Annotated in this window: 107 protein-coding genes and 1 riboswitch (1 of these 108 cut by a window edge); of the genes, 48 read left to right on the top strand and 59 right to left on the bottom strand. The window is 67.3% G+C overall.

Features of this window, described 5'->3' with window-relative positions:
- Positions 1–1,081, bottom strand: partial view of a response regulator gene (locus GXY47_03440; protein ID NLV30186.1) — the 5' portion only. The gene continues 5 nt to the left of window position 1, outside the view; the window shows 1,081 of its 1,086 coding nt (coding positions 1–1,081); it begins with the start codon at positions 1,079–1,081; the stop codon falls past the left edge of the window.
- Between the two features lie 187 nt (positions 1,082–1,268).
- Here GXY47_03440 and GXY47_03435 point away from each other — a divergent pair, with 187 nt between their 5' ends.
- From GXY47_03435 to GXY47_03420, 4 genes are read left to right on the top strand one after another with little or no spacing between them, the layout of a single operon-like run.
- Complete coding sequence (locus GXY47_03435; protein ID NLV30185.1) at positions 1,269–2,552, top strand: DUF2088 domain-containing protein; 1,284 nt, start codon at positions 1,269–1,271, stop codon at positions 2,550–2,552.
- A gap of 40 nt (positions 2,553–2,592) precedes the next feature.
- Positions 2,593–4,062: a decarboxylating NADP(+)-dependent phosphogluconate dehydrogenase gene (gnd, locus tag GXY47_03430; GenBank protein NLV30184.1), complete on the top strand. Its 1,470-nt coding sequence runs from the start codon at positions 2,593–2,595 to the stop codon at positions 4,060–4,062.
- A 13-nt stretch (positions 4,063–4,075) separates the two neighbouring features.
- A complete protein-coding gene (locus GXY47_03425; GenBank protein NLV30183.1) occupies positions 4,076–5,170 on the top strand; it encodes a sugar kinase in 1,095 nt (364 codons plus the stop codon).
- Between the two features lie 41 nt (positions 5,171–5,211).
- A complete protein-coding gene (locus GXY47_03420; protein NLV30182.1) occupies positions 5,212–6,072 on the top strand; it encodes a hypothetical protein in 861 nt (286 codons plus the stop codon).
- Between the two features lie 7 nt (positions 6,073–6,079).
- Here GXY47_03420 and ilvE read toward each other — a convergent pair whose 3' ends face one another.
- A complete protein-coding gene (gene ilvE, locus GXY47_03415) occupies positions 6,080–6,934 on the bottom strand; it encodes a branched-chain-amino-acid transaminase (GenBank protein ID NLV30181.1) in 855 nt (284 codons plus the stop codon).
- A gap of 164 nt (positions 6,935–7,098) precedes the next feature.
- On the opposite strand from ilvE, the gene GXY47_03410 reads away from it, so the two are divergent.
- From GXY47_03410 to GXY47_03340, 15 genes are all read left to right on the top strand, one after another.
- The gene (locus GXY47_03410; protein NLV30180.1) at positions 7,099–8,322 is read left to right on the top strand and encodes an LL-diaminopimelate aminotransferase; all 1,224 of its coding nucleotides are present in this window, start codon (positions 7,099–7,101) and stop codon (positions 8,320–8,322) included.
- 124 nt (positions 8,323–8,446) lie between these two features.
- On the top strand, positions 8,447–9,319 hold the full coding sequence (locus GXY47_03405; GenBank protein ID NLV30179.1) for a M23 family metallopeptidase: 873 nt from the start codon (positions 8,447–8,449) through the stop codon (positions 9,317–9,319).
- The gene (locus tag GXY47_03400) at positions 9,316–9,705 is read left to right on the top strand and encodes a polymer-forming cytoskeletal protein (protein NLV30178.1); all 390 of its coding nucleotides are present in this window, start codon (positions 9,316–9,318) and stop codon (positions 9,703–9,705) included. Before GXY47_03405 ends, GXY47_03400 begins: the two co-directional genes overlap by 4 nt.
- A complete protein-coding gene (locus GXY47_03395) occupies positions 9,705–10,154 on the top strand; it encodes a hypothetical protein (GenBank protein NLV30177.1) in 450 nt (149 codons plus the stop codon). The genes GXY47_03400 and GXY47_03395 overlap by 1 nt, the downstream gene beginning before the upstream one ends.
- 56 nt (positions 10,155–10,210) lie before the next feature.
- Entirely contained in the window at positions 10,211–12,079 is a 1,869-nt protein-coding gene (locus GXY47_03390) for a beta-glucosidase (GenBank protein NLV30176.1), read from the top strand.
- Between the two features lie 61 nt (positions 12,080–12,140).
- On the top strand, positions 12,141–13,043 hold the full coding sequence (locus GXY47_03385; protein ID NLV30175.1) for a hypothetical protein: 903 nt from the start codon (positions 12,141–12,143) through the stop codon (positions 13,041–13,043).
- Between the two features lie 82 nt (positions 13,044–13,125).
- Positions 13,126–13,407, top strand: coding sequence for a hypothetical protein (locus GXY47_03380; GenBank protein NLV30174.1), 282 nt, complete (start codon positions 13,126–13,128; stop codon positions 13,405–13,407).
- An 812-nt stretch (positions 13,408–14,219) separates the two neighbouring features.
- Positions 14,220–16,016 (top strand): integrin, encoded by a 1,797-nt coding sequence (locus GXY47_03375; GenBank protein ID NLV30173.1) that lies wholly within the window; start codon positions 14,220–14,222, stop codon positions 16,014–16,016.
- Positions 16,017–16,336: 320 nt separating this feature from the next.
- The gene (locus GXY47_03370; GenBank protein ID NLV30172.1) at positions 16,337–16,591 is read left to right on the top strand and encodes a hypothetical protein; all 255 of its coding nucleotides are present in this window, start codon (positions 16,337–16,339) and stop codon (positions 16,589–16,591) included.
- Positions 16,581–16,997 carry a PIN domain-containing protein gene (locus GXY47_03365; protein ID NLV30171.1) on the top strand — a complete coding sequence of 139 codons (417 nt, stop codon included), beginning with the start codon at positions 16,581–16,583 and terminating at the stop codon, positions 16,995–16,997. The genes GXY47_03370 and GXY47_03365 overlap by 11 nt, the downstream gene beginning before the upstream one ends.
- 173 nt (positions 16,998–17,170) lie before the next feature.
- The gene (locus GXY47_03360) at positions 17,171–17,560 is read left to right on the top strand and encodes a hypothetical protein (protein NLV30170.1); all 390 of its coding nucleotides are present in this window, start codon (positions 17,171–17,173) and stop codon (positions 17,558–17,560) included.
- 126 nt (positions 17,561–17,686) lie between these two features.
- Positions 17,687–18,904: a hypothetical protein gene (locus GXY47_03355; protein ID NLV30169.1), complete on the top strand. Its 1,218-nt coding sequence runs from the start codon at positions 17,687–17,689 to the stop codon at positions 18,902–18,904.
- 168 nt (positions 18,905–19,072) lie between these two features.
- The gene (locus GXY47_03350; GenBank protein NLV30168.1) at positions 19,073–20,170 is read left to right on the top strand and encodes a peptidoglycan bridge formation glycyltransferase FemA/FemB family protein; all 1,098 of its coding nucleotides are present in this window, start codon (positions 19,073–19,075) and stop codon (positions 20,168–20,170) included.
- A gap of 142 nt (positions 20,171–20,312) precedes the next feature.
- Positions 20,313–20,726 carry a LysM peptidoglycan-binding domain-containing protein gene (locus tag GXY47_03345; GenBank protein ID NLV30167.1) on the top strand — a complete coding sequence of 138 codons (414 nt, stop codon included), beginning with the start codon at positions 20,313–20,315 and terminating at the stop codon, positions 20,724–20,726.
- A 29-nt stretch (positions 20,727–20,755) separates the two neighbouring features.
- Positions 20,756–21,253: a hypothetical protein gene (locus GXY47_03340; GenBank protein ID NLV30166.1), complete on the top strand. Its 498-nt coding sequence runs from the start codon at positions 20,756–20,758 to the stop codon at positions 21,251–21,253.
- 54 nt (positions 21,254–21,307) lie between these two features.
- On the opposite strand, the gene GXY47_03335 is transcribed toward GXY47_03340, so the two are convergent.
- From GXY47_03335 to hflX, 5 genes are all read right to left on the bottom strand, one after another.
- Positions 21,308–21,973 (bottom strand): hypothetical protein, encoded by a 666-nt coding sequence (locus tag GXY47_03335; protein NLV30165.1) that lies wholly within the window; start codon positions 21,971–21,973, stop codon positions 21,308–21,310.
- Positions 21,974–22,011: 38 nt separating this feature from the next.
- Entirely contained in the window at positions 22,012–23,259 is a 1,248-nt protein-coding gene (locus GXY47_03330) for an MFS transporter (GenBank protein NLV30164.1), read from the bottom strand.
- Positions 23,260–23,373: 114 nt separating this feature from the next.
- Positions 23,374–24,702, bottom strand: a complete 1,329-nt coding sequence (locus GXY47_03325) for a hypothetical protein (GenBank protein ID NLV30163.1) — start codon at positions 24,700–24,702, stop codon at positions 23,374–23,376.
- Between the two features lie 18 nt (positions 24,703–24,720).
- Complete coding sequence (locus GXY47_03320) at positions 24,721–25,125, bottom strand: hypothetical protein (GenBank protein NLV30162.1); 405 nt, start codon at positions 25,123–25,125, stop codon at positions 24,721–24,723.
- Positions 25,126–25,271: 146 nt separating this feature from the next.
- The gene (gene hflX, locus GXY47_03315) at positions 25,272–26,909 is read right to left on the bottom strand and encodes a GTPase HflX (protein NLV30161.1); all 1,638 of its coding nucleotides are present in this window, start codon (positions 26,907–26,909) and stop codon (positions 25,272–25,274) included.
- A gap of 143 nt (positions 26,910–27,052) precedes the next feature.
- Between hflX and GXY47_03310 the strand changes: the two genes are divergently transcribed.
- Positions 27,053–28,585 carry a YifB family Mg chelatase-like AAA ATPase gene (locus GXY47_03310; protein ID NLV30160.1) on the top strand — a complete coding sequence of 511 codons (1,533 nt, stop codon included), beginning with the start codon at positions 27,053–27,055 and terminating at the stop codon, positions 28,583–28,585.
- 20 nt (positions 28,586–28,605) lie between these two features.
- On the opposite strand, the gene GXY47_03305 is transcribed toward GXY47_03310, so the two are convergent.
- Together GXY47_03305 and GXY47_03300 are read right to left on the bottom strand one after the other, a co-directional pair.
- Positions 28,606–28,797: a hypothetical protein gene (locus tag GXY47_03305; protein NLV30159.1), complete on the bottom strand. Its 192-nt coding sequence runs from the start codon at positions 28,795–28,797 to the stop codon at positions 28,606–28,608.
- Between the two features lie 365 nt (positions 28,798–29,162).
- Positions 29,163–29,396, bottom strand: coding sequence for a 4Fe-4S dicluster domain-containing protein (locus GXY47_03300; protein ID NLV30158.1), 234 nt, complete (start codon positions 29,394–29,396; stop codon positions 29,163–29,165).
- Between the two features lie 204 nt (positions 29,397–29,600).
- Between GXY47_03300 and GXY47_03295 the strand changes: the two genes are divergently transcribed.
- Both GXY47_03295 and aroQ read left to right on the top strand, forming a co-directional pair.
- Positions 29,601–30,596: an alcohol dehydrogenase catalytic domain-containing protein gene (locus GXY47_03295; GenBank protein NLV30157.1), complete on the top strand. Its 996-nt coding sequence runs from the start codon at positions 29,601–29,603 to the stop codon at positions 30,594–30,596.
- Positions 30,597–30,618: 22 nt separating this feature from the next.
- Positions 30,619–31,077 carry a type II 3-dehydroquinate dehydratase gene (gene aroQ / locus GXY47_03290; protein ID NLV30156.1) on the top strand — a complete coding sequence of 153 codons (459 nt, stop codon included), beginning with the start codon at positions 30,619–30,621 and terminating at the stop codon, positions 31,075–31,077.
- Here aroQ and GXY47_03285 read toward each other — a convergent pair.
- Positions 31,068–31,619, bottom strand: coding sequence for a shikimate kinase (locus GXY47_03285; GenBank protein NLV30155.1), 552 nt, complete (start codon positions 31,617–31,619; stop codon positions 31,068–31,070). The two genes, aroQ and GXY47_03285, sit on opposite strands and share 10 nt — an antisense overlap.
- A 122-nt stretch (positions 31,620–31,741) precedes the next feature.
- Between GXY47_03285 and GXY47_03280 the strand changes: the two genes are divergently transcribed.
- Positions 31,742–33,130, top strand: a complete 1,389-nt coding sequence (locus tag GXY47_03280) for a hypothetical protein (protein ID NLV30154.1) — start codon at positions 31,742–31,744, stop codon at positions 33,128–33,130.
- Here the strand turns inward: GXY47_03280 and GXY47_03275 are convergent.
- The 4 genes from GXY47_03275 to modA form a co-directional block, all read right to left on the bottom strand.
- Positions 33,127–34,230, bottom strand: coding sequence for an XdhC family protein (locus GXY47_03275; protein ID NLV30153.1), 1,104 nt, complete (start codon positions 34,228–34,230; stop codon positions 33,127–33,129). The genes GXY47_03280 and GXY47_03275 overlap by 4 nt on opposite strands.
- A 162-nt stretch (positions 34,231–34,392) precedes the next feature.
- Entirely contained in the window at positions 34,393–35,478 is a 1,086-nt protein-coding gene (locus GXY47_03270; protein ID NLV30152.1) for an ATP-binding cassette domain-containing protein, read from the bottom strand.
- A gap of 3 nt (positions 35,479–35,481) precedes the next feature.
- Positions 35,482–36,144, bottom strand: a complete 663-nt coding sequence (gene modB / locus GXY47_03265; protein ID NLV30151.1) for a molybdate ABC transporter permease subunit — start codon at positions 36,142–36,144, stop codon at positions 35,482–35,484.
- 3 nt (positions 36,145–36,147) lie between these two features.
- Positions 36,148–36,927: a molybdate ABC transporter substrate-binding protein gene (gene modA, locus GXY47_03260; GenBank protein ID NLV30150.1), complete on the bottom strand. Its 780-nt coding sequence runs from the start codon at positions 36,925–36,927 to the stop codon at positions 36,148–36,150.
- Positions 36,928–37,152: 225 nt separating this feature from the next.
- Between modA and GXY47_03255 the strand changes: the two genes are divergently transcribed.
- Genes GXY47_03255 through GXY47_03245 form a run of 3 tightly spaced genes read left to right on the top strand, consistent with a single transcriptional unit; the run spans position 37,153 to position 39,851 of the window.
- Positions 37,153–38,265 carry a helix-turn-helix domain-containing protein gene (locus tag GXY47_03255; GenBank protein NLV30149.1) on the top strand — a complete coding sequence of 371 codons (1,113 nt, stop codon included), beginning with the start codon at positions 37,153–37,155 and terminating at the stop codon, positions 38,263–38,265.
- Between the two features lie 51 nt (positions 38,266–38,316).
- Positions 38,317–39,147, top strand: coding sequence for a hypothetical protein (locus GXY47_03250; GenBank protein NLV30148.1), 831 nt, complete (start codon positions 38,317–38,319; stop codon positions 39,145–39,147).
- The gene (locus tag GXY47_03245; GenBank protein ID NLV30147.1) at positions 39,144–39,851 is read left to right on the top strand and encodes a hypothetical protein; all 708 of its coding nucleotides are present in this window, start codon (positions 39,144–39,146) and stop codon (positions 39,849–39,851) included. Before GXY47_03250 ends, GXY47_03245 begins: the two co-directional genes overlap by 4 nt.
- Here the strand turns inward: GXY47_03245 and GXY47_03240 are convergent.
- The 8 genes from GXY47_03240 to GXY47_03205 form a co-directional block, all read right to left on the bottom strand.
- Positions 39,748–40,224, bottom strand: coding sequence for a response regulator transcription factor (locus tag GXY47_03240; GenBank protein NLV30146.1), 477 nt, complete (start codon positions 40,222–40,224; stop codon positions 39,748–39,750). The genes GXY47_03245 and GXY47_03240 overlap by 104 nt on opposite strands.
- Before the next feature lie 143 nt (positions 40,225–40,367).
- Positions 40,368–41,063, bottom strand: coding sequence for an HAD-IA family hydrolase (locus tag GXY47_03235; GenBank protein ID NLV30145.1), 696 nt, complete (start codon positions 41,061–41,063; stop codon positions 40,368–40,370).
- Positions 41,064–41,591 (bottom strand): MogA/MoaB family molybdenum cofactor biosynthesis protein, encoded by a 528-nt coding sequence (locus GXY47_03230; GenBank protein ID NLV30144.1) that lies wholly within the window; start codon positions 41,589–41,591, stop codon positions 41,064–41,066.
- Between the two features lie 53 nt (positions 41,592–41,644).
- Positions 41,645–42,136, bottom strand: a complete 492-nt coding sequence (locus tag GXY47_03225; protein ID NLV30143.1) for a hypothetical protein — start codon at positions 42,134–42,136, stop codon at positions 41,645–41,647.
- 16 nt (positions 42,137–42,152) lie between these two features.
- A complete protein-coding gene (locus GXY47_03220) occupies positions 42,153–42,446 on the bottom strand; it encodes a zinc ribbon domain-containing protein (GenBank protein ID NLV30142.1) in 294 nt (97 codons plus the stop codon).
- Positions 42,447–42,554: 108 nt separating this feature from the next.
- On the bottom strand, positions 42,555–44,663 hold the full coding sequence (locus GXY47_03215) for a YvcK family protein (GenBank protein ID NLV30141.1): 2,109 nt from the start codon (positions 44,661–44,663) through the stop codon (positions 42,555–42,557).
- Between the two features lie 161 nt (positions 44,664–44,824).
- Positions 44,825–45,517 (bottom strand): PAS domain-containing protein, encoded by a 693-nt coding sequence (locus tag GXY47_03210; GenBank protein ID NLV30140.1) that lies wholly within the window; start codon positions 45,515–45,517, stop codon positions 44,825–44,827.
- 67 nt (positions 45,518–45,584) lie between these two features.
- Entirely contained in the window at positions 45,585–48,662 is a 3,078-nt protein-coding gene (locus tag GXY47_03205) for a S1 RNA-binding domain-containing protein (protein ID NLV30139.1), read from the bottom strand.
- Positions 48,663–48,935: 273 nt separating this feature from the next.
- Between GXY47_03205 and GXY47_03200 the strand changes: the two genes are divergently transcribed.
- The gene (locus tag GXY47_03200) at positions 48,936–51,620 is read left to right on the top strand and encodes a bifunctional acetate--CoA ligase family protein/GNAT family N-acetyltransferase (protein ID NLV30138.1); all 2,685 of its coding nucleotides are present in this window, start codon (positions 48,936–48,938) and stop codon (positions 51,618–51,620) included.
- Positions 51,621–51,700: 80 nt separating this feature from the next.
- Positions 51,701–52,696: a dihydroorotate dehydrogenase-like protein gene (locus tag GXY47_03195; GenBank protein ID NLV30137.1), complete on the top strand. Its 996-nt coding sequence runs from the start codon at positions 51,701–51,703 to the stop codon at positions 52,694–52,696.
- Positions 52,697–52,707: 11 nt separating this feature from the next.
- Here GXY47_03195 and GXY47_03190 read toward each other — a convergent pair whose 3' ends face one another.
- The 5 genes from GXY47_03190 to purH form a co-directional block, all read right to left on the bottom strand.
- A complete protein-coding gene (locus tag GXY47_03190; protein ID NLV30136.1) occupies positions 52,708–55,359 on the bottom strand; it encodes a ComEC/Rec2 family competence protein in 2,652 nt (883 codons plus the stop codon).
- A gap of 89 nt (positions 55,360–55,448) precedes the next feature.
- Positions 55,449–56,633: a class I SAM-dependent RNA methyltransferase gene (locus GXY47_03185; GenBank protein NLV30135.1), complete on the bottom strand. Its 1,185-nt coding sequence runs from the start codon at positions 56,631–56,633 to the stop codon at positions 55,449–55,451.
- Positions 56,634–56,656: 23 nt separating this feature from the next.
- Positions 56,657–57,385 (bottom strand): hypothetical protein, encoded by a 729-nt coding sequence (locus GXY47_03180; protein NLV30134.1) that lies wholly within the window; start codon positions 57,383–57,385, stop codon positions 56,657–56,659.
- Positions 57,386–57,456: 71 nt separating this feature from the next.
- Positions 57,457–58,590, bottom strand: coding sequence for a DUF2914 domain-containing protein (locus GXY47_03175; protein NLV30133.1), 1,134 nt, complete (start codon positions 58,588–58,590; stop codon positions 57,457–57,459).
- Between the two features lie 88 nt (positions 58,591–58,678).
- Positions 58,679–60,244 (bottom strand): bifunctional phosphoribosylaminoimidazolecarboxamide formyltransferase/IMP cyclohydrolase, encoded by a 1,566-nt coding sequence (gene purH / locus GXY47_03170; protein NLV30132.1) that lies wholly within the window; start codon positions 60,242–60,244, stop codon positions 58,679–58,681.
- A gap of 291 nt (positions 60,245–60,535) precedes the next feature.
- On the opposite strand from purH, the gene GXY47_03165 reads away from it, so the two are divergent.
- On the top strand, positions 60,536–60,769 hold the full coding sequence (locus tag GXY47_03165) for a cold-shock protein (GenBank protein NLV30131.1): 234 nt from the start codon (positions 60,536–60,538) through the stop codon (positions 60,767–60,769).
- 21 nt (positions 60,770–60,790) lie between these two features.
- Here the strand turns inward: GXY47_03165 and GXY47_03160 are convergent, their stop codons facing one another.
- On the bottom strand, positions 60,791–61,387 hold the full coding sequence (locus GXY47_03160) for a hypothetical protein (protein ID NLV30130.1): 597 nt from the start codon (positions 61,385–61,387) through the stop codon (positions 60,791–60,793).
- A 59-nt stretch (positions 61,388–61,446) separates the two neighbouring features.
- Here GXY47_03160 and GXY47_03155 point away from each other — a divergent pair, with 59 nt between their 5' ends.
- Entirely contained in the window at positions 61,447–62,883 is a 1,437-nt protein-coding gene (locus GXY47_03155) for an L-seryl-tRNA(Sec) selenium transferase (GenBank protein ID NLV30129.1), read from the top strand.
- Here GXY47_03155 and rnr read toward each other — a convergent pair.
- The 21 genes from rnr to GXY47_03050 all read right to left on the bottom strand — a co-directional run bounded on the left by rnr (position 62,880) and on the right by GXY47_03050 (position 88,222).
- On the bottom strand, positions 62,880–65,102 hold the full coding sequence (gene rnr, locus GXY47_03150; GenBank protein NLV30128.1) for a ribonuclease R: 2,223 nt from the start codon (positions 65,100–65,102) through the stop codon (positions 62,880–62,882). The two genes, GXY47_03155 and rnr, sit on opposite strands and share 4 nt — an antisense overlap.
- Positions 65,103–65,139: 37 nt before the next feature.
- On the bottom strand, positions 65,140–65,706 hold the full coding sequence (locus GXY47_03145) for a hypothetical protein (protein ID NLV30127.1): 567 nt from the start codon (positions 65,704–65,706) through the stop codon (positions 65,140–65,142).
- Positions 65,707–65,716: 10 nt separating this feature from the next.
- Positions 65,717–66,286 (bottom strand): hypothetical protein, encoded by a 570-nt coding sequence (locus GXY47_03140; GenBank protein ID NLV30126.1) that lies wholly within the window; start codon positions 66,284–66,286, stop codon positions 65,717–65,719.
- Positions 66,287–66,315: 29 nt separating this feature from the next.
- Entirely contained in the window at positions 66,316–67,788 is a 1,473-nt protein-coding gene (gene gatB, locus GXY47_03135; protein ID NLV30125.1) for an Asp-tRNA(Asn)/Glu-tRNA(Gln) amidotransferase subunit GatB, read from the bottom strand.
- Between the two features lie 321 nt (positions 67,789–68,109).
- Entirely contained in the window at positions 68,110–69,048 is a 939-nt protein-coding gene (miaA, locus tag GXY47_03130; protein ID NLV30124.1) for a tRNA (adenosine(37)-N6)-dimethylallyltransferase MiaA, read from the bottom strand.
- 103 nt (positions 69,049–69,151) lie between these two features.
- Positions 69,152–71,563: a SpoIID/LytB domain-containing protein gene (locus tag GXY47_03125; GenBank protein ID NLV30123.1), complete on the bottom strand. Its 2,412-nt coding sequence runs from the start codon at positions 71,561–71,563 to the stop codon at positions 69,152–69,154.
- A 29-nt stretch (positions 71,564–71,592) separates the two neighbouring features.
- A complete protein-coding gene (locus GXY47_03120) occupies positions 71,593–72,573 on the bottom strand; it encodes a TonB C-terminal domain-containing protein (GenBank protein ID NLV30122.1) in 981 nt (326 codons plus the stop codon).
- A 45-nt stretch (positions 72,574–72,618) separates the two neighbouring features.
- A complete protein-coding gene (locus tag GXY47_03115) occupies positions 72,619–73,578 on the bottom strand; it encodes a Gfo/Idh/MocA family oxidoreductase (GenBank protein ID NLV30121.1) in 960 nt (319 codons plus the stop codon).
- 47 nt (positions 73,579–73,625) lie between these two features.
- The gene (locus GXY47_03110) at positions 73,626–74,453 is read right to left on the bottom strand and encodes an LpxI family protein (GenBank protein ID NLV30120.1); all 828 of its coding nucleotides are present in this window, start codon (positions 74,451–74,453) and stop codon (positions 73,626–73,628) included.
- Positions 74,454–74,477: 24 nt separating this feature from the next.
- The gene (gene lpxA / locus GXY47_03105) at positions 74,478–75,257 is read right to left on the bottom strand and encodes an acyl-ACP--UDP-N-acetylglucosamine O-acyltransferase (protein NLV30119.1); all 780 of its coding nucleotides are present in this window, start codon (positions 75,255–75,257) and stop codon (positions 74,478–74,480) included.
- A 66-nt stretch (positions 75,258–75,323) separates the two neighbouring features.
- On the bottom strand, positions 75,324–75,776 hold the full coding sequence (gene fabZ / locus GXY47_03100; protein ID NLV30118.1) for a 3-hydroxyacyl-ACP dehydratase FabZ: 453 nt from the start codon (positions 75,774–75,776) through the stop codon (positions 75,324–75,326).
- A gap of 92 nt (positions 75,777–75,868) precedes the next feature.
- Entirely contained in the window at positions 75,869–76,456 is a 588-nt protein-coding gene (locus GXY47_03095) for an OmpH family outer membrane protein (protein NLV30117.1), read from the bottom strand.
- Between the two features lie 126 nt (positions 76,457–76,582).
- Positions 76,583–79,171: an outer membrane protein assembly factor BamA gene (gene bamA / locus GXY47_03090; protein NLV30116.1), complete on the bottom strand. Its 2,589-nt coding sequence runs from the start codon at positions 79,169–79,171 to the stop codon at positions 76,583–76,585.
- 184 nt (positions 79,172–79,355) lie between these two features.
- Positions 79,356–81,713 (bottom strand): ATP-dependent Clp protease ATP-binding subunit, encoded by a 2,358-nt coding sequence (locus GXY47_03085; protein ID NLV30115.1) that lies wholly within the window; start codon positions 81,711–81,713, stop codon positions 79,356–79,358.
- 100 nt (positions 81,714–81,813) lie between these two features.
- Complete coding sequence (locus GXY47_03080) at positions 81,814–82,491, bottom strand: ABC transporter ATP-binding protein (protein NLV30114.1); 678 nt, start codon at positions 82,489–82,491, stop codon at positions 81,814–81,816.
- Positions 82,484–83,740 (bottom strand): ABC transporter permease, encoded by a 1,257-nt coding sequence (locus GXY47_03075; GenBank protein NLV30113.1) that lies wholly within the window; start codon positions 83,738–83,740, stop codon positions 82,484–82,486. The genes GXY47_03080 and GXY47_03075 overlap by 8 nt, the downstream gene beginning before the upstream one ends.
- A gap of 57 nt (positions 83,741–83,797) precedes the next feature.
- Positions 83,798–85,303, bottom strand: a complete 1,506-nt coding sequence (gene lysS / locus GXY47_03070) for a lysine--tRNA ligase (GenBank protein ID NLV30112.1) — start codon at positions 85,301–85,303, stop codon at positions 83,798–83,800.
- Positions 85,287–85,724: a transcription antitermination factor NusB gene (gene nusB, locus GXY47_03065; GenBank protein NLV30111.1), complete on the bottom strand. Its 438-nt coding sequence runs from the start codon at positions 85,722–85,724 to the stop codon at positions 85,287–85,289. The genes lysS and nusB overlap by 17 nt, the downstream gene beginning before the upstream one ends.
- A gap of 39 nt (positions 85,725–85,763) precedes the next feature.
- Positions 85,764–86,228, bottom strand: coding sequence for a 6,7-dimethyl-8-ribityllumazine synthase (locus GXY47_03060; protein NLV30110.1), 465 nt, complete (start codon positions 86,226–86,228; stop codon positions 85,764–85,766).
- A gap of 100 nt (positions 86,229–86,328) precedes the next feature.
- Positions 86,329–87,657: a DUF512 domain-containing protein gene (locus tag GXY47_03055; GenBank protein ID NLV30109.1), complete on the bottom strand. Its 1,329-nt coding sequence runs from the start codon at positions 87,655–87,657 to the stop codon at positions 86,329–86,331.
- Positions 87,629–88,222 carry a CDP-alcohol phosphatidyltransferase family protein gene (locus GXY47_03050; protein ID NLV30108.1) on the bottom strand — a complete coding sequence of 198 codons (594 nt, stop codon included), beginning with the start codon at positions 88,220–88,222 and terminating at the stop codon, positions 87,629–87,631. Before GXY47_03050 ends, GXY47_03055 begins: the two co-directional genes overlap by 29 nt.
- A 130-nt stretch (positions 88,223–88,352) precedes the next feature.
- Here GXY47_03050 and GXY47_03045 point away from each other — a divergent pair, with 130 nt between their 5' ends.
- Positions 88,353–89,456 (top strand): DUF4388 domain-containing protein, encoded by a 1,104-nt coding sequence (locus GXY47_03045; protein ID NLV30107.1) that lies wholly within the window; start codon positions 88,353–88,355, stop codon positions 89,454–89,456.
- Positions 89,457–89,504: 48 nt separating this feature from the next.
- On the opposite strand, the gene GXY47_03040 is transcribed toward GXY47_03045, so the two are convergent.
- The 5 genes from GXY47_03040 to mtnA form a co-directional block, all read right to left on the bottom strand.
- Complete coding sequence (locus tag GXY47_03040; GenBank protein NLV30106.1) at positions 89,505–91,727, bottom strand: TonB-dependent receptor; 2,223 nt, start codon at positions 91,725–91,727, stop codon at positions 89,505–89,507.
- Positions 91,714–92,523 (bottom strand): ABC transporter ATP-binding protein, encoded by an 810-nt coding sequence (locus tag GXY47_03035; protein NLV30105.1) that lies wholly within the window; start codon positions 92,521–92,523, stop codon positions 91,714–91,716. The genes GXY47_03040 and GXY47_03035 overlap by 14 nt, the downstream gene beginning before the upstream one ends.
- The gene (locus tag GXY47_03030) at positions 92,520–93,569 is read right to left on the bottom strand and encodes an iron ABC transporter permease (GenBank protein ID NLV30104.1); all 1,050 of its coding nucleotides are present in this window, start codon (positions 93,567–93,569) and stop codon (positions 92,520–92,522) included. Before GXY47_03030 ends, GXY47_03035 begins: the two co-directional genes overlap by 4 nt.
- Complete coding sequence (locus GXY47_03025) at positions 93,566–94,549, bottom strand: cobalamin-binding protein (protein ID NLV30103.1); 984 nt, start codon at positions 94,547–94,549, stop codon at positions 93,566–93,568. Before GXY47_03025 ends, GXY47_03030 begins: the two co-directional genes overlap by 4 nt.
- A gap of 26 nt (positions 94,550–94,575) precedes the next feature.
- A riboswitch (cobalamin riboswitch) is annotated at positions 94,576–94,783 on the bottom strand.
- Positions 94,784–94,839: 56 nt separating this feature from the next.
- Entirely contained in the window at positions 94,840–95,892 is a 1,053-nt protein-coding gene (gene mtnA / locus GXY47_03020; protein NLV30102.1) for an S-methyl-5-thioribose-1-phosphate isomerase, read from the bottom strand.
- A gap of 158 nt (positions 95,893–96,050) precedes the next feature.
- Here mtnA and tsaD point away from each other — a divergent pair, with 158 nt between their 5' ends.
- Together tsaD and GXY47_03010 are read left to right on the top strand one after the other, a co-directional pair.
- Positions 96,051–97,082: a tRNA (adenosine(37)-N6)-threonylcarbamoyltransferase complex transferase subunit TsaD gene (gene tsaD / locus GXY47_03015; GenBank protein NLV30101.1), complete on the top strand. Its 1,032-nt coding sequence runs from the start codon at positions 96,051–96,053 to the stop codon at positions 97,080–97,082.
- Between the two features lie 20 nt (positions 97,083–97,102).
- Positions 97,103–97,786 (top strand): glycosyltransferase family 2 protein, encoded by a 684-nt coding sequence (locus tag GXY47_03010; protein ID NLV30100.1) that lies wholly within the window; start codon positions 97,103–97,105, stop codon positions 97,784–97,786.
- 6 nt (positions 97,787–97,792) lie between these two features.
- Here the strand turns inward: GXY47_03010 and GXY47_03005 are convergent, their stop codons facing one another.
- Positions 97,793–98,881 (bottom strand): glycosyltransferase family 4 protein, encoded by a 1,089-nt coding sequence (locus GXY47_03005; protein NLV30099.1) that lies wholly within the window; start codon positions 98,879–98,881, stop codon positions 97,793–97,795.
- Positions 98,878–99,648, bottom strand: coding sequence for a glycosyltransferase family 2 protein (locus tag GXY47_03000; protein NLV30098.1), 771 nt, complete (start codon positions 99,646–99,648; stop codon positions 98,878–98,880). The genes GXY47_03005 and GXY47_03000 overlap by 4 nt, the downstream gene beginning before the upstream one ends.
- Before the next feature lie 104 nt (positions 99,649–99,752).
- Between GXY47_03000 and GXY47_02995 the strand changes: the two genes are divergently transcribed.
- The 8 genes from GXY47_02995 to GXY47_02960 all read left to right on the top strand — a co-directional run bounded on the left by GXY47_02995 (position 99,753) and on the right by GXY47_02960 (position 106,104).
- A complete protein-coding gene (locus GXY47_02995; GenBank protein NLV30097.1) occupies positions 99,753–100,052 on the top strand; it encodes a hypothetical protein in 300 nt (99 codons plus the stop codon).
- A 22-nt stretch (positions 100,053–100,074) separates the two neighbouring features.
- On the top strand, positions 100,075–101,184 hold the full coding sequence (gene queG, locus GXY47_02990) for a tRNA epoxyqueuosine(34) reductase QueG (protein ID NLV30096.1): 1,110 nt from the start codon (positions 100,075–100,077) through the stop codon (positions 101,182–101,184).
- A gap of 33 nt (positions 101,185–101,217) precedes the next feature.
- Positions 101,218–101,745, top strand: a complete 528-nt coding sequence (locus GXY47_02985) for a hypothetical protein (protein NLV30095.1) — start codon at positions 101,218–101,220, stop codon at positions 101,743–101,745.
- A gap of 66 nt (positions 101,746–101,811) precedes the next feature.
- A complete protein-coding gene (locus GXY47_02980) occupies positions 101,812–102,672 on the top strand; it encodes a CoA ester lyase (protein NLV30094.1) in 861 nt (286 codons plus the stop codon).
- A gap of 75 nt (positions 102,673–102,747) precedes the next feature.
- Positions 102,748–103,548: a MoxR family ATPase gene (locus GXY47_02975; protein ID NLV30093.1), complete on the top strand. Its 801-nt coding sequence runs from the start codon at positions 102,748–102,750 to the stop codon at positions 103,546–103,548.
- Between the two features lie 13 nt (positions 103,549–103,561).
- Positions 103,562–104,731 (top strand): VWA domain-containing protein, encoded by a 1,170-nt coding sequence (locus GXY47_02970; protein ID NLV30092.1) that lies wholly within the window; start codon positions 103,562–103,564, stop codon positions 104,729–104,731.
- 16 nt (positions 104,732–104,747) lie between these two features.
- Positions 104,748–104,909 carry a rubredoxin gene (locus tag GXY47_02965; GenBank protein ID NLV30091.1) on the top strand — a complete coding sequence of 54 codons (162 nt, stop codon included), beginning with the start codon at positions 104,748–104,750 and terminating at the stop codon, positions 104,907–104,909.
- Positions 104,910–104,925: 16 nt separating this feature from the next.
- Positions 104,926–106,104 (top strand): FprA family A-type flavoprotein, encoded by a 1,179-nt coding sequence (locus GXY47_02960; GenBank protein ID NLV30090.1) that lies wholly within the window; start codon positions 104,926–104,928, stop codon positions 106,102–106,104.
- Here GXY47_02960 and GXY47_02955 read toward each other — a convergent pair.
- On the bottom strand, positions 106,082–106,852 hold the full coding sequence (locus tag GXY47_02955) for a ceramidase (GenBank protein ID NLV30089.1): 771 nt from the start codon (positions 106,850–106,852) through the stop codon (positions 106,082–106,084). The genes GXY47_02960 and GXY47_02955 overlap by 23 nt on opposite strands.
- A gap of 28 nt (positions 106,853–106,880) precedes the next feature.
- Positions 106,881–107,651: a class I SAM-dependent methyltransferase gene (locus tag GXY47_02950; GenBank protein NLV30088.1), complete on the bottom strand. Its 771-nt coding sequence runs from the start codon at positions 107,649–107,651 to the stop codon at positions 106,881–106,883.
- Positions 107,652–107,741: 90 nt separating this feature from the next.
- Here GXY47_02950 and GXY47_02945 point away from each other — a divergent pair, with 90 nt between their 5' ends.
- Positions 107,742–108,926 (top strand): ATP-grasp domain-containing protein, encoded by a 1,185-nt coding sequence (locus GXY47_02945; GenBank protein ID NLV30087.1) that lies wholly within the window; start codon positions 107,742–107,744, stop codon positions 108,924–108,926.
- A gap of 3 nt (positions 108,927–108,929) precedes the next feature.
- Here the strand turns inward: GXY47_02945 and GXY47_02940 are convergent, their stop codons facing one another.
- Positions 108,930–109,451 carry a hypothetical protein gene (locus tag GXY47_02940; GenBank protein ID NLV30086.1) on the bottom strand — a complete coding sequence of 174 codons (522 nt, stop codon included), beginning with the start codon at positions 109,449–109,451 and terminating at the stop codon, positions 108,930–108,932.
- A 331-nt stretch (positions 109,452–109,782) separates the two neighbouring features.
- Between GXY47_02940 and GXY47_02935 the strand changes: the two genes are divergently transcribed.
- The 6 genes from GXY47_02935 to GXY47_02910 all read left to right on the top strand — a co-directional run bounded on the left by GXY47_02935 (position 109,783) and on the right by GXY47_02910 (position 113,016).
- Positions 109,783–110,019, top strand: a complete 237-nt coding sequence (locus GXY47_02935) for a DUF4160 domain-containing protein (GenBank protein NLV30085.1) — start codon at positions 109,783–109,785, stop codon at positions 110,017–110,019.
- Positions 110,000–110,344: a DUF2442 domain-containing protein gene (locus tag GXY47_02930; protein NLV30084.1), complete on the top strand. Its 345-nt coding sequence runs from the start codon at positions 110,000–110,002 to the stop codon at positions 110,342–110,344. The genes GXY47_02935 and GXY47_02930 overlap by 20 nt, the downstream gene beginning before the upstream one ends.
- A gap of 37 nt (positions 110,345–110,381) precedes the next feature.
- Positions 110,382–110,594: a type II toxin-antitoxin system HicB family antitoxin gene (locus tag GXY47_02925; GenBank protein NLV30083.1), complete on the top strand. Its 213-nt coding sequence runs from the start codon at positions 110,382–110,384 to the stop codon at positions 110,592–110,594.
- A 220-nt stretch (positions 110,595–110,814) separates the two neighbouring features.
- Positions 110,815–111,912 carry an integron integrase gene (locus GXY47_02920; GenBank protein ID NLV30082.1) on the top strand — a complete coding sequence of 366 codons (1,098 nt, stop codon included), beginning with the start codon at positions 110,815–110,817 and terminating at the stop codon, positions 111,910–111,912.
- Between the two features lie 222 nt (positions 111,913–112,134).
- Positions 112,135–112,569 (top strand): IS200/IS605 family transposase, encoded by a 435-nt coding sequence (gene tnpA / locus GXY47_02915; GenBank protein ID NLV30081.1) that lies wholly within the window; start codon positions 112,135–112,137, stop codon positions 112,567–112,569.
- A 141-nt stretch (positions 112,570–112,710) separates the two neighbouring features.
- Positions 112,711–113,016 carry a hypothetical protein gene (locus tag GXY47_02910; protein ID NLV30080.1) on the top strand — a complete coding sequence of 102 codons (306 nt, stop codon included), beginning with the start codon at positions 112,711–112,713 and terminating at the stop codon, positions 113,014–113,016.
- The last annotated feature ends 169 nt before the right edge of the window (positions 113,017–113,185 follow it).

The following is a 113,185-nucleotide window of genomic DNA, read 5'->3' as shown; positions in this document are numbered from 1 at the left end:
GGTGGCCTCCGTTGTTTTCCCTGGATGCGGCCTCCCCGTCTCCGCGCGCCCGCCCGGGGTTATGGAAACAGGATTCCAGATGTTCCAGAGTGGGGCGGACCAGGGTGGGGTCGAAGTGGGTGCCCGCTTTGCCGAGGATCTCGTCCCGGGCGACGGGGAAGGCGGAGGCCCGGTGATAGGGGCGGTCGTACAGGATGGCGTCGATGGTGTCGACCATGGAGAAGATGCGGGCGCCGAGCGAAATCTCGTCCCCCTTGAGGCCGCGGGGATACCCCGAGCCGTCGTAGCGTTCGTGATGGGAGAGCACGATGTCGGCCGCGCCCCTCAGGAATCCGATCTTGCTGACGAACTCGTACCCGTACTCCGGGTGCCGCCGCATCGTGTCCCATTCCGCGGGGGTGAGGGCCGAAGGTTTCCAGAGGATGCTGTCCGGGATCCGCAGCTTGCCGATGTCGTGCAGCAGCGCCCCCTGCTCGATCTGCACGAGCTGCCCGTCGCGGATCCCCAGGTGGCGCGCGATCCCCACGGTCATGTCGGCCACCCGGCGCGAATGCCCGCCGCTCCCCTGGTCGCGCATGTCCAAAGCCTGCGCCAGCGTTTCGATGGTGGCCTCGTGGAGTTCGCCCAGGTTGGAGAGCGCTTCGTTGAGCGCCCGCGACCGCTCCTCGACCAGCGCCTCCAGGCCCTGTTTGTAAGCGGCGTTCTCCAGCAGCAGGCGCCGGTGTTCCAGGGCCCTGGTGACGGCGACATCCAGCTGCTCGGCGCCGATCGGCTTGAGGAGGAAGTCGGCGGCCCCCCGCTTCATGAAATCGACGGCGATCAACGTGTCGTCCATTCCGGTGAGCAGGATGACCTCCGTGTGCGGACTCTCGGCCCTGATCTGGTCGAGGAGGTCGGAGCCGGAGACAAAGGGCATGTTGAGGTCCACGATGCAGGCTTCGGGCCGGAAGGAGCGGACGGCGTCGAGGGCCCGGCGGGGATCGGTCAGGCCCAGCGCCTCGTACCCGAGCCCCTCGAGCAGCAGCACTGTCAGCTTTGCCACCTGCGGGTCGTCATCGACAGCCAGAATTTTCGAAGCCATGTCGGGGTCTCTGCATGAAGGGGCGCGAGTCTTTAATAATCCAAAAGGGCTGAATAGTCAATCGATTCCAGCCCCGGGCGGCCATCGGGCGGATCGGGGGGCGGAAATCCGCGCTTGCGCCGGCTGCGCGTTCTCGGATACATATAAGCGACGGATGCGGGGGAGGGCCCCCGGGCAGGAAAACTTCATGATACTTGCGAGCGACGGGTCTTCGGGGCGTGTGTTTTCAAGGGAGGATTTGAGGGAGGCGCTCTTCGGCGCCCTCGACCGGCTGGGCCCCCGCAGGCGGGTGCTGGCCCTCCCCCCCGACTGCACGCGCGTGCATTCCCAGGCCGGGGTCCTGACCGAACTCCTTTACGAATACTACGGCCCGGCGCTCGTGGACGTGCTCCCCGCCCTGGGCACCCACCGGCCGATGACGCCGGGGGAGATCTCCCGCATGTTCGGCCGGACGCCCGCCCGGCTCTTCCGGGAACACGACTGGCGCCGCGGCGTGGACAGCCTCGGGACGGTGCCCGAAGATTTTGTCGCGGAGGTATCGGGGGGGCGGGTGCGCTACGCCATCCCGGCCGAGGTCAGCCGGCTCCTGGCCCGAGGGGGGCACGACCTCGTCCTCTCGCTCGGCCAGGTGGTCCCCCACGAGGTGGCGGGGATGGCGGGGTACAACAAGAACGTGTTCGTGGGCGCCGGGGGGGCCGAGGCGATCCACAAGACCCATTTCCTGGGCGCCGTTTTCGGCATGGAGCGGATCCTGGGCCGGGCCGACACCCCGGTGCGCCGGGTGTTCGATTACCAGTCCGAGCGCTTCGCCCGCCACCTGCCGATCGTGTACGTGCTGACCGTGGTGGGCGCCGGCGGGCGGGGGGAGCCGGTCGTGCGCGGGCTCTTCATCGGCGACGAGCCGGAGTGCCATCTCCGGGCGTCGGCGCTGGCGCTGGAGGTCAACGTCCGGATCCTCGACCGGCCGCTCCGGAAAGCGGTGGTCTATCTCGACCCCGCCGAGTTCAAGAGCACCTGGCTCGGTAACAAGGCCATCTACCGGACCCGCATGGCGCTCGAGGACGGCGGGGAACTGCTCGTCATCGCCCCGGGCGTCGAACGGTTCGGCGAGGACGACGGGATGGACCGTCTGATCCGGCGCTACGGGTACGCGGGGACGGAGCGCGTCCTCGGGGAGGTCGCCTCCGGCGGCGAACTCGGGCGGAATCTCGCGGCCGCCGCCCACCTCATCCATGGTTCCTCGGAAGGGCGGTTTTCGATCACCTACTGCCCCGGGGGGCTCCGGCGGGAGGAGGTCGAGGGGGTGCATTTCCGTTACGGCAGCCTGGAAGCCGCCCTCGGGCGCTACGATCCGGGATCCCTCGCCGAGGGGTACCATACGATGCCGGACGGGGAAGAGGTCTATTTCGTCCCGAACCCCGGCCTCGGGCTGTGGGCGTCGAGGGAGCGCTTCGAACGCTCCGGGTCCTGAGGACGGCGTTTCTGTTCCATCGCATCGATCGGAGTCCAGTATGAAAGTGCAGGCGGATATCGGAATCATAGGTCTGGCCGTCATGGGGGAGAACCTCGCCCTGAACCTGGAAAGCAGGGGCTTCACCGTCGCCGTCCACAACCGCACGGTGCCGGGGGTCGAAGAGGGGGTCGTCGCCCGGTTCCTCGACGGGAGGGGGCGGGGCAGGAATTTCCTGGGGGCGGAGACGCTGGAGGCCCTGGTCCGGCCGCTCGAATCCCCGCGCCGGATCCTGATGATGGTGAAGGCGGGCAGGCCGGTGGACGAACTGATCGAGCGGCTCGTCCCCCTGCTCGACCGGGGCGACATCCTGATCGACGGCGGGAATTCCCATTTCGCCGACACCGCCCGGCGCACCGCCCGGCTCGAGTCCGCGGGGATGCTCTATATCGGGACCGGGGTGTCGGGGGGGGAGGAGGGGGCGCTGCGCGGGCCTTCCATCATGCCCGGGGGATCCGAGGCCGCCTGGCCCCGGGTGCGGCCGGTCCTGCAGGCGATCGCGGCCCGGGTGGAGGACGGCACCCCCTGCTGCGAATGGGTGGGGCAGGGGGGCGCCGGTCACTTCGTGAAGATGGTCCACAACGGGATCGAATACGGCGACATGCAGCTCATCTGCGAGGCTTACCAGCTGATGCGCCATCTCCCCGGCATGGGCGCCGGGGAGATGGCGGAAGTGTTCCGCGCCTGGAACCGGGGGGACCTGGACAGTTACCTCGTCGGGATCACGGGCGACATCCTCGCCCGCAAGGACGAGGACGGGGCGCCCCTGGTCGACAAGATCCTCGACACCGCGGGGCAGAAGGGGACGGGGAAGTGGACCGGGGTGGCGTCGCTCGACCTGGGGGTTCCGCTCACGCTGATCACCGAGGCGGTTTACGCCCGGTGCCTTTCGGCCATGAAGGAGCTGCGGGTGGAGGCCTCGGGCCTCCTCCCGGCCCCGGAGCGGACCTTCTCCGGGGACCGGGGGGATTTTCTGCGGGACCTGGAGGCCGCGCTCTACGCCGCCAAGATCGTCTCCTATGCCCAGGGTTTCGGCCTGATGGCCGAGGCGGCGCGGGAGTACGGCTGGAAGCTCGATTACGGCGCCATCGCCCTGCTCTGGCGCGGCGGCTGCATCATTCGTTCGGCCTTCCTGGGGAAGATCCGGGACGCCTACGTGCAGAACCCCGCCCTCGCGAACCTGCTGCTCGACCCTTTCTTCCGCGAGCGGGTCGGCCGGGCCGGGGAGGGGTGGCGCCGCGTGGTCGCGGCCGCGGCCCTCTACGGAGTCCCGGCCCCCGCCATGTCCTCGGCGCTGGCCTACTACGACGGGCTGCGCAGCGCGCGGTTGCCGGCCAACCTGCTGCAGGCCCAGCGGGATTATTTCGGGGCCCACCAGTACGAGCGTGTCGACCGGCCCCGCGGGGAGTTCCACCACACCAACTGGACCGGCCAGGGGGGCGACACCGCATCGTCCGCCTACTCGGTCTGAGGAGCGCGACACCATGGAGACGACCACAAACGACGGACTCGACCTTCTTCCGGGCGGCGCCTTCGACCTGGTTTCGCTGGGGGCGCTGGTGCACCGCCTCGACCCGGGCATCGTCCCCTTCCACAAGGCCGCCGAGTGCCGCATCCACGTGAGCGGCGGGGAATACAACGTCGCGGCCAACCTCTCCGACTGCTTCGGGATGAAGACGGCCGTCGTCTCCGCCATGGTCGAGTACCCGATCGGGGAGCTGATCGCGCGACGCGTGCGGGCCATGGGCGTCCGGCCGTTCTACAAGACCTTCCGGCACGACGGGGTCAACGGCCCCAACATGGCCACGGTCTACAGCGACCGGGGATACGGGGTGCGGGCGCCGGTGGTGTTCTATAACCGCTCCAACGAGGCGGCGGCCCTGCTCGGGCCGGGCGATTTCGACTGGGGGGAGATCTTCGCCGGCGGCGTCCGCTGGTTCCACAGCGGGGGCATCTTCGCGTCCCTCTCCGAGTCCACCGGCCCCCTCATCGTCGAGGGAATGCGGGCGGCCAGGGAAGCGGGGGCGACCACCAGTTTCGACCTGAATTTCCGCCAGAAGCTCTGGGGCGTCTGGGGGGGGGAGAGCCGGGCGGCCGAGGTGATCGCCCGCATCGTGGAGCACGTGGACGTGCTGATCGGCAACGAGGAGGACCTGCAGAAGGGGCTGGGCATCCCCGGGCCGGAGGCTGCGGGGGCGTCCAAACTCGACCCGGCGGCGTTCCTCGGCATGATCAGGAACGTCCGGAGGAAGTTCCCCCGGGTCCGGGCGGTGGCGACCACCCTCCGCGAGGTCCATTCGACCAGCCGTCACGGCTGGGGGGCCGTCGCCTGGGTAGATGGGAAGGAGTGCGTCGCGCCGACGTGCGAGCTGGATGTCTATGACCGGGTGGGAGGGGGGGACGGCTTCGCCAGCGGTTTCATCTACGGGCTGCTCGCGGGGGAGCCGGCCGAGGACGCCGTGCGCCTCGGCTGGGCGCACGGGGCGCTGCTGACGACCTTTCCGGGCGACACCACCATGGCGACGCTCGATTCCGTGCGGGCGTTCGCCCGCGGGGGGTCCGCCCGTATCCAGCGGTAGCGGGCGCCGCCCGCTCTCCGAAAGCTTTCACAACGGGGGTGATGATGAAAACCAGATGGGTCCTGACCGCGCTGCTGTGTGTTCTTTTGCGGGTTCCGGGCGCCGGCCAGGAACCCCCCTTCCATTTCGCCCTGCTCGCGGACACGCAGATGGGGATGTATGCGTCCGACCGGGATTTCGTGCGCGAAACCGCCAACTACGAGTTCGCGGCGGCGACGGTCAACCGGCTCCGCCCGGAGTTCGTCGTGATCCTGGGGGATTTGGTGAACAGGCCGGGGGACCCGGACCAGGTGCGCGAGTTCAAGCGGATCACGAGCCGGATCACCGTTCCCGTCCACCTCGTGGCCGGAAACCACGACATCGGCCACGAGCCGACGCCCGAGTCGCTCGCGGCCTACCGGCGCGACTTCGGCCGGGACTACTATTCCTTCCGCGCCGGCCCGGTTTACGGCATCGTGCTGAATTCGGGCCTGATCCACTCCCCGCGGAAGGTGGCGGACGAGTACGCGCGCCAGGCCGCCTGGCTCCGGGAGGAACTGGCGGCGGCCCGGAAATCGGGCGCCCCGCACGTCATCGTCTTTCAGCACCACCCCTGGTTCGTCGCCGACGCCGGCGAGGCCGACGGCTACTCCAATATCCCGGCGGCGCGGAGACAACCGATGCTGGAGCTCCTCCGGGAGTACGGCGTGCGGCAGGTCTTCGCCGGGCACGCCCACCAGGATTCGACCGGGCGCGCGGGAGATCTGGAAATGACGGTCACCGGGCCGGTCTCCATGCCGTTCGGGGACCGGGGGAGCGGGATGCGGCTGGTGGAGGTGGGCCCCGGGGGGGTCCGGCACCGCTACTTCGACTTTTCCCGGATGCCCGACGCGCTCTCGCTCGAGCACCGCTCGCCCTTCTGACCCTCCGTCAGGGCTTGCGGACCTCCTCGTGGAAGAGCCCGAGGATCCTGCGGGTGACGGGGCCCGGTTTTCCGTCCCCGATCGTCCTCCCGTCGATCTTCGTCACCGGCATGAGCTCGGCCCCGGTGCCGGTGAGGAAGCACTCCTGGGCGGTGTACAGGTCGTATTGGGTCAGGGAGGCCTCCGCGCACGGGATGCCGGCCGCGGCCGCGAGCCCGAGGACGACGTCGCGCGTGATCCCCTCGAGCGCCTGGTCCATGGCGGACGGCGTCTTGAGCGTGCCGCCCGACCAGATGAAGATGTTGTCCCCGGTGCACTCGGCCACGCGTCCCTCCTGGTTGAGCATGACGGCCTCGAGGCAGCCCGCCTGGTTGGCCTCGATCTTGGCCAGGAGGTTGTTGAGGTAGTTGAGCGACTTGATCCGGACATCGTAACAGGCGGGGGGGATCCTGCGCAGGGAGGAGGTCATGAGCGCTATCCCCTCCGCGTAACATTTTTCGGGGTAGAACCGGATCTCGTCCACGATCAGAATGATGGAGGGCTTCGGACAGAGGCGGGGGTTCATGCCGAGGGCGCCGGCCCCGCGGGTCACCACGAGGCGGATGTAGGCGTCGGGGGCGCCGTTGGCCTCTACGGCCGCGGTGACGGTGCGCTGGAGCTCCTCCGGGGGCAGGGGGATCTCGAGCAGGAGCGCCCGGGCGCTCCGGTACAGCCGCTCCAGGTGCTCCCGGAGCCGGAAGACCCTGCCGCCGTAGGCCCGGATTCCTTCGAACACCCCGTCCCCGTAAAGGAGGCCGTGGTCGAACACCGAGACCCGGGCATCCTCCCGGCTGCAGTACCTGCCGTCTATCCAGATTTTCATGGCCCGCGATCCTCCGCTGTTATAATAGGGGGCTCCGGGAAGGTGTCAACGGTAATGTCGATCCGATTTGACTCACCGCCCGAAAATGCCTTATGATCAACCCTTCCCGTCGCCTGCCGGGTGCGGGAGTTCCATGCCCCATGGCTGAAAGGGACGAATAGACGATGGTCCGGTTTAACCAGCATTACCGAAAGCTCCAGTCCTCCTACCTGTTCTCCGACATCGCCCGGAGGATCGAGGCTTTCGAGAGCCGTAACCCCGGCAGGAGCATCATCCGGCTGGGCATCGGGGACGTCACCCGGCCGCTCCCCCCCGCCTGCATCTCCGCCTTTCACTCGGCGATCGACGAAATGGGCTCCGAAAAGCACTTCCGCGGTTACGGCCCCGAGCAGGGGTACGGTTTCCTGCGCGAGGCGATCGCCCGGAACGACTACCAGGCGCTGGGGGCGGAAGTATCGGCCGACGAGATTTTCGTCAGCGACGGCGCCAAGTGCGACACGGGGAATTTCCAGGAACTGCTGCCGGCGGACGTGCGGGTCGCGGTCCCCGACCCGGTCTACCCGGTGTACGTGGACACCAACGTCATGGCCGGACGGACGGGCCGTTTCGTGGACGGCCGCTACGAGGGACTGGTCTACCTTGCCTCGACCCGGGAGAACGACTACGTGCCGGCCCCGCCCGACGAGGGCGTGGACGTCATCTACCTCTGCTTTCCGAACAACCCCACGGGCGCTACCGCCACCCGCGGCCAGCTGGCCGAGTGGGTGGAGTACGCGCACAGGCGCAAGGCGCTGATCCTCTTCGATGCCGCCTACGAGGCCTTCATCCGCGACCCGGAGATCCCGCACTCCATTTACGAGATCGAGGGGGCGCGCGAGGTCGCGGTGGAGTTCCGGAGTTTTTCCAAGACCGCGGGGTTTACCGGCACCCGCTGCGCCTTCACCGTGGTGCCCAAATCGCTCGTGGTGACCGACGATTCCGGGCAGGCCCACAGCCTGCACGCGCTCTGGACCCGCCGGCACACGACCAAGTTCAATGGCGTGGCCTACCCCGTCCAGCGGGCGGCCGAGGCCGTATACTCCGAGGAGGGGAAGCAGCAGGTCCGCGCGCTGACGGATGACTACCTCAGGAACGCGGAACTGATCCGGACGGTCATGACCCGGCTCGGGTTCCACTCCGTCGGCGGTGAAAACTCGCCCTATATCTGGGTCCAGGTGGGGGGCGATTCCTGGGACTTTTTCGACCGGATGCTGGGCGAGGCTGCCGTGGTGTGCACCCCGGGAAGCGGATTCGGTCCCTGCGGCGGCGGTTACATCCGCATCAGCGCTTTCAACCGGTACGAGCGGGTGGTCGAGGCGATGGAGCGGATCGAGGCCATGGTGCGCTGACGCCCCTCGGGCCGGAAGGACGCAAAAGCGCGCTTTGGTGAGTGGGATCACGGTTTTGATATCGGGGGCGTGTTAGCCTGGGAGCATTTCGGGCAGCCATTTTCCGGCAAAGCGGGACAAACGAATGATGGAACCATTGAGATCCGCGATGAAGCAGCTGCGCGCTTTTTTGAAAAAGGCGTGTGTCTCCGTGACCATCCTGGTGATCCCCCACGATCATGTCAGGACGCTGAACGTGAGGGTCCCCGCCGCCCTGCTGGCGCTCTCCCTCCTGCTGGCCGTCATCGGCGGCGTCTGCGTGGTGAGCCTGGCCGTCAGCGGGTTGCAGTACCGGGCCCAGCACAACGCCATGGCCGCCAGGGTCCGCTTCTATTCCGACCAGTTCTACCAGTGGAGCTCTACGGTGACTTCGCTCAGGACGGTGGAGCAGGAGTTCCGGAACCTGTTTTCACTGGGATCGAAGGAAGCGGTCCTGGAACAGGCCGATACCTCCTTCAAGGGCTCGCTCGAAATCCCCGAGCTGGTGGAAGAGCTCCAGCACACCCTGGAAAGCGTGGACGAGATCAAGAATTACCTGCGCATCCAGAAGGATATTTTCGTCGCCACCCCCAGGGGCTACCCGGTGCAGGGAAGGATCACCTCCTCCTACGGGAGGAGGAAGGACCCCCTGACGGGGGGGGACGCGTTCCATTCGGGGATCGACATCTCCTCGGGGCCCGGGACCCCCATCCGGGCCACCGCCGACGGGGTGGTCAGCCACTCGGGGTGGACCCGGACGAGCGGCTACGTGGTGGTCGTCGAGCATGGCTGCGGTTTCTCCACCATTTTCGCGCATAACAAGAAGAACGCGGTCCAGGTCGGACAGCAGGTGTCCAAGGGGGACGTCATTGGCTACGTCGGTTCCACCGGACGGGCCACCGGCCCCCATCTTCATTACGAGATCTGGAAGGACGGCCGGAACATCAATCCGCAGCCGTACCTCGCGGTGAGGATGTGATCTTCAACCGGGACGGGGAGAAGCTGAAATCCTTCCTCGGCTCCGACTCGGAGCTCGAGGGGGATCTCTCCTCGACCGGGATCCTCCGCCTCGACGGGACCGTAAGAGGCAAGATCAGAGCGGACCAGGTCATCCTCACCGAAAGGGCCGTGATCCGGGGAGAGATCGCGGCGCGCCGTATCATCGTGGGCGGCAGGGCCGAGGGGGTGCTCCGGGCCGAGGAACTCCTGGAAATAGGGCCGAAGGGGCGGGTCCAGGGGGATATCGTCGCCCGGCGGGTCCTCATGGCAAGCGGGGGGACGTTCGACGGCCGGATCGAGATGCCGGCTGCCGCACCGGAGCACGCGCCCGAAGAAGCGGAAACCGCCGGGGCGAGGGCCTCCTGATGGCTGCGGCGGAGCGGTTCGGCCGCCGGGGCCTGCTGCGGCGCAGCCTCTTCCCGGCGCGGCGGTCCGAACAGGATGAGAGCGCGCCCCCCGCCTCCACCGAAACCACCCCCCCGCCCCTGCCCGAACCGGAGCCGGAGCCGGAGCCGGTGAGCGCGGAAGGGATCCGGCGCCGGATCGAGGCGGATCCCGCCTTGCGGGGGCCGCTGTTGAGGCTGCTCGAGTTCTGCGTCACCCCCCGGGCCGAGAAGGACATCTACGGCTGGATGCGGCCCTTTCCCGAAATCCGCGCGGGGTCCCATCACCCGGAGACCCTCCTCTTCTGGATGGTGGAGGCGGGCGCCATCGAGCGCCCCCCCGGGGAAGAGGGCTGGCGGACCACCCCCGCGGGAAAGGACATCCTCATGTCCTATGCGGCGGGGGGCGGCGGGAAAACGCTGGAAACCTGATGCCCGTCATCGCATACAACGCGGGTTCACCCTTACTACGGGAACGGAGAGAACCGATGAAATACACTCTGTGCGCGGCGGCGGTCTGCTGCCTTCTGCTTGGGTGCAGTACGGCACCTGTGGACCCCAAACCCAAAAGCCTCGCGTCCTACGACCCCGAGGCGAAGGCGCTCGTGGCGCGGATGACGCTCGAGGAGAAGATCGGGCAGATGACCCAGCCGGAGCAGGGGCCCGTGATGGCCAGCCCGGGCGACATGCAGAAATATTTCATCGGCTCGGTGCTCAGCGGGGGGGATTCCGATCCCGTGGAGGGGAACACGCTCGAGGCCTGGACCGACCTGTACGACCGGGTGCAGGCGGAGGCGATGAAGTCGCGGCTCGGGATTCCGGTGCTGTACGGGGTGGACGCGGTGCACGGCCACAGCAACGTCCTGGGCGCCGTCATCTTTCCCCATAACATCGCCCTGGGGTGCACGCGCGACCCGGAACTGGTCGAGAAGATCAACCGGATCACGGCCGAGGAGGTGCGAGCCACGGGGATCCAGTGGACCTTCAGCCCCTGCGTCGCCGTTCCCCAGGATATCCGCTGGGGGCGCACCTACGAAGGCTTTTCCGAAGACCCCGAACTGGTGGCCACCCTCGGGGAGGCGGCGGTGCGCGGGCTGCAGGGGGACCTCGGGCACCCGCTCTCGGTCCTGGCCTGCGCCAAACACTTCGTGGGGGACGGCGGGACCGGGCCGAGCGTCTCACCGATACCTGGGGCGCCGGCGGCGCCGGGCGCCCGCCTCTGGCTCGACCGGGGGGACACGCGGGTGGACGAATCGACGCTGCGCCGGATCCACCTCCCGGGCTATGTCGCGGCCATCCGGGCCGGAGTCGGCAGCATCATGCCCTCCTACAGCAGCTGGAACGGGGTCAAGTGCACCGGCAGCCGCCGGCTGCTGACCGAGATTCTCAAGGGGGAGCTGGGATTCGAAGGCTTCCTGATTTCCGACTACAACGCCATCGCCGAGATCCGGCCCGACGACTACAAGACCTCGGTCGAAATCGCCGTCAACGCCGGGATCGACATGGCCATGGAGACGGACCGATACCGGAGGTTCTTCGACACCCTCAGGGAACTGGTCGACGAGGGGCGGGTGCCGATGGCGCGCATCGACGACGCCGTGACCCGCATCCTGCGGGTGAAGTTCGCCATGGGGCTGATGGACAAGGGCCGGTCGCAGCTGGCGGACCGCAAACTGCACCAGGTCTTCGGTTCCGAAGCCCGCCGGGCCGTGGCCCGCGAGGCGGTGCGCAAATCGGTGGTGGTGCTCAAGAACGAGGGCGGGGTTCTGCCGCTGGCGAAGGAGACGGCCCGCATTCACGTGGCGGGCAAGAACGCGGACGACATCGGCAACCAGTGCGGCGGCTGGACCATCCGCTGGCAGGGGCAGGGCGGGCGCGTCACCCCGGGGGGGACCACCGTGCTCGCGGCCATCCGGTCGGCCGTTTCCCCGGAGACGCGGGTGACCTACTCGCGGGACGGCGCCGGGGCCGAGGGGGCCACGATCGCCGTCGCCGTGATCGGGGAGAAGCCGTACGCCGAAGGGGTGGGGGACCGCGACGACCTGGGGCTCGACCCGGAGGACCGGGCGACGATGGCCAACCTGAAAAAGGCGGGGATCCCGGTGGTGACCCTGGTGATCTCGGGCCGGCCGCTGGTCCTCGGCGACGTGCCCGGGCAGTCGGCCGCCCTCCTGGCCGCCTTCCTCCCGGGGACCGAGGGGAAGGGGATCACGGACGTCCTGTTCGGGGACCACACGCCGACGGGGAAGCTGTCCTTCTCCTGGCCGCGCGCGAACGGGCAGCTTCCGCTCAACATCCACACGCCCGAAGAGCGGTACGATCCGCTCTTCCCATACGGCCACGGTTTGACGTGGTAATCCGCATGATTCGGAATCCGCCCTGCGGCGGCGACGCCGGGTGTGCCATCCTTAGAGGGTTATGAATCTCGATTACGCTCTCGGCGTCGCCTCCGCCGTCTTCTGCGGGGTCTGCATGCAGTCGGGCATCCTGCTGCAGAAAAAGGCCGTCAACGACATGACGCCCGATGACAGGGCGCAACGGTTCCTGAAGACGCTGCTCCGGGACCGGCGCTGGCTGGCCGGGCTGGGGCTCGAATACGGGGTCGGCACCTGCGCCTTCATGATCGCGCAGGCGCTGATCGGGCCGGCGCTGGTACCGGGGCTGATGGCCGCGGGACTGGTCGTCCTGGCCGTCGGTTCGGTCCGCCTCATCGGGGAGGCGCTCAACCTGTCCGAGTGCGCGGGCATCGCCATGCTGATGGCCGGCATCGTCCTGCTCGGCCTGAGCGAGCTCGAAATCAGCGTCGACGTCGTCCGGGAGCGCCTCGGCGACCCCGGCACGGCGTCGCGCGTCGCCATCCTCACCGCGGGCCTCTTCCTGCTCTGGGCCGCCACCCACCTGCAGGCCATGCGCCTATCCCGGCGCAAGGGGACCGTCATGGCCTTTTCGAACGGGTTTCCCTTCGCGATCTCGAACTTCTGGATCAGCCCGCTTTTGGCCGTCGGCGCCGTCGTCCTGGCCGGCGACGGGTCGTGGGGCCAGACGGGGCTGTTCGCGCTGGCGAGCGTCATCCTCGTGGGCTGCAACGTCCTGGGCATCCGGCAGACCAACGAGGCCTTCAAGTTCGCCCAGGCCAGCAACGTGATCCCGGTGCAGCAGCTGTCGGTCCAGATCACCCCCATCTTCTTCTACTTTTACGTCTATGCCCTCGAGCCTCCCCGGGCCGCCTCGGGCGTCCTGATCGTCGCGGGGGCCGCCCTCATCGTCGTGGCCGCCTTCCTCCTCGGCCGGAGGCAGGCCGAGGTCGAGAAGATCCACTGAGAGGCGCGAGGGGGATGGGCCGGTCGCAAGGAAACGGGCCAGTTCCCCGGGCTCGAGGAGGTCCGGAGCGAGCTTTTCGGGATTGAAACGCCCCCCGGTCACGTACGCCACCGCGCCCCCGACGGCGACCCATGGGGTCACCAGCGCCAGGGGTACGATATACCTCTTCGAGCGCACCAGCGATTCCAGCACCCCGCGCACCGGCCGGCTGCGCCCCAGTTCCCCCTCGACCTGGGGGATGGCGAAAGCGGAAAAAGCGAGTTCGGGCCGGCGCCGGCTGAACCGGGCCAAACCCTTGGCCATCTGCTTCGGGGTGGTGATCCCGGCGTCGGCCAGGATGCTGCGCCGCAGCGCCCTGGGATAGTAGAAATTGACGATGTCCTTGGCGAAATCGGCGCAGTTGCGCAACAGGAGGTGGAAGCGCCTCCGGTTGGGGCCCGAGTTGAGGCGCTCGATGAGAGCGTCGTCCGCCTCCGCGTCCGTTTCCAGCTGGAAGACGTAGATCTTGCGTTCGTAGGCCGCTCCCACGAGCTGGGTCCAGCGCCCCTCGGGCTCCCGCCGCGCCGCTTCGTCCGGCACCAGCTCCCGCAGGTGCCGCGCCCGGTACTCCTCGCGCAGCCGGGCGACCTCCGCCCGGTCGGCGGCGGCGGGCGCCTCCTCCGGCTGCTCGACCGCGTAGAAGTAGGGGACCGGCGGCATGGCGAGCCAGTCGTAGCCCCCGATGCCGGAGTAGCGGCTGAGGACGACCCCGCGCTCGCCGGCGCGGCAGCGGCGCAGCTCGGTGGGAGACTCGGCGCAGACGCGCGACAGGTAGACGGCCATGTGCCCGGTGGGGTTGAACGACCCGAAGGCGCTGTGCGGTTGCTCGAGCAGCAGCGCCACGTCCGCGTGAAGCTCCGCGGGGCCCAGAAGGAGCAGGAATAGGAGCAGCCGCCATTTCATCGATTGCCGGTTCCGTCTCTGTTCATAGCGTAAGGCACCAAACGCCATTATGTCACAGCGCGTTCGAAAAGTCCCCCCGGGCCGGCCGGATTGAATGGCACAGAATGGAAAAGGACCGGCAAAACGGCGTCCTCCGAAGAACCGGGAATTCTTTCTGATAAGAAATTCAACGATCATCATCCAATCAATAAAGGGAAGAGCTGTGATTCCGAAAACCAAGGAGATATGTATCTCATGAAGCTGTCACATTCGCCTAGAATTCAGAATTTCCTATGGTCCATCCTTCACCTGGTCCTCATCCTGGGCCTTTGTTCCTGCGCTGGTGACGGGCGGACAGGAGGCAATCCTCCGTCTCCCACGCTCCAACTCGAATTCCGGCAGGTGAATATTTTTCATTTTACATGGACGGATGTTTCCAATGAAACCGCGTACAGGCTGCTGGAAGACCCTGATGGCCAATCGGGCTATAGCGTCATAGCCACGATCGATGCAGACACCACGTTCTACGACCTGTATGTTCCGCTGCCCGACCGAATCAACGCCTCCTATATTCTGGAAGCCTTGCGTAACGGGTTTTACCAGAGTATGGGCGAGGTTTTCGTGACCGGGTCCCTGGCCGATGCCGTGGGATATTTCAAGGCATCGAATACCGGGGAATACGATGGTTTTGGCGTCTCGGTGGCGCTTTCCGGGGACGGACGGACGCTGGCTGTCGGGGCCCCCTATGAAAGCAGCGCCGCCACCGGCGCATGGCATCCGGGCGATCCGGGCTATTCCGGCAGCCAGATGGACAACTCCGCACCGGCAAGCGGAGCGGTCTATATTTTCGCCTATACGATATCCGGCTGGGAGCAGGAGGCATACCTCAAGGCCTGGAACGCGGAATCCTTCGATGAATTCGGGGGACAGGTTGCCCTTTCGTATTATGGAGACACCCTTGCGGTTGGAGCGATGTATGAAGACAGCGGCTCCACCGGTGGGGAGGATGACAATTCCATGCCGGACAGCGGCGCGGTCTATATCTTCACGCGCGCCGGGAACTCATGGGCCCCTGGTTCCCTCATAAAGGCTTTCCTTCAGGACGAGGGGGATCGGTTCGGTGAAAGGCTCGCGCTTTCGGGAGACGGAAACACCCTCGCCGTCTCCGCAATGAGAGAAGACAGCGCGGGCAACCCGATCGACAACTCCGTCCCGGACAGCGGAGCCGTCTATCTGTTTTTCCGGGACGGCCTTGACTGGCAACAGCAGGCGTACCTCAAGCCCCCCTTGGATGTCGACATCAACGACCAGTTCGGTTCCTCCCTGGCTCTCTCGGAGGATGGCGGCGTTCTGGCCGTAGGGAACGATTTCAACGACAGCGAAAGCAGCTTTGGACAGGACAACGCCCTGCCGGACAGCGGCGCTGTTTTCGTATTTACCCGGACCGGAAACACCTGGGGGAACGCTGCGGCATTCATCAAGGCTTCCAACGCCGAATCGATGGATTATTTCGGTTTCTCGGTTTCTCTTTCCGCGGACGGAAACACTCTCGCGGTCGGAGCGCCCGGCGAAGACGGGAACGGCCCGGGCGCGGGCAACGAGGCCGTTGTCGATAGCGGCGCCGTCTATGTCTTTGAATATTCCAGCGGTCTCTGGACACAGAAGGACTACCTCAAAGCCTCGAGCGCGGGAACCGGGGATGCATTCGGAAGTTCGGTTTCGCTTTCCGGCGACGGCGTTTCCCTGGCGGTGGGAGCACCGTTCGAGGACAGCTGGGATATAGGAATCGGCGGAGACAGCTCGGACGATTCCGCCGAAGACAGCGGAGCCGTCTACCTGTTCTATCGTCCGGACAGGAACTTTTTTGTTTACAGTTATATCAAGGCTTCAAACACGGAACCCCTGGACGTCTTCGGCCACGCCGTCGATCTTTCCTGGGACGGATTGACCCTGGCGGCCGGCGCTCCTGATGAAGAAAGCAATGCAACCGGTATCGGTGGCGACGCAGACAACAACCTGGCCTCCTACAGTGGGGCCGTCTACCTTTATTGAAAAAGAGATCCGATGCTCTTCAGTCACCCGACGGCATTGCGAAAATGAGGCAAAACACGACCAGGATGCAAAAAACACCGGTTCGTTCAAAATCGATGATGATTGGCCCGACCGTCGGTTGCACTGCCCCCATATTCGAGATGATGCCTTCGCAGTCGACATAATGACGCCTATCAGGGAAGCGAATGCCGGTACCCGGAGGAAAACGGCAGAGGATCCGTCATATCCTTCTCAACGATTTGCGAACCGGCCGGGACCCGCTTGACGCCACGCAAAATACGTGATACACGTAAATTACGTGCTAATTTAGGGGGTTCGCCATGACGCCATCCGGAAACAGCGACAAGCAGAACATCACCATCAGCCTGAGCCGGCATTTACTTCGAAAAGCCAAGGTCATTGCGGCCCGGCGGGAAACGTCGATCAGCGGCCTTCTCTCCCAGCAGCTCGAGGATTTGGTTCGGGCGGACGAGGCTTACATTCAAGCCGAACGGCAGGCCATCGCTCTTCTGGACAAGCCTTTTCACATGGGCGGAGTGATTTCCGCCGGCCGGGAAGAGTTGCATGAGCGATAAGACCTTTATTGACACGAATGTGCTGATTTATGCGCACGATGCGGATTCCGGGGCCAAACAGGCAAGGGCAAAGGGCATCCTTCTTGATCTGTGGGCGGATCGCTGCGGAGTTCTCAGTACCCAGGTATTGCAGGAATTTTACGTGAATGTGACCCGCAAGATCGCGCAACCCCTGCCGAAGCCGACCGCGCGTCTCATTCTTGCCAGCTATGCCCTCTGGTGCGCCGTCATCACATCGGCTGAACTCGACCTGGCGTTTCGGATCGAGGACGAAGCCAGGATCGGGTTCTGGGATGCCCTCATTGTGGCTTCCGCCGTCAGGAGCGGGGCTGCAAGGATTCTTTCGGAAGATCTGAACAACAAACAGATCATCGCGGGCCTGCGGATCGAAAATCCCTTCCTGTGACACCATGAGAACCGCAGCGCGGCGGGAGGGGAACCAGGCGATTTTTATCGGGATTTCCGGGACGGGCCGCATTATGCTGGAACGTCTCGGAGGACGATGCCCTGGGCCGGTTCGAGCGAAGGCCGGGCCCCGGGGGATTGTCGTATCACAAAGCATTCAACGGAGGAGTCCCTATGAAGTGGCACAAACCCGTAGTCCTGATCGCGCTGCTGTGCCTCGGCCTGTCCTGCACGTATTCGGCCCTCGACGGCCGGGCCGCGGCGGCCGCGGAAGAGAAGATCACCGTGCTGAACCCGCTCGGAACGCCCCCGCCGATCACGCTCCAGCAGATGGCGCCCCGGCTCGACACGCTTGAGGGGAAGACGATCTACCTCGTCGATGACGGGTTCATCGGCGGCGACAACCTGCTCTACGAGATCCAGGACTGGTTCAAGGCGAACCATCCCGGGACCACGACCGTGTTCAAGCGCAAGGGGGGCGGAGGATTCGACGCCGAGGACCCGGAGCTCTGGGCGGAGATGAAGGAGAAGGCCGACGGCATCATCATCGCCCTGGGTCATTGAAGCCAGTGTGCGCCGGCGGTTGTCGGCCACGCCATCACTTTTGAAACCAAGCTGAACAAACCCGCCGTCCCGATCGTCCTCTCCGAGTTCTACGAGCAGGAGGTCGACAAGGCGCTCCAGGAGGGGTTGCCGGGGCTGCGGACGCAGTGGATCCGGGGCCCGGTCTGGGCCAAGACGCGCGACGAACTGCGGCGCGACGTCATCAACGGAAAAAACCCGATCACGGGCCAGCCCGTCATGCGGGAGATCGTCGAAAAATTCACCAAGCCGCTGACGGCCGAAGAGAAGCGGACGGGGAAGGTCGAGCAGAGCCGGGGGCCGGGCACCTTCACCGACACGGCCGAAAACCTGCACAGGATGTTTCTGGAAAAACGCTACACCGATTTCCTCCCCATCGTGCTGCCCACCCCGGAGCGGGTCGATGACATGCTCAAGGGGACGAGCCACGAACCGGACGAGATCGTGGGCAGGATGTCGCCCACCCAGACCGGGACCTATTTCAAGGACTGGACCTACACGGTCCGGGACGTGGCGGTGAACGCGGTCATGGCCGGGTGCAAGCCGGAATATTTCCCCCTCCTCCTCGCGGTGGCCTCCACCGGGAAGGAGGCGATCTCGGTGTCGGACAACTCCTTCGTGGGCGCCCTGGTCATCAACGGGGCCATCCGGGACGAGATCGGCCTGAACTCCAAGGTGGGGGCCATGGGGCCCTACGCCCACGCCAACACCACCATCGGGCGCGCCTGGTCGCTGATGTCGATCAACCTCGGCAACTGCGGCAAGGTGGGGACGACCTACATGGGCGTCGTCGGCAACCCGATGAACCTGATCAACATCGTGATCGCCGAGAACGAGGAGGAGTCCCCCTGGGCCCCCCTCTCGGTCCGCAAGGGGTTCAAAAAGGGGGAGAACATCGTCAGCCTCTTCGAGGGCTGGGGCGTGCTCTCGGCCGCCAACTGGAAGGCCGCCAGCTGGGGAAAGGAGATGGACTATCCCAAGATCATCAAGGACATCTTCGACCAGCAGGGGTTTTTGTTCGGAGCCTGCGCGGTGCTGAGCCCCCCGATCGCCCAGTTCATCAAGAACGCGGGCTACGACACTGTGGAGAAGTTTGAAAGGTACCTGGAGCCGGCGCCGCAGTTCCCGATGGGAAAGATGGCGCCCCCCAAGGCGAAGCCGGAAGGCGGGGCCCAGGCGAAACCGGCCCCCAAGGCGGAGATGCCGCCGATGATGGGCGGGTTTTCCAACACCGCCATCATCGTCACCGGCGGGACGAACAATAATTATTACAGCATCGGCGGGCTGCGCTACGGCCGGAGCGTCAAGATCGACGACTGGCGGTAGCCGCGCGCGGCTGAGGGCAAAGAGGGCGGCGGCCGCGACCCGGCCGCCGCTCTTTTCATCAAGGCTGGTTCCGGGCGGTTGGATGACGCCCCGCCCTCCATTGGAGCAGGTCTTTTCCTGCTTTCCCCCATTGAGATCGGGGGCCGAATGAGGGATAACTTCGTCATCATGAATCTCGAGGTGACGCCCAAGCCCGCGAGCCGGCTTTACCCCACCGATATCCTTTTCCAGACATCCTTCTGGGGGAGCGTGAAGCGGCGCCTGGGGTGGGAGGTGGAGGCCTTCGAAATTTCCCGCCCCTCCGGGACGGGGGACATGATGGCCCTGACCCGGCCCCTGGACGGCGACACGGCGATGGCGTGCGTCCCGCAGGGGCCCGAGCACGGGCCGGACCCGCAGGATTACGGCCGGTTCCTCGAGGAACTGTCCGATGCGGTCTCCCGCTACCTGGACCCGGCCTGCGTGTTCATCCGCTACGATCTCCCCTGGGCCGACCCCTACGCCCTCGACGGCGAGGCCGAAGGGGAAGGGGCCGCGGCGGGGCTCTGGCGCCCCGAGAACCGGCTGCGCGAAATCCGCATGAACTTTTCCACCCGGCAGTGGAACCTGCGCAAGGCCCCGCTCGACCTGACCGTCGCCGACTCCCTGGTCCTGGACCTCGCCGGGAGCGAGGAGCAGCTGCTCAACGGCATGAAGCCCAAGACCCGCTACAATGTCCGCCTGGCCGGGAGGAAGGGGGTCGAAGTCGTCGCCGCCGACGCCGCGGCGCTGCCGGCGTTTTACGGTCTGTACCTGGAGACATGCCGGCGGAACCGTTTCCCCGCGCGCGATTATGCCCATTTCGCGGCCCTGTTCGACACCCTGGCCGGCGCACGGAACGGCCCCACCCTGGCCTTCTACCTGGCCCTCCATGGGAGCCGGACGCTGGCCGGCGCGATCGTGGCGCGTTCGGGGAAGGCCGCCACCTATCTGTTCGGGGCCTCCTCGAGCTCCTGCCGCAACCTGATGGCGCCTTACGCCGTCCAGTGGCACGCCATCCGGGAGGCGCGGCGGAGCGGCTGCCTGTCCTATGACATGGGGGCGGTGTCGGCCCTCCGGGACCCGCTCCACCCGTTCTACGGTCTCTACCGGTTCAAGACCGGCTTCGGCGGCCGCATCGAGCACCGGGTCGGTTCGTGGGACTTTCCCATCGACCCGGAGAAATACGAAAGCTACCGGAGCCGCGAACTGCAGAGCAATTTTTGCGAAGCGGCGCTGCCGGCATGACCGGGGCGGGGCGCCTCCGCCCGGCGAGGGCAAAGAGTTTGACGGAGCGGAGCGCGGGCGGGTATGCTGAATGCTACGGGGACCGCGGCCGCAATCCGAAGCCGCGGCAGGAAATCTCATTCTTTCTCATAAAGGAGGCAGCATGGACCGTTTCGAGGAACTCAAAGCGAAGTATCAGTCGGTATTGCGCCTTATCGAGCAGAAGAAACTCCGGATGCACAACCTCCACCTGCAGGACAACAAACTCTTCGTCAAGGCCTCGGCCGGAACCGAGGAACAGAAAAACGCCATCTGGAACCAGATCAAGCTCGTGGACCCGGCCTACGCCGACCTGACCTGCGACATCGTCATCGATCCCTCGATGGCGCCCCCAGCCGCGGCCGCCCCGGCGGCAAAGACCTATACGGTCCAGCCGGGGGACACGCTCTCGAAGCTCGCGAAGCAGTTCTACGGCAACGCCGGCGCCTACATGAAGATTTTCGACGCCAACAAGGACCAGCTCACCGACCCGAACCTCATCAAGGTGGGACAGGTGCTCAAGATCCCCAACGCCTGAGCGGACGTTTTCCTGAAAGGAGAGGGGCCATGACCACCAGAGCCATGTTCACGGCCGAGGAGTGGAACCTGCTCAGGATCCTGCCCGCCCTGGTCTCGAGCGGGGTGTCGGCCGCCGATCCCAGCGGCATCATCGGCGCCGTGAAGGAGGCGGCGGCCGGGGCGACGGGATGGATCGGGTCGCTCAGGCAGGGGGCGGGGCATGAACTTCTTGCCGCGATGCTGGAGGACCGGAGCACCCCGGGGACACCCGATCCGAAAACGCTCCTGGGCGAGGGGGACCGCCGGCAGCAGATGGAAAACCTCAAATCCGCCGTGCTCGCGCGCATCGGCGAGGCGATGGAACTGCTCGGGGGCAAGGCGGCGCCGGAAGAGGCCGCAGCGTACCGGCACCTGATCCTGGAGGTGGCCGAAAAAGCCGCAGGCGCCGCAAGGGAAGGAGGATTTTTGGGATTCGGCGGCGAAAGGGTGAGCGGGGCGGAGCAGGCCTTCCTCGACGATGTGAAGAATGCGCTCGGGCTGGCCTGAGGCCGGCGCCATTGCCGCACGGGGGACCGTTCCGGGCCCCCGTGCGGCCGGGGTTCAGTCGATCTTCTTCATTCCCCGCAATTCCATGTAGCCCTGCGTCTGGTAGACGCCGTTGAAGTAAGGCGCGAGCTGAAGCGCGCTGAAGAGCAGCGGCTTGCCCACCCTGCGGATGTCGCAGGGATTGTGTTCCAGTCCCGCCGGGATGTAGAGCACCGTCGCCTTGGTGATGATGTGCCGTTCGTACTCCTTGCCCATGAAGTACTCGATCTCGGCGTCGAAAGAACCCGCCAGGTCGGGCAGGGTCGAACCGAGGAAGAAGAGGTATTCGTCCGTGTCGTGGTGGTGCGATTCCATCTCCAGCCGGTAGGGCTTTGTGAAGATCTGCCACCCCATGTTGATCTTCGCCCCCGGGAGGTCGCTGTCTCCCCGGAAATAGGCCTGGGGGCCGGGAACGATGTCGGGCACGATCGTGTTTTCCCGGAGCCTGGTGCTGAACAGGTGGTCGTACTTGCTCCCCTCGGTCCCCTTGGGCCATGGCGGAGGGTTTTTGAAAAACGCCGATTCGGCCTTCTTGGGGGCGGGCGCCTTGGCGTCCTGAGCCGCCGCGGCCGGCGCGGCCATCTGGGCCAGGGCCGTCGCCATCGCAAACCCCGCGGTTCCCGCGGTGATTTCCTGGAAGAACGCCCTGCGGCCCGGTTTCTCGTCTTTGGTCGAACTCATGATGTTTCTCCTTTTGCGCAAAAGATGACCCGGCGAGTCTAACATTGATTGTGCGTCCCCGGGCAATCTTTTTGCTTCGTGTGCCCGCCGGGGAGGAAGCCGGCAAGCCCCAGCAGGATGCAGAAGGCCGCCAGGGGCCACATGACGCCGAAGCCGAAACGCTGGCTCACGACCCCCAGCAGGAAGGAGCCGATCGCGACCCCCGCATCGAACCCGGCGTAGTAGGTGCTGACGGCCAGCCCGCGTTCCTCGGGCCCGACCCGGTCGATGAGCAGGGCCATGGTGGCCGGCTGGGCCGAGCCGAACCCGAACCCGAACAGGGAGGCGGAGAGTACGAACAGGGCCGTCCCGTGGGCCAGCGGCAGGAGGGCCAGGGCCGCGGCGCCCAGCACCAGGCCGGGCACGATGGTGACCGCCCGGTTGTAGCGGTCGGACAGGCGGCCGGCGGCGATGCGGCAGACGATGAGGGCCAGCGCCTGGATCATGAAGTAGAACCCGGGGTTTGGAAACCCGCGGGTGCGGGCGAAGATGGCGATGAAGGCGCTGACGGCCCCGAACCCCATCCCCATGCAGAGGGCCATCCACGCGACCGGCAGGGCCCGGACCGACACCAGCCCCGTGCGCAGCGACCAGCGGGCGTGCGCAGGGTCGCCCGGCGCGCGCCGCTCACGCGTGAAGAGCGAGATGAAGAAGGCGGCGAAAGCCAGCCCTCCCGAAAAGTAGAAGAGGCGGTGAAACCCGATCGTGTCGATCAGCAGAAAGCCGACGGCCGGGCCGATGATCAGGCCCACGGCCTGCGCGGCCGCAAACAGCCCCACGGCCTCCCCCCGGCGGGCGCGCGGGGCGATGTCGGCGATGTAGGCGTTGCTCGCCGTGGTGTAGCAGCTCAACCCGAAGCCGTGCACGAAGCGCCCGACGAGCAGAAGCGGGATCGACCCGGTCAGGAAATAGATGACGCTGGCGAACCCGTAGCACGAAGTCCCGACCAGGATCAGGGGCCGCCGGCGCCAGGCGTCGGTCAGCCACCCCATCAGCGGGCGGAAAAGGAGGGCCGTCAGCGCGAGGGCCCCGCTCACCATGCCCGCGTCGGTCTGGCTCCCGCCGAGGCTGATGACGTAGACGGGCATGGTGGCCACCAGCATCTGCATGCCGAAGGAGTTGGTGAAATTGGCCAGTGCCGTCAGGACGAAGTCCCGCGCCAGCAGCCGGTCCCTCGCATCTGGAATCTCCCCCGAACCGGGGGCCGGCCCGTGAACCGTTCCGTTGTCGTCCGTCATCCCGGCCATGATTCCCAATCATAGCAGAGGGGCGCGCCTCCGCCCGGGGAGGGAGCAAAAAAAAAGCCGCGGACCCGGGGGATTCCGGATCCGCGGCTGGTTTGTCCCGCCCGGGCGGCCGGGCTATTTCCAGTCGTCCACCTTGGTGCCGCGGCCGACGCCGAAGTCGGTGACGAACCAGGTGGTCTGCCCCTGTCCCGCCACGACGATGTTCACCTGTCCCGCCTGCAGCGGCTTCATCATCGTTTCCGGGTCCTGCTTGCGCTGGGAGGCGAAGGGCTCCAGGCCCTGCATGGCCATGGAGGAATACATCGTGGAGATGACGCCGTTGCCCCAGTAGGAACCCACGGTCTTCTCCACGTTCTCCGCCAGCCACTTGCTCAGGTCGCGCTTGGTCGAGAACCCCTGGGCGTCCTTGAGAATGCCGGCGACCTCCGGGGTCATGATGACCGTGGCCCCCATCCCGGTCAGCGACCGCATGTAGTCGCGGATCAGGTGCTGCGGCGGGTAGTGCAACTGGACCTCCCCGACGCTCGAGATGTAGCTCCAGCCCGTGCCCACCGTGACGATGCTGTCGGCGGGCTTGAACCCCTTCAGCACGTGGGTGGGTTGCCACCCGGCCGGCAGGGCTTCCTCGTTCTCGGCGATGCAGAGGTTGTTGTACTGGATGTTGCTTCCCAGCCCGCTGAACGTCGTCTTGCCCGAATGGAGGTTCCCCGCCGTCTTCGACAGCAGGGTGTAGGCGCGGCCCACCACGCTGTTAACCTCGCTGTGGGGCCCCATGACGTTCAGGCCGTAGTTCATCTTGAGCTCGTTCCGGACCGGGCCGTTGACCAGGATCATGTTGGCCATGGAACTGGTCGAGTTGCCGAACGGCACCGCCGTCGAAACGGCGAGGATCAGGGGGAAGTGCGCCGGTTTGGCCCCGGCCATCACCGCGCAGACGGCCACTTTTTCCACCGTCATCGCCCGGGCTCCGCCGGGCCAGTTGATGACCTTCACAACCTCGTCCGGCTTGCGGCTGGTCCCCTTGAGCATGGCGGCCACCCGCTCCTCGGTCGGCAGGATGATCGGGTTGTAGTCGGTCCAGTCCATGTCCTTGAAGAGCTGCTGCAGGTTGTCCTCGGTGTCCGCCTTGAGCAGCCGCGGTTCCGGACGCGCCTCCGGGGGTTTCCCGGAGATCTTTTCCTTTTCGGTCAACGGCTTGGTCCAGGCGTCGACGATCGCCTGCATCATCGGTTTCCCGGTGACGACGTCGTTGCGCTCGAACACGTAGCTGTGGGCCACCGACCGGGGCTGGCCGGCGACCGGGAACGGGAAGCCCACGTAGCGGATCGGCATCCCGTTGGTATACTCGAAATCGTACCCCCTCGCGTAGTTGACGACATTGGCGCCCGCGGCGCCGATGGTGGGGATGTTCATCTGTTCCAGGGTTTTGGCATGTTGGCTCACGGCCGACGTACAGCCATCTCAACCCGATATGCCGACCAGGGCGGCGTTTCCGTTCTTGGCGATTTCCTTCCAGAGGGCGGGGTCATCCTGGGTGTACATGCCCGCTTTTCTCTTGATGACGATCTTCGCGCTGGGAATGTTCTGCGCGAACCAGGACTGGATTTCCTCGAACACGCTGTAGGCGGCTTCGGGCCCCCCCCAGCTGATATCCACCAGGTAAATCGTTTTCCCTTCGAGCGTGTCCAGGCGCGGGGAGAGCGGGATGCGGTCCACCATCTTGCTCTCGATGGCCGGATTCAGGACCGTGATCAGCGGCCCCGACGCGCCCTTGCCCTGCTGGGCGGGGAGCGGGGCCAGCCCGGCGAATGCCAGGGCCGCCGCGATCGTTAAGGTGATGCCTGTCAAAATTCGCTTATTCTTCACGTTTTCCTTCCCTTCCGATATATGGCGATCGGTCACCCGGCGGGGGCCGCCGGTGAACGTGTCCTCGATCCGACCTCTTTTAACACAATATCCCCTTTTCGTACAAGGGGAAACGGGCGTCCGGGGGCGGCGGAAGTCCGTGGTCCTCACTCCCTGGGGGCCAGCCGCAGCCGGACCACCTCTTCCGCCGCCTCGACGAGCCGGTCGAGCCCGTCGCGGCAGAGCGCGCTGACGGCGACGGCCTCGTAACGCCGGCACAGGGCTTCGAGCAGTCCGGGGGGGACCCGGTCGGCCTTGTTCAGGACCGTGAGCTTCGGGATGGCCCCGAGCTCCAGCTCCCCGAGGACGCGGTTGACGGCTTCCATCTTGTTTTCCAGGTTCGGGTCGGCGGCGTCCACGACGTGCAGCAGCAGGTCCGCGTCGGCCAGTTCCTCGAGGGTGGCGCGGAAGGCCGTAACGAGGTCCGGGGGGAGATCGCGGATGAAGCCGACGGTGTCGGTGATGATGACCTCCCCCTGGCGCGGGAAGCGCAGCCGGCGCGAGGTGGGGTCGAGCGTGACGAACATCTGGTCGGCCGCCGCGATGCTGCTTCTGGTCAAGGCGTTCAGCAGGGTGCTCTTTCCCGCGTTGGTGTACCCGATGATGGAGAGGACGGGAAGCCCCTGGCGCATGCGGCGCCGGCGGCGGACCCCCCGCTGCCGGGAGAGTTTTTCGATCTCCTTTTCCAGGTGGCGGATCCGGCTGCGGGCGCGGCGGCGGCCGATCTCGAGCACCGTCTCCCCGGGCCCCCGCCCGCCGATGCCGCCGGTCAGGCGTGACAGCCCGGCATCCTCCTCCGTCAGGCGGGGGAGGGAGTACTTCAGCTGCGCCAGTTCCACCTGCAGCTTGCCGTCGCGGCTGCGGGCCCGCTGGGCGAAGATGTCGAGGATGAGCTGGGTGCGGTCCACGGCCTTGAGCCCCGTGGAGTCCTCGAACGCGCGCGCCTGCGCCGGCTTGAGGTCGATGTCGAACAGGACCGTGTCGGCCCCGCGCCTCATGGCGGAAAGGGCGAGGGCGCGGAGCCGCCCCTGACCGACGATGGTGCGGGGGTGGATCTTTCCCCGGGCGAGCTGGATGGTCTCGGCGATATCGGCCCCCGCCGCCTTCGCGAGTTCGGTGATTTCCAGCCTGGTGTTTTCCCCCGGCGCCGTGACCAGGAGCAGGGCGCGTTCCCGCTCCGGCTGGTCCGCCCGCGCCGCCGTCATCCGGGAGAACTCGCTTTCCAGGGCGCGGATTTCCTCCTCCGGGTCGAAATCGAGACTGTAGACGTCGCGCGCCGTGATGGTGCGGAAGGGCTCGGCCGGTGAGGGGGCGCCATCCTGGACGGGGAGGATGTGGGCGAGTTCGATCGCCCCCGCGGTCCCGTCCTCCCCCACCTGCACGGCCGCGACCAGGTCCAGGCGGAGCAGGGCGAGGTCGGTCAGGTCGTCCTGGGTGAGCCGTTCGCCGCCGAGGTGGGTGTGGACCAGGCGCAGCCCCCGGAAGCGGCCGGTCCCCCCCCGCAGCCTCCCGATGTCGGGAAGCTCCAGGCGCTGCGCGTCCCCGAGGATCACGCTGCGCACGACGCCGTCGCGCGACAGGAGCACACCCACCTGCCGGCCGAGTTCGGCCGAGACGGAGGCCAGGTGGCGCGCCAGCTCCGGGGAAACGACCTGCCGGGGGGACACCCGGCGCCGGAAGGTGCGCTCGAGCGCGCTCCGCTGGGAGGGTTTCAGACCCTGGGTGTTGCCCGCTATCGACTGGATGATGTCCCCCTTTCCGGTCCAAGGCCTTGATTATAGCAACATTCGCCGGCAGGGGGGGCTCGGGCCCGACTTTTTTGCGCCGTCGCCGCAAAATTCCGGCTCAAAAGCCGGATGCCGCATTAGATATCCTGAGGGGACCGGATATGCTTTTTCGCGTGCAGTCGGCGGCCGTTTTCGGGATCACCGCCTACCCCATCTGGGTGGAGGTCGATTTCGAGTCGGGGAAGAAGCCGAAATTCAAAACCGTGGGCCTTCCCGACGCCGCGGTGCGGGAAAGCCACCAGCGGGTCAAGGCGGCGCTGCGCAACTGCGGTTTCGCCGTTCCGTCGAAGAACATCACCATCAACCTGGCGCCGGCCAACCTGAAAAAGGAGGGTTCGGCCTTCGATCTTCCCATGGCCGTCGGCATCCTGGGGGCGGCCGGTTTCGTGTGCCCCCGGGACCCGGCGTCCTGCCTCTACACGGGGGAACTCTCGCTCGACGGCAGTGTCCGCCCGGTCCGGGGGGCGCTCCCCATGGCCTCGATGGCGCGCGAGGAGGGGATCGCATCCCTGGTCGTTCCCGAGGCGAACGCGCCCGAGGCCGCGATCGTGGAGGGGGTCCGGGCCTTTCCCGTCCGGAACCTGCTCGAGGTCGTGGCCCTGCTCAACGGGGAGCGGCAGTGGATCGCCCACACGGTCGATCGCGCCCGGCTGATGGAGTCCCCCCCCTCCCCCGAGGCCGATTTCCGGGACGTCCGGGGGCAGTACCAGGCCAAGCGCGCCATGGAGGTGGCGGTTTCCGGCGGGCACAACGTCCTGCTCGTCGGGGTCCCGGGTTCGGGAAAGACCATGCTGGCCCGCCGTCTGCCGACCATCCTGCCGCCGATGAGTTTCGACGAAGCCATCGAGACCACCAAGGTCCATTCGGTCGCCGGGTTGATTTCGGACCGGGGGGGATTGATCTCCCGCCGCCCCTTCCGCGCCCCTCACCACACCGTTTCGGCCGCCGGCCTCGTCGGGGGGGGCGCCATCCCGCGGCCGGGCGAAGTCAGCCTGGCCCACAACGGCGTGCTCTTCCTGGATGAACTGCCGGAATTCCCCCGTCAGGTGCTCGACCTGCTGCGGCAGCCGCTCGAGGACGGGGAAGTCTCCATCGCCCGCGCGGCCGGCACGCTGACCTTTCCCGCCCGCTTCCTGCTGGCCGCGGCCATGAACCCCTGTCCCTGCGGGTACCGGGGCGACCGGCAGCACGAATGCTCCTGCACGCCCCCGATGATCCAGCGCTACCTCGGGCGCGTGTCGGGACCCCTGCTCGACCGCATCGACCTGCATGTCCAGGTGCCCGCGGTTCCCTACCGGGAACTGGCCGGGGAAGGGGAACGGGAGGATTCCCGGACGGTGCGCGAACGCATCGTGAACGCTCGGAGGATCCAGCGGGAGCGGCTCGGGGAATGCGGCGTCGCGTACAACGCCCAATTGGCGCCGCGTCTCCTGCGCCGGTTCTGCCGGCTCGATTCCGGGGGTGAGAAACTGCTGGAGAATGCCGTCACGCGGATGGGGCTGTCGGCCCGGGCCTACGACCGGGTGTTGCGGGTCTCGCGGACCCTGGCCGATCTCGAGGGGATCGGGGAGATCCAGCCTCGCCACGTGGCCGAAGCGATCCAGTACCGGACGCTCGACCGCAGGGTCGATTAGGATGGGGCGTCCCCGGCTCGTCAGGCCACGATCTTCTCGGCCCTGCACGGCTGGGGGATGAAAAGGGCCTCGTCGCGGTCGCGCGCGATCTGGTACACCGCGTCGCGGCAGATGGGGCACCGATCCAGATGCTCCAGGACCTCCAGCTTGTCATCGAGTTCCAGCTTGTCTTCGAGCAGAAGCACCAGGTTACGGAAACTGCAGGTTGTCATGCCCCCCTCCCTTTCGCGCCGGCGCGGCGGTGATTTCGAAATGGGGCCCGGGGCGGGGAATCTCGTCCCCGCGCGGCTCTCCGGTCCCAAGCCTATTCAACGTTTCTTCGGCCCCGCGATCAATCCGCCAAAATACCCAATTTCGTATGCGTAGTAGTGGCCAGAAGGCAGTACGTACTATTACCTATCGGCACCGTTTCCGGGGAGGTTGACAAAAATCGCGCCGCGGGTTCCTTCGGGCGGGAGGGTCGGGGAGGCACAAAAAAACCCGCGGGACCAGGCTTGGCCTCTGCCCCCGCGGGCTTCTGACGATCCGTGGGTTTTCCGGGCCCCGCCGCCGTGAGGGGAGCGGCCCGGCGAAACGCCTATTCCTTTACGCAGGAATCGGTCGGGCACACCGATGCGCACATCGGCTCGTCATGGACGCCCTTGCATTCGGTGCACTTTTCAGGAGCGATGTAATAAAAGTCCTGGGAAAGAGCCGGTATGGTCTTGCCCTCGAATTCATAATCCTCGCCGCCCGCAAAAATCGCCTCGTTGGGGCATTCCGGCTGGCACGCGCCGCAGCTGATGCAGGTATCCGTTATCTTCAGGGCCATTGTGTGTCATCCTCCAGCGAATAAACAGTCCTCTGTCAAAACCGGCTTCATAGTAGCACGGAACCGCAGGGAGCGCCGAATGTTTTTCCCGCTCTTGCGGCCTCCGGCCGCGCTCGCGCGCCGTCCCCGGACCCAATTCCAGGATGGGGAAAACCCCGCTCGTGTGGTAGGCTGAAGGGCGGTATCTGAGCCTGGAGACAACGCATGAAGGCAGCCCTTCTGGTCGGCCCGGAAAAGATCGAAATCGGGGAGGCGGACCCGCCGCCGCTCGGGGACGGGGAGGTCCGGATCCGGCCCGTCCTGGCCGGGATCTGCGGGACGGACATTTCCATTTACCTGGGGCACCGGCCGGCGCCCTATCCCTTCATCCTCGGGCACGAGGTCATGGGCCGGGTCGCGGCCGTGGGCGCGGGGGTCGGGGCCCTGCGGGTCGGCGATCGCGTGATCGTCGAGCCGAACTACCCCTGCGGGGAGTGCCCCCTGTGCCGGAGGGGTCGGGGGGCCGTCTGCGCCCGCAAGGGGAGCATGGGGGTAAACCTGCCGGGCTGTTTTTCCGAATACGCCACGGCCCCCGCGGAGTTCGTCTGGAGGATCCCCGACGGGGTCTCCGACCGGGACGCGGTCACGATCGAGCCCCTGACGGTGGCGCTTCACGGCCTGCTCCAGTCGGGCATCGGGAAGGGGGACACGGCGGCCGTGATCGGGTGCGGCGTGATCGGCCTCCTCCTTGTCCACTCCGCCGCGGCGATGGGGGCCCGGGTGCTTGCCCATGACCGGATCGAGCACAAGCGCGAACTCGCCCGGGCGATGGGGGCCGCGATCGTCTCAGGGGGCGAGGACGCCGCCGGACTCTGGGAGCGCGAGGGGGTCACGGCCGTGTTCGAGTGCGCGGGGGCGGGCGCGACGGTGGAGCTGGCGCTGTCGGCTGCGCCGCGGGCGTCCGAGGTGATCCTGCTCGGGCTTTCCGCCGAGCCGGCCGGTTTCCTCCCGATGCGGCTGGTGCGGGAGGGGATCCAGGTGCGGACCTCGATGATCTACGACCACCCGGAGGATTTCGGCCAGGCGATCGACCGGGTCGCCTCCGGGGAGCTCGAGCCGGCACGCGTTGTCACGCGCTCCTTCCCCTTCGAATCGCTGGGGGAGGCGCTCCGGGTGGCGGCCCTGGGCAACGAGGGGAAGATCCTGATCGCGATGGAGTAGGGCCCGGGGAGAGGGAGGCAAAGTGACGTACCGCATACTGCTGATCCATGGACCGAACCTCGACCTGCTCGGGGACCGGGAGCCGTCCCATTACGGGACGATGAAGCTCGAGGAGATCAACGCCCGGATGGAGCGCATCGCCGAACAGCAGGGCGCCCTGCTGCGTGCGCTGCAATCGAACAGCGAGGGGGCGCTGATCGACGCGATCCACGACGCCCGGCTCTGGGCCGACGGCATCGTCATCAACCCGGGGGCCTACACGCACTATTCCTACGCCCTGCGCGACGCCCTGGCCGCCGTCCGGCTGCCGGCCGTCGAGGTGCATCTCTCCAACGTGCATGCGAGGGAGGAGTTCCGCAGGATCTCCGTGATCGCGCCGGTGGTGACGGGAACCGTCGCGGGGCTGGGGTGGCGCGGCTACGCGGCCGCCCTCGAGGCCCTGCTCGGCCTGCTCGCGGACGGGCGGGAGGGTCAGTCCTGATTTTCCGGCGGTCCCGGAAGCGGGACTCCCAGCTCCCGAAGCAGCTCCAGGAGGCGCCGGGCCGCCTGCTCGACGCCGAGGCCCGTCGTGTCCAGGGTGATATCGGCCTGCGCGTAGGCCGGGGCCCGCTCCTCCAGAAGCGCGCGGACCCGTCGCTCCCGGTCGTCGGCCCGCAGCATCGGCCGGTCGTCCCCTCGCCCGGCGCGCTCGAGGATCGCACCGACATCGGCCGTCAAGGTGACGATCACGCCCGAACGACGGAGCCGGTCGAGGTTCCCCGGATCAACGACGGTGCCCCCGCCGGTGGCGATGACGAGGCCGGTTTCCCCCGCCACGCGCTCCACCATGCGCCGCTCCAGGGCGCGGAACGCCGGCTCCCCGCGGGAGGCGAAGATCTCGGGGATGCTCACCCCCTCCTCCTCTTCGATCGCGGCGTCGAGATCGAGGAAGCGGTACCCGGCCAGCTCGCCCAGCCGTCTCCCCACCGAGGATTTTCCGGTCGCCATGAACCCGCAGAGAACGATGTTGCTCCGCTCTTTCATCCCGCCCCTCTCCGGCGGCGCGTCCCGCGCCGGCCGCAAAGGGACCATTGTCGGCCTTCGGGGCTTCCTTGACAAGGAGCGAGCGCAAAATTTATAGTCATGGTTTTCCGCAAAGGACCCCGATGAAGCGTTCCCGATGGATCGGCATCGCCGCGGCCGTCGCCGTGGCCCTCGTCATCGCTCTCATCCCCGCCTCCGCGGGGCTCGCCGCCGGCGCCCGGCCGGTGCTGGCCGTGTCCGCCCTGGCGATCGCCCTCTGGCTGTTCCAGTCCATGAACAACGGCGTCGCCTCCATCCTCATGATGGGGCTCATGGTAGCCGTCGGGGTGAAGCCCCAGCTGGTCCTGAGCGGGTTTTCCAGCCCCCAGTTCTGGATCCTCCTGTGCGTCCTCTACTACGGGTGCGCCATGCAGAGGACGGGACTGGCCGGAAGGCTCTCCTATTACGTGCTGACGCTCTTCCCGGGGACGTACGCCGGGATCCTCGCCGCCCTTTTCGTCATCGGGTCGGTGCTGGCCCTGGGCATCCCCTCGATGACGGTGCGCACGGCCATCATGGTGCCGATCGCCTGGGCGCTGGTGCAGTCGCTGGGCCTCGCGCCCCGCAGCCGCGGCTGCGCCCTGATCATGCTGACATCGATCGAAATGGCCGTCATCCCGGGGACCGCCCTCCTTTACGGGTCCCTGTTCGGGCCCTTCGTGGAATCGGTGTTCCAGACCCGGCAGATCCCGATCGCGTTTCTCGAGTACGCCAGGGTTATGGCGGTCCCGACGCTGCTGTTGTGCGGACTGGTGCTGGCGGTCAACCCGCTGGTGCTCCGGCCCGAAAAGCGACTCGAGGCATCCCCCGCGTTCGCCAGGGAAAGGCTCCGGGCCCTCGGGCCGCTTTCGCGCCCGGAATGGATCACGGCCGCCGTGGTCGTCCTGTCCATCGCCTTCTGGGCCGGCGACCGCGTCCACCACCTGCCCAGTTTCCTGGCCGGCATGTTCGGGATGGCCGTCCTGGCCCTGGCCGGCATCCTGCGCGACGAGGATATCGGCGGCGGAGTCTCCTGGACGCTGCTCCTGTTTCTAGGGGGGATCTTCGGGCTGGCCAACATCATCCAGGAATACCGGATCACCGACTGGCTGACGGGCTACATCGTTCCCGCGGCACAGGCCCTGGCCTCGAGCCCCCTGGTCGTGCTCCTGGTGGCGGCGCTGGCTTTTCTGCTGCTGCGCTTTTTCGACCCGACGGGCTTCATCGCGATTCCGGTGCTCTTTCTGCCCGTGGCCGATGTCATCGGCGCAGACGCCATCCCCCCGCTGGTGCTGGTCGCCCCGCTTCTGCTGGCGACCTCCCCCTTCTGGCTTTCCCATCAGAATTTCTGGATCGCCATGGGGGAGGGGATGACGTCGGGCGAGGCGTTCAGCGCTGGGCAGCGTGCGCGTCTCGCCAGCGTCTACGGCGCCATGGTGCTGGTGGCCCTGGTGCTCAGCTTCGGGTACTGGAAGCTGATCGGCGCCCTCTAATCCGGCTGGCGACCGGCCCGAGACAGCGCCTTCCCGCCCCGGCGCACCTTGACCATTTCCGCGGCGATGGCCAGCGCGATCTCCTCGGGGGATTCCGCCCCGATATCCAGGCCGATGGGGGCGTGCACCCTCCGGAGCCGTTCCTCCGGGATCCCCTCCTCGTCCCGGAACCGGAGAAAGCAGGCCTGGATCCGCCGCCGGCTGCCGATCATCCCGATATATCTGGCCGGGCTGTCCAGTACCTTCCGGAGACAGGGTTCATCGTACTGGTGACCGCGGGTGATCAGCACGATGTAGGTCTGGGGCGTGATGTCCATGCCGCCCAGCGTCTCCGCCATGTCGCCGACCAGGACGGCGTCCGCTTCCGGAAATCTCTCGCGGTTGGCGTAGACGACCCGGTCATCGAGAACGGTGACGTGATAACCCAGGGTCTTCGTGAACCGCACCAGGGGGATGGCCAGGTGCCCGGCGCCGACTATGACGGCCCGGCGCATGGCGGTGATGACGTCGAAGAAGAGGTCGGCGCGTCCCCCCGTCCCCCCGGGTTCGATCGTGATTCTCCGGCTCTGTTCCAGTTCGAGCCGGACCGCCGCTTCCTTCAGGATGCCCCGGAGCAACTCGGGGTGGACGATGTTTCCGGCCAGCACGGACCCGTCGCGCACCAGGCATTTGTCGCCCGGGGCCGCGCCCTCGATCCCGTCGGCCTCAAGCAGGGTCACCAGTACCGCCGCCTCGCCCCGCGACGAGATTTCGGTCAGGGGGGCGATCAGCTCCCGGCACCCGGCCCGGGTGTCTTCGGGGTCCCAGGGGTCGATGAAGGCGTCGAGGACTCCGCCGCACACGGCGGGGCTGTTCGAAGCGATGTCGTCCATGAGTTCCACCTTCACGAGCGCGGGCCTGCGGGTTCGGATCGACTGGATCGCCTCGCGGCGCACCTCCGCCTCCCCGCACCCCCCTCCGATGGTTCCCATGATGTCGCCTGAGGCGGTAACCACCATTTTGGCCCCGATCTCCCTCGGCGTGGAGCCGATGGTGGACACGATCGTGGCGACCGCGAGTGTTTCCCCCGACTCCAATCGCTGCTTTATCCGGTCATACATAATCGCCGCTCCTGTCGAGTGTCGCTCCCTCCCATGCCGGAGGAGCCCTTATTCTTTACATCATAAAAGGGATTGGGGCCAGTCCATTCTGGCCCCGGATTCTTCCGGTCCCCGGGTCCTGCGGCGGCGGAAGGAAGGCGGCGCTGCGGCGGAGGGGGCGCGTCAGTCCAGCAGGTGGAGGGCCCTGGCCTTGAGCAGGAGGTACACCCGCAGGCCCGGCTCGAGTTCGAGGATGCGGACCGTGGCCGGGGTGACGCTGACCTTGAAGTCCACCCCGCAGGAAACAATGAGTTCCGCCCGGTCCATCTCCCGGAGGATGTGGTGGATCACTCCCTCGAGCACGTTGCGGGCGCTGGTCTGGGTGATCCGTTCGCGCGATACCAGGATGTCTTCGGAACGGATGCCGACGGTCACCCGGCTGCCCGGGGGAAGGCCGCAGTAGGCGGCTTCGATCCTGCACGAACCCAGTTCGATGGAGGTGATGCCGTCCTCCGGGTGATGGCCGAGGACCCGGCCGATGAAAATGTTCTCCGCACCGACGACCCTCGCCACCGGGGCGGTCCTGGGGGCGTTGAAGATTTCGAGCGGCGCGCCCTCCTGGACGATCCGTCCCTCGTCGATCACCAGCATGTTCTTTCCCAGGCGGATCGCCTCGGTGTGGTTGTGGGTGACGTACACGAACGGGATCCCCGACCTCTTCTGGATCTGTGCGATCTCCTCGACGAGGAGCGACCGGGTGGAGACATCCACGGCCGAAAGGGGCTCGTCCAGGAGCATGATCGCGGGGTCCGCCGCCAGCGCGCGCGCGAGTGCCACCCGCTGCTGTTCCCCCCCCGACAACTGGCCGGGGTGCCGGTCCGCCGTCTTCGCGATCCCCAGCAGCGACAAGAGCTCCCGCGCCCGGTCCCGGGGCGACCGCCCCTCCCGCCCGCGCGCGCCGTAGAGGACGTTGTCGAGGGCCGAAAGGTGGGGGAAGAGGCGATGGTTTTGAAACACGTACCCCACCCGCCGTTTCCGCATGGGCAGGCGGACGCCCGAGGCGGAGTCGAAGAAGAGGGTGTCGCCGAGCGAGATCCTCCCCTGGTCCGGATCCATGATTCCCGCGACGGTGCGCAGGATGCTGGTTTTGCCGGCGCCCGAGGCTCCGAAGAGCACCGTGATCCCGTCCCCGGCCCGGAAATGAACGTCGATGACGGGACCCCGGCCGTCGCGGGGTCCCAGGCGTTTCCGGATGCGCGCGTCCAGCACGGGTCAGCTCCTCGGCGCCGGGCGCGACAGACGGTTGGTGAGGTAGACGACGGTGACCGATATCCCCGTCAGGATCAGCGCCAGCCACTTCGCGGTGGCGTCCTCCCCGCCCGCCACGGCCTCGTAAATGGCCAGCGGCATCGTCTGGGTCTTCCCCTGGATATTGCCCGCCAGCATCAGGGTCGCGCCGAACTCCCCGAAGGCGCGCGCGAAACTGAGGATGACACCGGCCAGAATCCCCCTGCCGGCCAGGGGGAGGGTGATGCGGAAGAAGGTTTCCGGTTCGCTCTTGCCCATCAGCAGGGAAGCGGTTTCATACTCGGGGTCGACGCTTTCGATCGCCGCCCGGGCGGATTTGATCATCAGCGGCAGGGCGACCACGGTCGAGGCGATGACGGCGGCGACCCAGGTGAAGGTGACGGTCCAGCCGGTCAGGGCATAAAGCGGCTCCCCCAGCACTCCCCGCCGGCCCAGGAGCAGGATGAGGTAATACCCGGTCACGGTCGGAGGGAGCACCATCGGCAGGGTGAGCAGGGCGTCGAGCAGTTCCCTGCCGCGGAACCGGCGCTTGGCCAGCAGGTAGGCGAAGGCGGTGCCCACGATGGCGATGACGACGGTGGCGATGCTGACCACGAGGAGCGAGAGCCGGAGCGATTGGACGATCATCGGTCAGTGTATTTCGAGAAACCCGTGTTTTCGGAGGACCGCCTGCCCGGCCGGGCTCGTCGCCAGGTCGATGAAAAGGCGGGCTTCATCCGGGGCGCCTGTCCCCTTCACGGCCGCCATCGGGTAGACGATGGCGTTGTGCGTCCCGGGAGGGGCCTTGGCCACGGTGCGGACCTTCCCCGAAGCGACGGCGACATCCGAGGAATAGACGATCCCCGCGTCCACCTCCCCCCGGGCCACGTAGTCCAGCACCTGGCGCACATTTTCCGCCAGGATGAAGCGCGGCTCGAGCCGGTCCCACAGGCCGAGCTGCCCGAGCGTTTCCCGGGCATACTGGCCCGCGGGCACCGTTTTCGGGTTCCCCAGGGCGATTCTCGCGACGCCGGGCCTTCCGATGTCGGTGAACGCGGAGAGCCGCGCGCGCGGGCCGGCGGGCTCGATGAGGACCAGCTCGTTGCGCGCGAAGTCTCTCCGGGTATCGGGGAGGATCAGGCCCCTGGACTCGAGTGCATCCATCTGCCTGGCCGACGCGCTGGCGAAAATGTCCGCGGGGGCCCCCGCCTCGATCTGCTTCTGCAGCAGCCCCGAGGAGCCCAGGTTGAACCGGACGCGCACCCCCGTCCGCTTTTCGAAGAGCGAGCCGATTTCCCCGAAGGCGTTCTTCAGGCTGACGGCGGTGGACACGATGATTTCCTCCCGGCCGGCCGCGGGGAGGGGCCGGGCGGCGAAGCCCAGGATGGCCGCAAGGAGCAGCGCGGTCTCGATGAAACGTCCTCCCCTCATGGCCTGCCCCCCTTTCCGTCGCACCCCCTGCCTGCCGGGCGCCTGTCTTGCGAAAGAGACAGTGTAAAACAAATGGGCCCGAACTGAAAGCGCCTTTCGCCGGTCCGCCGCCCGGGGCGGGGGCCCGTGTACCCGGGGCGCGGCGACGGGGCTGACACCGCCACGCCCGCCGTGATAGAGTGTGAAGGATGCCGGGGCGTTCGCCCCGGGGCGAAAGAGGCGGTCATGTCCATCGAAAACAATCTTGCAAGGTACCGGCAGAAGCGGGGGCTCTCGGCGATCGAACTGGCCCGGAAGGTCGATGTCAGCCGCCAGACCATCTACGCGATGGAGACGGGGACCTATGTGCCGAACACGCTGGTGGCTCTGAAACTGGCGCGGGTGCTCGAAGTGCGGGTGGAAGACCTTTTCCGGCTGGAGAGCGCCGAAGTCCCGGTCCACACGGAGACGGCCGACCTGCTCCCCTCGGAACAGGAGGCGCAGCCGGGGCTGCCGGTACAGCTGTGCGACGTCGACAACCGCCTTGTCGCCGTATTGCCGGCACCGGCCGCCTGGAGCCTGCCGCCGGCCGACGCGGTCCTCATCGAGGCGGGGAAGCGGCGGCGCCGGGCCAGGGTCCAGCTCTTTCAGGAGGACCGGCAGTATCGCAAGCGGCTGCTGATCGCCGGCTGCGATCCGGGCATCTCCGTCCTCCTGCGCCACCTGCAGCGGGAGGGGGTGGAGGCCGTGGTCGCCTACCGGAACAGTTCGCAGTCGCTCGACCTGTTGAAGCAGTCCCTGATCCATGTCGCCGGTTCCCACCTGCGCGACGCGGCGACCGGGGAATCCAATCTCCCCGCGGTCCGCAGGCAGTTCCCGAAGGGATCGGTCGCCGTCATCTCCTACGCGATCTGGGAGGAGGGGATCGTGGTGGCCCGCGGAAACCCCAAGAAGATCCTGGGGGTGGAGGACATGGCGCGCAGCGACGTGACGATCGTCAACCGCGAGCCCGGTTCGGGCAGCCGCCTCATGCTCGACACCCACCTTCAGCGGGGGGGGGTCCCCCCGGAAAGCGTCAACGGCTACCGGGAGATCGCATCGGGACACCTGCCGGCCGCCTGGCAGGTCAAGAGCGGCCGCGCGGACTGCTGCCTGGCCACCAAGACCTCCGCCTGCGTGTTCGGACTCGGCTTCATCCCCCTGGAGAGCGAGCGCTACGACCTGGTGATCGGGAATCAGAATCTCGGTCACCCGGCCGTACAGATCCTGCTGGACACCCTGGGACGCACCGCCTTCCGCAGGGAACTCGAGGGGCTGGGGGGCTACGACACCCGGATCGCGGGCGATCGGCTGATCTGACCTCATGCCGGCAACGCCGTTCGGGCCGCCGCAATTTTGGGGGTTACCAGGATGAAAAGAGGGTCCTTGTGCATGCTGGCGGTGTTGGCGGGCATCCTGCTGGCGGCCGGATGCCGGACCGGGCCGGAGGAGCGCTACGCCCTGAAGGGGCGCGTGGTGGCCTCCGACCCTCCGGCCGGGCGCGTGACGGTGGCGCACGAAGCGATTCCGGGCTTCATGGACGCGATGACCATGCCTTTCCGCGTGCGGGACGGGTGGGCGCTCGAGGTGCTCTCCCCGGGGCAGGAGATCGAGGCCACCCTGGTGGTTGCCGGGGAGCGCTCCTGGCTCGAGGGGATCCGGATCTCGGAGACGAAGAGTTCGGGGGACACCCTGGTTACGAGCCCCGGTCCCCGGATCGGGGCGGAGGTCCCCGACTTCGGGCTCCTGGACCAGGACGGCCGGCGGATCGGGCTCGCCGGGTATCGCGGCCGGCCGCTGCTCGTGACCTTCATCTACACCCGCTGCCCCCTGCCGGACTACTGCCCCCGGACCAGCGGCCACTTCCACCGGATCCACCGGCAGGTCGCGGCGCTCCCGGACGGGAGGAGGCCGCGCCTTCTGACCGTCAGCTTCGACCCGGAATACGACACACCGGAGGTGATGAGGCGTTACGGGCGGCGCTATGTCGCGCCCGGGGCGTTCGGGGAATGGATTTTCGCGACCGGTTCCCCGGAGGAAATCCGGGAGATCGCGGAATGGTTCGGGCTCAGCTACTGGAAGGAATCGGACCAGTTCGTGCACTCGCTCGTCACCGCGCTGGTCGGGCCGGAGGGGAGGCTGGTGCGCCTGTACCCGGGGAATGAATGGACGCCGGAAGAGGTCCTGGCGGAATTCCGGTGACAGCCTCCGTCCTGCTGGGGAAGCACCAGGAAATGCGGGAGCGCCTCGAGAGGCGGTTTCTCGAGATCCAGACGCGTTACGCCTCCAGGATGCGGTGCTCCGGGGGGTGCGCCCGCTGCTGCCGGGGCCTTTTCGACATCCCGCTCCCGGACGCCTTCCTGGTGGCCCGGGCCTTCGGCGCGCTCCCTGCCGAGATCAGGGCGCCCGTGGCCGGCCGGGCCGCCCGGATCCAACGCCGGCTCCTGTCCGAGGCGCCCGGTCTCGATCCCCCTTTCTTCCTGACCTCCCTCTCCGAAGAGGAGATCGACCGGCTGGTGGAAGCGCTGACGGGGACCGCCTGCCCGTTCCTGGACGGCGAGGAACGCTGCCTGATCTACGACTTCCGGCCGCTTGCGTGTCTGCTCGAAGGGATCCCGATGGTCGATCTCTCCGACGGGCTGTTCGGCGACTGGTGCGAGCTGAATTTCCGGGAGGGGGTGTCCGCGGAGATGGAGCGGGACCTGGCGCTCGATTATTACGAAATCGAGGCGGCCGGGAGCGCCCTGTCGGAAGCGCTCGCGCAGCATGTCCTGGGAATCGGGCGGAGGGAAGTCAGGCTCTTCATTCCTTCGATTGTGGCCGGTTACGCGGATTACTGGGCGCCGGCCATGGAGCGGTCTGGATGCCGGGGGAAGACCCTATCGACCGGCGGATGGCGGCCGTAAGCTCCGCGATGGAGCAGCATTTGTTCAAATAGGCCGCCGCACCCGCCAGCAGCATCGCGGACTCCCGCTCCTCCTCCGCGTACACCGACAGCCCGACGACGCGGATTCCGGGCATTTCGGCGCGGATCCGGCGGGTGGCCTCGATGCCGTCGACCCCCGGCATCCCCAGGTCCATGAGGACCACATCGGGCCGCAGCCGGCGCGCCGCTTCCAGCGCGGCGTCACCGTCTCCCGCCTCCCCCACGATCGCGATATCCGGTTCCTGGTTGAGGGAGGATGCGAGCCCGCGCCGCATGACCGGGTGGTCGTCCACCACCAGTACCCGTATGGTGCGGCTGAGCGGAAATGTCCCCGGGGTGTCGTCGAGGGCCATGCGTCACCTTATCCCGGCGGGCGGGGAGCCACGGGCGTCCGCTCCGGCCGGGCCCTTGAACGTATTCTATCAGACGCCCCCGCCCCGGGTCATTCCCAATCTCCCGTCCCCGCCCGCCGTCGGAAAGGGCCCGGAGGCCGATTTCATCCGCCGCCGGCCCCCGGCGGGCGGAAATGGTCGCAGAGCTCCGTCAGGTTCCGGATCAGGAGATCGCACCCGGAGGACGCGAGCTCCTCTTCGGGCCGGAAGCCTCCCAGCACGCCGCAGGTGAAAACGCCCGCCCGCCTCCCCGCCTCGATGTCCACCCGGCTGTCGCCCACCATGACCGATTCCGAGGCGGGGATCCGGCACCGGTGCATGGCTTCCAGCAGCGGCCCGGGATCGGGCTTGCGGTCGGGGGTGCTGTCCCCTCCCAGGATGACATCGAAGCGGCCGGCCACCCCCAGCCCCTCGAGGATGCGCCGGCAGAAATCGGCGGGTTTGTTCGACACCAGGGCGTAGCGGGCCCAGTCGAGCCGCTCGAGGGCTTCCGCGGCGCCCGGGTACAGGTGCGTGCGGTCCAGGAGGTGGCGGCCGTATTCCTCCCGGAACAGCTGCACTCCGCGCGCGGCTTCCTCCGGGAGGGGGGGGCGTCCCGCCGATTCGGCGAGGGCCCGTTCGACGAGGGCCTGCACCCCGTCCCCGACGAAGCTTCCGATCCGCGCGGCGGGGATCGCGGGCAGGTGCAGGCGGCCCAGAGCGAGGTCGAGCGACCTGACGATATCCTCCTGGGAATCGATCAGCGTCCCGTCGAGATCGAACAGGAAGAGACGGCAGGTGCGGGTTCGCCGCGGCGGCATCTAGCGGCTCCCGATCATCGACAGCGCGTGGCCGAGTTCGGGCAGGATGATCGATTCCATCGCCAGCCGGCAGGCCCGGGGGCTGCCGGGCAGGCAGAAGAGGATCTTTCCCCCGACGGAGCCGGCCAGGGCGCGGGAAAGCATGGCCGCGCTCTTCACCTGCGGGTAGCTGAGGAACATGAAGAGGGCGTTGAAACCGGGGAGTTCCTTGTCGAGCATGTCCCTGACCGCCTCGATCGTGACGTCGCTCGGGGCGAGCCCGGTCCCGCCCGTGGTGATGATGGCCTGGATCTTCCCGTTCCGGACCAGCGCGCGCACCGCCGCCCGCAGCCGCCGGCGGTCGTCGGGAAGGACCTTGCGCGCCGTCACCTCATGGCCGCGGCTCTCGAGCAGCTCCTGGATCACGTCCCCGGACCTGTCGCTGGCCAGGGTGCGCGAGGAGGAGAGGGTGATGATCCCTACCCGCGCGCGGATGTCGGCGTGGGCCTTGTGTTCCGCCGCCGAATCCGCCAGTTTTCGTTTTGTCATGGCTCCGCGCTCCCTCCCGTAAAGGGGGCATGATGCCATGCCCCGGCCCGATTTTAAAGCGGGATCGCGCCGGTGCAGAACCTGCGGAGTACGGGCTCGAAATCGGAGCCGGTCAGGATCCGGCGGGAGATATCCTCGACGCGGCGCTCCTCGGCTTCGTCGCACGGGGGGAGGGAGTCCGCGTCCTCCCCCAGGATGCTGCTCAGCCGGACCATGTGGACGATTTCATGGGTGAGGATATAGACGAAAAAGGGGTAGAGGCGGTCGGTGAGCCGTTCCCGCCTGGCCGCGGCCAGGATGCCGGGGTCGTTGAGCTCGATGCGGTAAAAATCGAACAAGCGGTCGCGGTGCGCCTGCTGCACCGGGCGGACCCTCGCCAGCGCTGGGTCCGGCAGGGGTTCCCACTCGGTGTCCTTCTGGGTCAGGAGGTCGTAGCGGAGCTGTTCCCAGCGGAAGGGGGGGATGCGGTAATACTCCATCGTGCGTTCTTCCGCGTCGTTCAGGGCCTCTACCAGCAGGCTTCTCTGTGGATGCGAAAAGGGCATGGCCCCCCCAAAAAGGTCAGACCTTGCTTTCGGAAGCCTTGCTCCCGGCGGCTGCCGGGGACCCGGATTCCGCGGGCTTGGACGGACCCGCGCCCGGGCTGGACGTTTCCGTCCCCGACGGGGAGGAGGAACGCTTGGCGTAGTCGGTGAGGTACCATCCGCTCCCCTTGAGCTGGAAGCTCGAATGGCTGATCAGCTTCTCCACCCTGGCTTTGCAGAACCGGCATTCGGTGAGCGGCTCGTCGGACACCTTCTGGAAAGCCTCGAAAATCTCGCCGCATTTGGTGCACTGGTACTCGTAGATAGGCACGGCCTAAACCTCCATACATTGCTTTGATTGCCGCTGCAAAGATAATATCGGAAAGCCACGGAGTCAAACCCCGGGGAAAGATTTTGCGTCCCGCCGCGGACCGGCGGGTCAGGCCTCGTGCCCGAAGATCTCGGTGCGGAAGAAGCGGACCAGGGCCTCCTTGCGGCGGCGGTCCCCGGCGTGCAGGGGGATCAGGCTCCTGGGCGGCCACCGGAGCAGCGTCATCTCGTATTCCATCGTGAGCCCCCTGCCGGTGAGGTACCAGCAGAAGAGCAGCCCGAACAGCAGCCCCGGGGGGATGAATCCCCCGTCCTCGTTGATCGTGATGCCGAAGACCCCCGGATCGGCCCGGTCGGGGACCATGCGGGCCAGCCGGAGGTAGGTCCTCAGCCCGTCGTCGGAGAGGAAGCTCCTCCTCTCGCCGGGGGGGGCGAGGACGATTTCATAGCGGCGGGAGCCGTTTTGCCGGATCCAGCGGCGCTGACGGACATAGCTCCCCAGCAGCGACTCCCCGAGCGCCACCAGGAGGTCGTCCCGGAGCCTGGAGGGTTGGGACCGCAGGTCCTCGTGCAGGTAGAGAAAGCGGTCCTCCGGGCTGAAATATCCCAGCACGTTGTCCCAGTCGGTGCTCCGGTCCCATTGGACCGCGGGCCGGAGGCGCACCCCCCGGAAGAACTCCAGGTGGCGGCTCCGGATGTCGCGGTTGTCCCACGCGACCTTCATGAACAGATCGCGCAGCCAGGCCGGCTTGAAGACCTTGCCTTCGAGGGCGGTCCGTATGGATTCGAGATGGCGGCAGAGGAGGGGGGCCCGGCCGCCGGGCGCCGGGGGCTTCCGCCCCTCCTTCTTCCGGCGGTGGGGGGGGGCGCCGCGGAGGTTCCACCCCGTCCGTCCCCCGGAATGATTGTCGGTGTAGAGCAGGGTGCGGATGGCCAGGGCGAACCTGCCCGGGTCGTGATGAATGGCGAGCGTTGTCGCGGGCCGGTTCGGGGAGAAGAGGGTGGCTTCGACCGGGTGCACTCCCATGGCCTCCACCGCGGCGCGGTCGAGGTGGATGGGGCTCTTCCCCTCGAGCGCGTAATTGCGCAGGATGTTTCCCGGGACATGCTCCAGGTTGGCGCTCAGCACGATGTCGAACAGCCCGCGGATCCCCTGCGGCACATTCCGGTCATAGGCTTCGACCAGCTCCGAGACGAGGAACCCGCGCGCCTGGTTCTTCAGCGAAATGTCCGTTTCCCCCTCCTGGACCCAGGAGTTGGCCGCCAGAATCTTCAGGGCGCCGCGGTTGGCCCGGATGGCGGCGGTGATCGGCTCCAGCTGGAGGATGGGGATGATGCTGGTGTACAGGCTTCCGGGCGCCAGGAGGATCAGGTCCGCCTCCCGGATCGCCCGCGTCACCGCGGAGCCGACCGCGGGCCGGCTGTTGAACAGGGCGGTCACCCTGTCCACCGGCGTGTCCCGGCGGGCGGATGCCGACTTGCTCTGCCCGTAGACCGCCACCCCGTTGGCATAGCGGAACTCCAGCTGCCCCGGCGTCGAGGTGGCCGGGAGGATGCGCCCGGCCGGGGCTCCGATCAGGGAGGCGATATGGTCGATTCCCCTCTGGATCTCTCCCAGCCCCGGCGGCCGGTCGGTCCTTCCCCCGGCCGCCCGGAAAATGGCGGCCGTCAGCAGCAGGTTTCCCAGGGCGTGGCCGGCGGGGCGGATGCCCAGGCCCGGCGGCGGCGCACAGGCGCAGGCGCCCAGTTCGGCCAGCGCCCCGGCAAGGCTTTCGGGGCACGACGGACGCATGGCCCGGGGGAGGACGAGCAGGGGGTCGGCCGCCCGCCGGCGGTTTCGGGGATGCCGGTCGAACCGGTGATTGAACAGGCGGTGAACCAGCCGGACCAGTTCGAGCGCTCCCTCTCCGGAGAGCGCGTACGTGCGCTCGAGATTCCGGGGAAGGATATAGGAAAGCAGCAGCTTCCGGATATCTCCCACGCCGATCATGGGAAGCGACTGCAGCAGCCGTCCGGTCGATCCGCCGTCGTCGGTCGTGCAGACGATGGCGGTAAGATGCGGGAAGAACCGCTTCAGCCCCGCGAACGGCTCGTCGGGCCAGTCCGGCGCCTGGGAGTTGCCCCCCACGATCGTGGACAGGCCCGTCCCCCCTCCCAGGACCACGACCCGTGCACGTTGCGGGTCGAAGCGGAGCACCTCCTCCGCCCGTCGGCGCATCTCCTCGGCGGGCGTATCGGAGCCCTGCCCGGTCAGGAGGTACTCCACCAGGTTCTCGACCGGTGTCCGCGACCCGTCCGGGGGCCAGGACACCGCCCGGGGCCAGTCTGAAAACAGATCTTTGTTTGCCTCGCGACGCATGTCCCCAAAAAGTCCGGAGGTTACAGGATTCCTTGTTTGAAGGCGAAAGAGACGGCCTGCGCCTTGCTGTGCAGCTCGAGTTTCACCAGGATGTTCTGTATGTGATTTCTGGCCGTGAAATGGCTGATGTCGAGCTTTCGGGCCAGCGCCTTGGTAGAAAGTCCCTCCGCAAGCAGGGTCAGCACCTCCAGTTCACGCGCCGACAGCGCCGCGAAGGCGGGCCGGCCGACCTGGTCTTGAGGCTGGACGGCGTATCCCTCCGCAGGTCCGGCACCGGGCGCGGCCGCGTTCGGTCCGGAGGATTTCAGTTCCGCGAGGAAGCGGTCGAGGGCCAGCTTCATCCTCCTGTCCCGGGTCACGTCGCGCAGGATGTGCGTGACGAAGGGCGCTTCCGGGGCGGCACTGGACAGGAGGGTGACGTTGATCCAGACCGGGAGGCCGGAGCTGTGGACGGCCTCGAGGTCGAAATTCCCCCGGGGCGTCCCTTCAACCCCGCTCCGGTGCACGGCGCAATCCTGGCCGCAGGGGCCCGCCCCGGCGGGCGCCTTCCCGGAAATCACCTCGAAACAGCTCCGGTGAAGGGTATCCGATTCGGGGTAGCCCAGGATCTTTTCCGCCCCCTTGTTCCAGCGGACGATACGCTTGTGGGCGTCGGTGATGAAGACCCCGTCGGCCGTGTTGCAGAGAATATCCAGATAGTCGCTCTGGCGCATGCCACCATGCCCCCCGGCTGTGCTTCGATGCTTTCCGTTCCCCGGCGCCGAGGCGCCCCGGGCTTTTTCAGTGGATACCACGGAACTTGGACTGAAGAATGGCGATCTTCTCCTGAAGGGTCGGTGTCGGCCCGTCGGAAGCGGGATCTTCATTCCGCTCCGCCGAAGGGGCGCTTTCCGGCTTCCGGGAACCCTCCGGCTTCCGGGGGCCCCGTCTGCGACCGGAGGCTTCCCGCGAACGGTTGGCTCCGGGTCGGTCGGCGCGGGAGGGGTTCCGGGAATCCGGACCGGCCTCGCCGCGGCTCTGCCCTTCTCGCGGAGCCGGGGACGTCTTCCGCCCGCGCCGCTGCGGCTTCTGCCGTCGGCGTCCTCCCCCCAGGAGCGCCTTCATCGACAGCCCTATCCTCTGGGTTTCCATCTCGACCGAAAGGACCTTCACCTGCACGATGTCGCCCACCTTCACCGCCTCGCGCGGATCGCGGATGAAGCGGTTGGACATCTGGCTCAGGTGCACCAGCCCGTCCTGGCGGACCCCGATGTCCACGAAGGCTCCGAAATTGGTGACATTGGTGACCGTCCCTTCCATCGTCATGCCCGGCTGGAGGTCCGACATCTGCCGGACATCGGACCGGAACTTGGGAACCCGGAACGCCCTGCGGGGATCCCGGCCGGGGTGCAGGAGCTCTTCCCGGATGTCGTCGAGAGTGGGGAGCCCGATTTCGTCGGTCACGAAATCATCGAGCTTCAGCGAGGTCACTTTTTCCTGGTTTTCCAGGAGATCCCGGATCTCCCCGCCCTGAGCCGCGGCCATCTTTTCGACCACCGGATAGGCCTCGGGGTGAATCGCGGTGCAGTCCAGCGGATGGTCCCCGTCCGGGATGCGGAGGAAACCGGCCGCCTGCCGGTAGCTGGCGTCATCCAGTCCGATCGCGGTTTTGAGCCCTTCGCGCGATCTGAAAAAATCCTGGGAGTTGCGGAAGCCCACGATCTTGCGGGCGAGCTTGTCGTTGAGACCCGACACGTAGCGCAGGAGCGACTCCCCGGCCGTATTCGGGTTGACCCCCACGCTGTTGACGCAGTACTGGACCGTCTGGACCAACCCGCGGTGCAGCTCCTTCTGATCCACGTCGTGCTGGTACTGTCCGACACCGATGAGCTTCGGGTCGATTTTCACCAGTTCGGCGAGCGGGTCCTGCAGTCTCCGGGCGAGGCTCATGGCGCAGCGCAGGGACGCGCTGGAATCGGGCAGCTCCTCACGGGCGATGCGGGACGACGCGTAGATGGCTATGCCGGCGTCATTGACGCTGGCGATCATGATGTCGTCCGAGCCCGTCTCTGTAACGATCTGTCTCAGGAGGTTTTCCAGTTCACGCGCCCCGGTCCCGGTCCCGAACGCCACCGCCCCTACCTTGTGCCGGGCGATAAGGTCCCGGAGGACGGTGCCGGCATCCCCCACCGATTCCGCGGCTTCGGCTGCCGCTGTCTCGGGCGCGGTTGCCTCGGGTGCCGTCGCTTCGGCTGCCGCTGTCTCGGGCGCGGTTGCCTCGGGTGCCGTCGCTTCGGGCGCCTCAGCCTCAGGCGCGGCCGCTTCGGGTACGGCCGTCTCAGGCGCGGCCGCTTCGGGTACGGCCGTCTCAGGCGCGGCCGCCTCGGGTACGGCCGTCTCAGGCGCCGCCGCCTCGGGTACGGCCGTCTCAGGCGCCGCCTCTTCGGGTACGGCCGTCTCGGGCGCCGCCGCTTCGGGTACGGCCGTCTCAAGCGCCGCCGCTGCCTCGGGTACGGCCGTCTCAGGCGCGGCCGCTTCGGGTACGGCCGTCTCAGGCGCCGCCGCTTCGGGTACGGCCGTCTCAGGCGCCGCTGCCTCGGGCGCTGTAGCCTTGGAATCAACAGCCTCAGGCGCCGTTGTTTCGGTGCCGGCCCCGGCATCGGCCGGCGGCGGGCATGGGGCTTCATCCCGCCCCGACGAAACTTCAAGCCTGGCGATCCCGGGGGCGTCACCCAGCACCGCGGCGGTCGGTCCGGCGGGTGAGTCGGCTCGGGGAGCGGGGGAGGGAGCGGCCGCGGCCGCGGGGGATGTCCCGGCCGCGGGGGAGAAGCGGACCCTGGCCCCTTCCAGAAACCTGCCGGTTTCATCGATCACGGCCACGCTGCATTCGTTTCCCTTGCCCCAATCCACTCCCATGGCGACGATCGGGCCGGCCGGGGGGGATAGGAGCAGATTGGCCAGGTTTTCCTGGAATATCCTGATGGCTTCCCGGTCGGCGCGTTCCTTGAGCTGGCTCCGGACTTCCGACTCGATCATCGGCCGCAGGATGCGGTTGTAGCTTTCACGGACGGCCGCCTCGATCACCGGGGTGAACAGGGACTCCCGGTCCCTGATGTGGGCCGCCGCCAGGAATTCGATGGCCCTGGCGTTGTCTCCCTCGATGGAGGAGATGAGCACCCCCTCCTTGCACCCCCTGCGGATGGCCAGAACCCTGTGAGACGGGATCGTGGTGACCGGCTCCCTGCGGTCGTAGTACATCGCGTACTTGGTCTTCTGCCCGGCCTTGGCGGGGACCACGGAGGATGCCAGCAGGCCCTCGCTCCAGAGCATCTCGCGCAGTTTCTTGCGGTGCTCGAAATTTTCCGCCACGTATTCCGCGAGGATGTCCACGACCCCTTCGAGCGCCTGCTCCCGGTTGAGGATGCCCTTGGAGGGATCGACAAAAACGTCGATGTGCTCCTCCGCGCTCCAGGCGTCGAGCTCCTGGTTCCAGAAGTATTCGGCCAGGGGCTGGAGCCCCTTTTCGATCGCTTCCATGGCGCGCGTCTTCTTCCGGGGGCGGAACTGGTGCTCGAGGTCGGCCAGTTCGGCCCTGGAAAAGGAGCTTTCGATCTGCGTCCTCAGTTCCTCTGTCAGCCGTCCCTGTTCGGAAAGGGTCTTCACCAGGGACGCCCGCTGATCGAGCACCCCCCGGTAGTGGGCCATGCGGTCCTGGATGGCCCGGACCTTCGCTTCGTCCATCCCCGCGGTGGCCTCCTTGCGGTAGCGGACGATGAAGGGGCCGGTGAACCCGGTTTTCAAAAGGGTGACGACGGCCGAAACGGAAGCTTCGGGTATCGCGGTTTCCAGGGCAATTCTACCTATGATCGCAGCATCCATGCGCGCTATTCTTACCGAGGTGGAAGGCAGAATCAACCGGTAAATGCGGCCCCGGTCCCGCCGGGGAGCCGGCGGCGGTTGTGCCTGCCGGGGGCGTTGGGATACAGTGGTGGATAAAGGGCCCCGGGGCCTGATACAATCCCCGTGACGCTTTCAGGTCGCCGGGGATCCGGTAACGGTATCCATATCCCGAGGTTGCGCATGATTCCAGAGAGCCCTGCAGGACCGGACCTCACCCGTCCCGTCCCCCCGCGCACCGATCTCTCCAGCAGCATGCTCCATCGCCATGAACAGCCGCTCGGGGCTTTTTTCTCCCCTCGCACCGTCGCGGTCCTCGGCGCCACCGAAAGCGCCGACAGCATCGGCAGGGCGGTGCTGTGGAACCTGGTGACCAACCCGTTCGGCGGCACCGTCTTTCCCGTCAACCCCGAGCACGCGAGCGTCCTGGGGATCAAGGCGTACCCCGCCCTCTCCGCGGTCCCGGAAAAGGTGGACCTGGCCGTGGTGGCGACCCCGGCCGAATCGGTCCCCGACCTGGTCGCCGAATGCGTGGAGGCCGGGGTCAAGGCGGCCGTCATCCTTTCCGCCGGCTTCAAGGAGACCGGGCCCGCCGGCCTGAAAATCGAGGAGACGATCCTGGCCAACGCCCGGCGCGGGACGCTGCGCATCATCGGCCCCAACTGCCTGGGGGTCATGAGCCCGCTGACCGGGCTGAACGCCACCTACGCCGGCGGCATGGCGAGGGCGGGGAACGTGGCCTTCCTCAGCCAGAGCAGCGCCCTGTGCACCGCCGTGCTCGACTGGAGCCTGCGGGAAATGGTGGGCTTCAGTTCCTTCATTTCCGTCGGATCGATGCTCGATGTCGGGTGGGGGGATCTGATCGATTACCTCGGCGAGGACCAGCGGACCCGCAGCATCCTGATCTACATGGAATCGATCGGGGATGCGCGCGCCTTTCTCAGCGCCGCCCGGGAGGTGGCCCTTACCAAACCCATCATCCTCATCAAGGGGGGGAGGACGGAGCCGAGCGTGCGCGCCGCCGCATCGCACACCGGTTCCCTGGCCGGGGCCGATGATGTCCTGGACGCGGTCTTTCGCCGCGGGGGCGTGCTGCGGGTCAACAACATCTCCGACCTTTTTTACATGGCGGAGGTCCTGGCCAAGCAGCCCAAACCGAGGGGGCCGCGCCTGGCCATCGTCACCAACGCCGGGGGGCTGGGGGTGATGGCCACCGACGCCCTCATCAGCGGGGGGGGGGAGCTGGCCTCCCTGGGGGCGGAATCGGTGGAGGAACTCGACCGGCTTCTGCCCGAATACTGGAGCCACATCAACCCCGTCGACATCCTCGGCGACGCCTCCCCTGAGCGCTACCAGAGCGCGGTGGAAATCGCCGCCAAGGATCCCGGCAGCGACGGCGTCCTGGTCATCCTGGCGCCCCAGGCCGGCACGGATTCCACCCGGACCGCGGAGCAGCTGAGGCCGCTGGCGCGGCTGGGCGACAAGCCGATCCTGGCCAGCTGGATGGGGGGGGCGGCCGTGGCGGCGGGCGAGGCCATCCTGAACCGGAACAACATCCCCACCTTCCCCTACCCGGATACCGCCGTGCGGGCGTTCAATTACATGTGGCGCTATACCTACAACCTGCGCGGCCTGTACGAAACGCCCATGCTCACCCCCTCCCTGGACGAGGTGAGGGACCGGACGCTGGCGGAGGAGAGGGTCCGCGCGGCGCGGGAGGCGGGGCGGACGCTGCTGAATGAATTCGAATCCAAGAAGATCCTGGAGGCCTACGCCATCCCCTCCGTGGAAACGCGCATGACGACGGCGGAGGAGGATGCGGTCCGGCTGGCCGGGGAGATCGGGTACCCCGTGGTGCTCAAGCTCGCCTCCGACCGGATCGCGCACAAGCACCAGGCCGGGGGCGTGCGGCTCAATCTCGGGGATGCGGCGGCCGTGCGCCGGGCGTTCCAGGGGATCCGGGAGACGGTCCTCGACCGTTACGGCCCCGATCACTTCCAGGGGGTCACCGTACAGCCGATGATCCGCTCCGACGGGTTCGACCTCATCATCGGGAGCTTTCTCGATCCACAGTTCGGCCCGGTGCTGATGTTCGGCTCCGGGGGGAGGCAGCTGGAGATTTACCGGGACCGGGCGCTGGCCCTCCCGCCGCTCAACATGACGCTGGCGCGGCGGCTCATGGAGCAGACGAGGGTTTACGAGGCGATGAAAAAGCGGCCCGACATCGACCTGCAGGCGCTCGAGCAGCTGCTGGTCCTGTTCAGCCTGCTGGTGGTGGAACAGCGCTGGATCCGGGAAATCGATATCAACCCGCTGCTGGTCGGCGCCGACCGGACCCTGGCCCTGGACGCGAGCATCATCGTGCACGAGGCGCTGACGCCCCCGGAATCGCTCCCCCGGCTGGCGATCCGCCCCTATCCGACCCGCTATGTCTTTCCCTGGACCATGCCGGACGGCACCGCCGTCACCATTCGGCCGATCCGGCCGGAGGACGAGCCGTTGATGGTCCGGTTTCACGAGACCCTTTCGGAACGGAGCGTCTATCTCCGCTATTTTCACAACCTGCGCCTGGCTCAGCGCATCGCGCACGAACAGCTCACCCGCATCTGTTTCATCGACTACGGGCGCGAGATCGCCCTGGTCATTCTGAACAAGGGGCCCGCCGGGGAGGACATCATCGCCATCGGCCGGCTGATCAAGGTCCCCGGGACCCGGGACGGGGAATTTGCCATCCTCGTCAGCGACCAGTGGCACCACCGCGGGCTGGGCCACGAGCTGCTCAAGCGGCTGCTGGAAGTCGGGCGCGCGGAGAAACTCGAACGTGTGTACGGTGAGATCCTCCCGGAGAACCGGGACATGCTGCGGGTGTGCGACAAGCTCGGTTTCCGGCGCCTGTATTGCGCGGAAGAAGGGGTCGTCCGGGCCGAGCGGGAACTGTAGGGATGCATCCGGACCGCGGGTGCGGATCCGGGGTAACACTGTCGTGAACGGACTTTTACTTTTGCGCCGGAGAATTCGATATGGATCTGAGTGCCCGATACCTGGGATTGAATTTGAGAACGCCCCTGGTCCCCTCCGCCTCCCCCCTTTCGGAGGACGTGGACTCCATCAAGCGCCTGGAGGACGCCGGCGCCGCGGCCGTGGTGCTGCATTCGGTTTTCGAAGAGCAGGTGAGGGGCGAGCAGGAGGCGGTCGAGTACCATAGGATGTACGGTACGGACAGCTTTCCCGAGGCCCTTTCCTTTTTCCCCGAGCCCGCCCAGTTCGCCACCGGTCCCGAGGAGTACCTCGACAAGATCCGCAAGGCGAAGGAGTCGGTGAAGATCCCCATCATCGGCAGCCTGAACGGCGCGGCCCTGGGCGGGTGGGTCGATTTCGCGCGGCAGATCGAACAGGCGGGGGCCGATGCGCTCGAGCTGAACGTCTACTCCGTGCCCACGGAAATGGACCGCAACGGCGCCGAGGTGGAGCAATCGTGCATCGACATCCTCAAGGGGGTGAAATCGGTGGTCCATCTGCCGGTGGCCATCAAGCTGCACCCCTTTTTCAGCAACATGGCCCACATGGCCAAGCGGCTGGACCGGGAGGGGGCGGACGCCCTGGTCCTCTTCAACCGCTTTTACCAGCCCGACATCGACCTGGAAAACCTCGAGGTGCGGCCGCGCATCAACCTCAGCACCCCGCAGGACATGCGCCTGCCGCTGCGGTGGGTGGCCATACTCTACAGCCGGGTGAAAGCCGATCTGGCGGCCACCAGCGGGATCCACTCGGCCCAGGACGTCCTCAAGATGCTGATGGCGGGGGCCGATGTCACCATGCTCTGTTCGGTGCTGTTGACCCGGGGGGTGGACGCCCTGCGGCAGATCGAGACCGACATGAGCAACTGGATGGCGGAGCACGACTACCAGTCGGTGCGGCAGTTGCAGGGGTCGATGAGCCAGAAGTACTGTTCCGACCCGGCCGCCTTCGAGCGCGCCCAGTACATGAAGACCCTCATGTCCTACCGGCGGGAGTGAGAGGGCGGCCGTCACAGCGTGCCCCGTTCCAGAACGCCCCGGACGTGGCTCGAGATCGCGTAGCGGACGCCGTCGGTCTCGAAGGTGACGGCCCCCAGCTCCGCCGTGACGAGGACCCGGGCGCGGTGCCGTTCGAGGCGCTTCAGCACCTCCGGGGAGGGATGGCCGAACGGGTTGCGGCTCCCCGCGGAGATGACGGCCCAGCGCGGCGAGGAGCTTTCCAGAAACGTATCCGAGGTGGCCGACCGGCTGCCGTGGTGCGCGACCTTCAGAAGAAGGCTCTCGAGGGGGAAGCCGCGCGCCAGGAGCTCCTTCTCCCCGTGTTTTTCGAGGTCGCCCGTCAGCAGGGCCGAAAAGCGGCCGTAGGCGAAGCGGATCACGAGCGAGCGGTCGTTGGCCGCCGTCGGCGCGCCCTCCCGGACCGGGTGGAGGACCCGGATGCGGACCGCGCCCCGGTCGAGCACGGCCCCCCGGCCCACCCGGGTCACGGGGATCCCTTTTCGATCCGCGGCCGCGAGGATCCTGGCCAGGATGCGCGCATCCCCCCGCGCGGGAGCGCAGCCGAATGCGCGGACGGCGAAGTTCGACAGGACCGCGGGGACCCCTCCGGCGTGATCCAAATCCGCGTGCGACAGGAGAACCCTCTCCGGCCGGAGGATCCACCGGTGCCAGAGGTAGCGGCTTACGACCGCTTCGCCGATGTCGAACCCCTCCCCGCTCTCCTCCTCCGCCGGGGGGAGGACGAGGCCCCCCGCGTCCAGGAGCCACAGGCCGCCGTCGGGAAAACGGATGACGATCGCATCCCCTTCGCCGACATCCAGGAAGGTGAAGCCCAGGACCGGGCCGGAGTCCCCCCCGTCCCCCCGTCCGGCCAGCGCGGGCCGGGGCCGGAACCGGTCGAGGGTGGACTGCACGAGGGGGGTCGGGGCCGTGGCCGGGACCAGGAGAAGGGCGGCCATGAGGGCCGCCGGGACCCAGCGCCTGCGCCACCCGAGGAAGTACCAGAGGAAAAGGAGGCCGATCCCCCCCCACACCCAGGCGGCCGGCGGGGTCGGGCATCGCTGCCAGGCGCCGGGGACCGCGGCCGCGCCGCGGGCGCAGGCGAGGAGGAGGGCGGCGCATTTTCCGGCGATCGGCACGAGGGCCGCCCCGGGCCCTCCGGGGGCCAGGGCGGCCCCGAGGCCGGCGGCAAGGGTCAGGGAGGAGAGCGGAACCATGACCACGTTGGCCAGTGGCCCGATCCAGCTGATGCGGTTGTAGTTGTGGGCCAGCAGGAGTCCGATCCACAGTTCGACCGCCAGCGATAGGAGAACCAGGCTCCCCGCCGCCGCCACGGCGCCGGCCGCATGGCGGCAGACCCATTGAAACGCCCGCGCGGCGGCGGGGGAAACCCGGTCGGCCATGGCCTCGGCGGTCAGTTCGAGCCCGAAACGCAGGCGCCGCCCGAGGCGGTGCCACCGGCCCGGCCGGAGGAAGAGGCGCTCCGCTTCGCCCGTGTGCCGCGCGGGCGCGCAGACGGGGTGCCAGCACTCTTCGATGAGGGGGGACGCGGTCATCACGATGGCCAGGACCGAAAGGAAAGAGAGCTGGAAACCGATTTCGAACAGCCAGTCCGGGTTGGCCGCCAGCAGGATGAGGGCCGCGGCGAAAAGGAGGTTGACCGAATCGGCGTGCCGCAGGAGCATGCGCCCGAGCAGGTAGAGCGCAAACACCCAGAAACAGCGGGTGATGCTCGCCTGGAAGCCGACGATCACCGTATAGGCCAGGATGGCCGTGCCCGCCGTCAGGTAGCGGAGGCGTTCCGGGAGCCGGGCGCGCCGGGCCAGGCAGAGGAGAACCCCCGCGATCCAGGCGACATGAAGGCCGGACACCACCAGGACGTGAAGCGTTCCCGAGTTTCTGAAGGCCTCGCTGACAGGAGCGGTCAGCTCCGTGTAGTCTCCTATCGTCAGGCTGGCCAGGATCGCGGCTTCCACCCCCTTCCCCCGGTCGGCGAGGGGCCGGAAGGCCTTCCGCACGCGCGTGCGCGCACGCCCGGCGAGATCGGTCACCGGGCCGGAGCACCCCCCCGGCTCGATTTCCAGCAGCCGGGGTGATTTGGTTCTGCCGACGATCCAGACTCCGCGCCGGGCCAGCCGGGCGACCCGGTCCTCCGACCCCGGGTTTTCGAAATTGCGGGGCCGCCGCCAGACGCCCCACCCCCTGACCCGGTCCCCCCGTGCGAGCAGGGGCGTCCTCCCGCTCTCACCCCGCGCCCCGGGATGGGTGACGCGCAGAATTCCCATCCCCCGGCACGGGATCCATCCCGCTCCCCGGCGCCGGGCGAGCAGGCGGAGCGTGTGCACGCTTTCCCCGCCCCGGATCCGTCCGTCGTCGACGACGCAGGCGTCGAAGGCGGAGGGTTCGTCCAGGGGAAAGTCCCCCCGGGCGAGGGCGTGCCGGAGGTGGGCGCGCGGGACCCCATCGCGATGCGCCGCGGCCGCCAGGAATCCCGCCGCCGCCACGGCCGCCAACCCGAGCGCCAGGGCCCGGCCCTGCAGGCCGCGGTGGAGGGCCAGGCCCGAGGCGGCGGCCAGCATGAGGCCCGCCGCGAGGATCCCGCCGAAGGCGTGGTCCCGGAAGGCCCCGGCCAGGAGAATCCCGAGGGAGAAGGAAAGGGCCACGGCCGCCATGGGGCGGGCGGAGTGAGCGCGGGCAATGGGGGAGGGGAGGGCGGGGTGCGGGGATTGGAGGGGGTCCGGATCCGGCGTGGCTACACCCTCGCGAGGCGGACGACGGTTTCGAAGTGATAGCTCTGGGGAAACAGGTCGAGCCCCTCCACCGATTCGATCCGGTAGGGATCGGGGACGAGGCGGGCCAGGTCGCGGCAGAGGGTCTGGGGATCGCAGGAGACGTACACGATTCTGGCGGGGCGCCACCGGCGGAGCTGCTCCATGACCCGTTCCCCGGCGCCGGAGCGCGGAGGGTCGAGGACGACCAGGCCGAAATCGCGCTGCTCCGTCCCCTGCATCCATTCGGCGACATCGGCGCACACCGTCTGGAGATGACCGAAGCCGGCCTCGGCGACGTTGGACCGCAGCAGCCGGCAGGCGGACGGAGAACCCTCGACGGCGACCCCTTTTCGGAAGGTGCGCGCCAGGGGGAGCGACAGGAGGCCGACCCCGGCGAAAAGATCGAGCGCCGCGGCCGGGTCGCAATTCCGCGCGGCGGCGGCCACCGCCCCGGCCAGGTCCTCCACCAGGAAATCGTTGGCCTGGAAGAAGACGTCGGGCGTCAGCCGGAAGGTGAATCCGCCGACCTGGCGCCGCAGCGTCCCCCCCGGACCGGCGGCCCAGGAGCCCTCCTGTTCCGAGCAGGCGATGTCGATCTCCCCGGCCTCCCGTCCGGCTCCGGGGCTCCCGAGGCGCACCCGCAGCGCTTTGAGGGCCTCGTTCAGCGAAGGCCGGAAGAGGGGGCAGTGATCGATATCCAGGACGGTGTGCGAACCGCCCCGGAAGAAACCGACGGCGGCATCGGCCCCGATCCTGGCGAACCGCATCCTGGCCCGGGATCGGTATCCGAACGGCCGGGGGGAGGGCTTCATGGAGACAGGCAGTCCGGAGGTTTCTGGAAATTTATGGTGCAGCAGCTCCTCGAGGATCCCCCGTTTGGCTTCCACCTGCTGGGCATATTCGAGATGCTGCCAGTGACATCCCCCGCAGGCGCCGAAATGGGGACAGGCGGGGTCCGTCCGCCCCGGCCCGGGATCCAGGACCCGCACGGCGGAGGCGCGGACAAAGTTTTTCTTCTCCTCGACCGGCCGCACCAGCAGGGTGTCCCCCGGGGCCGAGAAGGGGACGAAGACCACCTTCCCCTCGTGCCGGCCCAGGCCGTCACCGCCGTAGACCAGCCGTTCGATCCGGAGCGTGAACGTGCTCGGCATCTCTTCCCCGTCCATGAATGAAGGCCTCCCGGTCCGGATCAGAGCCGGAAAAGGCTGAGTTCCCCGATCCCGAACTTTCGTCGGATCCGGTCGTGCATGAAGTTTTCGCGGATCCGTGCGAAGGTCTCCTTCGGCAGCCTCTTTTTGTACTCCTTGAGTTCCTTTCGGGCTTCAGTCTCCCATTCGGCCGCCTCTTCGGCCGGGACGCGGCCGCCGAGCTCCTCCATCAGCAGATCGTCGAGGATTCGAAGGTCGCGTTCGAGCGCTTCCGGGTCGATCCGTGCGCCCGCGCGCCGGGAGCGCGCGATCTCCTCGAGCCGGGCCCGGACGCGGACCACGCCTTCGGGAGCGCCTCCGGGGTATTGTTTCGCCGAGAGGGCGTTTATTTCAGCCATTCTCCCCTCGAGGAAGGCGCCGATCTCCTCCACTCCCGGGCCGCCCCCCCCGGGATCCTCCGGGGCCTCGCCCCCCCCGCGGGCGCTCTCCCCGGTGTCCTCCCCGACATGCGCCTCCGCGTAGTCGGCGTAGGCCTCCATGACCGCGTCATGACAGTAGCAGAGGCTGCTGACCTTGGAATGCCCTCGGGGGCGCCGCGCGCTGAAGCCGTCCATGGCGATGTCGATGCCGCGCAGTGCTATATGCAGCGGGATGCCGGCGTCGCGCCAGGCGGCGATGAGGTTCCAGTCCGTCGGGGAGATCAGCAGGTGCTTGCCCCGCCTCCGCACGAAATGTTCCTCGATTTCGGTGAAGTAATTGTAGTAGTTCATCCTCTCCAGCCGGAAAAGGGGATTGTGCCATAAAAAGGGGGAGAAGGGGAGCCGCGGCGGCCCGGGTGCTTTCAGGGGATCAGGCCGACCTGGAGGGGGGGGCGGGAAGGGGGGCTGGCCTCGACGGTAAAATCGATCCTTCCGAGCGTCTGGCCCGATTCGGTCTCGACCTCCACCCTCCATCGTCCCGGTGTGATCCCCTGTTTGCGCGTATAGCCCCGGAAACCCCGTTCCCGCCCTCCCCGGATCTCGAACCGGATGCGGTCCGTCTGCACCCATCCCCCGCCCTCGGCGGCGCGGCTCCAGACATGGCTTATGGGGACGCGGAACTTCGGGGGCGCGAATATGGCGGTATAGCAGTAGGCGCTTTCTCCCGGCGCCAGGTAAAAGGGGTCGTCCCATTTCTTCCAGAACCGCCACGGCGGACCGGGTACGTGCTTCACCTCGTAACCGCCCGGGGCGCGCGCCACGTGGTGGTAGATCCCCGCCGATTTCAGCGCCAGCGGGACCGGGGGGATGAGGCTGGCGAGGTAGAGGAGGTTCACCGCGAGGAGCGTGAGCCCGATCCACGGGAGGACGGGCCGCAGCGCGAGGCGCCGCGGCACCCCCGCCCTCCCGAGCGCCAGGGAGAAGACCGCAAGGCTCACCCCCAGGCTGAGGACCCCGGCCAGCGCGAAGATGGCGCCGTTGACGGCCGCCAGGACCACCGGCAGGAAGAAGGCGAAGAAGGAAAGGAGGCAGAAGGTGTAGAGAACGGCGAGCAGGCGGCCGTCCTCGAGCCGGTCGTGCAGGAACTCGTTGCCGATCCAGAGGGCGACGAGGATCAGGAAGAAGATCTGGGTCCTGGTGAAGGAGGCGCTCTTGAAATAAAAGATGACGTAGCTCGAAAACAGGCCGCCGAACAGGAACTGCAGGACCCAGGGGAAGCAGGGGCGCAGTTTTGCCGCCGGCCCGGGGAGGGGGATCCCCGCCCGGCTCCTGAGGATGAGGACTATCAGGATCCCCGCGGCCGCCAGGTAGGAGAGCAGGAGCGCGTTGTCCAGAAGGTTGTCGATACGGGTCAGCGTCAGGGAATCCCAGAGGAATCCGGCGCCGAACAGGGCGATGCCCGAATATCTCTCGTGGCGGCGGTACCAGAGCGCAAGCGCCCTTGCCGCCTCTGACAGCCGGGGTCGCGCGTTCGGGGGGAAGGGATCGGGAGGCATGGCTTTTGGGGCGCGCCCGCAGGCGCCCGCCCGCAGGCGCGCCCGCCCGCAGGCGCGCCCGCCCGCAGGCGCGCCCGCTGCGGCAGAGTCAGTGTTTGAAATGCCGGATCCCGGTGAAGACCATGGCGATTCCCCTGCTGTCGGCGGCTTCGATGACCTCCGCGTCGCGCACCGACCCGCCCGGCTGGATGACGGCCCTGACGCCGTACTCGGCGGCGGCCAGCAGCCCGTCGGGGAAGGGGAAGAAGGCGTCCGAGGCCATGGCGCAGCCCTCGAGCGGGAGATGGGCCTTCATCGCCCCCCACTTCACCGCGTCCACGCGGCTGGTCTGCCCGGCGCCGATTCCGAGCATCCGATCGGCGCCGGAGAAGACGATGGCGTTGCTCTTGACATGCTTGACAACGCGCCAGCCGAACAGCAGCGCCTCCAGTTCCTCGCGCGAGGGGGCGCGCCTGGTGACCGTCTTGAGTTCATCGGGGCCGAGGAAATAGGTGTCCCTGTCCTGGAGGAGGAAGCCGCCGCTGATCTGGCGGTGCTGCGGCGCGACCGGGGCGGCGCCGCTCACCCGCAGCAGCCGGAGGTTTTTCTTCTGCCTCAGGATGTCGAGCGCATCGGGTGCGAAATCGGGGGCCAGCACGACCTCCACGAAAGTCCGGTTGATTTCCTCCGCCGTGTCCCGATCCACCGGGCGGTTGAGCGCCACCACCGAGCCGAAGGCCGAGACCGGATCGCTGTCGCGTGCCAGGGCGTACGCCTCCGCGAGCGTGTCGGCCTGGGCCACGCCGCAGGGGTTGGTGTGCTTGATGACCGCGGCCGCGGGGCGGTCGAACTCCAGCGCCAGGTTCCAGGCGGCGTCCGAATCGAGCAGGTTGTTGTAGCTGAGCTCTTTTCCGTGCAGCACTTCGGCCCCGGCCACGCCCGCCTCCGGCTCCCCCGCCCGGCGGTAGAGCGCCGCGCGCTGGTGCGGGTTTTCGCCGTATCGCAGGTCGCGGACCTTGCCGAGGGCCAGCACCTCCAAGGCGGGAAGGGCGTCCTCCGGTTTTTCGGCCCCCTCTCCCGACCACGCCCTTTCCGCGAACCACGCGGCGATGGCGCTGTCATAGGAAGCGGTGGCCGCGAACGCCTTCTGCGCCAGCCGGAAACGGGTGCCGGCGCCGAGGGCGCCCTCATGGAGTTCCATTTCGGCGAGGACCCAGGCATAGTCGGCGGGGTCGGTGACGACGGCCACGCCCGCGTGGTTTTTGGCCGCCGAGCGGATCATGCTGGGCCCGCCGATATCGATCTGCTCGATGACCTCGGGATAGGCGATTCCTTCCCGCGCCGCGGTCTCCCGGAAGGGATAGAGGTTGACGACGACCATGTCGATCGGCAGGATCCCCTGCCGCTGCATCTGGGAACGGTGCGACGGATTGTCCCGCAGCGCCAGCAGGCCGCCGTGAATCCTGGGGTGCAGTGTCTTGACCCGGCCGTCCATGATTTCGGGGAAGCCGGTATAGTCGGACACGTCGATGACGGGGACCCCCCGCTCCCGGAGAAAGGCGGCGGTGCCCCCGGTCGAGAGCAGTTCGACCCCCATTTCCCGAAGGCGCCCCGAAAGTTCGGCCAGACCGCTCTTGTCGGAAACACTTATCAAAGCACGTTGTATGCGGATCAAGCTCCACCTCCTCGTGTCGATGAAGATAAAAGAAACAGTATACGCGATCCGCCGCCCGGTGCCAGATGCAGATTGAGCCTCCCGGTCCCCCGCCCCTGCGGCGCCCGGGGGCGGGTGGTTATTTTCCGCTTGACAAAAATAAATTGTGTCGACTACGCTCAATCCAATTAAATCTCTAGTAGTTTGTTTGGTTTAAAAAGGGGGCCTGGACAGCATTGCATTTTGGGACGGCAAGCCGTCTCAATTCAGGATGTGCGAGGGAATGTTCTGGGTTTTTTTAGGGGATGTTCTATGAGTAAGATTACGGGTACGGTCAAGTGGTTTAACAACACCAAGGGATATGGTTTCATCTCCCAGCCTACCGGAGCGGATGTGTTCGTGCATTACAGCTCCATCCAGGAAAAGGGTTACCGCACTCTCCGCGAAGGGGAGCAGGTGGAGTTCGACGTCAAGCTGGGTCCCCGTGGTCCGCAGGCGGAGCACGTCGTGAGGCTCGAACCGCAGCCGGAGCAGCCTGCGGTCTAGGACTCCCGCTTTCGGGCGGGGTCAGGTTTCAACGGTTTCCGCCGCGGCGGTGAACCGGATCGACTCTTCCTTGAGCGCAATGGTGAAGGCCACCCGGGAGCATCCATGCTGTTGCCGGATGCTCCGGGTCCGGGTGGCCACAAGCTCTGCAAATTGCGGATAGGAAATCTGCGCCTTCCCCCGTTCCGTTTTGCGGGCCGCCACCAGCGCTTCGTACAGTTTCCGCACCTTCCCCTCCTCGGCCTCCGGGTCGGATATGGAAATCCGGAGCGCCGGGCCCGGCATGGGCGCCGTGGACGGCGTAGGCGCCGCGGACGGCGTGGGCGCCGCGGCGGCCTTGGATCCGGCGCCTCCCGCTCCCTCGGCCCCCATCTCCCGCTCCTGCTGGGTGCGCCTCCAGAGATCGCGATAGACGTAGTAGCGCGCGACCAGGGTATTGAACCGGAAGCGCTGGGAAAAGGAGAGGTCCGCGCTTTCGGACAGTTTCTTCACCAGCCTTTCGATGCGCAGGCGCAGTTCATCGGGGGCCTTCCCCTGGTTTCCGTGAAAGAAGATGTGGTACTCGATCTTTAACCGCCGCAGCCCCTCCTCCAGGCTGGTCAGTTCCTCGTCATGCATCGCATCCCCCCCGCAAACGCCGATTGACAGCCTTCCCCCGGCTGTGCTGAAATGCCCCAATGAAAAACGAGCCTCCCCAGGAAATTCTCCGCCGGATCCCGGCCGTCGACCAGCTGCTCCTGCGCCCGGCGATCGCCTCCTGGGTGGAGTCCACCGGGCACGAGTTCGTCGTGGCCGAGATTCAGCGCCTGCTGGCCGAGGTCCGCGCCGCGATTCTGTCGCAGGATGCCGACGCCGGGACCACCCCCGAACAGCTAGAGGCCGCCCTCGGCGCGAGGCTGGGGCGGCGTTTGCGCCCGGGACTCGGTCCGGTGATCAACGCGTCCGGTGTCATCCTGCACACCAACCTGGGGCGGGCGCCGCTGTCGGCCGGCGCCCGTGAGACTTTATCGGCACATTCCGCCGGTTACACCAACCTGGAATACGATCTTTCCGAAGGGAAGCGGTCCCAGAGGGACAAGCTGATCCAGCCCCTGTTGCGGGAAGTGCTGGGGTGCGAGGACGCCGCGGTCGTCAACAACAACGCCGCCGCCGTCTACCTGATCCTCGACACGCTGGCCCGCGGCCGGGAGGTCATCGTCAGCCGGGGAGAACTGGTGGAGATCGGCGGATCCTTCCGCATCCCGGAGATCATGGCCCGCAGCGGCGCCCTTCTTCGCGAGGTGGGGACCACCAACAAGACCCGGATCGGGGACTACGAATCGGCCCTCAACGAAAACACGGCCCTGCTGCTGAAGGTCCATCCCAGCAACTACCGGATGCACGGGTTCACCGAAAAGCCCGCGCTCGAGGCCCTGGTCGATCTCGCCCGGCGCCGCCGGGTCCCCCTGGTCGAGGATATCGGCAGCGGCTGCCTGGTCGACCTCAGGCCCTACGGCATCGCGGATGAGCCGACGGTCCAGGCGAGCCTGTCCTCCGGCGTCGATCTCATCTCCTTCAGCGGGGACAAGCTGCTGGGCGGCCCGCAGGCCGGGATCATCGCCGGCGCGCGGAGCCTGGTGGAGCCGATCCGCAAAAATCCCCTGATGCGGACCTACCGCGTGGACAAGCTCGTCTACGGCGCCCTGGAGGCCACCCTCGGGAGCTACCGCTTCGGGCGCGCCGCCGCGGAGATCCCCGTGGTGCGCATGATCGCCATGACGGTCGAGGAAACCCGGCGGCGCGCCCGCCGCTTCGCCCGGCGGCTGCGTCCCCTTCTTCCCGGGGGGGCGGCGGTGCATCTCGTCGAGGGGGAATCGGTGGTCGGGGGCGGATCCTGTCCCGAAAGCGCCCTCCCCTCGATCCTGGTCTCCCTGGAGTCGGAATCGGTCCGCCCCGGCGTGATCGAGTCGCGGCTGCGTTCGCTCGATCCCCCCGTGATCATAAGGATCGAGGGGGACCGGGCGCTCGTCGATCTGCGCACCGTGCTCCCGTTCCAGGAGAAGGTCCTGGCCGAAAGCCTCCTCGAAGCGGTCTCCCCCGGTTTCGAGCGCGCCCCCGGACCGTCGGGCGGCTAACGGCCGCCGGCCACGGAAAAGGTCAGGCGGGCGGCCTCGAGGTCCACGCGGTCGAGCCGCACCCGGACCCGCGAGCCGAGCTGGAACCGCCGCCGCCGCCGTTCCCCGACATGGGTGCGGGTCTTTTCCAGGTAGCGGTACCGGTCGTCGATCAGGGTCTCGGCCGGGACGAATCCTTCCACGAAGGGATCGAGCAGCTCCACGAAGAATCCCTGGCGGGAGGGGGAGAAGACCACGGCCTCGAACTCCTCGCCCACCCTTCCGGCCATGAACTGCGCTTTCTTGAACTGCTCGATTTCCCGCTCGGCTTCGTCGGCGTTCCTTTCGCGCTCGGAGGCGTGCCGCGCGATTTCGGGGAGGCGCCGGGCCAGGCGCACCCGCCACCCGGCGGACTCTTTCCCGCCGAGGAGGCGCTTGAGCAGACGGTGCACGACCAGGTCGGGGTATCTCCGGATCGGGGCGGTGAAGTGGGTGTATTCCTCCAGCGCCAGGCCGAAATGCCCCGCATTTTCCGTCGAGTAGCGCGCCTGCATGAAGGACCGGAGCATGAGATAGGCCAGGAATTTCTGCTCCGGACTCCCTTCGAGTCCCCGGATGAATTTCTGGAAATCCCCGGGGACATATTCCTCCCCGCTCCTTGGCAGCCGGTGGCCGAGGACCTGGGCGAATTCGGCGAACTCCTCGACCTTGCGCGGGTCGGGTTTTTCGTGGATGCGGTAGAGCGCCGGTCCCCCCGAGGAGGTGAGAGCCAGGGCGACCTGCTCGTTGACCAGGAGCATGAACTCCTCGATGATGCGATGGGCGATGTTGCGCTCCGTAGGGATGATGCCCGTCACCCGCCCCTCCGGGTCGAACCGGATGTCGGCTTCCGGCAGGTCGAAATCCACGGCCCCCCGGGCGTACCGTTTCCGCGCGAGGGCGCGGCAGAGCCCCTGCATGTCTTCCAGGAGGGGGATCAGGTCGGCGTGGCGCGCCCCTTCATCGGGCGCCCTGCCGAGCAGGATCCCGGCGACGGCGGTGTAGGTCAGGCGGGCGCGGCTTCGGAGCACCCCTTCGGTGAAGCGCCGGGCGACGACGCGCCCCCGGGGTGTGACCTCCACGAGGGCCGACAGCACGAGGCGGTCCACCCCCGGTTTCAGGCTGCATATCCCGCTCGAGAGCCTCGGGGGGAGCATCGGGATCGCCCGATCGGGGAAATAGACCGAGGTGCCCCGGGCATAGGCGGCCGCGTCCAGTTCCGAACCTTCGTGGACGTAGTGGGAGACGTCGGCGATGTGCACGCCGAGGAGCCAGTTGCCCGAGTCGAGCCGCCGGAGGCTGACGGCGTCGTCAAAATCGCGCGCGCTTTCCCCGTCGATGGTTACGGCCGTCTCGGCGCGAAAATCCTCCCGCCCCCGGCAATCCTCCTCCCGGACCCGGTCCGGGATCGCTTCCGCCTCCTCGAGCGCCTCCGGAGGGAAATCGGCCGGAAGCCCGAATTTGTGCCGGGCGATCCTGTATTCGATCCCCGGGTCGTCCGGGTTTCCCAGGACTTCGAGGATCCTCCCCTGCGGGAGCCGGTGGCGCCCGGGGGGGAGGGTGATGGCGACGGCGACGATCTGGCCGTCCCGGGCTTCGAGCCCCGCTGCCGGGGGGATCCGGATGTCGTCGGCCATCCGCGCATCGAGCGGCTGGACACACGGAAACCGGGAATGGGCCCGGTAGCGGCCGACGATGACGGGGTGTTTTCTTTCCAGCACCCGGACGACGCGGCCCTCGAGCCTCCGCCGGGAGTCCCCGTTTTCCGCACGGGTGCGGCGGGAGGCGCGCCCCCCGCGCCCCCCCTCGCGCGGGCGGCGCGCCGGCAGCGTCTTCTGTTCGACCCGCACCAGGACGCGGTCCTCGTGCAGGGCGTCCTCCAGGTTCCGCGCGGGGATGAAGATGTCCTCCCCGTAGCCGGAGCCGTCATCCGGAATCAGGAAGCCGTAACCGTCCCGGTGGCGGCTGAGGGTTCCCGAGACGTGGACCTCCCGCGCCGCCGCCGAGTAGCGCCCCCGGCGGACGCGGCGGAGGACGCCTTCATCCTCCAGTTCCTCCAGGAGCCGCCGGAGGTCCCTGCGATCGTCGCTGTCCAGATCCAGCGCCCGGACGGCGTCCCGGAAGGTGAATTCCCCCGGGCCCCCCGCTTTCACGGCCCGGATGAAGCGCAGGGTCCGCTCTCTCTGATCCGGGGTCAGCATCGGCGTTCCCGGTGCAGGGGGGCCGGGATCGGGGGCCTCATCGGAGCAGGAACCATTTGGGTTCTCCATGCTGCACCGCGCCCCCCCGGTCGGCCGAAAACGACAGCAGGGGCGCATGGTCGGTTTCGGGGACCAGGAAGGCGAGCCACCCCTCGGCCGTGTCCCCCGATTTCATCTCCCGTTGCATCCCGGGTTCCGGGGGGGTGACGGCGGCGGCCGCGTAGGCCTCTCCCTCCGGGGAATAGGCGGTGAACTGCCCGGGCGACAGCGGGTGGATGCAGGTGCCCGGGACTCCCCGCGCCCTGTACCCGAAACGGACGCGGGCCAGGACGTAGTCGAAGCCGAGCGGTTCGGCCGGGTTGCGGGGGTCGGCCGCCCGGACGCGTTCGCGGGCCTCGTCCCCCCGGAGCACCTCCTCGAGCGTGATCGTCATGTCGTACAGTTCGTGCGAGGTGTAGCCTTCGCCGCATTCCAGGATGCCGGCGATCGGGACCCCCGCCGGCGCGGCGGCACTCGGCGCGGTGCCCGGCGCCTGGGCCGACGCGGCCCCGAGCAGCGCGGCTCCCGAACAGAGAAACAGAAAACAGAACCGGATGGTGCTCATAGACTCCTCCTCACGCGGGGATGTCCGCGATCCCCCCCAGCAGCTCCCGGAGGGTCCGCACGGCCGCCTCCCTGTGGGTTCCCGCCCAGAAGATCTTTCCGCACCCGGGGCAGGATTTATAAAGGGTGTGGGTGCTGTAGACGAAGGGGGGGACCGCATCCCGCACCTTCTCCCGCTCCGTCGGCACCAGGACCCGGTTGCAGGAAAGGCACCGGGTAAGGGGGGCGGGGAGCGCCGGCAGGCCCGTCGATTCGATGACGTGCCGGAACTGGATCAGGGCGTCCGGGCTCTCGAGGAAGATGAAGCTCTTCACTTCCTTCCGGACCAGCAGCCGGGTGTCCCGGCTCAACAGTACCCGGTCCTGCAGCCGGGATATCCGCACCAGCTCGTCGTCGGAAAACCGGTTGGAATAAAGAACGTCGAATCCCGCGATCCTCAGCCATTTCGCCAGGCGTCCCAGCATGACGTCGGCCACGAAGCGCGGGGCAGCCGTCGCCCCGGCGGCGCCTGCCGCCGCCTTCGCCCGGATCAGGCCGTGCCGGACCCGGGCCGCCTCCCTCCTGGTGGCTGCATTTCCCATGCCGTATCGCGCCCCTGCCCCGCCGGGGATCAGGCCCCCGTGAGCTTTTTCAGCAGCAGTTCGTTGACCACCCCGGGGTTGGCCTGGCCCCGGGTCTCCTTCATCACCTGGCCGACGAAATAACCGAGGACCCTGGTCTTTCCCGAACGGTATTCCTCGAGCTGCTTGGGGCTGGCGGCGATCACCCCGTCGATGACGGCGCCCAGGCTGGCTTCGTCGCTGACCTGGCGCAGTCCCATGCGGCGGATGACGTCCGCGGCGGGTTCGCCCGAGCGGCTCATTTCCTCGAAGACGGTCTTGGCGATCCTGCCCGAGATCTCCCCCGAGTCGACGGCCCGGATCAGCTCCGCCAGGTTTCCGGCCGAAACCGGGTTCTCCCCGATCTCCCCGCCCGAGTTTTTCAGGGCGAAGGCGAGATCCCCCATGACCCAGTTCGCGGCCGCCCGGGGGTTGCCCGACGCGCGCGCGCATTCCTCGTAATAGGCGGCGGTTTCCGCCGTGGCGGTCAGGAGGAGCGCGTCGTCGGCGCCGAGGGCGTATTCGGTCATGAAGCGCTTCATTTTGGCGCCCGGCAGTTCCGGGAGCTCCGCCTCGATCCGCGCGAGCCACTCCGGGTCGAGCCGGAGGGGGGGGAGATCGGGCTCCGGAAAGTAGCGGTAGTCGTGCGCCTCCTCCTTGCTCCGCATGGCGAAGGTGCGCCCCTCGGACTCGTCCCAGAGGCGGGTCTCCTGGACGATACGCCCCCCTTCGGAAAGGATCCGGGCCTGTCGTTCGATCTCGTAGTCGAGCGCCCGCTGCAGGAAGCGGAAGGAGTTGAGGTTTTTGATTTCCACCTTCGTGCCGAGGGTGTCGGACCCCTCCGGCCGGATGGATACGTTGGCGTCGCACCGCAGGCTCCCCTCCTCCATGTTGCCGTCGCACACTCCCAGGTAGAGGAGGGTTTTGCGCAGGTGCACCACGTAATCGTAAGCCTCCTGGCTGCTGTGGAGATCGGGCTCGCCCACGATCTCCACCAGCGGCACCCCGGTGCGGTTCAGGTTGACATAGCTCTTGGACGCCGTCTCGGGAAGCCCCTCATGGATCGATTTGCCCGCGTCGTCCTCCATGTGAAGGCGGGTGATGCCGAACACCTTCTCGCGCCGGTTGACGATCTTTCCGCCGTCGGCCCGTTCCCCGGAGAACACGGTCACGCTGCCGTGCTCCCCCAGCGGGCGGTCGAACTGCGAGATCTGGTAGCCCTTGGGCAGATCGGGATAGAAATAATTCTTGCGCGCGAAGATCGATACGGGATGGACGCGGCAGCCCAGGGCCAGGGCCGCCTTGACCGCCATCGTGACAGCCTGCCGGTTGATCACGGGGAGCGCCCCGGGAAGCCCCAGGCAGGCGGGGCAGGTCTGGGAATTGGGGGGCGCGCCAAACCGGGTGCTGCAGCCGCAGAACAGCTTGCTCCTTGTCAGTAGCTGGGCGTGTACCTCGAGTCCGATCACGGGTTCAAATTTCATGGCTGCATTATATTACGGGAGCCCCGGAAACGGGAGCCCCCCGTGACGGGGGTCCCCGATTTTCAGAAATATGCGTCCGTACACACTAATAGTGCGCTCGCGCACGCACTTCCCTGATTTCCGAGCCGCCCCGGTGTGGGGCAAAATTCTTGTAAATAACTTGTTATAAAGACGATAGGGACAAATCCGGCAGGATGCGCCCCATGGGCACGGAAAATGCTGGAACAAGGGGGAAGCGTCGCTCCTCCTGTCGGAACGGCTGGGGTGAACATATTCGAGGGAACGCCGGATTCCGGCGTGGGGGCGGCGCTTCACTTTCGCCTAACCTTCCCGCAGAAAACGGGAAACGGCCTCCGCGGCCCGGTCCGCAAGCTCCGCGGCTTCCTCCCTCCCGTCGAGCCACAGAATCTCCCCGTCGACCCGAAACCAGGAGAGCTGCCTCTTGGCGTAGCGGCGGCTTTCCTGCTGGGTCGATTCGATGGCCCGGTCGAGCCCGATCCGCCCCTCGAGGTATTCGGCCGCCTGCCGGTACCCGATCGCCCTGAAGGCCTGGCAGGAAGGGGGGCAGCGGTCGAGGAGGGCGCGGACTTCCTCGAGGAGGCCGCCCGCGAACATCCGCTCCACGCGCCGGTCGATCCTGGCGTACAGGAGTTCCCGGGGCAGGTCGATGCCGATCTTGAGCGGGCGGACCCCGGAGAAGGCGTCCCTGGGCCGGCTTTGCCACCATGTCATCGTCCTGCCGCTCAGGAGGTACACCTCGTAGGCGCGGATGATGCGGCCGGCATCCTTCGCGCCGATCCTCGAGGCCGATCCCGGGTCCACCCGGGCCAGCGCGCGGTGGAGGATCTCCGGCCCTTTCCGGCCGATGACGCGTTTCATGCGCCGGCGCAGGGGGGCGCTTCTTTCCGGGCCATTGAAGAGCCCCTCGAAAAGGGCTTTCAGATAGAACCCCGTCCCCCCGGCGACGACGGGAAGATTCCCCCTGAGGCGAATGTCCCGGACCGAGGCGCGGGCCAGGCGCTGGTAGTCCCCGGCGGTGAATTCCTCGTGCGGCTCCCGGACATCGATGAGGTGATGGGGGATGCCGCGCCGGGCGGCCGGGGGGGTCTTGGCGGTGCCGACATCCATATGCCTGTAGACCTGCAGGGCGTCGCAGCCGACGACCTCCCCCCCGAAGCGCAGCGCCAGCTCGAGCGCCAGGTCGCTCTTTCCCGCGGCGGTGGGGCCGACAACGGCGATGACCGGGTCCTTGTCTGACACGCCCTCACCCGAGCTCAAGGCAGTAGCGGAGGGAGGCGATCAGGAGGAGGAGGAGGGCCAGGGCCACGATCCCCCGCGTCTGCGAACGCATGCGCTCCATGGTCTAGTACGCCTTCCGGATGTCCACTCCGGTGTAGTAGGTTTTGAGGATATCCTCGTAGCTCCGGCCCGCCCGGGCCATGCCGTAGGCCCCGGTCTGGCACAGGCCGATCCCGTGGCCGTACCCCCGACCGTTGAAAGTGAAGGTCTGGATCCGGCCGTCGGCGCCGTATTCGCGCCCGAGCGTGTATAACGTGTCCTTCAGGCCCAGCGCATTTCGGACTTTGTAGCCGTTGAGCACCACCGATCTGCGGCTCCCCACCGCCCGTACCTCCACCACCCGCCCCGATTCCCCGGTGCGGTGCGGCTCGAGGTCCAGGAACGTTCCGATGTCGCCGGTGAGCGGGCGGAGCTTTTCCCCCACCGCGGAGCGCGTCGCGAGCGCCTCCCACGTCGCCGCGGGGGAGTGGCGGTCGCTCGAGGCGCCCGAAGGGCTCAGTTCGATCTCGAGGAAATCGATCCGGTCCGAGGGTCCGAGGTGGAAGGCGATTTTTTCGGCCCCGATCATGCGGATGCTGTGGATGGGTGTCGCCTGCCCCTGGTCCATGCGGAACAGGGCGGGGGCCGGCGCCAGCCGGAACTCGTGGGTCCGGTTCCCGGACCGGATTCCGATGACGGAGCCGTCCCCGTCCTCCCGGCGGAGTCCGGTGAACACCCCCTTGCGCAGCATCCCCGGCCGGGCCGTTTCGATCCAGCGCAGCAGGAGGGAGAGGGCGTCCCCCCGCCGGAGCCTGTCCTCCGGCCGGACGGTGTTGTCCGCGTTGGGGCGCCAGAGGCCGCTTTGCATCAGGTGGCTGAGGACGGCGCGCAGGGGGTCGCGCACCCGTTCCCCGTCCTTGATGTTGGCCATGTAGTAATCGATGTCGCCCGTCGAAATCCTCCGGGAGAGGGTGCCGGGACCGAAGAACGACTCGGCCGCGTAGAGGAGAAACCCCCCCCGGGTGGCGATGTCCACGCCGCGCGGCGCTTCCTCCGGCGGCGAACCTCCGACGGTCAGGACCGACTGCCGGATCCACTCCCTCATATCGTCCCTTTCCGCGGGAGCGGTGAAATACCCGGGCGAGCGGGCCTCCCGGTCGGAGGGGCCGATCCCCAGGATCCGCGCAAGTTCCAGGTTCCGGTTGGCCAGGTGCCCGTCGTCGGCCAGAAAAGGTTCCTCCAGCCCGTGGCGTCCCTCGAGCACGATCTCGCCCGGCCCCGGGCCGCTTTCGACCGCGCAGGCCACGCTTTTCAGGTAGGGGACCGGCGCGGAGCCGTAGACCAGGGAGGCGTCTTCCGTGCGCCCGCCGCAGGTGGACATGAACATGGCGTCGATCAACCCGTCCTGGTGATAGATGGCGATCCCCGCGGTCTCGCGCACGATGTCGCTCGTCATCTCCCGCTCCCCGTTGACGCCGCCGTAGACCTGGGTCCGGGTGTCGTCGGTGAGGTCGAACCCCTGGGAGCGGTAGCGGCCCATGTTCTTGAGGGCGTATGTCCTGGCGGCGACCGCCTGCGCGGCCAGGGCGGCCGGTTCGGGATAGGTTGCGGGATTCATCTCGGCCGGGACGACGCCGAAGAGGTATTCTTCCAGCCCCAGCTGGTTGACGAGCGTCATCCTGCCGCCCCCTTCGGGGATGACGTCCAGGGCGCCGCGATAGGGTTTCCCGTCCACGCTCAGGAAATCGGACCCCGACGAGGGGGTGATGAAGAACCCGGCCAGGCTCCTCAGCGACAGGTTGTCCGGGCTCGACACGACCAGTTCCGTCCCGCCCCCGCCCGCCGTCCCCCCGCCCGACGGTTCGGCCCGGGTCAGGAAGGCGTCCGGGTAACCCGAGCGCACCAGATGCTCGAGCAGCTCCCGGGCCTCCTCCCTGCCGGCAAAGAGGCCGACGCGCACCCGGTGGGCGCCCGTGGAGGCGTTGACCTGGACCGCCACGGGGACCTCCAGTTCGCGCTCGAGGAGGGCGCCGAGTTCGGCCGCGCGATCGGGGCTCGACAGGGAAGCCACCTGGATCTGGTAAGCGGCGGCCGCGGGGGCGCCCCCCCCCTCGGCCCGGATGCGGACTTCGCTCCCGATCCGCCACCGGGGCGCGTCCGGCGTCTTCTCCATCAGGTGGAATTCGGCCGACGAAGAGATGCGCAGTTCCCTCGCTCCGGTCTCGAGCCCGATGCGGATCAGGGGACCCGGGGCCGCTTCCTCCGTCGGCGGGGCGATGGTGGTCACCTCCGGAAGGGGGGCCGCGGGAGGTTGCGTCGCGGGCGGTTGCCTGCGGGGGGGCTCGGCCGGCCGCTGAGCCCCGGGCCGAGCGGGGGGAGCCGGTCGGGGCTCCGGCGCCTGGATCGTGGCTTTCGGACCGCCGCATCCGGCCAGCAACAGGAGCAGCAGGAGGCAGGGGGGGATCCCGGAAAGAGGGAGGAACCTCGAAAAGGGCAAGAACCGACTCCTTGGAAGCGGACGATGGGTCATGGGTCGACGATGAGGATCAGCTTGACCCCGATGCGGTCTCCCGGAAAGCCCTTGGGCAGCGGGGGGAACGGGTTGGATTCGATGACGGCGTTCAGGGCCGCCAGGTTCAGCGAATTGTTCCCGGAGGAGGCCACGATGCGGGCGTCGGCGAAACGCCCCTCCTTGTCGATGTAGAAGACGATGGTGGTCTGCCCCTGGGAATTTTTCAGGTTGGAGGGGATGAACCATTTCCCCCTGACCCGCTCCACGATGATGTCCTTGTAGTTCCCGAGCGGAAAGCCCTTGGTATCGAACAGGCCGACACCGGGGCTCTCGAGGGCGCTCGCCTCGTCCTCGAAGACCCCCTCGGACGCTCTCCCGGCCCTGGGGGGCGCGGGGGGCGGGATCGAATCGGGGATCCGGCTCGGGGCCCGGTCGGCGGCCGAGGCGGCGGCCGGCGCCTTCCGGGGGGGATTCCGGTCGGATTTCCTGTCGCCGGCGGCGTCGGGCCGGCCGTCATCCTCCTCCGTGGCCCGGAGGTTTTCGCCGGCGACCCTGGGTTGGCTGGTCCCCGACAGGACCGGGTTTTCCGGAAGGGAAACCTTCGGTTCGGGAGCTTCGGCGGGGGCTTTCGGCATGGGAGGCAGGTCGGCCAGGGCGGCGTTCAGGTCCCCGAACCGGACCCGGATGGGGGGGGCGCCCGCTCCCTCGCGGTCCCAATCGGGCAGATTCCGCTCGAGCGTCTCCGCCGAGGGCATCGGCATGCGCGCCGGGCTTTCGAGGATCGTGACCGTGCGCCATTCCTGCTCGTCCCGGTCCTGATCCGACGGGCCCATGAGTACGCGGAACGGCGTTCCCCGCCCCCCCTGCAGGATCTGCGGGAATTCCACGAGGAGCAGGAGGAGCAGGCCGTGCGCCAGGCCGCTCAAGATCACCGAAGCGAGGGTCCGCCCGCTGAGTGCTCCCTTCCGGCTTCTGGATATGACATCGTCAAACATCGGATCGCTCCGCCCGCGGCGTCGTCTGAAGTATAGGAAAGGCTCCTAATTCCTGTCAATTTCATGGGCCTGGGCCGCCTCGGCCTTCTCGAGGATCGCCAGCGCCAGCGCAAGCGCCCCCCGCCCCTCCGCCCCGCTGCACTCGACCGGTCCGAGCCCCCGGGCGGCGCGCAGAAAAGCGCGGAGCTCCAGCTGGAGCGGTTCCTGCCGTTCGGGGGTGAGGGTCCGCCCCGCGATTTCGGGGATGGCGCTCCCCCCCTTGCGGTCGAGCTGGAACACCGACAGGTCCTGCCGCGTGTAATCGAGCGAGATGTATTCCTGCCGCTGAAAGAGGCGCAGCTTGCGGATCTTTTCCATCGAGACCCGGCTGGCGGTGATGTTGGCGACGCAGCCGTTCTCGAACCGGAGGCGGGTGTTGGCGATGTCGATCCGTCGGCTCAGGATGGCGATCCCCACCGCGCTGACCTCCGCCACGGGGGAGGGGACCAGCAGTCCGATGATGTCCAGGTCGTGGATCATCAGGTCGAGGATGACGTCGATATCGAGGCTGCGGGGGGAGAACAGCCCCATCCGGTGGGCCTCGAAGAAGCGCGGGTTGTGCACTATCCTGCGCAGCTCGATCACCGCCGGGTTGAAGCGCTCCAGGTGCCCGACCTGGAGGACCCGGCCGTTCCGCTCCGCCGTCCGGATGAGCAGGTCCGCCGCCTCGAGCGAGGGGGCGATCGGTTTCTCCACCAGGACGTGCACCCCTTCCCGCAGGAACTCGGCCCCGATTTCGGCGTGGAGCAGGGTGGGGGTGGCGATGCTCACGGCGTCCACCCTGCCGAAGAGATCGCGGTGATTGGGGAAGACGGCCGTCCCCAGGGGGCGGGCCACGGCCTCCGCCCGGCCCGGGTGGGGATCGACGACGCCCACGAGTTCCGCCTCCGGGAGGGTGGCGTAAACCCTGGCATGGTGCTGTCCCAGCGCCCCGACTCCCACAACTCCTACCCGAATCCTGTCCATGGATACGCTCCTGGCGATGGATGATTGACGCCCGTGCACGGTCCCGCTCACTCCGCCTCCGGCAGGGAAACGATCGCGATGCCGTGCCGGTCCGCGGCGGCCACGACTTCTTCCCGGTCGAACAGCAGGGTGCGCCCGGCATCGATGCACAGGGCCGTGGCGCCGCACTCGGCCATGTTCCTGATGGTCTCGAGCCCGACGACGGGAATGTCGAAGCGCATGTCCTGCGCGGGCTTGCTGACCTTGATCACGGTCAGGTTCGTCCTGTTTCCCAGCCGCCCCGCGCGCCGGATGACGGCATCCGTCCCCTCCATGGCCTCCACGGCGACCACGGCCCGGTCCCGGACCACGATGGTCTGCCCGATATCCATCGCGGCGATCCGCCGTGCCAGGGGGCGGCCGTAATCCACGTCCGCCCGTTCCGATGCGGTGAGCGCGCGCGAGGTCAGGGTCCCGGGGGCGGGGAGGTGGGGTTCGAGCAGGATCGAACTGTTGACGAGGGTGATCCCGGCCTCCTCGAGCACCCTGGCGACCCCCCCGATCAGGGCGTCGGTGTTTTTCTGCCGGAGCCCGGCGAGCATGCGGATCATGGTCAGGTCGGGGAAGGAAGGGCCGAAGATCTGCGCGTGCCTGACCTGGCCGGCCATGATGGCCCTGCGGACCCCCGATCGCCTGAAGATCCGGATGAGGGTGCCCAGCTGTCCCAGCCCCAGCCAGTGAACGGGGTATCCGCACGATTCGATCTCCGGGTCGGCCTCCTCCCGGATGGCGGCGACGACCATGTCCAGGCCCCGCCTCCGGGCCGACTCGGTGACCAGGAAGGGGAAGCGGCCGTTACCCGCGATCAGCCCGAATTTTTCCTTGGCGTCTGTCAATGGTGCGTCCCGGTTCCGGAGGCCTCAGCGGATGAATCCCCGCTCGGAGCTTTCGATGAAGGTGACCAGCAGCGCCACTTCAGGCGCCGACCACTCCTGTTCCCGCAATTTTGCAAGCGCTTCCCCCGTGTTCATCCGCGAGCGGAAGCAGATGCGGTAGGCGTGCTTCAGTTCGCGGATGGTCTCCGCGGAAAAGCCCTTGCGCTCGAGCCCGAGGGCGTTGATGCCGTAGATCCGGGCGTGGTTCCGTTCGCCCACCGTCTTGATGTAGGGGAGGGCGTCCCGGGTGACGACGGAAAAACCCCCGATGAAGGCGTGGGGGCCCACCCGGCAGAACTGGTGCACGGCGGAAAAGGCGCCCACGGTGGCGTGATCGCCGACGGTGACGTGACCGGCCAGGGTGGCGGCGTTGGCCATGATGACCCCGTCCCCCACCACGCAGTCGTGCGCCACGTGGCTGTAGGCCATGGCGAAATTGCCGCTGCCGATCACCGTGACGCCGTGCCCCCCCCGTGTGCCCCGGTGGAGGCTGACGAACTCGCGGAAGACGTTGTCGTCCCCTATCCGGAGGAACGTTTCCTCCCCCCGGTATTTCAGGTCCTGGGGGTCGGCGCCGACCGAACAGTGGCTGTAAAAGCGGCATCTCTCCCCGACGGTCGTATGCCCGTGGATGACGACGTGGGAATCGAGGACGCAACCGGGCCCCAGGCGCGTCCGGGGGCCGATGACGCAATAGGGGCCGATGAGGGCGTCGGGGGCGATGTCGCACGAACCGTCAACGATGGCTGTCGGGTGTATGGGCATGACAATTCCGGCAAGAGGTGCCGGACTCTTCCGGTCCGGCGGCAAAACGGGAACCCGCGAACGGAATCAGGGGCGGTCGACGAGGGAGCAGGAAAGTTCCGCTTCGACCGCCAGGCCGCTTTCGACGAACGCCTGTCCCTTCATCCTGTAGTAGCGGTCCCTCTGTTTGAGGACGTTCACTTCAATTCGGAGCTGGTCTCCCGGAACGACGGGATGACGGAATCGGCACTTGTCGATTCCCGAAAAGTACACCAGCCTGGACTCCCGGTCCGGGTGGTTTCCCAGCAGGAGCGCGACCCCGACCTGGGCGAGCGCCTCCACCAGCAGGACTCCGGGCATGACGGGATGATCCGGAAAGTGTCCCTGGAAGAAGGGCTCGTTGATGGTGACGTTCTTGAGCCCCACCATGTAGGTGGATCCGTCCGTCTCCAGAATCCGGTCGACCAGCAGGAAGGGGTAGCGCTGGGGCAGAACCTTGAGGATTTCGCGAATATCCCTGACCGGGCCGCCGCTGTCCATGGCATTCTCCGATCGGCCTCCCCCCCGGATGGCCGCCGCCGCTTGCGGGGGGTCGGGGGGGAAGCCGGCTCCTTCATACGGCCGCCACGCCCCTACTGCTTGGCGGGGATCTTGGGCGCGCTCGCCGGGTACGCCTGGTTATAGGCTTTCACGATGTCCTCCGTCACGTTCAGCGCGGGGTTTTCGGCGTTGATCCAGATGTCGCGCGCCGGGTTGTAAAGGAGAATCGCGTCGAGCCCGCGGGCCTTGGCCACCTTCTCGACGACGTCCACCATCCGCTTGCCGATGGTGTTGGTCATGCGGTCCCGGCGGCTGTTGATGTCCCTCTGGGTGTCCTGCTGGAAACGCTGCAGCTGGGTATCCTTGACCTCGGCCTGCTGCTCCAGTTCCAGCCGCGCCTCGTCGGTCAGCTTGGAGCCCTGGACGTTCAGCTTGGTCCGGAGGCTTTCCGACTCGGCGCGCAGCTTGTCCAGTTCGGTGTTTTTCGACTCGATGAACTGCTGGATTTCGGCGTACATCCTGGCGCCCTCGTCGCAGGTGAGGATGGCCTGGTCCATATTGACCCAGGCTATCTTGACCGGGGCGCCGGCGGCCGCGGCCGCCGGCGCGGGCGTCTGGGCGGCGGCCAGGGTCGGCAGCAGGAGTGCGGCAAAAAGGATGTTGAGTGCTGATCGGCTCATGGAATCTGTTCTCCTTATCATTCAGCAGGGAAAGCCCTGGTGAATCCTGTGAATTTCTCCAAAATGATTCCGGGCGGATTCGAAAACTGGCAATTTACTACAGTTCCCGCCGGCGACAAAGCGGAATCAGAAGCTGCGGCCCACTGTGAACTTGATGTCCTTTTTCGGTTCATTGATCCTGAACGTGCCGTTGGTGGTGGTGATCGATTCGTCGAGCCGCTGCGGGTTGTAGGCGAAGATCAGCCGGAACGGGGCGCTGACCACGGGGAGGACAAACTGCACCTCCAGTCCCGTCGATCCGCGCAGGGTGTCGTTGGTCGATCCGATGATGTCCACTCTGCTGGCGCCGAAGTCCCCGAGCGACTCCTTGTGGCTGGCCCGGGCCAGACCCAGGTCGTAGAAGGCCGCCACCGACAGCGGACCGGCCACGGGGATACGGTATTCGAAGTTCAGGATTCCGACGGTGTCTCCGCCCACGGCGAAAGGTTGCGACTGCACCGTTTTGGGCAGTCCCGTGTTCAGGTCGATGATCGGGTTGCCCATGGGGTCGAACTGCCGGGTCGAGGTGACGGCGATGGGGCTGATCGAACGGATATCGAAACCCCGGACGGTGTTCTCCCCCCCGATGAAGAAACGGTCGAAGAAGGGGACGCTCGAGTCGCCGTACGACCGGATGTACTGGAACTGTGCGTTGAGGGCGAAGACGTTGCGCCCGCCGCTCAGCCACCGGTCGGTGATGAAGCGCCGGTACTCCACCACCGGGCGGATCATGTTGAAGTCCCCCCCCAGGATGCCCCCGGCGATGGCGGTGGACAGCCGGAACTCGGTGCCGCGCGTGGCGTTGAAATAGGCGTTGGCGGAGCTGTAACGCACGAACGGGGAGATCTCGCTCCGGATGATGCCTTCCAGCGCGTCGGTCGCGTCCCCCGCGGCATACCCCGTGAACTGCCCCAGCGCGAAGGTCTCGAAACCGGGTGCGATGTTGCTGACACCGATGTTCTGAAAGGTGTAGCCGCTCCCCACCGTCCAGAACGAGCGGGAGAGGCGCCGGTCCAGGGAGATCTGGGTGCCCGTCATCTTCTGGGTGAACAACTCCTCGGCCTCTCCGGAGTAATCGGTCAGCCCGAAGGTGGAGTAGGTGTCGTAGCGGTAGCGCTGGTTGAAAAGCGACAGGCCCATTCTCCAGCGGGTGTCGAAAAGGTAAGGCTCGACGAAGGACACGACGAAGTTGGTCTGGCGCGTCCCCCCGACGATGCTCACCTCGATCGATTCCCCCCGCCCGAGGAAGTTGTTGGTCGAATAGTTGAGCCCGATGAAGCTGCCGGAGATCCCGCTGACGCCGCCGGTGAACCCGATCGACTGCTGGCTCTTTTCCTTCACGGTCACGTCGACGTCGACCGAGCCGGCCTTTTCGTCCGGTTTGACCTGGTAGTCGGTTTCCTCGATCCGGTCGAAAAAGCCCAGCTGGTTCAGGCGGAGGATCGAGTTGTCCAGGGCGGCGCTGCTGAAGACTTTCCCCTCCTCCAGGATGAATTCCCGGCGCATGACCTTGTCCCGCGTCTTGGTGTTTCCGAGAAAGTTGATCCGCCGGACGAAGAACCCCTTGTCGGGCTGCATGGTCAGGGTCAGGTCATAGGTCTTGTTGACGTTGTCGTAGTCCGCCTCGGGGATGTAGGAAAAATTGATGTGCCCGAGGTTGCCGTAGAGTTTCTTGATCTCGTCCAGGGTGTCCCGGATCTTCTTGAAGTTGACGACGTCTCCGCTCTTCATTTCGAAGGCGCGCGCGAGCGCTTCGCAGTTCAGGATCCCGCACTCCTTGAGTTCGAGCTTCCCCAGCCGGAACTGGTCGCCGGCGTCGATGGGGATTTCGATGAAAAACTGCTCGCGTGTCTTTCTCAGCAGCGGGATGATGCCGCGGGGGCCCTCGAAGATCCGGACGATGGGGGTTCCCACCTGGACCTGCATGTATCCATGTTCCTGGTAAAACGCCTTCAGGTTCGTTTCGATGTCGTATTCCAGCTTCTCCCGGTGGTATTTGTCGGTCCCCTTGAACATGGTGACCATGTTGCGTTCCTTGGTGAGCTCGAGGGCTTTCTGGAGCTTCTTGTCGCTGAAAACCTTGTTCCCGGTGAAGCGGATCTCGCCGATGCGGACGTTGGCCCCCTCGTCGACGGTGAAGCGCACCCGCACGCTGTACGGGGGGATGGTCTCGACATCGGAACGGACCGATCCCAGCGGCTTGCCGTTCTGCAGCAGGAGGTCCCGCAGGATGCGTTCGGCCATCTTGATCTTGACGGGGTCGTACTGGCTGTCCACGGTGAGCCCGAGCTTCTTTTCCTTGAAGGCCTCCAGGATGTCCGATTCGGTGAAGGACTTGTTCCCGGTATACTCTATGGAGCGGACGAGCGGCTTTTCCTTGACGATGAAGGTGACGATTTTCCCGATGTCCCCGTCCTTTTCCTGCACTTCCAGGTTTTCGAAATAATTGGTCCGGTAGAGGGAGCGCAGGTCGAACTCCACCCGCGCCGCGTCGAAGGGCTCTCCCGGACGCGTTTGAATGATCGAGGCGCGGATCGTGTCTTCGGGAATCCGCCGGTTGCCCCGGATGTCCACCCGCTCGACCGTCGTGACGTCGGCGGTCTGCTGCCCGTAGGCCGCGAGACCCAACAAAAGGAACCCGACGATGCAGATCCCGCACTTAGCCGTTCTTGCCATCCATCCTCCGCCGCGTGGAAGTCCCCCGTATGTTCAGACCCCCTATCTTAGATAAAACGGCGGCCGAAATCCAGTATCAGTGCCTGCGGTCCCCGTTTCCCGCACCGATACCCGCGCGGACCGGATCCCTGCCTATAGACTCCACTTGCGGCCCGGCGTTCAATTATTTTTCGGGCCGGAGGCTTCAGAGCTTCCAGGCGGCGGCGGTGGGATGGCCGGCGGGGAGACAGTGGAGGGCGTCGTCGATGAGGACGATTTCAATGGCGGAACACGCCCCGATACGGTCGCGGATGAGGGCTTCCGCAAGCGGGTCCTCGATGTATTTCCGGATCGCCCGGCCGAGGGGGCGGGCCCCGTAGGTGCGGTCGCGGCAGGTTCGCTCCACGATCCATCTCCTGGCTTCGGGCCGGAGCGCGATGGAGAGCCCCTTCCGGGCGAGGGCCTCGTTGGTCGTCCCGATCAGCAGGTCGACGATCCTTTCCAGGTCGTCGTCGCCGAGCGGGTCGAAGAAGAGGATTTCGTCGATCCGGTTGAGAAATTCGGGGTTGAAGACCCGCCGGACCTCGTCGTGGATCCGGTCCTCGGTGCTCCGCATGGGGGATTCGTCCCCCGCGCGGAAGCCCACGGGCCCCCCTTTTTCGAGCAGGCGCGCCCCGATGTTCGAGGTCATGATGATGAGGCTGTTTTTGAAATCGACCGTGTTGCCGTGCGAATCGGTCAGCCGGCCGTCCTCGAAGACCTGCAGCAGGATGTTCGAAACGTCCGGGTGGGCCTTTTCCATCTCGTCCAGGAGCAGGACCGAGTAGGGGTGGCGTTTGATCTTTTCGGTCAGCTGCCCCCCCTCCTCGTGCCCCACGTATCCCGGCGGGGAGCCGATCAGGCGGGATACGGAATGCTTTTCCATGTATTCGGACATGTCCAGCCGGACCATGGAACTCTCGCTGCCGAACAGGAAGGCGGCCAGCGCCCGGGCCGTTTCGGTTTTCCCCACGCCCGTGGGGCCGAGAAACAGGAAGGACCCCACGGGGCGCCCGGGGGATTTCAGCCCGGCCCGCGAGCGCCGGATGGCCCTGGACAGGGCGTTGATGGCGCGGTCCTGGCTGATGACGCGCCGGTGGAGTTCTTCCTCCATCCGCAGCAGCCGGGCGCCCTCCTCCTCCCGGATGGCGGATACGGGTATTCCCGTCCACCGGGCGACGACCTGTTCGATGTCTCCCCGGGTCACCTCGGGGGGCGGGATGGTCCGGATCTGCCAGCTTTCCCGGAAGATCCGCATCCCCTCCCCCTCGGGGCTTCCGGCGCGCGCCCCCGGGGGCGATTCCTCCCGGGGCGCCGAATCGGTCCGCAACTTGACCCGCGCTCCCGCCTCGTCGATGACGTCGATGGCCTTGTCGGGCAGGAAGCGGTCGGAAATGTAGCGGCTGGAGAGGTATACGGCGGTTTCGAGCGCCTCCTCCGTGTACTGGAGCCCGTGGAACGATTCGTACCTGTCCCGGATCCCCCTGAGGATGCCGACGGTTTCCTCCTCCGAAGGGGGTGCCACCCTGACCGACTGGAAACGGCGCTCCAGCGACCGGTCCTTTTCGATCGAGCGCGCGTATTCGCGGGGGGTGGTCGAACCGATGCACTGGATCTCCCCCCGGGACAGCGCCGGCTTCAGGATGTTGGCGGCGTCGAGCGAGCCTTCCGCCGAGCCCGCCCCCATCAGGGTGTGCACTTCGTCGACGAAGACTATGAATTCCCGGTTCTCGGCCAGCTCCTTGAGGAGGACCTTCATCCGCTCCTCGAACTGGCCGCGGTATTTCGTCCCGGCCACCACCAGCGACAGGTCCAGGGCGAGGATTCTCTTGTCCCGGAGCCCGCGCGGCACCCGGCCCGAGGCGATCCTCTGGGCCAGGCCCTCGACGATGGCCGTTTTCCCGACGCCCGGCTCCCCGATCAGCACCGGGTTGTTCTTGGTGCGCCGGCACAGGATCTGGACCATCCGCTCGATTTCCTCCTCCCGGCCGATGAGGGGATCGAGGCGGTCCGCCTCGGCGGCCTCGGTGAGGTCGCGGGAGAATTCCGTCAGGGTGAGCGGCTCCTTGGGGCGGGGGGGCGCCTGCCGCTCGGCACCGGCCCGGAGGAGCTCCTCGCGGATCAGGCCCGGGCGCAGGCCGCGCTCGCGCAGGATTTCGGCCGCCACCGACCGCTCCTCGGCCAGAAGCCCCAGCAGGAGATGCTCGGTTCCGATATGGCGGTGGGCGAGAGTGCGCGCTTCCTCCGCCGCGATCTGGAGCACCCGCTTGCTTTCTTCCGAGAAGGGGAGGTCCACCGAGGTCGAGACCCTGTCGCGCACCAGGGTGCGCCCCTCGATTTCCTTCCGGAGGTCCTGGAGGGTGGACTCGGGGCCCGGGAGGAAGCGGCTGGTCAGGCCTTTGTCCTCGCGGATGAGGCCCAACAGAAGATGCTCCGTCTCGATGCGGCTGCTGCCGAACTGGCTGGCCTCGTAGCGCGCGAAGAAGATGACCCTTCGGGCCTTTTCGGTGTATTTCTCGAACATAGACGCCCGCCCTCCCGACGTCCGCCCGTTTTCCGGTGGCTATGGATCATTATACGGACAGACCCCGGCAACCGCAAACGGATTGAGGCGGGCGGGGGCCCTAACTGTCCGTCAGTACGCCGTTTTCCAGGCGGCAGCGGCGGGAGCAGACATCGGCCAGGCGCTCGTTGTGGGTGACGACGAGGGATGTCAGGCCGTGAGATTCATGAAGCGCCAGGAGGAGGTCGGCCATCGCCAGGCCGGTGTGGGGGTCCAGGTTGCCCGTCGGTTCGTCGGCCAGCAGGAGGCGCGGCCGTCCGACGAGGGCGCGGGCCAGCGCCACCCGCTGCTGCTCCCCCCCGGAGAGTTCCCCCGGACGGTGGCGGCGGCGTTCACCGAGCCCCACTTCCCGGAGCAGCTCCCCGGCGGCGCCGGTCGCCTCCGCCGGGGGCGTTCCCCGGAGCAGGAGCGGCATCGAGACGTTTTCGAGCGCCGTGAATTCGGGGAGGAGGTGGTGGAACTGGAAGACGAAGCCTATGGTCCGGTTCCTGAAGGCGGCCAGGTCCTTCGCCGCGAGCGCCGTGATCTCCCCGCCCAGGATCCGGACCGTTCCCCGGTCCGGCCGGTCCATTCCCCCCACGAGGTGCAGCAGGGTGCTCTTGCCCGATCCGGAGACGCCGGTCACGGCGACCATCTCTCCCGTCTCCACCGTCAGGGAGAGTCCCGACAGGATCTCGAGGCGTCCCGCGCCCGAGGGGTAGCTCTTGTGGAGGTCGCGGGCCTCGAGCAGCCTACTCATAGCGCAGCGCCTCCACCGGGTCCAGTTTCGACGCGCTGCGCGCCGGGTAGATCGTGGCCAGGAAGCTGATGGCTATGGCCGTGGCCGAGATGAGGGCGACGTCCCACGCGCGGACGTGAAAGGGGACGTAGGGGATGCTGTAGATGGCGGCCTCCAGCCGGATCAGCCGGAAATGGTCCAGCATCCAGCTCGCCAGGACGCCCAGCACGCTCCCCAGGGCGGTCCCCGTCACCCCTATGATGAGCCCCTGGAACCGGAAGACGCGCTGGATGTTGTCGGCCGTGGCCCCCATCGCGGCGAGGATGGCGATATCGCGCTGCTTTTCGAGCACCATCATGATCAGCGTGGTCACGATATTGAGCGAGGCGACGAAAACGATCAGCCCGATGGTGATGAAGAGGGCGATTTTTTCCAGCTTGAGTGCGGAAAAGAGCGGCCGGTTGAGCTCGATCCAGGTCGAAGTCGCATAGTCGTCCCCCGCCCGGCGGCGGATCGCGTCCGCCATCGTCTGGGCGCTGTCGAGATCCTCGATCCCGAACTGGACCAGGAGGGCGGAGCCGGGGGAGTGGGCGAACAGCCGGCGCGCGGCGTCTATATGGATATAGGCCCAGTTGGCGTCGATGTCCCAGAGGCCGGAATCGAAAACCCCGGCCACCTCGAGGGTCTTTTCGGAAACCGTCATTCCGAACGGCGTCAGCCGCCCCAGGGGGTTGAAGACGCGCAGCGTATCCCCCGTACCCACCTGGAGCGTGCGCGCCATTTCCTTGCCGATGAAGATCCTGTCGGGCGGTGTCCTGCCCCCGTCGCCGGGGCCGGCCGGCGGGCGGTCCAGGGCGCGCGGGTCATTCCCCAGGATGCGGGCGAAGAATTCGGAAACGGCCGCTTCCCGCTCCGGGTCCACCCCCTTGAGCGCCGCCCCCTGGTTGGAGTAGGCGCTCGAAACGAGCACCTGTTTGAGGATCGCGGGGGCGCTCGCCGTCACCCCGTCGATGCTGCCGACCCGGGCGAGCAGGGCGTCGGGGTCGGCGACGGGCATGCCGTCGATCCGGAAGAGGTTGACGGCGGGAGTGGCGCCCAGGATCTTGTCCTGGATGTCTTCCTTGAACCCGGTGGAGAGGGCCAGGGCGATGACGAGGGCCATCACTCCGGCCGCGATCCCCGCCACGGACAGGATCGAGATCACGGAAATCAGGGTCTGTTTCCGTTTTTCCCTGAGGTACCGCAGGGCGATGAACAGTTCGAACTTCATAGGCCGCGCCCTCGGGTCGTGGGGAATGCCCGCCTCCCGGTCTTCATCCGCACGCCGTCACTCGTCGGCCGCCGGTTCGGGCCTCAGGAGCGGGAACAGGATGACGTCGCGGATCGACGGGGAGTCGGTCAGCACCATGGCCAGGCGGTCGATACCGATCCCTTCACCCGCCGTGGGGGGCATCCCGTAGCCGAGGGCGCGGATGTAGTCCTGGTCCATGCCATGGGCTTCCTCGTCGCCGCGGTCGCGCGCGAGCAGCTGCTCCTCGAACCGCGCCTTCTGCTCGGCCGGGTCGTTCAGCTCCGAATAGGCGTTGGCGATTTCCATGCCGGCGATGTAGAGCTCGAAGCGCTCGGCGGTGTCGGGGTCGCCCGGTTTGGTCTTCGACAGCGGGGAGACCTCCGCGGGGTGATCGTAAATGATCGTCGGCTGGATCAGGTGTTCCTCCGCCACCGTCTCGAACAGGAGGGCCGTCAGTTTTCCCGGGCCGTCGGAGGGTTCGGGCCGGGCGCCGACCGCCTCCGCGAGCGCCCGCAGCCTGTCGACCGATTGGAAGTCCCCCTCGGCGGGGGCGGGGACCGCAGCGGGCCAGAACCTGAAGGTCGCTTCCTTCATCGTCATCCGCTGCCAGCGGTCGAAATCGAGCAGGTGCTCCCCGTACCGGACCTGGCGCGAGCCGGTCACGGTTTCGGCGATCCGGGTGATCATCTCCTCGGACATGTCCATCAGGTCGTTGTAGTCGCTGTAGGCCTGGTAGAACTCCAGCATGGTGAACTCGGGGTTGTGGTGCGAGGAGATCCCCTCGTTCCGGAAGATGCGGCTCAGTTCGTAGACCCTGGGGATCCCCCCCACGACGAGGCGCTTGAGGTGGAGTTCCAGGGAGATGCGGAGGTAGAGGTCGATGTCCAGGGCGTTGTGATGCGTCCGGAACGGGCGCGCCAGCGCCCCCCCCGCGATGGTCTGCAGCACCGGCGTCTCCACCTCCATGTACCCCCGCTTGTCGAGGTAGCGGCGGATCTCCCGGATGACGGCGCTGCGCCTGACGAAGACCTCGCGGACCCCGGGATTCATGATGAGGTCGACGTAGCGCTGGCGGAACCGGGTCTCCACGTCGGTCAGCCCGTGCCACTTTTCGGGCAGCGGCTGCAGGTTCTTGGACAGGTGGAAGACCTGGGAGGCCAGCAGCGTCAGTTCGCCCGTGCGGGTGCGGAAGACCGTCCCGGCCGCCCCGATGATGTCGCCGAGGTCGAACAGCCGGAAGAGCTCGAACATCTCCTCTCCCGCCGTGTCGCGGCGGACGTATACCTGAACGCGCTGCTCGCCTTCGGCGAGGTCCAGGAATCCCGCCTTGCCGTGCGGGCGCAGGGACATGATGCGGCCGCAGATCCGGACGGTTTCCTTTCTTTCCTCGAGGCCGGCGGCGTCCAGGGGGTCGAAGGCCGCGCGCAGCTGCCCCAGGGTGTGGGTGTAGTCGAACCGGTGCGGATAGGGGTCGTATCCCAGGCGCTGGAGCTCCGCCAGCTTGAAGCGGCGCTGCTCGAGGAGATTAGTCTGGTTTTCCATGGTTTGCCAGCCCCCCGCTGTTCAATTGGTTCTTGATGCTGTCCAGGATCCCGTTCACGAACTGGGCGGATTCATGGGTCGAAAACTTCTTGGCGATTTCCAGCGCTTCGTTGATGATGACCGTGTTCGGCGTCGTGCCTCCCGAGAGGAATTCGTAGACCGCCAGGCGCAGGACGTTCCGGTCGACGGCGGCCATCCGGACCAGGCGCCAGTTTTTGGCGTGACTCTGGATCACCCCGTCGATTTCGTCCACCCGGCCGAGAGTCCCCGTAAACAGCTGCTCGGCGAATTCGCGCACCCGTTTCGGATGGTCGTTCATCGTCCAGTAGCTGCGCAGGATCTCCCCGGGGGAGTGCCTGCCCACATCCCGTTCGTATAGCATCTGAAGCGCGCATTCGCGCGCCACTCTCCGATGTCCCATGAACCCACCGTCCGGGGAAAGTCGCCGCTCCGGCCGCGGCTAGAGCCGCTTCAGCACCTGGACCATCTCGATGGCGGCGGCGGCCGCATCGAACCCCTTGTTTCCGGTCTTCAGCCCGGCCCGGTCCACCGCCTGTTCCATCGTGTTGCAGGTCAGGACCCCGTTGATCACCGGGACCCCGGCTTCCAGCCCGATGGAGCCCAGCTCCTTGGTGACCGTCGAGGAGAGGTGGTCGAAATGCGGGGTTTCCCCCCGCAGGAGGGCACCGAGACAGATCACGGCGTCGTGTTTCCCGGAAAGCGCCAGCTTCCGGGCGACCGGCGGGATCTCGAAACTCCCCGGGACCCACACCACGCTGATATCATCGGGCGCGGCCCCGTGGCGCTCCAGCGCGTCGAGCGCGCCGGAAAGCAGGCGGTCGCTGATGAAAGAATTGAAGCGGCTGATCACGACCGCAAAACGACTTCCTTTTGCGTCGAGTGTTCCCTGGATGATTCTGGCCATCGCCGTTGTCTCCCTTGTATAGGATACGCCGCGGCCGGGCATGCGCCATCCCCGCCCGGCCGCGGCCGCGGGATTCAATTCTGCAAGAGAGAGCGCTTGATTACAAGCCCAAACCCGCCTTCCGCCGGCGCAGTCTCCCGAGCAGACGGAAGAAATCGCGGACGCTGCGGCCGCCGGAATAAACGGGTCTGCCGAGGCGCGCGGACAGGTCCCGCAGCGTGAGGTCGTCGAGCAGCTTTCCGTCCGGGACGGAGAGCGCCTCCCCGGGGACGATGACCCAATCGCCCGGGTCCCGGCCGGCCAGGGCCTCCAGGATGTCGCGGCCGGCGAGCAGCCCGGCGACGGTGATCCGGCTTCCCATGTAGCGGTTTTCGGCGCCGAGGACCCGGAGCTTCATCCCGCGGCGGCGGTTCCAGCGCCCGATGCATCTCTCGAGGACGGGGAAGAAGAGGCTGCCCGTCACCAGGGTGCCGCGAAGCGGGGGCGCCGGCGGGCGCCGGCGCGCCAGGGCGGCCTCGAAATCGTCGAGGAAGGTGCGGACCATCCCGATCCCGTCCTCGATCTGGGCGAAGTCGCCGTAATGCCCCGATTCCGGCACCGGCGCCTCCCCCTGGAGGTAGAATTCGTCGGCGAGGAAGGCGAAGGCGCTCCCGGTCCGGGCGTAAAACCGCGCCTGCCAGCCGGAGACCTCCGCGATCAGGGCGCGGGCGTATCCGGGCGTCACCCCCCTCAGCCGGGCGCGTGGGGCGCCGTGGTCGGAGAGCCCCACGGGGACGATGGCCACGGAGCGCACCCCCGGGTGGAGGGCGTAGAGGGCGGACACGGTCTGCTCCAGCCGGGCGCCGTCGTTGATCCCGGGCATCAGCACGATCTGGGCGTGGATCCGGATGCCGCCCCGGAGGAGTCTCCGCATCTTCCCGAAAAGGTCGTCGGGCCGTCTCCTCCCAAGGATCCGGGCGCGCAGGAGCGGATCGGAGGCGTGCACGGAAACGTACAGGGGGGACAGCCGCTCCTCGACGATACGGTCGAGGTCCCGCCGCGTCGTGTTGGTCAGGGTGACGTAGTTGCCGTGCAGGAAGGAGAGCCGGTAGTCGTCGTCCTTGACCCGGAGCGCCGGCCGGGCGCCGGGGGGGAGCTGGTCGACGAAGCAGAACAGGCAGGCGTTCTGGCATGTACGGGTCTCGAATTCCTCGAGGGTGAGGCCCGGAAAGGGGTTGGTCTCGAGGTCGATCGAGAGGAGCCGGCGGTCCCCGCCGGGGGTCAGGACGCACAGTTCGGCCGCCTCCCCGGCGAGATGGAACCTGAGGGCCAGTTCGTCCGGCGTTTCGTGTCCGTCGACGGCCAGGATCCGGTCCCCCGGCCTGAGTCCCGCGCTTGCCGCGGCCGAGCCGCGGGCCACATCAAGAATCCTGACCCCTCGGGCCTTCATGGTCGTTTTCCTGGTAGGAAGCGATGATCTTGATCGATTTGGAGGCGTAATGCAGGCCCGAAGCCACCGTGAGGGCCAGCGTGGCGTACACCACCACCGGGAAGACCGCGGCGGCGGGGCGCAGGTCGAAATTGGCCAGCATGCATACGGCCACGACCAGGAGCTGGACCGCGGTGGTGCATTTGCCGAGGAAGCTGGGCGGAAACTGGGAATGGCTCGTCTGCATGTGGATGACCAGCACCGACACGGCGATAAGCACGTCGCGGCCGATGGTCAGGATCGTCAGCCAGGTCGGGATATGGAGCGCGAGCGGCACCGAGGGGATCGTCAGCGTGATGAAGGCGGCCGTCAGCAGGATCTTGTCCGCCATGGGATCCAGGAAAGAGCCCAGGACGGTTTTCTGCTGCAGCTTCCGGGCCAGCAGCCCGTCCAGCCCGTCGGTGACGGCGGCCAGGAGGAAAACCACCGTGGCCGCCTTCGGGTGATCGTAGATCAGCAGGATGACGAAAACGGGGACGAACAGCATCCTCAGAATGGTCAACTGGTTGGCGTAGGTCAGAAGCAAGCGCGGACTCCTTTGAACGAACGGTCCCCCCGACGGGTGCACCCGTGTGCCGCCCTATCTTAGCAGGAATCGGGCCGATTGTTGAATAGATGCCGCGGGCTCGGCCGATAAGGACAGGGGAGGAAGAGCGATGTCGCTGTCCGGAAGACTGAAAACCATGGACCTGCCCGAGGTGCTGCAGTGGGTGGCGGTCGGCCGAAAGACCGGTACCCTCTCCCTGGTGAGGGACAAGACCAAGGTCTACATATATTTCCGGGACGGGGACATCATTTCCTCCAGTTCCAACGATCCCACCAAGCAGCTGGGGCAGTTTCTGCTCTTCCAGGGGAAGGTGACCGAGCCGGAACTCAAGCGCGCGTTCGAGCTGCACCTGCGCTCGCGCGTCATGCTGGGCAAGATCCTGGTCCAGGAGAACCTCGTCGCGCAACCGGACGTCGAGGCCGCCCTGAAGGCGCGGACGGCCGAGGTGATTTACGACCTCTTTCTCTGGGACGACGGCTACTTCCATTTCACCTCAGGGGGATACAACCTCGACCGGCTGATCCAGATCAAGGTGGATATCCAGACCCTCATGTTCGAGGGGGTCCGGCGCAAGGACGAGTGGGCCCGCATCCGGTCGGTGTTTCCCGGCAACCACATCGTCCTGACGCTGCGCGCCGGCGTGGACCTCAAGGTGCAGAGCCTCAGCCCGCTGCAGAAGAAGCTGGCATACCTCCTGACCCTGAAGAAACCGATCTCGGAGATCATCCTGGAACTGCACGGTTCCGATTTCCTGGTCAATTTCGAGCTGCTGCAGCTGTACGAGAAGGGGATCGTGGAGGTGCTGGAGTCGATCCCGGCCCCCATGGAGGCGGAGAGCCCCGCGAAACTCTTCAACGAGGGGCTGGAGCTGATGCAGAGCCGGAACTTCCGCGAGGCGATCGCGGCGTTCCAGGAGGTGCTCCGGCTCGACCCTCAGAACGCCTGGGCCTCGGAGCAGATCGACCGGGCGGAATCCGCCCTGTGCCAGGAATATTACCGGACCGTCATGCCCCCCGCCAAGGTCCCCTGCTTCCTGGTGTCGGAAGACGCCCTGCCCGGGTACCATCTCTCCCACGAGGAGGGGTTCATCGCCTCCCGCATCAACGGGACGTGGGACGTCAAATCGATCGTGATGCTTTCGCCCCTGCGGGAGATCGAGATCCTGGAAGCTCTCGACCGGATGCTGAAACTGGAGCTGATCGCGCTCCGGTAGGAAGCGCGTGGGGGAACCGGGTGGTCCCCCCGCGCCCCACCCTCCGGGCTACTCCGACGGAATGCGGAACTTCATGCCCGCCATGAAATGGAGCCGCAGGGCGGGGTAGCCGAGGTTCTCCTCGTACTTCCGGTTCAGCAGGTTGTTGAGCCTGCCGTAGATCTCCACCCCCCCGAAGAGGCGGTAGGCGAAGCCCGCGTCGGCCCGCACGTACCCGGGGTTGGCGAAAAACGGCTGCCCGAAGGCGGGCTCCACGTCGAGCGTTTCGCCCCGGATGTAGGCCGTGGTGTTCAGGGTCAGCCGCCGGTGATTCCAGGTGACGCCGTAGCTGCCGGAGTGGCGGGGGCGGCGCAGGAGCGGCTGCCCCACGGTATAGGGGGCGTTGGCCTCGGAGCTCCCGTCCAGCGCCAGGACATCCGTGTCGAGGAAGGTGTAGGCCCCGGTGAGCTCGAGCGACTGGACCGGGCGCAGCCGCAGGGTGAACTCGAGTCCCTGCGCCCTGGAATTCTTCAGGTTGTCCGAGGTGTACTCGCTCAGGTTGGCGAGCGACCCGCCCAGGGTGACGATCTGGTCCCGGAACCGGTTCAGGAAGTAGGTGACGTCCACGATCGCCCTGGAATCGAAAAGCGTCTGTTCCACCCCGGCGTCGAAACTGATGTTGCGCTCGGGCTTGAGCTCCGGGTTGTCGGTGAAGGCGAGTTCGAACCCGTCCGGCGGCCGGATTCCGGTGCCGAAGCTCCCGTGAACCCGCGTGGAGCCGAAGGCGCCGTCCCCCCCCTCCTCGCGCGCGATGTAGGCGGCCGAAATGCGCGGGTTGGCCTGGACCACGGTGGAAGCGGGGATGACGGGACGGGTCCAGCCGTCCGATGGGATCCGGCTGGTCCGGAGGTGATCGATGCGCAGCCCCCCGATCAGGTGCAGCCGGGCGGTGGGGCTCCAGCGCCCCTCGGCGAAGTAGGCCAGGCTGGTGCGGGGCAGGAGAAAGGGGGCGAACTGGTCGTCGGTGATGTAGGAGTGTTTCGTCTGTTCCCGGTTGAACTCGAAACCCGCCGCCAGGGAAGCCTTATCCGTGAGCGCGATTTCAGTGCGGGTGTTGAACAGGCCGCGCAGGTTCTCCGCGCCGTAATCACCCCAGGTGGAGATGTAGTACAGGTCGTTGGTGGTGAGGCTCACGCCGGTGACCTGCCTCACCCGGGAGGAGAGCTGTTCGGTGTAGCCCAGCCGGTAGCCGAACAGGTTCTGCTTGCCGCGCGAGACGGTGTCGACCACGTGATCGGGGTTGGTCCCCCCGGGGTCGCTGCCGTAAGCGCCCGGGGCGCCGGCGTCGTTGGCGTTGCCGAAGAAGCTGAATTCGAGCTGCCGCCGGCCGCCCTGCCGGTAGCCCAGGTTGAGGAAGGCGCTCTGGTTGCGATAACGGTCGTTGGCGACCACCCCGTCGGAATCGAGCCGGGAGAGGTTGTAGGCCCAGCTGAACCCGCGGCTGAGTCCGCTCCCGCCGGTGGCGAAGCGGCGCGTGGAGTAGCTCCCCCCCTCGGCCAGGGCGGTGAATTCGGGCGCTCCCTCTCCGCGGCGGCTGACGATGTTGATGACGCCCGTGACGGCATTGGCGCCGTAAAGCGCGCTCTGGGGGCCGCGGGTGATTTCCACCCGCTCGATCCCGTCGGCCGGGAGGGAGGCCATGTCCATCCCCCCCCCGAAATCGTTCATCGGGACGCCGTCCACCATCACGGAGTTGTACTTGGACTCCCCTCCGCGGATGAACACGCCGGTCACGCCGCCGCGGCGGCCGGTCTGGTTGACCTCGACCCCCGGGATGCCGCGCAGGCTTTCGTAGGCGTTCTGCGCCGCCCGGTCCTCCAGATCACCGCCGGTCACCAGGCTGACCGAGGAGCCGACCTGGGGCAGCAGCGCGCCCCCGAGGCTGGAGGAGACCACCACCTGGGTCGTCATGGCGCTCAGCCTGAGCCGGAGATTGCGGGTTTCGGTTGCGTCGCCGGCGACGGCGGCCTCGACGGGTGCCGCCGCCAGCCCGGGGGCCTCGGCCGTCAGCCGGTACCTGCCGTCGTCGAGATCCTCGAACCGGTAGGCGCCCTCGGCGTCCGTCTGCCGCTCCCCGACGACGACGAGGGAGCGCAGCAGGCTGACCCGGGCGTCGGGCACGGCTTTGCCGTCGGGGTCGGTGACGATGCCTGTGAGCGTTCCCGCCGCCAGTGCGGCCGGGAGAGCCAGGGCGATCAGGATGGAGAAGATGATCCGTTTATTCCGATACATGGGATGTTTCCTCGTGAATGACGGGGAGGACCTCGACCCTGGAGCCCGTCAGGCGGCGGATCGAAAAGTCCAGACCGAATATTTGTTGGAGATGTTCCCGCGTCAGCGCCTCCCCGACGCTCCCCTGGTAGCGGATCCGTCCCTTCGTCATCAGGATGATGCGGTCGCAGAAGGCGCCCAGGAGGTTGATTTCGTGCGACACCACCAGGGTGGCGAGGTTCTGCCGGCGGGTGATGCTCTGCACGAGCCGCATCAGCTCCACCTGGTAGTTGATGTCCAGGTTCGCGGTGACTTCGTCCAGGAGCAGGATCGGGGTCCGCTGCGCCAGCGCGCGCGCCAGCAGCAGCCGCTGCTTCTCCCCCCCGGAGATTTCGGTGACGCGCGAGCGGAGGTAGCGTGTCATCTGCGTCATCTCCAGCGCCTCCAGGGTGAGGGCCTCGTCCCGTGGATTCTCGAACCCGAGCAGCGACAGGTGGGGCGCCCGCCCCTGCATGGCGAACTCGAGGACCGTCTGGTACGGGTCGAACCCGCCGTTCTGGGGGACCATGGCGATGTGGCGCGCGATCTCCTTCCGCCTCATCCCCGACAGGGGGCGGCCGCCGTCGACGAACACCTCGCCGGCGAGCGGCCGGACGATACCGTCGAGCAGCCTCAGGATGGTGGTCTTGCCGCAGCCGTTGGGCCCGACGATGCCCGTGAAGGTCCCGGGGCGCAGGCCGAAGGAGATGTCGCGCACGATCGGCTTGTGGTAATCGAAGCCGAGTGCGCGCGCCTCCAGGACGAAGTCCCCGCTCATTTGTCCCTCCCCTTGCGATGCAGGAGATAGATGAAGAGCGGGGCGCCGCACAGCGCGGTGACGATGCCCACCGGGAGTTCGGCCGGGGAGAGGAGGGTCCGGGCCAGGGTGTCGGCCAGCAGGGTGAAGATGGCGCCGAAGAGGAAGACGGTGGGGATCAGGATGCGGTTGTCGCCGCCGAAGAGCATGCGCCCCATGTGGGGGCAGATGAGGCCGATGTAGGCGATCGGGCCGCTGATGGAGACCACGGCCCCGGTGATCAGGGACGCGATGACGTAGACCGCGGTCTTGACCCTCCGGACCGCGACTCCCAGGATCAGGGCGTCCTCCTCCCCCGTGCCGATCAGGTTCAGGCTGTGGGAGAAGAGGTAGAGGAGGCAGACCCCCGCGAACACCAGCGCCGTCACGGGGTAGATGGAGGCATCCACCGGCCGGCTGAGATCGCCGATGAGCCAGTAGAAGATCCCGCGCAGATCCGCCTGGTTGATGCTCGTCAGCAGGAACACGTTGATGGAGGAGAGAAAGGAGGCCAGGACGATGCCCGCCAGCAGCAGCCGCTGGGAGTTGTCGGCCGCCCTCCGCCCGCCGCTGGCGGTCAGGTAGACCGCGCCGACGGTGAAAGCGGCCCCCAGGAACGCGGCCAGCGGCCGGCCGAAGGCAAGGCCCCCGCCCATGGCCGCGAACCCGGCCCAGGCGGCGACGATGGAATAGAGGATGGTGCCCAGGGAGGCGCCCGTGGACACTCCCAGGACATAGGGGTCGGCCAGGGGGTTGCGCAGCAGCGACTGGAACGCTGTCCCCGCCGCCGCCAGGGCGGCGCCCACCAGGGACCCCAGAAGCACCCGGGGGAGCCGGACGGAGAAGAGGACCGCCTCGAGGGGGTCCCCGCTCGAAACCCCCGCCAGCCGGTCGGCCAGCAGTCCGAGCGAGGTCCGGACCGGGATCGGGACGCTGCCGATGTTGAGCGACAGGATCACGGCCAGGACCCAGACCCCGAAGAGGGCGAGGCTGACCATCGCGATCCTGGCGCCGGAAAGACGGTTCATCGGAACCTCTCCGGGTAGAGCTGCCGCGCCAGGTCCTCCACGCCGTCCACGAACAGCGGCGAGGGGTGCTGCAGGTACTCGCTCAGGAAGTAGACCCGGCCCTCCCGGACGGCGCGCAACTCCTTCCAGCCGGGGGTGCGGTCGAAGCGCGGCAGCGGGTCCCCCTCGTGCTCGATGGTGAGGATGGCGTCCGGGTCGCTCACCAGGACCTGTTCCAGGCTGTAGCGCGGGTAGTACTGCGGGATGTCCGAGGAGATCGAAACCACGCCGGCCAGCGCCAGGACGTCGTTTTCGAAGGTGTTCTTGCCCGGGGCCAGGAGCGGGTCGAACCAGGTGATGAAAAAGGCGCGCACCGGGGGGAGCCCCTCGATCCGGCGCCGGACGGCGTCGAGCCGCGCTCTCATCCGCGCCGCCAGGAGGCGCCCCTCCCCGGCGCGGTCGGTGATGCGGCCGATCTCCTCCACGGAGCGGAAGATCTCCTCCGCCGAACGGGGCGCGACGACATAGACCGGGAGCCCCAGGCCGGTGAGCTTCGTTACGGCCCCCCGGTCGTTCCCCGCCGTCGAACCGATGACGAGGTCCGGCCGGGCGGCCAGGATCACCTCGTAGTTGGGATTGAGGAGGTCGCCGATCTTGGGGAGCGCGCGCGCCGCCTCCGGCCAGGCGCACAGGGTGGTCACCCCGATCAGGCGGTCCTGGGCCCCGAGCATGAAGAGGGTCTCGGTGACGTTGGGAGCGAGCGAGACGATGCGCCGGGGGCGCCGGGGGAGGAGCACGCGCCTCCCGATCCCGTCGGTGACTTCCACCCGTTCCGCGCCCGCTTCCTCCGCCTTCCCCGTGCCCTGTTCCCCCGGCCCGCCGGCCGGGCGGAGGGCGCAGCCCGCGGCCAGGATGACGGCGAGCAGGGCTGGAAGGGCCGCGACGAGGCGCGGGCGCGGCGGCGATGGCGGGGGACGGTGAGAATCGGACTTCCGGGACATTTCAGGTCTCTTTCTCGCGAAGAGCGTACTGAAACAGGTGACGAGGCAGGTTTCCTGGCTTTCGGGTCGACGCCGGGCATCTCGCCTTCCCCGTTCGATGTCAACGAGTGGCGGGCGCTATGGATCTGCTTGGCCGCAGATGCCGGCTTTCCGATTACAGTGGCGGGACCGCGTGGGACTTTCACCCACTTCCCTTTTACCCCCGTGCGGGGCACCCCTGTCACATTTCAGAGAACGTAAATTCCAAGGGCGAATTGTTACCCCAACCCGCCCGGTTTGTCAACGAATAATCAGGCCCGGCCGGCGGCCTGCGCGCACAGGCGGCGGAGCGACCCGGCGTAGGGCGCGCGGGCGACGCCGCGGTCGGTCATGATCGCGCCGACGTATCGGGAGGGGGTGACGTCGAAGGCGGGATGGGCCACCGGGACGTTTTCGGGCGTGATCCGGACCCCCCGGATGGTGCGCACCTCGTCCCCGTCCCTCTCCTCGATCCGGATCCCGCTCCCGTCGGGCATTTCCAGGTCCACGGTCGACACGGGGGCCGCGACGTAGAAAGGAATGTTGTTTTCCCGCGCCAGCACGGCGACGGTGTAGGTGCCGATCTTGTTGGCGACGTCGCCGTTGGCCGCGATCCGGTCGGCGCCGACGACGACGCAGTCGATCCCCCCCTTTTTCATGAAGTGGCCCGCCATGTTGTCGGTGATGACGGTGACGCCGATTCCGTCCTTCATCAGTTCCCACGCCGTCAGCCGGGCGCCCTGGAGGAAGGGGCGCGTCTCGTCGGCGAAGACCTCGACCCGCTTGCCCGCCTCGACGGCCGCGCGGATCACCCCCAGCGCGGTGCCGTAGCCCGCCGTGGCCAGCGCCCCGGCGTTGCAGTGGGTCAGGACGCGGGCGCCGTCGGGGATCAGTTCCTGCCCCATCCGGCCCAGGGCCCGGTTCGACTCGATGTCCGCGGCGTGCATCCGGAGGGCTTCCCCGACGAGGGCCCGGCGGATCTCCCCGGGGCCTTCGTCCCGGACGCGGGCGTACACCCGCTTCATCCGGTCGACGGCCCAGAAGAGGTTGACGGCCGTCGGCCGGGTCGCGGAGATCGCGTCGCAGACGGCGCCAAAACGCCGGTCCCGCTCCTCCGGGGGGAGTTCGGGCAGGTTCTTCACGCCGAGGGCCACCCCCATGGCGGCGGCGACCCCGATCGCGGGCGCGCCGCGGATCACCATGGAACGGATCGCCTCGGCGACCCCTTCGTAATCGGTATAGGTGCGGTAGACCTCCTCTGCGGGAAGAAGCAGCTGGTCCAGCATGACGACCCCGGCGTCCGTCCATTCAATCGTCTTGATCATGGTGATCGTGGCCCCCCCATGGAAAGAAGCAGTCTATCGCACGCGGCGGGGATTGCAAGAATATCGCGCGCGCCGATCCCGATTCCCTTGTGTCCCGGGGACTTTGCGGCGATGATATAATGCCCGTGGTCCGGCCGGGGCGCCGGAGAGAGAGGCTTATGCTGGTACTGGGAATCGAATCCTCCTGCGATGAGACCGCCGCGGCCCTGGTGCGCGACGGGCGCGAGGTGCTCTCGAGCGTCATCGCCTCGCAGATCGAGACGCACCGCGCTTTCGGGGGGGTGGTCCCCGAGCTGGCCAGCCGGGAGCACCTGCGCAACATCGGCTACGTGGTGCGGCAGGCCTTCAGGGAAGCGGGATGCCGGCAGGAGGAGATCGACGGGATCGCCGTCACCCGGGGGCCCGGGCTGATCGGCTCGCTCCTGGTGGGGGTGTCCTACGCCAAGGCGATGGCCTGGGCGACCGGCAAGCCCCTCGTCCCCGTCCATCATATCGAGGGGCACATTTTCTCGGCCTTCATCGAGAATCCGGGGATCGAATACCCCCTGCTGGCGCTCACGGTGTCGGGCGGGCACACCTCGCTCATCCACGCCGCGCAACCGGGGCGGTACGAGGTGATCGGGCGCACGCGCGACGACGCCGCCGGGGAGGCGCTCGACAAGATCGCCAAGTTCCTCGGCCTGGGATACCCGGGCGGGCCCGTCATCGACCGCCTGGCCAGGGATGGGGACCCCCGGCGCTTCCCCTTTTCCATCCCCAAGATCAGCGACGGACGGCTCGATTTCAGTTTCAGCGGGTTCAAGACCGCCGCCCTGCGCCATATCACCGAGGCGGGCATCCGGCCGGTCCGGCCGGGCGCCCGGCCCCCCCGGGTGGTGCTCGACCTGGTCGCGAGCTACCAGCGGGCCATCGTCGACACCCTGATCGGGCAGGCGAAGAAGGCGGAGGCCCGGCTCCGTCCCCGTTCGCTCCTCCTGGTGGGGGGGGTGGCGTGCAACAGCCTCCTGCGGGCGTCGTTCCGGGAGACGTTCGAAGCCGGCGGGCGGCCCCCCGGCGTCTACATCCCCAGCCCGGCCTACACCACCGACAACGCCGCCATGATCGCGGCGGCGGCGACTCCCCGGTTTTCCGGCTCCCCGTCCCTCGATCTCGAACTCAACGCCTCGGCCGGCCTTCCGCTGGTCGGCTGAATCCCCGGGAGCCCGCGCCCATGAAACTGTCGATCGTTATTCCGGTCTATAACGAGAAAAACACGGTTCTCGAGCTGCTCGAGCGGGTCCGCCGGACCGGCTTCGAAAAGGAGATCATCCTGGTGGACGACGGCTCCACCGACGGGACCCGCGAGATCCTCCGGGGGCTGCCCGCTTCCGAGGATCTGCTCGTCATCCTTCAGCCCGGTAACCGGGGGAAGGGGGCGGCGCTGCGGGCGGGTTTCGCCCGGGTGACGGGCGACATCGTCGTCATCCAGGACGCGGACCTGGAGTACGACCCGGCCGAATACGGGAACCTCGTTCAGCCGATCCTCGACGACCAGGCGGACGTGGTCTACGGCTCCCGCTTCCTCAGCGGGCCGCACCGGGTCCTGCTCTTCTGGCATTCGGTCGGCAACCGCGCGCTGACGCTGCTTTCGAACATCTTCACCGACATGAACCTGACCGACATGGAGACCTGCTACAAGGTCTTCCGGGCGGAGATCCTCGGGAGGATCACGCTGTGCGAGGACCGCTTCGGGTTCGAGCCGGAATTCACCGCCAAGATCAGCCGCGCGGGGTGCCGCGTGTACGAGGTGCCGATCTCCTACCACGGGCGGGATTACGCGGAAGGGAAGAAGATCGGGTGGAAGGACGGCGTGGCCGCCGTCTACTTCATCCTCAAGCACAACCTCTTCCGCTGAGCCCCGCTATCGCGCGCGTTTTTCCAGGACGTCCCGGTAGAGCGCGATGGTCCCCTCCACCATCCGGGCCACGCTGAAGCGCCGTTCGGCCTCCCGCCGGGCCTCCGCCCCGAGCCTCTCCCTGAGCGCGGGGTCCTCGATCAGGCGCCGCATGGCCGCGGCGAACTCCCCGGCGTCGGGCCGGGCCGCGAGTCCCGTGCGTTCATGCTCGACGACCTCCCCGAGCGACCCCTGCCGGGTGGAGACGACGGGAAGCCCCGAGGCCAGCGCCACCAGCAGGGAGGTCCCCAGCCCCTCGTACTCGGAGGGGAAGACGAAAACGTCCAGGGCGGCGTAGACCTCGCCCACGTCCCGTACGAACCCCGCGAAGATCACGGCGTCCTCGAGGCCCAGCCGCCGGGTGAGGGCTTCCAGCTCCGCGCGGCGCTCCCCGTCTCCTGCCAGGAGCAGCCGGGCTTCCGGGTGGGCCGCCCGCAGGGCCGGGAGCGCCCCGATCACGTGGTGCTGCCCTTTCTCGGGGACGAAGACGGCCACGTTCCCGAACAGGAACTCCCCTTCCCGGATCCCGAACCGGGCGCGCGCGCGGGCCCGCGCCTCGGGCGGCGTGGCGGGCGGGAGGACCACCCCCTCGGCGACGATCGATATCTTATCCGCCCGGACCCCCGAATCCCGGAGGGTGCCCGCGATCTCGTCGCTGGTGGCGATCCACCGGGAGAGGGCGGCGAACCGGGCGCGCGACACCGGGTTGTGTTTGAGCGGGAACCCGATCCGGCGGGAGATGACGAGCGGAATCCGCCGGTGGGCCCCCGCCATCCAGGCTGCGGAGAGCGCGTGCGCTTCGTTGATATGGACGATGTCGGGCCGCCGCGATGCGACGAGTCCTTTCATCCTGAGGGCGGCCCGGGGCCGCAGCCCGAAACGCGAAACCGCGTGAACGGTGACCCCCGCCTCGCGGCAGCGCTCCTCGAGCGGGGAGCCGGAGGCGGCCAGAAGCTCCACCTCGTGCCCCCGTTCGCAAAGCCCCGTGACGGTCAGGAAGGCCTGGGCCTGCCCCCCGCGCCATTCCCTTTCCAGATCCGCATAGAGTATCTTCATTTCCCGTCCTCCGTATCGTTCGGCGTGCCGAGTAATTGACCGAGCTTGCGGTACTTCAGGCGCACCGTCCGGCACGCCATCCGGGCGATCAGGGCGCCGCGGTACCCGTCGAGGAAGCCGCCCCGGAGGACGTAGCTCCGCAAGGCGCTCCACGGCGCCGCGAGGTAATACCCCGTGCGCCAGCGCCGTTTCCCTTCAGCGAGCATCTGCCGCGCCGCCAGGGTGCTGTAGCGCTCCACCTTCTCCTCGTGCTCGGCCCTGGTCCGGATGGTGTAATGGTACAGGTCGCCCGCCAGCCGCCCCGGGCGCCCCGCGAAACGGAGGGACTCGTGCACCAGGCCGCAGAAGCGCGCGGCGGAGCGGCGGTAGAGCCGCCGCTGCCGGTCGGGGTACCATCCCGAATGGGAGATCCACCCCCCCAGGTACGAGGAGCGGCGCGTCAGTTCGTAGACGTCGGCCTCCGGCTCCGCCCGCTTCCACGCCAGAAGCGACGCCTGCAGCTCCGGGCTCAGCTCCTCGTCGGCGTCGAGCGACAGGATCCAGTCGTGGGTCGCCCGATGCGCCGCGTAATTCTTCTGGTCCGCGAAGTCGGTCCACGCCCGCTCGAGGAAGCGGGCCCCGAACCCGAGCGCGACCTCCCGGGTCCGGTCGGTGCTCCCGGCGTCGACGACGAGGATCTCGTCGGCGATCCCCCGGAGCGAGCCGAGCGCGCGCGGCAGGTCTTCTTCCTCGTCGAGCGTGATCAGACAGGCGGTCAGAGCGTTCATCCGTTCCCCGGCGCGCGGCGGCGTCCAAAACCCCGACTATAGCACAGGAAGCGGCCGGACCGGACCCGTCTCCTGTGGTACACTCTCCCCCTATGAAAATTCGGATGACGAGCAACGGAATCGAGGCGCCCCTGACTCCCTTCATCGGCAAGTTCGTGGCCAATGTCTGTCACGGCATCATCTCCTCCCTCAGGACCCCGCTCCCGGTGCGGACCTTCGCATACGAAATCGAGGGGGCGTCGGTCCGCATCGAGGTCAACCGGACGGATGTCCCGCTGAAACAGAGGAGCCAGGGGTTTTCGCGCGTGATCATCCTCGACACCGTGCGGGGGATGCTGCGCCACCTGAAAATGGCCGACCCGGAGGGGGCGATCACGATCGAGGTCGACCTGGAAGGGGAGTAGCCGGCCGATCGACGGGGCCCGTATGTCTCTATCCAACGCTTTCGGCTTGACGGCCCGGATCCGGGCGGAGGCCCGGGCTCTCGGATTTTTCCGGGCCGGGATCGCGCGCGCGGCGGAGGCCCCCCACGGGGAGGGTCTGCGCGAATGGCTCGGGCGCGGATTCCACGGAGAGATGCGCTACCTCGAGCGCAGCCGGGCCGAGCGGCTCGACCCGCGCCTCGTCCTTCCCGGCGCGCGGAGCGTGATCGTCGCCGCGATGGAGTGTCCCGCACCCCCCCCGCCGGACCGGGGGCCGCTCCGGGGCCGCATCGCCCGCTACGCCCTCGGGGACGATTACCACGCGGTGGCCGGGGATCGCCTCGCCCGCCTCCTCGATTTCATCCAGAAGGAAGTTCCTTCCGCCCGGGGAAAGGGGTACGTGGACGCCGGGCCGGTCCTGGAAAAGCCCTGGGGCGCGCAGTCGGGCCTGGGCTGGATCGGGAAGCACTCCCTCCTCGTCACCCGGGAGCGGGGATCCTGGTGCCACCTCGGCGTCCTCCTCGTCGATCTCGACCTCGAGGCGGACCCCCCGGCCGAAGACGGTTGCGGCGACTGCGCGCGCTGCATGGGCGCCTGCCCGACCGGGGCCATCGTCGCGCCCCGCGTGCTCGACGCCCGGCGCTGCATTTCCTATCTCACCATCGAACTGCGCGGCGTCATCCCGCGCGCATTGAGGCCGCTTCTGGGCGACCGGGTCTTCGGCTGCGACGCCTGCCAGGAAGCCTGCCCCTGGAGCCCACCGGGCGTGCCGGCGGGCGGGCCCCGGGAGAACGGGGCGGACCTGGCCGCGCTGGCCGCCCTGACGGCCGAAGGGTTCGCCGCCCGCTTCGGATCGAGCCCGATCCGGAGGATCGGGCGCGACCGACTGGTGCGCAACGCCGTCGTCGCCCTCGGCAATTCGGGCGACCCCGGAGCCGTTGCTCCCCTCGGGGCGGCCCTGCGCGACCGGAGCGCGCTGGTGAGGGCCCACGCAGCCTGGGCCCTCGGCCGCTTCCCCTCGGCCGGGGCGCGGCTGCTGGAGACGGCCCGGGACGGTGAGGAGGACGCGGAGGTGCTCGGGGAGATCGGGGCGGCGCTCGCCGGAAGGGAGTGAACCCGGGCGCGCATTCTGCCGATAGGAGAGCCGTTGGGCGGCGTGGGGCCGCCCGGGGGGGTGGGGGGGATGGAACGCGGGGAATTCATCGATCCCGTCACGGGGACGAGGAAGCCGGAAAGGCGGTCGGGCGTCGACCGGCGCGACGCCCCCTCGCTCGGGGTGTTGCTGCGTACGAGGCCGCGCCGCAGGAGGAGCCGGGGGCGGCGCGCCACCGACCGGGGGGGCTACGTCGACATCTACGGCTCCCGGACCTGGGGCATCGCCCTGTCCGTCTGCGCCCTGTCGCTCGCCGACGCCCTCCTCACCCGGATGCACCTCCTGCGCGGTTCGGCCGAGGAATGGAACCCCCTGATGAAGGCCGTGATCAGCGAGGCGGGGATGCCGGCCTTCTTCGCCCTGAAGCTGGCCATGACCGTCATCCCGATGGCCCTGATCCTCGTCCACAAGGAATGGGTTCTGGGCCGTTATGCCGCGCGTCTCTGCCTCTGGGCCTACATCCTCCTTTCCTGCTACCACGTCTACCTCCTCTTTGCGGCGGCTCCCGGCGGTTCCGCCTGACGCGTCTCCTCCCTGTTGTACTTTTGCCGCCGGCCCCTGATAATATGCGTGGGAAGGAGTCCGGGAATGAAAACGAAGATGCGCCGCAGCCTGCTGTATGTCCCCGGCGACAGCCGGAAGATGCTCCAGAAATCGGCGTCCTCCGCCGCCGACCTGCTTCTGCTCAACCTCGAGGACGGGGTCGCCGCCGCCATGAAGGAGGAAGCCAGGGGCAACGTCGTGCGCGCCCTGGGCGACATCGATTTCGGCCCGCACGAGGTCGTGGTGCGGGTCAACCCGCCCGAAACCGCGACCGGGCGCCGGGACCTCGAGGCCGTCGTCCCCGCCCGCCCCCACGGCATCTGCCTGCCGAAGGTGGAAAGCGCGCGGCAGGTCGAGAGCGCGGCCGCCGCGATCGCCGCGCTGGAGGCGCAGGCGGGTCTCGAGGCGGGGAGCGTCCGGATCCACGCCATGATCGAGTCGGCTCGGGGGGTGCTCGGCGCCCCCGAAATCGCGGCCGCGCCGCGCCTGGAGTCCCTGGTCTTCGGTTCGGCCGACTATGTCGCCGACGTGCGCTGCCAGCCGGGGGACGACCGCCGGGAACTGCGGCTGGCGCTCGAGATGATGGTGCTGGCGGCCCGCGCCGCGGGGATCGACGCCATCGACGCCCCCTGCTTCGACGTCCGTAACCAGGACATCCTCAGGCGGGAGGCGGCCCACGCGCGCCGCCTCGGTTTCGACGGCAAGAGCGCGCTCCACCCCGAACAGGCGTCGATCATCAACCGCATTTTCGACGTGACCCCGGAGGAGATCGCCTGGGCCGAACGCACCCTGGCCGAACTCGACGCGGCGGAGAACCGGGGGAAGGCGCTGACGACCGTGGAGGGGCGGCTGCTCGACAATCCCCACCGGCTGCTGGCCGAGCGGATCCTGGCCCGGCGGCGCTGACCGCCCGTGGTACACTGTCCCCGCGGGTCCTCTGGCCACCCGCTTTTTACCATCGATCACAAGGAAAAGGGCTTCATGAACCGATTCAAAGGAACCGGCAGTTACATCCTCAGCGACTCCCTCAAGGAGATCGTCAACGCCGCCATCGTTCTCGGGCGCCCCCTGCTGCTCAAGGGGGAACCGGGAACCGGCAAGACCGAACTGGCCCAGGTGATCGCCGAGGACCTCGGCCTCGGCCTGATCCGCTGGAACATCAAATCGACCACCAAGGCGACCGAGGGGCTCTACGTCTACGACACCGTGCAGCGGCTGAACGATTCGCGCTTCCACGACAAGGACGTTTCGGACATCCGCCAGTACATCCGCTTCGGCAGGCTGGGGGAGGCCCTGCGGTCCGAGGAGCAGGTGGTGCTGCTGATCGACGAGATCGACAAGGCCGACCTGGAGTTCCCGAACGACCTGCTGTACGAGCTCGACCAGATGCAGTTCGACGTCGTCGAGACCGGGGACCACTTCAGCGCCCGGCACCGACCCATCGTGATGATCACGAGCAACAGCGAGAAGGAGCTCCCCGACGCCTTCCTGCGCCGCTGCCTCTTTCACTACATCGAGTTTCCCGATCCCGAGATGATGGAGCGGATCGCCAGGGTCCACTACCCCGACCTCGAGCGGAAGCTCGTGGCCCAGGTCGTGGCCCGCTTCTACCAGGTGCGGGAGCGGCGCGACCTCAAGAAACGTCCCTCGACCAGCGAGCTCCTCGACTGGATCCAGGCCATCGTCGCCGGCGGGATCGGCGAGCGGGAGCTGGTCCGCCGCCTCCCGTTCCTGGGCGTGCTCCTGAAGACCGAGGAAGACCTCGCGAGCGTGACGCGGTGACGGGGGACACGGAATGTTCATCAACCTCTTCCGCGCCCTGAGGCGGCACGGAATCCCGGCGACCTTCAACGAGTGGATGCTCCTGCAGCAGGCGCTCGGGGAGAACCTGGCCGACAGCTCGCTCACCCGCTTCTACCACCTCGCGCGCGCGATCCTGGTCAAGACCGAGGGGCATTTCGACCGCTTCGACCAGGCCTTCCTCGAATGCTTCGGCCACATCGACTCGAGCGATGAGCTGATCGCGAGGATCGAAGAGCGGCTGGCCCGGCTGCCGCCGCTCGAGCTGACGGAGGAGGAAAAGCGGCTGGTGGAGGAGCTGGATCTCGAGGAGGTGCGCGGGCGCTTCCTCGACCGGCTGCGCAACCAGGACGACGAGGAGCACGTGGGGGGGAACCAGGCCATCGGCGTCAAGGGGCGTTCCCCGTTCGGAGCCTGGGGGTACAACCCCGCCGGGGTCCGGATCGGCCAGGGGGTCAGCCGCCACCGGCGGGCGGTCCAGATCGCGGAAAAGCGCAGCTTCCGGAACTACCGGGACGACGTGGCGCTCGACACCCGGGCCATCAAGACGGTGCTCGGCTACATGCGCCAGGTCGTCCGGGAGGGGCCGAAGGAGAGCCTGGACGTGGAAGGCACGGTGCGGGCCACCTGCCGCAACGCCGGCGAGCTCGAATTCGTCTGGGAGCGGGCGCGGCGCAAGCGGATCAAGCTCATGCTCCTGATGGACGCGGGCGGGACCATGACGGCCCACGCGGAGCTGGTCAGCCGGCTCTTTTCGGCCGCCCGGGACCTCGTCAAGAACCTGAAATTTTACTATTTCCACAACTGCGTGTACCAGGAGCTCTATACCGACATCGCCCGGATGACGCCGGTGGCCACGCGCAAGGTGCTGGAGCAGACCCCGCGCGACACCCGCGTCATCCTGGTCGGGGACGCCTACATGGCCCCGTCCGAGCTCCTGCACCCCAACGGGGCGATCGATTTCTGGTACCGCAACGACCGCCCCGGGATAGAATGGCTGGGTGACATCCGGAAAAGATTCCGGAAGGTCCTCTGGCTGAACCCGGAACCGCGCGAGTGGTGGCCCAGCGTCCCCACCACCCGGATGATCGGAGGCCTCTTCCCCATGCACGAGCTGACGCTCGAGGGGATGCGGCACGGGACGCGGGCCCTGATGAAGCAGTAGACGGAAGGAGTCCACCATGAAAAAGCATCGTTGTGAGGCATGCGGCTACATCTACGACCCCGCCGCGGGGGACCCCGAAAACGGGATCGAGCCGGGAACGCCGTTCGAGTCCCTGCCCGAAGACTGGGTCTGCCCCGACTGCGGGGCGGCGCAGGACCAGTTTACGGCCGTCGAGTAAAGAAGGAGGCGCGAGCATGCTGGAGATCAGAGAGGGCGTTTTCTGGGCGGGGGCCATCGACTGGAACCTGAGGGTGTTTCACGGCTATTCCACGCCGGCGGGGACGACGTACAACGCCTACCTGCTCAGGGACGAGCTCCCCACCCTCGTCGACACCGTCAAGCGCGACGGCTTCGGGGAGATGCTCGGCCGCATCCGGGAGGTGATCGACCCCCGCGAGATCCGCTACATCATTTCGAACCACACCGAGATGGACCACTCCGGCGCGATCGGGCGGCTGCTCGAGTGTTGCCCCGAAGCGGAGGTGGTCTGCTCCTCCAAGGGGGCCGAGGAACTCCGGCGCCACCACAAGCGCGACTGGCGTTTCCGGGTGGTGGGGAGCGGCGACACGCTCGATATCGGCGCGCGCCGGCTCCGGTTCCTGCCGATCCCCATGGTCCACTGGCCCGAATCGATGGTCACGTATTCGGAGCACGACCGGACCCTCTTCCCCAACGACGCCTTCGGCCAGCACTTCGCCTCGCACGAGCGCTTCGCCGACGAGGTCCCCGCCGGCATCGTCGACGCGCAGGCGGCCAAGTACTACGGCAACATCGTGCTCCCCTACGGCAGCCAGGTGGTGAAGGCGCTCGAGGCGGTCGGTGGGCTCGACGTCGACATGATCGCCCCCTCCCACGGCCTCATCTGGCGCCGCCCGGAGGATATCGCCCGGATCACGGGCCTCTACGCCCGGTGGGCCAGGCACGACACCGACCCACGGGTCGTCATCGTCTACGACACGATGTGGCACTCGACCGAGGCGATGGCGCGCCGGCTCTACGAGGGCCTCGCCAGGGAGAACGTCCCGGCGGTGCTCATGAACCTCCAGGCCACGCACATCTCCGACGTGGTGACGGAGATCCTCCGCAGCCGGATGGTCCTTTTCGGGACCCCCATCCTCAACAGCCGGATGCTCCCGACCATGGCCGCGCTCCTCATGTACCTCAAGGGGCTCAAGCCGAAGAAGCGCCTCTCCTGGACCTTCGGTTCCTACGGCTGGTCCCCCATCGGCTTCAAGGAAGTGGAGGCCTCCCTCAAGGAGGCGGGGTTCGAGCCGGCCGGGGAAGGGAAGTACGTCCCCTTCGTCCCGGACGAGGCGGAGCTGGAAGGCCTCGCGGAAACGGTCGCCATGCTCAAGGCGAAGCTTCTCGCCTGACGGCCGCCCCGCGCGAGGGGCAGAGGGCGAGCAGGCACCCTACCGCCACGGCGGCCAGGAGGTGCTTGAGGGTGTGGCCGCTGACGATCCCGGTCCAGGCCAGGATCGGGGCGTCGAGCAGCTCCGCCCCCCGCGCGGCCGCGTACCAGCCGAAAGCCTGCGCGAACCTTCCTGCGGGAATTCCCCCTTCGGGACGCAGGAAGAGCAGGAGCGCGATCAGCAGGACGGGCAGAAACTGCAGGTAGCCGTAGGGGCGGAGGTCCCCCGAGCCCCGAAGTTCGCCCGAGCGCCAGTACCATACGCTCGCGGGCCCGGCGATCACGGCCCCCCAGGCGAGCCATCGGCCCGCCCGGAGACTGACCCGGTCGGCCAGCATGGCCGCGAAGAGGGCCATCGACATGACCGAAAGCGGCAGCCGGTCCAGAACGATGGTGTCGTCGTTTGGATGCAGGTGGTAGAGCGACGAACCGATCCCGGTCAGGAGCACGGTCGCGAAAAAGAGCGCCTCGAGCCGGCCCGGATCTCCCCCGCGCCGGCAGCGCACGAGCCCCACCGCCCCAAGCACGACCAGGGGGAGGTTCGAGAGCACGTCGAGCGCGTTCGGCACCCCCGCCAGAGCACGCCCGTCGGCAAAGGCATGGTAGCGGGGGTCCTGCGGGATCGGCGGCAGCAGAAACGCCCCCAGCGCGGCCGCCAGGGCCGCCAGCGCCAGGACCCATCCGGCGTGTGCCTGCAATCTCTCTTTCATCGTACTTTCGCACCCCCTCTCCGGGGAGTCATACACCCGCCTTCGCCGCCACCACGAACACCCGCCCCTCGCTCTCCGGCTCGGGAAGCGCCGCGGCGAGATCGCCCGGCCGGGCGAAGCGCACCCCGCTCCACCCCGTCTCCCCCAGGAGGCGCTCGACGCGGCCGAGCTCGAATACGGTGTTGACCACCGTCTCCTCGAACCTCTCCCGGCTCCCGTCGAGCCTGGAGACGAGGCCCGTGATGCGCGACCCGCCGCACCCGGCGGCCTCGTCGTAGAAGCCGCGGTGGGTCACCGTCCACTCCTCGTCCGAATCGGCCAGCGTCACCCCGTCCCAGCGCCGGAGGCCCAGGCGGGTGTTGAGGTCGAAGACGAAGAGCCCCCCGTCGTCGAGCGCCCGGTGCACGCTCCGGAAGCAGCCGGCCAGTTCGTTCTCCCCCGCGAGATGGTTGAGCGAGTCGAAAGTCGAGACGGCGAGATCGAACCGCTCCCCCAGGCAAAAAGCCGCGGCGTCCCCGCGGACGAAGCGGGCGCGCCCGGCGGCGACGGGGGCGGCGGCGTGGCGCCGGGCGTGCTCGAGCATCCATTCGGACGCGTCGAGGCCCACCACGCGCCAGCCGCGTTCGAGAAAGAAAAGCGCCAGCCGCCCCGTGCCGCAGCAGACGTCGAGCAGGGTCCCGGGCGCGCGGCCGGGGCGGGCCGATTCGTAGCAGGCCAGGATCGCCGGCGCCGCCCGCGCGGCGAAGCCGCTCCATCTCCGGTCGTAGATCCGCGCCAGTAGGGGGCCGTAAGCCTGCATCCGGGAATCCTCGCCAACGGCAGGCAACTTCGCCTGTCGCCCCCCTTGCGGTTGGGGTACATTTATCCTTTGTCTCTTCGAAGGAGCGGCATGTTTCTACTCGACGGCCCCTACGTTTCCGACTTCCTCCTCGACACCCTCGAGCGGCGGCGCTTTCCCGTCATCGACACGGAGTACGCCCGCGCCGCGGCCGGAGGCCGCACCCTTGCCTTCGTACCGCCCGGGGAGGCCGCGCGCCGGCTTCGGAACGACGACGGCCGCCTCTACACCCCCTCGGAAAACTCGATCGGCTGGATCGCCCGGCACCTCGCGGAAACGCCCCTCCCCGAAAAAATCGCCCTCTTCAAGAACAAGGCGGAGTTCCGCCGCCGCATCCGCCCCCTCTACCCCGATTTCTTCTTCCGGGAGGTGGACGTCCCGACGCTCCTGGCCCTGCGCCCCGGAGAGCTGCCCCTGCCGTGCGTGGTCAAGCCCGCGACCGGGTTCTTCAGCCTCGGCGTCTACCCGGTGGCGGACGCGGACGATTTCGCGCGGATGCAGCGCCGCCTCCGCTCCGACCTGCAGGCGGCGGAAAACCTCTACCCCCGCGAGGTCCTCGACGCGCGCACCTTCCTCGTCGAGGAACATATTCCGGGCCCCGAATACGCCATCGACGCCTGGTACGACGCGGCGGGGGAACCGGTGGTGCTCGGCATCCTCGAGCACCTCTTCGCCTCCGAGCGGGACGTGAGCGACCGCATCTACACGACCTCGGCCGAAATCGTGAGGCGCAACCTCGAGCCCTTCACGGCGCTGCTCGGGCGGATCGGCCGGCTGACGGAGGTGCGAAATTTTCCGGCCCACGTCGAAATCCGGCGCCGCGCCGACGGCGCCCTGGTCCCGGTGGAGGTCAACCCGGTGCGCTTCGGCGGCTGGTGCACCACCCCCGACCTCGGCCGCCACGCCTGGGGGCTGAACCTCTACGAATGCTACATGGACGGCGTCCGGCCCGACTGGGGCGCGCTGACCGAACGGGCGGGGGACGCCGCCTGCAGCCTGGTGGTGCTCGACAACTCCACCGGCGTCCCGGGGAGGGAGATCGCCGGCTTCGATTACGACGCGCTCCTCGGACGCTTCAGCCGCCCCCTCGAACTGCGAAGGACCGATTTCGGGCGTTACCCCCTCTTCGGCTTCCTCTTCGTCGAGACCACGCCCCAAACCCGGGGGGAGCTGGAGCGCATCCTTCGCGACGACCTGACTCGCTACCTGCTCCCTCCCCCCGCCCCCCGGGAGTGAGACCTATTCCAGGCGCTTGAAGCGGTAGAGGACGGCCGCGTCCCCGTAACCCATCTTCCCGTCCGCCGTCGGCCGGATGTTCATCCCCGGCATCACCATCTTGTCGTACTGCGGCGTCAGGATCATCGTGTCGGGCCCTTCCATCCGGCAGCCGAACGTCATCGACCCCAGGGCCGGGAACGCCGCCACCTTGTGGTGCACCACCAGGTCGGTCCCGTCGAACTCATAAGTCCCGGCGTCGGCCATGAACGAGCGCGCGGGGGCGGGGGCTCCCGGCTGCGCCTCCGGGGTGAAATCGCGGATGGCGCTGTAGTGCGTGTCCCCGATGAACATCATGAAGGCGGGGGGCACCCGGGTGCTCTTGTTTTCGCCCATCCCGACATCCATCGATTCGATCGTCCACACCCCCTTGATCGACGGGGGCGCCGGTTCCGCGGCGCCCTCGGGGCTCGTCGCCACCGGAGCGGTGGAGCATCCGGCCATCAACAGAAGAAGGGAAATAAGACATAAAGCGGTACGTTTCATCGGAATCTCCTCGCGGTAATTTGCCCGCTCGACAGTTTGGGGACCTTCCGGGCCCATCCCCGGCTCCGTCCCCGCGGCCAGGTCCGAGCCTCCGGGCCATGACCGCCCCACTGTAGTCAAAGCCCCGCGGCCGATTCAATGAAAATTCGATTCTTGGACTTCGCCCGGAGCCGGTGTCTTGCTTTTCCAGGCCCAAATTTTCGCTCAAATTCGGACGCCCCCATTAGATAGGCAGGGAACATGCGCCCCGGGCAGGCACTCCTGCCTCCCGATTCGCCGCTGACCCGCCGCTGCGCCAGACGGGTGAAACACCCTGGAGAATTGGAGGCAGATGCCAACAATACTCAGGCATGGATCCTATCGATTCTTTTTCTATTCTGGCGATGGTGGCGAACCGGCGCATATTCACATCGAGCGAGACAACAAGATTGCCAAGATCTGGTTGGATCCCATAGAATTGGAAAGTAGCGAAGGATTCGGCAGGATTGAAATCAATCAAATCCTGAGAATCACCGAAAGAAACCAAAGGCGCCTGAAGGAGGCATGGAATGAATACTTTGGCGCATGAAATCGAGCCACCGATAGCCGAAAACGTCAAGGTGACCGACGATACCCTCCGTGTGGACCTCCGCGACGGCCGCACCATTTCCGTCCCCTTGGCGTGGTTCCCCCGCCTCCTGCATTCGACCCATGAGGAGAGGCTGAACTGGAGGCTGATCGGCAAGGGGCAGGGGATTCACTGGGAAAATCTGGACGAAGATATCAGCGTGGGGGGGCTGCTGGAAGGCAGGTGCTCCGGGGAAACCCAATCCTCCTTCAAAAAATGGCTCAGCGGCCGGGCCGCTCCCCTCACAACCCGCTCCAGCGGATGCATAAAAAAAGCGGATCGCTGAACCCCGCAGGCTGGTCTCAAGAACAAGGAGCAGGACGATGCGCTATCTAGTCGTTATCGAGGCTGGCGAAGCGGGATTCAGTGCTTACTCGCCGGACCTTCCGGGGTGCATTGCCGCGGGGCGAACGCGCCGGGAGGTCGAAGAACAGATGCGCAGCGCCGTCGAATTTCACATCGAAGGTCTTCGCGATGCGGGACAAGAAGTACCTCCTGGAACCAGCTGTTCTACCTATATCGAGATTCCTGCGTAAACAACCTCTTCGGCGCCAGGAGCCCCGCCGGACCTGAGGCGGTTAAGGATTGTTTTGCCGGACTCTCCCCGAGCCCGTTCCCCAATCTCATCCCCTGGCCGGTGATTCCCCCTTCCCAGATCCAAATCTTTGCTCAAATCCCCGCTCCCCCATTAGATAGGCAAGGAATCCCGGGCAGCGGTATTGGCGGCCCTGGTCATTCACCCAAAGGGAGGACAAAATGCCAACATCCCCGAACGGCGGCGGTCTCCCGCCCTCCTCTGCGCCCGCGGCAGATAAGCCCCGCCTTCTCGACCAGGTGCGGGAGGCGATCCGCACCCGGCATTTCAGCCCGAGGACGGAGGAGTCGTACGTGGCCTGGATCCGGAGATTCATTCTCTTTCACGGCAAGCGCCATCCGAAAGAGATGGGGGAGACGGAGATCGCGGCGTTTCTGAGCGCCCTCGCGGTGAAGGGGAGGGTGAGCGCGTCCACGCAGAACCAGGCCTTATGCGCGCTTTTGTTCCTCTACCGCGATGTCCTGCGGATACCCCTCTGCCGGGTGCAGGACGTGGTGAGGGCGAAGGTTCCCCGGCGACTTCCGGTCGTCCTGACCCGGGATGAAGTCGGTCGGGTCCTGGAGCAACTGCGGGGGACGGTGCGGCTCATGGTGACGCTCCTTTACGGCTCGGGTCTGCGGCTTCTGGAATGCGCCCGGCTGCGGATCAAGGATGTGGATTTCCAACTCCACCAGATTACGGTGCGGGCGGGCAAGGGGGACAAGGATCGGGTTACGCTGCTTCCGGCCACGATCGAGGCGGAACTGGCGCAGCATGTGGAGCGGGTACAGGTGCTGCATCGGAGGGACCTGGAGGCGGGCGCCGGCTGGGTGGAGCTTCCGGCGGCGCTCGAACGCAAATACCCCAATGCCGGGCGCGAGTGGAGCTGGCAGTGGGTATTTCCGGCCACCCGCGGCTACACCGAGCGGCGGTCGGGCCAACGCCGGCGGCATCACCTGCACGAATCGGTGCTGCAGAGGGCGGTAAAATCGGCCATTTTGAAGGCCGGCATTGCCAAGCCGGCCAGCTGCCATACCTTCCGCCATTCCTTCGCCACCCACCTGCTCGAGGCGGGCTACGACATCCGCACCGTCCAGGAGCTGCTGGGCCACAGCGACGTGCGCACCACCATGATCTACACGCACGTTTTGAACCGGGGCCCCGCGGCGGTCCAGAGCCCCGCGGATCTTCTGGCCTCCCCGCCTCCCCTTCAGATTAGGCCGACCGGATTTCGCAGTCTAATTCCGCAACCGTTAAAACCCAAAAAGGTGATAAGATGAGCCCCATTAGAAAGTTGAACTTAATACGCGCGGCTGCCGTATCCGGGTTACATGGACCAGCCACGCCGCACTAATAATTTTAGATGAAAGTGGAAACCCCCACCCTACGGGTGGGGTAATAGGGACTGGCTATGCCGGTCCCGAATGGGAATGGCCGTAAAGGCCGCTCACTGCTATCTTTGCGCGGAGTTGTTGCCACAACGAAAGCGCAAGGAGGGAGCAGTGAGCAGATTCCGTAAGTTATCACACACGATATGGCACTGTCAGTACCATGTTGTGTGGGTGCCAAAATATCGTTTCCGCATTCTGAAGGGGGAGATAAAGGCGTCCCTGGAATCGGGTATTCAAGCGATATGTGGTTTTGCCGGGTGCGAAGTTGTTGAAATGAATGTGCAGGCTGATCACGTGCACTTGGTGGTAATGGTTCCGCCGAAGATATCAATATCTGAGCTATTGGGGCGATTGAAGGGCCAAAGCTCAATGAGAATGTTTCAGCAGTTTCGGCATTTGAAGAGGAAACCCTATTGGGGGAATCATTTCTGGGCCAAAGGTTATTGCGTCGATACGGTTGGGCTGGATGCGGACATGATACGCAAGTATGTCCGCTACCAGGAAAAGAAGGAGCAAGAAATAGAGCAGCTACAATTGATCGATTAATTTTCATGATGGTGGCACAGCTTGCGGGCCCGCCCCCTTTGGGGGCAGGGCCTTGTCCCCCCTATGGGGGGATTATTTAAAGCCGCACCCTATGGGTGCGGATTCTTTACACAGAACTGTCTAATTGCTAGTTAGGCATTTATGAATAGAGAAGACATTGCAGAGATTGGCATTGATAAAGCCGAGAGGCTCTATGTGAAACCAGTCTCAACGGATTTCAACTTCATCTACCGATCTGCTATGGAAGTACATTGGAACCCCGAGGAAAAGCTTCTCTATTCACCCAAACCTAGAGAGTGGTCATACTTTGATTGGTACAAGCAAATTCACTCGGCAGCTAAAGATGAGTACGGCATTTTCTTAGTCATAACAGAAAATACAAAATGGGTAGGCGTTACAGCAGAGTTGCAAAGTGAAATCAGCCAGTTCTCCGTAACCAATGCCTAACAAGTCGTCCCAGCCGACCCCGTTCCGGGGCGGCTGAACTCCAACGTTCGGCAAAATAGTGAGGAATGGCTTGAAACTTGCAGCTCTCATGACTCTGTGTCTGACGGCGATCGCGTTGGCATGCTCTTTTTCCGGCGTTGTAGCAGAAGACCCCCACGCCGCGGTCGAC

This window comes from Acidobacteriota bacterium, assembly GCA_012729555.1.
GTDB lineage: Bacteria > Acidobacteriota > UBA6911 > UBA6911 > UBA6911 > UBA6911.
This window is presented reverse-complemented; position numbering and strand designations above follow the sequence as displayed.

Coding starts and splice junctions, on each gene's coding strand:
- GXY47_03435 (NLV30185.1), top strand. CDS start 1,269: ATGATACTTGCGAGCGACGGGTCTTCGGGGCGTGTGTTTTCAAGGGAG.
- gnd (NLV30184.1), top strand. CDS start 2,593: ATGAAAGTGCAGGCGGATATCGGAATCATAGGTCTGGCCGTCATGGGG.
- GXY47_03425 (NLV30183.1), top strand. CDS start 4,076: ATGGAGACGACCACAAACGACGGACTCGACCTTCTTCCGGGCGGCGCC.
- GXY47_03420 (NLV30182.1), top strand. CDS start 5,212: ATGATGAAAACCAGATGGGTCCTGACCGCGCTGCTGTGTGTTCTTTTG.
- ilvE (NLV30181.1), bottom strand. CDS start 6,934: ATGAAAATCTGGATAGACGGCAGGTACTGCAGCCGGGAGGATGCCCGG.
- GXY47_03410 (NLV30180.1), top strand. CDS start 7,099: ATGGTCCGGTTTAACCAGCATTACCGAAAGCTCCAGTCCTCCTACCTG.
- GXY47_03405 (NLV30179.1), top strand. CDS start 8,447: ATGATGGAACCATTGAGATCCGCGATGAAGCAGCTGCGCGCTTTTTTG.
- GXY47_03395 (NLV30177.1), top strand. CDS start 9,705: ATGGCTGCGGCGGAGCGGTTCGGCCGCCGGGGCCTGCTGCGGCGCAGC.
- GXY47_03390 (NLV30176.1), top strand. CDS start 10,211: ATGAAATACACTCTGTGCGCGGCGGCGGTCTGCTGCCTTCTGCTTGGG.
- GXY47_03385 (NLV30175.1), top strand. CDS start 12,141: ATGAATCTCGATTACGCTCTCGGCGTCGCCTCCGCCGTCTTCTGCGGG.
- GXY47_03375 (NLV30173.1), top strand. CDS start 14,220: ATGAAGCTGTCACATTCGCCTAGAATTCAGAATTTCCTATGGTCCATC.
- GXY47_03370 (NLV30172.1), top strand. CDS start 16,337: ATGACGCCATCCGGAAACAGCGACAAGCAGAACATCACCATCAGCCTG.
- GXY47_03365 (NLV30171.1), top strand. CDS start 16,581: ATGAGCGATAAGACCTTTATTGACACGAATGTGCTGATTTATGCGCAC.
- GXY47_03360 (NLV30170.1), top strand. CDS start 17,171: ATGAAGTGGCACAAACCCGTAGTCCTGATCGCGCTGCTGTGCCTCGGC.
- GXY47_03350 (NLV30168.1), top strand. CDS start 19,073: ATGAATCTCGAGGTGACGCCCAAGCCCGCGAGCCGGCTTTACCCCACC.
- GXY47_03345 (NLV30167.1), top strand. CDS start 20,313: ATGGACCGTTTCGAGGAACTCAAAGCGAAGTATCAGTCGGTATTGCGC.
- GXY47_03340 (NLV30166.1), top strand. CDS start 20,756: ATGACCACCAGAGCCATGTTCACGGCCGAGGAGTGGAACCTGCTCAGG.
- GXY47_03335 (NLV30165.1), bottom strand. CDS start 21,973: ATGAGTTCGACCAAAGACGAGAAACCGGGCCGCAGGGCGTTCTTCCAG.
- GXY47_03330 (NLV30164.1), bottom strand. CDS start 23,259: ATGGCCGGGATGACGGACGACAACGGAACGGTTCACGGGCCGGCCCCC.
- GXY47_03310 (NLV30160.1), top strand. CDS start 27,053: ATGCTTTTTCGCGTGCAGTCGGCGGCCGTTTTCGGGATCACCGCCTAC.
- GXY47_03305 (NLV30159.1), bottom strand. CDS start 28,797: ATGACAACCTGCAGTTTCCGTAACCTGGTGCTTCTGCTCGAAGACAAG.
- GXY47_03300 (NLV30158.1), bottom strand. CDS start 29,396: ATGGCCCTGAAGATAACGGATACCTGCATCAGCTGCGGCGCGTGCCAG.
- GXY47_03295 (NLV30157.1), top strand. CDS start 29,601: ATGAAGGCAGCCCTTCTGGTCGGCCCGGAAAAGATCGAAATCGGGGAG.
- GXY47_03285 (NLV30155.1), bottom strand. CDS start 31,619: ATGAAAGAGCGGAGCAACATCGTTCTCTGCGGGTTCATGGCGACCGGA.
- GXY47_03280 (NLV30154.1), top strand. CDS start 31,742: ATGAAGCGTTCCCGATGGATCGGCATCGCCGCGGCCGTCGCCGTGGCC.
- GXY47_03275 (NLV30153.1), bottom strand. CDS start 34,230: ATGTATGACCGGATAAAGCAGCGATTGGAGTCGGGGGAAACACTCGCG.
- modB (NLV30151.1), bottom strand. CDS start 36,144: ATGATCGTCCAATCGCTCCGGCTCTCGCTCCTCGTGGTCAGCATCGCC.
- modA (NLV30150.1), bottom strand. CDS start 36,927: ATGAGGGGAGGACGTTTCATCGAGACCGCGCTGCTCCTTGCGGCCATC.
- GXY47_03255 (NLV30149.1), top strand. CDS start 37,153: ATGTCCATCGAAAACAATCTTGCAAGGTACCGGCAGAAGCGGGGGCTC.
- GXY47_03250 (NLV30148.1), top strand. CDS start 38,317: ATGAAAAGAGGGTCCTTGTGCATGCTGGCGGTGTTGGCGGGCATCCTG.
- GXY47_03240 (NLV30146.1), bottom strand. CDS start 40,224: ATGGCCCTCGACGACACCCCGGGGACATTTCCGCTCAGCCGCACCATA.
- GXY47_03235 (NLV30145.1), bottom strand. CDS start 41,063: ATGCCGCCGCGGCGAACCCGCACCTGCCGTCTCTTCCTGTTCGATCTC.
- GXY47_03230 (NLV30144.1), bottom strand. CDS start 41,591: ATGACAAAACGAAAACTGGCGGATTCGGCGGCGGAACACAAGGCCCAC.
- GXY47_03225 (NLV30143.1), bottom strand. CDS start 42,136: ATGCCCTTTTCGCATCCACAGAGAAGCCTGCTGGTAGAGGCCCTGAAC.
- GXY47_03215 (NLV30141.1), bottom strand. CDS start 44,663: ATGCGCCGACGGGCGGAGGAGGTGCTCCGCTTCGACCCGCAACGTGCA.
- GXY47_03210 (NLV30140.1), bottom strand. CDS start 45,517: ATGCGCCAGAGCGACTATCTGGATATTCTCTGCAACACGGCCGACGGG.
- GXY47_03205 (NLV30139.1), bottom strand. CDS start 48,662: ATGGATGCTGCGATCATAGGTAGAATTGCCCTGGAAACCGCGATACCC.
- GXY47_03200 (NLV30138.1), top strand. CDS start 48,936: ATGCTCCATCGCCATGAACAGCCGCTCGGGGCTTTTTTCTCCCCTCGC.
- GXY47_03195 (NLV30137.1), top strand. CDS start 51,701: ATGGATCTGAGTGCCCGATACCTGGGATTGAATTTGAGAACGCCCCTG.
- GXY47_03185 (NLV30135.1), bottom strand. CDS start 56,633: ATGGACGGGGAAGAGATGCCGAGCACGTTCACGCTCCGGATCGAACGG.
- GXY47_03180 (NLV30134.1), bottom strand. CDS start 57,385: ATGAACTACTACAATTACTTCACCGAAATCGAGGAACATTTCGTGCGG.
- GXY47_03175 (NLV30133.1), bottom strand. CDS start 58,590: ATGCCTCCCGATCCCTTCCCCCCGAACGCGCGACCCCGGCTGTCAGAG.
- GXY47_03165 (NLV30131.1), top strand. CDS start 60,536: ATGAGTAAGATTACGGGTACGGTCAAGTGGTTTAACAACACCAAGGGA.
- GXY47_03160 (NLV30130.1), bottom strand. CDS start 61,387: ATGCATGACGAGGAACTGACCAGCCTGGAGGAGGGGCTGCGGCGGTTA.
- GXY47_03155 (NLV30129.1), top strand. CDS start 61,447: ATGAAAAACGAGCCTCCCCAGGAAATTCTCCGCCGGATCCCGGCCGTC.
- rnr (NLV30128.1), bottom strand. CDS start 65,102: ATGCTGACCCCGGATCAGAGAGAGCGGACCCTGCGCTTCATCCGGGCC.
- GXY47_03145 (NLV30127.1), bottom strand. CDS start 65,706: ATGAGCACCATCCGGTTCTGTTTTCTGTTTCTCTGTTCGGGAGCCGCG.
- GXY47_03140 (NLV30126.1), bottom strand. CDS start 66,286: ATGGGAAATGCAGCCACCAGGAGGGAGGCGGCCCGGGTCCGGCACGGC.
- gatB (NLV30125.1), bottom strand. CDS start 67,788: ATGAAATTTGAACCCGTGATCGGACTCGAGGTACACGCCCAGCTACTG.
- GXY47_03120 (NLV30122.1), bottom strand. CDS start 72,573: ATGTTTGACGATGTCATATCCAGAAGCCGGAAGGGAGCACTCAGCGGG.
- GXY47_03115 (NLV30121.1), bottom strand. CDS start 73,578: ATGGACAGGATTCGGGTAGGAGTTGTGGGAGTCGGGGCGCTGGGACAG.
- lpxA (NLV30119.1), bottom strand. CDS start 75,257: ATGCCCATACACCCGACAGCCATCGTTGACGGTTCGTGCGACATCGCC.
- fabZ (NLV30118.1), bottom strand. CDS start 75,776: ATGGACAGCGGCGGCCCGGTCAGGGATATTCGCGAAATCCTCAAGGTT.
- GXY47_03095 (NLV30117.1), bottom strand. CDS start 76,456: ATGAGCCGATCAGCACTCAACATCCTTTTTGCCGCACTCCTGCTGCCG.
- bamA (NLV30116.1), bottom strand. CDS start 79,171: ATGGCAAGAACGGCTAAGTGCGGGATCTGCATCGTCGGGTTCCTTTTG.
- GXY47_03085 (NLV30115.1), bottom strand. CDS start 81,713: ATGTTCGAGAAATACACCGAAAAGGCCCGAAGGGTCATCTTCTTCGCG.
- GXY47_03080 (NLV30114.1), bottom strand. CDS start 82,491: ATGAGTAGGCTGCTCGAGGCCCGCGACCTCCACAAGAGCTACCCCTCG.
- GXY47_03075 (NLV30113.1), bottom strand. CDS start 83,740: ATGAAGTTCGAACTGTTCATCGCCCTGCGGTACCTCAGGGAAAAACGG.
- lysS (NLV30112.1), bottom strand. CDS start 85,303: ATGGAAAACCAGACTAATCTCCTCGAGCAGCGCCGCTTCAAGCTGGCG.
- nusB (NLV30111.1), bottom strand. CDS start 85,724: ATGGGACATCGGAGAGTGGCGCGCGAATGCGCGCTTCAGATGCTATAC.
- GXY47_03060 (NLV30110.1), bottom strand. CDS start 86,228: ATGGCCAGAATCATCCAGGGAACACTCGACGCAAAAGGAAGTCGTTTT.
- GXY47_03055 (NLV30109.1), bottom strand. CDS start 87,657: ATGAAGGCCCGAGGGGTCAGGATTCTTGATGTGGCCCGCGGCTCGGCC.
- GXY47_03045 (NLV30107.1), top strand. CDS start 88,353: ATGTCGCTGTCCGGAAGACTGAAAACCATGGACCTGCCCGAGGTGCTG.
- GXY47_03040 (NLV30106.1), bottom strand. CDS start 91,727: ATGTATCGGAATAAACGGATCATCTTCTCCATCCTGATCGCCCTGGCT.
- GXY47_03035 (NLV30105.1), bottom strand. CDS start 92,523: ATGAGCGGGGACTTCGTCCTGGAGGCGCGCGCACTCGGCTTCGATTAC.
- GXY47_03030 (NLV30104.1), bottom strand. CDS start 93,569: ATGAACCGTCTTTCCGGCGCCAGGATCGCGATGGTCAGCCTCGCCCTC.
- GXY47_03025 (NLV30103.1), bottom strand. CDS start 94,549: ATGTCCCGGAAGTCCGATTCTCACCGTCCCCCGCCATCGCCGCCGCGC.
- mtnA (NLV30102.1), bottom strand. CDS start 95,892: ATGATCAAGACGATTGAATGGACGGACGCCGGGGTCGTCATGCTGGAC.
- tsaD (NLV30101.1), top strand. CDS start 96,051: ATGCTGGTACTGGGAATCGAATCCTCCTGCGATGAGACCGCCGCGGCC.
- GXY47_03010 (NLV30100.1), top strand. CDS start 97,103: ATGAAACTGTCGATCGTTATTCCGGTCTATAACGAGAAAAACACGGTT.
- GXY47_03005 (NLV30099.1), bottom strand. CDS start 98,881: ATGAAGATACTCTATGCGGATCTGGAAAGGGAATGGCGCGGGGGGCAG.
- GXY47_03000 (NLV30098.1), bottom strand. CDS start 99,648: ATGAACGCTCTGACCGCCTGTCTGATCACGCTCGACGAGGAAGAAGAC.
- GXY47_02995 (NLV30097.1), top strand. CDS start 99,753: ATGACGAGCAACGGAATCGAGGCGCCCCTGACTCCCTTCATCGGCAAG.
- queG (NLV30096.1), top strand. CDS start 100,075: ATGTCTCTATCCAACGCTTTCGGCTTGACGGCCCGGATCCGGGCGGAG.
- GXY47_02980 (NLV30094.1), top strand. CDS start 101,812: ATGAAAACGAAGATGCGCCGCAGCCTGCTGTATGTCCCCGGCGACAGC.
- GXY47_02975 (NLV30093.1), top strand. CDS start 102,748: ATGAACCGATTCAAAGGAACCGGCAGTTACATCCTCAGCGACTCCCTC.
- GXY47_02970 (NLV30092.1), top strand. CDS start 103,562: ATGTTCATCAACCTCTTCCGCGCCCTGAGGCGGCACGGAATCCCGGCG.
- GXY47_02965 (NLV30091.1), top strand. CDS start 104,748: ATGAAAAAGCATCGTTGTGAGGCATGCGGCTACATCTACGACCCCGCC.
- GXY47_02960 (NLV30090.1), top strand. CDS start 104,926: ATGCTGGAGATCAGAGAGGGCGTTTTCTGGGCGGGGGCCATCGACTGG.
- GXY47_02955 (NLV30089.1), bottom strand. CDS start 106,852: ATGAAAGAGAGATTGCAGGCACACGCCGGATGGGTCCTGGCGCTGGCG.
- GXY47_02950 (NLV30088.1), bottom strand. CDS start 107,651: ATGCAGGCTTACGGCCCCCTACTGGCGCGGATCTACGACCGGAGATGG.
- GXY47_02945 (NLV30087.1), top strand. CDS start 107,742: ATGTTTCTACTCGACGGCCCCTACGTTTCCGACTTCCTCCTCGACACC.
- GXY47_02940 (NLV30086.1), bottom strand. CDS start 109,451: ATGAAACGTACCGCTTTATGTCTTATTTCCCTTCTTCTGTTGATGGCC.
- GXY47_02935 (NLV30085.1), top strand. CDS start 109,783: ATGCCAACAATACTCAGGCATGGATCCTATCGATTCTTTTTCTATTCT.
- GXY47_02930 (NLV30084.1), top strand. CDS start 110,000: ATGAATACTTTGGCGCATGAAATCGAGCCACCGATAGCCGAAAACGTC.
- GXY47_02925 (NLV30083.1), top strand. CDS start 110,382: ATGCGCTATCTAGTCGTTATCGAGGCTGGCGAAGCGGGATTCAGTGCT.
- GXY47_02920 (NLV30082.1), top strand. CDS start 110,815: ATGCCAACATCCCCGAACGGCGGCGGTCTCCCGCCCTCCTCTGCGCCC.
- GXY47_02910 (NLV30080.1), top strand. CDS start 112,711: ATGAATAGAGAAGACATTGCAGAGATTGGCATTGATAAAGCCGAGAGG.